This window comes from Colwellia sp. MEBiC06753 (assembly GCF_053470325.1).
Window position 1 is genome coordinate 1 of sequence record NZ_JBQMTM010000013.1, and the last position, 115343, is coordinate 115343.

114 protein-coding genes are annotated in these 115343 nt (G+C 39.5%); 21 read left to right on the top strand and 93 right to left on the bottom strand.

What is annotated here, in order from left to right; genetic code table 11:
- Positions 1 to 173: 173 nt before the first annotated feature.
- The 13 genes from ACOB82_RS11020 to ACOB82_RS11080 form a co-directional block, all read right to left on the bottom strand.
- Positions 174 to 1598: a D-glucuronyl C5-epimerase family protein gene (locus tag ACOB82_RS11020; protein WP_448213042.1), complete on the bottom strand. Its 1425-nt coding sequence runs from the start codon at positions 1596 to 1598 to the stop codon at positions 174 to 176.
- Between the two features lie 35 nt (positions 1599 to 1633).
- Entirely contained in the window at positions 1634 to 2809 is a 1176-nt protein-coding gene (locus ACOB82_RS11025) for a CDP-glycerol glycerophosphotransferase family protein (protein WP_448213043.1), read from the bottom strand.
- Between the two features lie 12 nt (positions 2810 to 2821).
- Complete coding sequence (locus ACOB82_RS11030; protein ID WP_448213044.1) at positions 2822 to 3628, bottom strand: hypothetical protein; 807 nt, start codon at positions 3626 to 3628, stop codon at positions 2822 to 2824.
- Positions 3615 to 4862 carry a lipopolysaccharide biosynthesis protein gene (locus tag ACOB82_RS11035; protein WP_448213045.1) on the bottom strand — a complete coding sequence of 416 codons (1248 nt, stop codon included), beginning with the start codon at positions 4860 to 4862 and terminating at the stop codon, positions 3615 to 3617. Before ACOB82_RS11035 ends, ACOB82_RS11030 begins: the two co-directional genes overlap by 14 nt.
- Positions 4855 to 6156, bottom strand: coding sequence for an O-antigen ligase family protein (locus tag ACOB82_RS11040; RefSeq protein ID WP_448213046.1), 1302 nt, complete (start codon positions 6154 to 6156; stop codon positions 4855 to 4857). The genes ACOB82_RS11035 and ACOB82_RS11040 overlap by 8 nt, the downstream gene beginning before the upstream one ends.
- Positions 6157 to 6167: 11 nt before the next feature.
- Positions 6168 to 7124, bottom strand: coding sequence for a GNVR domain-containing protein (locus ACOB82_RS11045; RefSeq protein ID WP_448213047.1), 957 nt, complete (start codon positions 7122 to 7124; stop codon positions 6168 to 6170).
- A gap of 46 nt (positions 7125 to 7170) precedes the next feature.
- Positions 7171 to 8214 carry a glycosyltransferase family 4 protein gene (locus ACOB82_RS11050; protein WP_448213048.1) on the bottom strand — a complete coding sequence of 348 codons (1044 nt, stop codon included), beginning with the start codon at positions 8212 to 8214 and terminating at the stop codon, positions 7171 to 7173.
- On the bottom strand, positions 8215 to 9084 hold the full coding sequence (locus ACOB82_RS11055) for a glycosyltransferase (RefSeq protein ID WP_448213049.1): 870 nt from the start codon (positions 9082 to 9084) through the stop codon (positions 8215 to 8217).
- On the bottom strand, positions 9084 to 10253 hold the full coding sequence (pssE, locus tag ACOB82_RS11060; RefSeq protein ID WP_448213050.1) for a PssE/Cps14G family polysaccharide biosynthesis glycosyltransferase: 1170 nt from the start codon (positions 10251 to 10253) through the stop codon (positions 9084 to 9086). The genes ACOB82_RS11055 and pssE overlap by 1 nt, the downstream gene beginning before the upstream one ends.
- Positions 10250 to 10744: a PssD/Cps14F family polysaccharide biosynthesis glycosyltransferase gene (pssD, locus tag ACOB82_RS11065; protein WP_448213051.1), complete on the bottom strand. Its 495-nt coding sequence runs from the start codon at positions 10742 to 10744 to the stop codon at positions 10250 to 10252. Before pssD ends, pssE begins: the two co-directional genes overlap by 4 nt.
- Positions 10745 to 10750: 6 nt before the next feature.
- Positions 10751 to 11143: an adenylyltransferase/cytidyltransferase family protein gene (locus ACOB82_RS11070; RefSeq protein WP_448213052.1), complete on the bottom strand. Its 393-nt coding sequence runs from the start codon at positions 11141 to 11143 to the stop codon at positions 10751 to 10753.
- 91 nt (positions 11144 to 11234) lie between these two features.
- Positions 11235 to 12377 (bottom strand): polysaccharide pyruvyl transferase family protein, encoded by a 1143-nt coding sequence (locus tag ACOB82_RS11075; RefSeq protein WP_448213053.1) that lies wholly within the window; start codon positions 12375 to 12377, stop codon positions 11235 to 11237.
- Positions 12377 to 13189 (bottom strand): nitroreductase family protein, encoded by an 813-nt coding sequence (locus ACOB82_RS11080; RefSeq protein WP_448213054.1) that lies wholly within the window; start codon positions 13187 to 13189, stop codon positions 12377 to 12379. The genes ACOB82_RS11075 and ACOB82_RS11080 overlap by 1 nt, the downstream gene beginning before the upstream one ends.
- A gap of 447 nt (positions 13190 to 13636) precedes the next feature.
- Here ACOB82_RS11080 and ACOB82_RS11085 point away from each other — a divergent pair, with 447 nt between their 5' ends.
- Together ACOB82_RS11085 and ACOB82_RS11090 are read left to right on the top strand one after the other, a co-directional pair.
- Positions 13637 to 14950, top strand: coding sequence for a flippase (locus ACOB82_RS11085; RefSeq protein ID WP_448213055.1), 1314 nt, complete (start codon positions 13637 to 13639; stop codon positions 14948 to 14950).
- On the top strand, positions 14943 to 15842 hold the full coding sequence (locus tag ACOB82_RS11090) for a sulfotransferase family 2 domain-containing protein (protein ID WP_448213056.1): 900 nt from the start codon (positions 14943 to 14945) through the stop codon (positions 15840 to 15842). Before ACOB82_RS11085 ends, ACOB82_RS11090 begins: the two co-directional genes overlap by 8 nt.
- 23 nt (positions 15843 to 15865) lie before the next feature.
- Here ACOB82_RS11090 and ACOB82_RS11095 read toward each other — a convergent pair whose 3' ends face one another.
- The 47 genes from ACOB82_RS11095 to ACOB82_RS11325 all read right to left on the bottom strand — a co-directional run bounded on the left by ACOB82_RS11095 (position 15866) and on the right by ACOB82_RS11325 (position 64300).
- Complete coding sequence (locus ACOB82_RS11095; protein ID WP_448213057.1) at positions 15866 to 16459, bottom strand: hypothetical protein; 594 nt, start codon at positions 16457 to 16459, stop codon at positions 15866 to 15868.
- A gap of 120 nt (positions 16460 to 16579) precedes the next feature.
- The gene (locus ACOB82_RS11100; RefSeq protein ID WP_448213058.1) at positions 16580 to 17959 is read right to left on the bottom strand and encodes a hypothetical protein; all 1380 of its coding nucleotides are present in this window, start codon (positions 17957 to 17959) and stop codon (positions 16580 to 16582) included.
- Between the two features lie 470 nt (positions 17960 to 18429).
- Entirely contained in the window at positions 18430 to 20505 is a 2076-nt protein-coding gene (locus ACOB82_RS11105; protein ID WP_448213059.1) for a type II secretion system protein GspD, read from the bottom strand.
- 1 nt (position 20506) lies between these two features.
- Entirely contained in the window at positions 20507 to 20965 is a 459-nt protein-coding gene (locus ACOB82_RS11110; RefSeq protein ID WP_448213060.1) for a hypothetical protein, read from the bottom strand.
- Positions 20958 to 21551, bottom strand: coding sequence for a hypothetical protein (locus ACOB82_RS11115; protein WP_448213061.1), 594 nt, complete (start codon positions 21549 to 21551; stop codon positions 20958 to 20960). The genes ACOB82_RS11110 and ACOB82_RS11115 overlap by 8 nt, the downstream gene beginning before the upstream one ends.
- On the bottom strand, positions 21548 to 22678 hold the full coding sequence (locus ACOB82_RS11120; protein WP_448213062.1) for a hypothetical protein: 1131 nt from the start codon (positions 22676 to 22678) through the stop codon (positions 21548 to 21550). The genes ACOB82_RS11115 and ACOB82_RS11120 overlap by 4 nt, the downstream gene beginning before the upstream one ends.
- Positions 22675 to 23631: a general secretion pathway protein GspK gene (locus ACOB82_RS11125; protein WP_448213063.1), complete on the bottom strand. Its 957-nt coding sequence runs from the start codon at positions 23629 to 23631 to the stop codon at positions 22675 to 22677. The genes ACOB82_RS11120 and ACOB82_RS11125 overlap by 4 nt, the downstream gene beginning before the upstream one ends.
- Positions 23631 to 24368, bottom strand: a complete 738-nt coding sequence (locus ACOB82_RS11130; RefSeq protein ID WP_448213064.1) for a PulJ/GspJ family protein — start codon at positions 24366 to 24368, stop codon at positions 23631 to 23633. The genes ACOB82_RS11125 and ACOB82_RS11130 overlap by 1 nt, the downstream gene beginning before the upstream one ends.
- Positions 24362 to 24769: a type IV pilus modification PilV family protein gene (locus ACOB82_RS11135; RefSeq protein WP_448213065.1), complete on the bottom strand. Its 408-nt coding sequence runs from the start codon at positions 24767 to 24769 to the stop codon at positions 24362 to 24364. The genes ACOB82_RS11130 and ACOB82_RS11135 overlap by 7 nt, the downstream gene beginning before the upstream one ends.
- On the bottom strand, positions 24762 to 25241 hold the full coding sequence (locus ACOB82_RS11140; protein WP_448213066.1) for a type II secretion system protein: 480 nt from the start codon (positions 25239 to 25241) through the stop codon (positions 24762 to 24764). Before ACOB82_RS11140 ends, ACOB82_RS11135 begins: the two co-directional genes overlap by 8 nt.
- Positions 25228 to 26427, bottom strand: a complete 1200-nt coding sequence (locus tag ACOB82_RS11145; protein ID WP_448213067.1) for a type II secretion system F family protein — start codon at positions 26425 to 26427, stop codon at positions 25228 to 25230. Before ACOB82_RS11145 ends, ACOB82_RS11140 begins: the two co-directional genes overlap by 14 nt.
- On the bottom strand, positions 26427 to 28079 hold the full coding sequence (locus tag ACOB82_RS11150) for a GspE/PulE family protein (protein ID WP_448213068.1): 1653 nt from the start codon (positions 28077 to 28079) through the stop codon (positions 26427 to 26429). Before ACOB82_RS11150 ends, ACOB82_RS11145 begins: the two co-directional genes overlap by 1 nt.
- Positions 28076 to 28474, bottom strand: a complete 399-nt coding sequence (gene gspG, locus ACOB82_RS11155) for a type II secretion system major pseudopilin GspG (protein ID WP_448213069.1) — start codon at positions 28472 to 28474, stop codon at positions 28076 to 28078. The genes ACOB82_RS11150 and gspG overlap by 4 nt, the downstream gene beginning before the upstream one ends.
- 136 nt (positions 28475 to 28610) lie before the next feature.
- The gene (gene wecA, locus ACOB82_RS11160) at positions 28611 to 29657 is read right to left on the bottom strand and encodes a UDP-N-acetylglucosamine--undecaprenyl-phosphate N-acetylglucosaminephosphotransferase (RefSeq protein ID WP_448213070.1); all 1047 of its coding nucleotides are present in this window, start codon (positions 29655 to 29657) and stop codon (positions 28611 to 28613) included.
- 147 nt (positions 29658 to 29804) lie between these two features.
- The gene (locus tag ACOB82_RS11165) at positions 29805 to 32555 is read right to left on the bottom strand and encodes an SLBB domain-containing protein (protein WP_448213072.1); all 2751 of its coding nucleotides are present in this window, start codon (positions 32553 to 32555) and stop codon (positions 29805 to 29807) included.
- 147 nt (positions 32556 to 32702) lie between these two features.
- On the bottom strand, positions 32703 to 33476 hold the full coding sequence (locus tag ACOB82_RS11170; protein ID WP_448213073.1) for an MlaA family lipoprotein: 774 nt from the start codon (positions 33474 to 33476) through the stop codon (positions 32703 to 32705).
- Between the two features lie 129 nt (positions 33477 to 33605).
- Positions 33606 to 34064 carry a DUF2802 domain-containing protein gene (locus ACOB82_RS11175; protein ID WP_448213074.1) on the bottom strand — a complete coding sequence of 153 codons (459 nt, stop codon included), beginning with the start codon at positions 34062 to 34064 and terminating at the stop codon, positions 33606 to 33608.
- A 60-nt stretch (positions 34065 to 34124) separates the two neighbouring features.
- Positions 34125 to 34619 carry a chemotaxis protein CheW gene (locus tag ACOB82_RS11180; RefSeq protein WP_448213075.1) on the bottom strand — a complete coding sequence of 165 codons (495 nt, stop codon included), beginning with the start codon at positions 34617 to 34619 and terminating at the stop codon, positions 34125 to 34127.
- Positions 34620 to 34663: 44 nt separating this feature from the next.
- A complete protein-coding gene (locus ACOB82_RS11185) occupies positions 34664 to 35404 on the bottom strand; it encodes a chemotaxis protein CheW (protein ID WP_448213076.1) in 741 nt (246 codons plus the stop codon).
- Positions 35405 to 35437: 33 nt separating this feature from the next.
- Positions 35438 to 36214 carry a ParA family protein gene (locus ACOB82_RS11190; protein ID WP_448213077.1) on the bottom strand — a complete coding sequence of 259 codons (777 nt, stop codon included), beginning with the start codon at positions 36212 to 36214 and terminating at the stop codon, positions 35438 to 35440.
- 12 nt (positions 36215 to 36226) lie between these two features.
- Positions 36227 to 37195 (bottom strand): flagellar motor protein MotB, encoded by a 969-nt coding sequence (locus ACOB82_RS11195; RefSeq protein WP_448213078.1) that lies wholly within the window; start codon positions 37193 to 37195, stop codon positions 36227 to 36229.
- Positions 37192 to 37938 carry a flagellar motor protein gene (locus ACOB82_RS11200; protein WP_448213079.1) on the bottom strand — a complete coding sequence of 249 codons (747 nt, stop codon included), beginning with the start codon at positions 37936 to 37938 and terminating at the stop codon, positions 37192 to 37194. Before ACOB82_RS11200 ends, ACOB82_RS11195 begins: the two co-directional genes overlap by 4 nt.
- Positions 37931 to 39070, bottom strand: a complete 1140-nt coding sequence (locus tag ACOB82_RS11205; RefSeq protein WP_448213080.1) for a protein-glutamate methylesterase/protein-glutamine glutaminase — start codon at positions 39068 to 39070, stop codon at positions 37931 to 37933. The genes ACOB82_RS11200 and ACOB82_RS11205 overlap by 8 nt, the downstream gene beginning before the upstream one ends.
- Before the next feature lie 26 nt (positions 39071 to 39096).
- Positions 39097 to 41208, bottom strand: coding sequence for a chemotaxis protein CheA (locus tag ACOB82_RS11210; protein WP_448213081.1), 2112 nt, complete (start codon positions 41206 to 41208; stop codon positions 39097 to 39099).
- A 14-nt stretch (positions 41209 to 41222) separates the two neighbouring features.
- Positions 41223 to 41966, bottom strand: coding sequence for a protein phosphatase CheZ (locus ACOB82_RS11215; RefSeq protein ID WP_448213082.1), 744 nt, complete (start codon positions 41964 to 41966; stop codon positions 41223 to 41225).
- Between the two features lie 24 nt (positions 41967 to 41990).
- Positions 41991 to 42374, bottom strand: coding sequence for a chemotaxis response regulator CheY (cheY, locus tag ACOB82_RS11220; protein ID WP_115999548.1), 384 nt, complete (start codon positions 42372 to 42374; stop codon positions 41991 to 41993).
- Between the two features lie 46 nt (positions 42375 to 42420).
- Positions 42421 to 43140, bottom strand: coding sequence for an RNA polymerase sigma factor FliA (locus ACOB82_RS11225; protein ID WP_448213083.1), 720 nt, complete (start codon positions 43138 to 43140; stop codon positions 42421 to 42423).
- A 17-nt stretch (positions 43141 to 43157) separates the two neighbouring features.
- Complete coding sequence (locus tag ACOB82_RS11230; protein WP_448213084.1) at positions 43158 to 44000, bottom strand: MinD/ParA family protein; 843 nt, start codon at positions 43998 to 44000, stop codon at positions 43158 to 43160.
- A 16-nt stretch (positions 44001 to 44016) separates the two neighbouring features.
- A complete protein-coding gene (gene flhF / locus ACOB82_RS11235; RefSeq protein WP_448213085.1) occupies positions 44017 to 45612 on the bottom strand; it encodes a flagellar biosynthesis protein FlhF in 1596 nt (531 codons plus the stop codon).
- 90 nt (positions 45613 to 45702) lie between these two features.
- Positions 45703 to 47805 carry a flagellar biosynthesis protein FlhA gene (gene flhA / locus ACOB82_RS11240; protein WP_448213086.1) on the bottom strand — a complete coding sequence of 701 codons (2103 nt, stop codon included), beginning with the start codon at positions 47803 to 47805 and terminating at the stop codon, positions 45703 to 45705.
- Positions 47806 to 47913: 108 nt separating this feature from the next.
- Positions 47914 to 49044 carry a flagellar biosynthesis protein FlhB gene (gene flhB, locus ACOB82_RS11245; protein WP_448213087.1) on the bottom strand — a complete coding sequence of 377 codons (1131 nt, stop codon included), beginning with the start codon at positions 49042 to 49044 and terminating at the stop codon, positions 47914 to 47916.
- Positions 49045 to 49047: 3 nt separating this feature from the next.
- Positions 49048 to 49827, bottom strand: coding sequence for a flagellar biosynthetic protein FliR (gene fliR / locus ACOB82_RS11250; RefSeq protein ID WP_448213088.1), 780 nt, complete (start codon positions 49825 to 49827; stop codon positions 49048 to 49050).
- The gene (fliQ, locus tag ACOB82_RS11255) at positions 49827 to 50096 is read right to left on the bottom strand and encodes a flagellar biosynthesis protein FliQ (RefSeq protein WP_448213089.1); all 270 of its coding nucleotides are present in this window, start codon (positions 50094 to 50096) and stop codon (positions 49827 to 49829) included. The genes fliR and fliQ overlap by 1 nt, the downstream gene beginning before the upstream one ends.
- Positions 50097 to 50099: 3 nt before the next feature.
- Entirely contained in the window at positions 50100 to 50858 is a 759-nt protein-coding gene (fliP, locus tag ACOB82_RS11260; protein WP_448213090.1) for a flagellar type III secretion system pore protein FliP, read from the bottom strand.
- On the bottom strand, positions 50855 to 51280 hold the full coding sequence (gene fliO / locus ACOB82_RS11265; RefSeq protein ID WP_448213091.1) for a flagellar biosynthetic protein FliO: 426 nt from the start codon (positions 51278 to 51280) through the stop codon (positions 50855 to 50857). Before fliO ends, fliP begins: the two co-directional genes overlap by 4 nt.
- Complete coding sequence (gene fliN, locus ACOB82_RS11270; protein ID WP_448213092.1) at positions 51280 to 51693, bottom strand: flagellar motor switch protein FliN; 414 nt, start codon at positions 51691 to 51693, stop codon at positions 51280 to 51282. The genes fliO and fliN overlap by 1 nt, the downstream gene beginning before the upstream one ends.
- Positions 51694 to 51705: 12 nt before the next feature.
- Positions 51706 to 52773 carry a flagellar motor switch protein FliM gene (gene fliM, locus ACOB82_RS11275; protein ID WP_448213093.1) on the bottom strand — a complete coding sequence of 356 codons (1068 nt, stop codon included), beginning with the start codon at positions 52771 to 52773 and terminating at the stop codon, positions 51706 to 51708.
- An 86-nt stretch (positions 52774 to 52859) separates the two neighbouring features.
- Positions 52860 to 53420 carry a flagellar basal body-associated protein FliL gene (fliL, locus tag ACOB82_RS11280; RefSeq protein ID WP_448213094.1) on the bottom strand — a complete coding sequence of 187 codons (561 nt, stop codon included), beginning with the start codon at positions 53418 to 53420 and terminating at the stop codon, positions 52860 to 52862.
- Between the two features lie 81 nt (positions 53421 to 53501).
- The gene (locus tag ACOB82_RS11285; RefSeq protein ID WP_448213095.1) at positions 53502 to 55511 is read right to left on the bottom strand and encodes a flagellar hook-length control protein FliK; all 2010 of its coding nucleotides are present in this window, start codon (positions 55509 to 55511) and stop codon (positions 53502 to 53504) included.
- A 283-nt stretch (positions 55512 to 55794) separates the two neighbouring features.
- Positions 55795 to 56235: a flagellar export protein FliJ gene (fliJ, locus tag ACOB82_RS11290; RefSeq protein ID WP_448213096.1), complete on the bottom strand. Its 441-nt coding sequence runs from the start codon at positions 56233 to 56235 to the stop codon at positions 55795 to 55797.
- 14 nt (positions 56236 to 56249) lie between these two features.
- Positions 56250 to 57611: a flagellar protein export ATPase FliI gene (fliI, locus tag ACOB82_RS11295; protein ID WP_448213097.1), complete on the bottom strand. Its 1362-nt coding sequence runs from the start codon at positions 57609 to 57611 to the stop codon at positions 56250 to 56252.
- Positions 57612 to 57631: 20 nt separating this feature from the next.
- Positions 57632 to 58423: a flagellar assembly protein FliH gene (gene fliH / locus ACOB82_RS11300; protein WP_448213098.1), complete on the bottom strand. Its 792-nt coding sequence runs from the start codon at positions 58421 to 58423 to the stop codon at positions 57632 to 57634.
- A 34-nt stretch (positions 58424 to 58457) separates the two neighbouring features.
- Entirely contained in the window at positions 58458 to 59504 is a 1047-nt protein-coding gene (fliG, locus tag ACOB82_RS11305) for a flagellar motor switch protein FliG (RefSeq protein ID WP_448213099.1), read from the bottom strand.
- Entirely contained in the window at positions 59497 to 61194 is a 1698-nt protein-coding gene (gene fliF, locus ACOB82_RS11310) for a flagellar basal-body MS-ring/collar protein FliF (protein WP_448213170.1), read from the bottom strand. Before fliF ends, fliG begins: the two co-directional genes overlap by 8 nt.
- 75 nt (positions 61195 to 61269) lie before the next feature.
- The gene (gene fliE, locus ACOB82_RS11315; protein ID WP_448213100.1) at positions 61270 to 61593 is read right to left on the bottom strand and encodes a flagellar hook-basal body complex protein FliE; all 324 of its coding nucleotides are present in this window, start codon (positions 61591 to 61593) and stop codon (positions 61270 to 61272) included.
- A 201-nt stretch (positions 61594 to 61794) separates the two neighbouring features.
- Positions 61795 to 63135, bottom strand: coding sequence for a sigma-54-dependent transcriptional regulator (locus tag ACOB82_RS11320; protein WP_448213101.1), 1341 nt, complete (start codon positions 63133 to 63135; stop codon positions 61795 to 61797).
- On the bottom strand, positions 63125 to 64300 hold the full coding sequence (locus ACOB82_RS11325; protein ID WP_448213102.1) for a sensor histidine kinase: 1176 nt from the start codon (positions 64298 to 64300) through the stop codon (positions 63125 to 63127). The genes ACOB82_RS11320 and ACOB82_RS11325 overlap by 11 nt, the downstream gene beginning before the upstream one ends.
- 268 nt (positions 64301 to 64568) lie before the next feature.
- Here ACOB82_RS11325 and ACOB82_RS11330 point away from each other — a divergent pair, with 268 nt between their 5' ends.
- Positions 64569 to 64856 (top strand): hypothetical protein, encoded by a 288-nt coding sequence (locus tag ACOB82_RS11330; protein ID WP_448213103.1) that lies wholly within the window; start codon positions 64569 to 64571, stop codon positions 64854 to 64856.
- A 63-nt stretch (positions 64857 to 64919) separates the two neighbouring features.
- Here the strand turns inward: ACOB82_RS11330 and ACOB82_RS11335 are convergent, their stop codons facing one another.
- Positions 64920 to 66392, bottom strand: coding sequence for a sigma-54 dependent transcriptional regulator (locus ACOB82_RS11335; protein ID WP_448213171.1), 1473 nt, complete (start codon positions 66390 to 66392; stop codon positions 64920 to 64922).
- 273 nt (positions 66393 to 66665) lie between these two features.
- Between ACOB82_RS11335 and pseB the strand changes: the two genes are divergently transcribed.
- The 13 genes from pseB (at position 66666) to ACOB82_RS11400 (ending at position 78850) form a co-directional block, all read left to right on the top strand.
- Positions 66666 to 67667, top strand: coding sequence for a UDP-N-acetylglucosamine 4,6-dehydratase (inverting) (pseB, locus tag ACOB82_RS11340; RefSeq protein ID WP_448213104.1), 1002 nt, complete (start codon positions 66666 to 66668; stop codon positions 67665 to 67667).
- A complete protein-coding gene (gene pseC, locus ACOB82_RS11345; RefSeq protein ID WP_448213105.1) occupies positions 67664 to 68842 on the top strand; it encodes a UDP-4-amino-4,6-dideoxy-N-acetyl-beta-L-altrosamine transaminase in 1179 nt (392 codons plus the stop codon). The genes pseB and pseC overlap by 4 nt, the downstream gene beginning before the upstream one ends.
- Positions 68839 to 69690 carry an aldo/keto reductase gene (locus tag ACOB82_RS11350; protein ID WP_448213106.1) on the top strand — a complete coding sequence of 284 codons (852 nt, stop codon included), beginning with the start codon at positions 68839 to 68841 and terminating at the stop codon, positions 69688 to 69690. The genes pseC and ACOB82_RS11350 overlap by 4 nt, the downstream gene beginning before the upstream one ends.
- A 66-nt stretch (positions 69691 to 69756) precedes the next feature.
- On the top strand, positions 69757 to 71079 hold the full coding sequence (locus ACOB82_RS11355) for an aminotransferase class III-fold pyridoxal phosphate-dependent enzyme (protein WP_448213107.1): 1323 nt from the start codon (positions 69757 to 69759) through the stop codon (positions 71077 to 71079).
- A gap of 27 nt (positions 71080 to 71106) precedes the next feature.
- The gene (locus ACOB82_RS11360; RefSeq protein WP_448213108.1) at positions 71107 to 71877 is read left to right on the top strand and encodes a cytidylyltransferase domain-containing protein; all 771 of its coding nucleotides are present in this window, start codon (positions 71107 to 71109) and stop codon (positions 71875 to 71877) included.
- Positions 71878 to 71882: 5 nt separating this feature from the next.
- Positions 71883 to 72929 (top strand): pseudaminic acid synthase, encoded by a 1047-nt coding sequence (gene pseI / locus ACOB82_RS11365; protein ID WP_448213109.1) that lies wholly within the window; start codon positions 71883 to 71885, stop codon positions 72927 to 72929.
- Positions 72930 to 72956: 27 nt separating this feature from the next.
- Entirely contained in the window at positions 72957 to 74348 is a 1392-nt protein-coding gene (locus tag ACOB82_RS11370; RefSeq protein ID WP_448213110.1) for an NAD(P)-binding protein, read from the top strand.
- A gap of 3 nt (positions 74349 to 74351) precedes the next feature.
- Positions 74352 to 75323, top strand: coding sequence for a hypothetical protein (locus ACOB82_RS11375; protein ID WP_448213111.1), 972 nt, complete (start codon positions 74352 to 74354; stop codon positions 75321 to 75323).
- On the top strand, positions 75320 to 75997 hold the full coding sequence (locus tag ACOB82_RS11380; protein WP_448213112.1) for a class I SAM-dependent methyltransferase: 678 nt from the start codon (positions 75320 to 75322) through the stop codon (positions 75995 to 75997). Before ACOB82_RS11375 ends, ACOB82_RS11380 begins: the two co-directional genes overlap by 4 nt.
- Complete coding sequence (locus tag ACOB82_RS11385) at positions 75997 to 76938, top strand: DegT/DnrJ/EryC1/StrS family aminotransferase (protein ID WP_448213113.1); 942 nt, start codon at positions 75997 to 75999, stop codon at positions 76936 to 76938. The genes ACOB82_RS11380 and ACOB82_RS11385 overlap by 1 nt, the downstream gene beginning before the upstream one ends.
- Positions 76938 to 77588, top strand: a complete 651-nt coding sequence (locus ACOB82_RS11390; protein WP_448213114.1) for a class I SAM-dependent methyltransferase — start codon at positions 76938 to 76940, stop codon at positions 77586 to 77588. Before ACOB82_RS11385 ends, ACOB82_RS11390 begins: the two co-directional genes overlap by 1 nt.
- Before the next feature lie 13 nt (positions 77589 to 77601).
- Positions 77602 to 78345, top strand: coding sequence for a WbqC family protein (locus ACOB82_RS11395; protein ID WP_448213115.1), 744 nt, complete (start codon positions 77602 to 77604; stop codon positions 78343 to 78345).
- A gap of 7 nt (positions 78346 to 78352) precedes the next feature.
- Entirely contained in the window at positions 78353 to 78850 is a 498-nt protein-coding gene (locus tag ACOB82_RS11400; RefSeq protein ID WP_448213116.1) for a GNAT family N-acetyltransferase, read from the top strand.
- A 90-nt stretch (positions 78851 to 78940) separates the two neighbouring features.
- Here ACOB82_RS11400 and ACOB82_RS11405 read toward each other — a convergent pair whose 3' ends face one another.
- From ACOB82_RS11405 to ACOB82_RS11510, 22 genes are all read right to left on the bottom strand, one after another.
- Positions 78941 to 81052 carry a motility associated factor glycosyltransferase family protein gene (locus ACOB82_RS11405; RefSeq protein WP_448213117.1) on the bottom strand — a complete coding sequence of 704 codons (2112 nt, stop codon included), beginning with the start codon at positions 81050 to 81052 and terminating at the stop codon, positions 78941 to 78943.
- Positions 81053 to 81160: 108 nt separating this feature from the next.
- Complete coding sequence (locus ACOB82_RS11410; RefSeq protein ID WP_448213118.1) at positions 81161 to 81439, bottom strand: hypothetical protein; 279 nt, start codon at positions 81437 to 81439, stop codon at positions 81161 to 81163.
- Between the two features lie 4 nt (positions 81440 to 81443).
- Positions 81444 to 81875 carry a flagellar export chaperone FliS gene (gene fliS, locus ACOB82_RS11415; protein WP_448213119.1) on the bottom strand — a complete coding sequence of 144 codons (432 nt, stop codon included), beginning with the start codon at positions 81873 to 81875 and terminating at the stop codon, positions 81444 to 81446.
- A gap of 19 nt (positions 81876 to 81894) precedes the next feature.
- Positions 81895 to 83304, bottom strand: a complete 1410-nt coding sequence (fliD, locus tag ACOB82_RS11420) for a flagellar filament capping protein FliD (protein ID WP_448213120.1) — start codon at positions 83302 to 83304, stop codon at positions 81895 to 81897.
- A 51-nt stretch (positions 83305 to 83355) separates the two neighbouring features.
- Complete coding sequence (locus tag ACOB82_RS11425; RefSeq protein ID WP_448213121.1) at positions 83356 to 83808, bottom strand: flagellar protein FlaG; 453 nt, start codon at positions 83806 to 83808, stop codon at positions 83356 to 83358.
- A 65-nt stretch (positions 83809 to 83873) separates the two neighbouring features.
- The gene (locus tag ACOB82_RS11430; RefSeq protein WP_448213122.1) at positions 83874 to 84842 is read right to left on the bottom strand and encodes a flagellin N-terminal helical domain-containing protein; all 969 of its coding nucleotides are present in this window, start codon (positions 84840 to 84842) and stop codon (positions 83874 to 83876) included.
- 557 nt (positions 84843 to 85399) lie between these two features.
- Positions 85400 to 86365 carry a flagellin N-terminal helical domain-containing protein gene (locus tag ACOB82_RS11435; protein WP_448213123.1) on the bottom strand — a complete coding sequence of 322 codons (966 nt, stop codon included), beginning with the start codon at positions 86363 to 86365 and terminating at the stop codon, positions 85400 to 85402.
- A gap of 207 nt (positions 86366 to 86572) precedes the next feature.
- Positions 86573 to 87541 carry a flagellin N-terminal helical domain-containing protein gene (locus tag ACOB82_RS11440; RefSeq protein WP_448213124.1) on the bottom strand — a complete coding sequence of 323 codons (969 nt, stop codon included), beginning with the start codon at positions 87539 to 87541 and terminating at the stop codon, positions 86573 to 86575.
- Positions 87542 to 87787: 246 nt separating this feature from the next.
- Complete coding sequence (locus ACOB82_RS11445) at positions 87788 to 88759, bottom strand: flagellin N-terminal helical domain-containing protein (RefSeq protein WP_448213125.1); 972 nt, start codon at positions 88757 to 88759, stop codon at positions 87788 to 87790.
- A gap of 72 nt (positions 88760 to 88831) precedes the next feature.
- Positions 88832 to 90040: a flagellar hook-associated protein FlgL gene (gene flgL / locus ACOB82_RS11450; protein WP_448213126.1), complete on the bottom strand. Its 1209-nt coding sequence runs from the start codon at positions 90038 to 90040 to the stop codon at positions 88832 to 88834.
- 9 nt (positions 90041 to 90049) lie between these two features.
- On the bottom strand, positions 90050 to 92026 hold the full coding sequence (flgK, locus tag ACOB82_RS11455) for a flagellar hook-associated protein FlgK (protein WP_448213127.1): 1977 nt from the start codon (positions 92024 to 92026) through the stop codon (positions 90050 to 90052).
- A 41-nt stretch (positions 92027 to 92067) separates the two neighbouring features.
- The gene (gene flgJ, locus ACOB82_RS11460; protein ID WP_448213128.1) at positions 92068 to 93021 is read right to left on the bottom strand and encodes a flagellar assembly peptidoglycan hydrolase FlgJ; all 954 of its coding nucleotides are present in this window, start codon (positions 93019 to 93021) and stop codon (positions 92068 to 92070) included.
- Positions 93022 to 93042: 21 nt separating this feature from the next.
- Entirely contained in the window at positions 93043 to 94146 is a 1104-nt protein-coding gene (locus ACOB82_RS11465; protein ID WP_448213129.1) for a flagellar basal body P-ring protein FlgI, read from the bottom strand.
- A 44-nt stretch (positions 94147 to 94190) separates the two neighbouring features.
- A complete protein-coding gene (flgH, locus tag ACOB82_RS11470; RefSeq protein ID WP_448213130.1) occupies positions 94191 to 94871 on the bottom strand; it encodes a flagellar basal body L-ring protein FlgH in 681 nt (226 codons plus the stop codon).
- Positions 94872 to 94889: 18 nt separating this feature from the next.
- Positions 94890 to 95678 carry a flagellar basal-body rod protein FlgG gene (gene flgG, locus ACOB82_RS11475; RefSeq protein WP_448213131.1) on the bottom strand — a complete coding sequence of 263 codons (789 nt, stop codon included), beginning with the start codon at positions 95676 to 95678 and terminating at the stop codon, positions 94890 to 94892.
- Between the two features lie 19 nt (positions 95679 to 95697).
- Positions 95698 to 96441 (bottom strand): flagellar basal-body rod protein FlgF, encoded by a 744-nt coding sequence (flgF, locus tag ACOB82_RS11480; RefSeq protein ID WP_448213132.1) that lies wholly within the window; start codon positions 96439 to 96441, stop codon positions 95698 to 95700.
- Positions 96442 to 96626: 185 nt separating this feature from the next.
- Positions 96627 to 98003, bottom strand: a complete 1377-nt coding sequence (flgE, locus tag ACOB82_RS11485; protein ID WP_448213133.1) for a flagellar hook protein FlgE — start codon at positions 98001 to 98003, stop codon at positions 96627 to 96629.
- Positions 98004 to 98031: 28 nt separating this feature from the next.
- Positions 98032 to 98721, bottom strand: coding sequence for a flagellar hook assembly protein FlgD (locus ACOB82_RS11490; RefSeq protein WP_448213134.1), 690 nt, complete (start codon positions 98719 to 98721; stop codon positions 98032 to 98034).
- Between the two features lie 14 nt (positions 98722 to 98735).
- Positions 98736 to 99155, bottom strand: coding sequence for a flagellar basal body rod protein FlgC (flgC, locus tag ACOB82_RS11495; protein WP_448213135.1), 420 nt, complete (start codon positions 99153 to 99155; stop codon positions 98736 to 98738).
- Between the two features lie 2 nt (positions 99156 to 99157).
- Positions 99158 to 99553, bottom strand: a complete 396-nt coding sequence (flgB, locus tag ACOB82_RS11500) for a flagellar basal body rod protein FlgB (protein ID WP_448213136.1) — start codon at positions 99551 to 99553, stop codon at positions 99158 to 99160.
- Between the two features lie 63 nt (positions 99554 to 99616).
- Positions 99617 to 100450 carry a CheR family methyltransferase gene (locus ACOB82_RS11505; protein WP_448213137.1) on the bottom strand — a complete coding sequence of 278 codons (834 nt, stop codon included), beginning with the start codon at positions 100448 to 100450 and terminating at the stop codon, positions 99617 to 99619.
- Between the two features lie 33 nt (positions 100451 to 100483).
- A complete protein-coding gene (locus ACOB82_RS11510; RefSeq protein ID WP_448213138.1) occupies positions 100484 to 101413 on the bottom strand; it encodes a chemotaxis protein in 930 nt (309 codons plus the stop codon).
- A gap of 166 nt (positions 101414 to 101579) precedes the next feature.
- Here ACOB82_RS11510 and flgA point away from each other — a divergent pair, with 166 nt between their 5' ends.
- The 3 genes from flgA (at position 101580) to flgN (ending at position 103101) form a co-directional block, all read left to right on the top strand.
- On the top strand, positions 101580 to 102272 hold the full coding sequence (gene flgA, locus ACOB82_RS11515) for a flagellar basal body P-ring formation chaperone FlgA (RefSeq protein WP_448213139.1): 693 nt from the start codon (positions 101580 to 101582) through the stop codon (positions 102270 to 102272).
- Between the two features lie 74 nt (positions 102273 to 102346).
- A complete protein-coding gene (flgM, locus tag ACOB82_RS11520) occupies positions 102347 to 102664 on the top strand; it encodes a flagellar biosynthesis anti-sigma factor FlgM (protein WP_448213140.1) in 318 nt (105 codons plus the stop codon).
- 8 nt (positions 102665 to 102672) lie between these two features.
- Entirely contained in the window at positions 102673 to 103101 is a 429-nt protein-coding gene (gene flgN / locus ACOB82_RS11525) for a flagellar export chaperone FlgN (protein ID WP_448213141.1), read from the top strand.
- Positions 103102 to 103222: 121 nt separating this feature from the next.
- Here flgN and pssA read toward each other — a convergent pair whose 3' ends face one another.
- Positions 103223 to 104113, bottom strand: a complete 891-nt coding sequence (gene pssA / locus ACOB82_RS11530; protein ID WP_448213142.1) for a CDP-diacylglycerol--serine O-phosphatidyltransferase — start codon at positions 104111 to 104113, stop codon at positions 103223 to 103225.
- Positions 104114 to 104294: 181 nt separating this feature from the next.
- Between pssA and ACOB82_RS11535 the strand changes: the two genes are divergently transcribed.
- Positions 104295 to 104747: a DUF4124 domain-containing protein gene (locus ACOB82_RS11535; RefSeq protein ID WP_448213143.1), complete on the top strand. Its 453-nt coding sequence runs from the start codon at positions 104295 to 104297 to the stop codon at positions 104745 to 104747.
- A 109-nt stretch (positions 104748 to 104856) separates the two neighbouring features.
- Here ACOB82_RS11535 and ACOB82_RS11540 read toward each other — a convergent pair whose 3' ends face one another.
- Positions 104857 to 106194 carry an NAD(P)/FAD-dependent oxidoreductase gene (locus ACOB82_RS11540; RefSeq protein ID WP_448213144.1) on the bottom strand — a complete coding sequence of 446 codons (1338 nt, stop codon included), beginning with the start codon at positions 106192 to 106194 and terminating at the stop codon, positions 104857 to 104859.
- 48 nt (positions 106195 to 106242) lie between these two features.
- Here ACOB82_RS11540 and ACOB82_RS11545 point away from each other — a divergent pair, with 48 nt between their 5' ends.
- Positions 106243 to 106839, top strand: coding sequence for a GNAT family N-acetyltransferase (locus ACOB82_RS11545; RefSeq protein WP_448213145.1), 597 nt, complete (start codon positions 106243 to 106245; stop codon positions 106837 to 106839).
- Positions 106840 to 106843: 4 nt separating this feature from the next.
- Here ACOB82_RS11545 and thrC read toward each other — a convergent pair whose 3' ends face one another.
- The 8 genes from thrC to ACOB82_RS11585 form a co-directional block, all read right to left on the bottom strand.
- Positions 106844 to 108118, bottom strand: coding sequence for a threonine synthase (gene thrC, locus ACOB82_RS11550; RefSeq protein WP_448213146.1), 1275 nt, complete (start codon positions 108116 to 108118; stop codon positions 106844 to 106846).
- Between the two features lie 18 nt (positions 108119 to 108136).
- Positions 108137 to 109078 (bottom strand): homoserine kinase, encoded by a 942-nt coding sequence (thrB, locus tag ACOB82_RS11555; protein ID WP_448213147.1) that lies wholly within the window; start codon positions 109076 to 109078, stop codon positions 108137 to 108139.
- Positions 109078 to 111534 carry a bifunctional aspartate kinase/homoserine dehydrogenase I gene (gene thrA, locus ACOB82_RS11560; RefSeq protein WP_448213148.1) on the bottom strand — a complete coding sequence of 819 codons (2457 nt, stop codon included), beginning with the start codon at positions 111532 to 111534 and terminating at the stop codon, positions 109078 to 109080. The genes thrB and thrA overlap by 1 nt, the downstream gene beginning before the upstream one ends.
- 263 nt (positions 111535 to 111797) lie before the next feature.
- Positions 111798 to 112748 (bottom strand): diguanylate cyclase, encoded by a 951-nt coding sequence (locus ACOB82_RS11565; protein WP_448213149.1) that lies wholly within the window; start codon positions 112746 to 112748, stop codon positions 111798 to 111800.
- Positions 112748 to 113353, bottom strand: coding sequence for a chemotaxis protein (locus tag ACOB82_RS11570; RefSeq protein WP_448213150.1), 606 nt, complete (start codon positions 113351 to 113353; stop codon positions 112748 to 112750). The genes ACOB82_RS11565 and ACOB82_RS11570 overlap by 1 nt, the downstream gene beginning before the upstream one ends.
- Positions 113353 to 113718, bottom strand: a complete 366-nt coding sequence (locus ACOB82_RS11575; protein WP_448213151.1) for a response regulator — start codon at positions 113716 to 113718, stop codon at positions 113353 to 113355. Before ACOB82_RS11575 ends, ACOB82_RS11570 begins: the two co-directional genes overlap by 1 nt.
- A gap of 412 nt (positions 113719 to 114130) precedes the next feature.
- Positions 114131 to 114892, bottom strand: a complete 762-nt coding sequence (locus tag ACOB82_RS11580; protein ID WP_448213152.1) for a M48 family metallopeptidase — start codon at positions 114890 to 114892, stop codon at positions 114131 to 114133.
- Positions 114892 to 115206, bottom strand: coding sequence for a YebG family protein (locus tag ACOB82_RS11585; protein ID WP_448213153.1), 315 nt, complete (start codon positions 115204 to 115206; stop codon positions 114892 to 114894). Before ACOB82_RS11585 ends, ACOB82_RS11580 begins: the two co-directional genes overlap by 1 nt.
- Positions 115207 to 115343 lie beyond the last annotated feature (137 nt).

Consider the following 115343-nt stretch of genomic DNA (forward strand, 5'->3'; position numbering starts at 1 on the left):
ACGGTATGGCTGAAAGCCTTATCTTAGAGCCCCGGCGGCAAAGAATATTTCCTCGATGTGTGAAGAAACGACCCGCTCGGTACCCTATAAAAAGAAATGCCGCTCACCTTAAGTGAACGGCATTACCCCATTTTGGGGCTTTTATTTCGCTATGATGTAGTGCTACATACATATTAATTGACGACAAAGTTAATCGGATAGTTTTGCTTCCATCCCCCTTGCTTAGCCCATTGCGCGTACTTCTGCCAAAAGTAGTCTTGATCATCAGTAAGCACTTCGACTTGCCTTAATAAGTTTCGATTGTAGTTATCAGTATAAGTAAAACCACCAAACTCGACCTTTATACTACCAATAAAGTCCTTTGAGCTTTTTAACTTATATATTCCCACAGAGGTATGGTGATTATTATCTTGAAAATACTTTACATCACTAGTTTGTAAGCTTTGAATTTCGCCCTGACTATTACTAACTGAAATTTCTGGTAGTGTTGTATGGTAGCCATAATAAAACAAATGAATTTCTTGCAGTGGTAAGTTCGGCTTAAGCTCTATTTTAAATTCATCGTTAGCGGTAAATACATCATAGGAGTGATACTTATAGGGATCAGTCATTTTGGGTAAATCCACGCCATTCTTAGTAACTGATTTTATTTCGTAGCTTTCATAGCCATAAAAGTGCTTAGCTTTTTTAAGCAACGTTTCGCTGCCCGTTTCGCTATAAAGCCATTGCAATTGCAGTGCATGTATTTCATTGTACTGACCATGCACAGGTCGACCAAAATCAGTATATTTCCCCGTCACATAATTAGTATGATAAAGCGTTGTATGACCATAGTCATATTCTTCAATTCTTAACTCTAATGCTGCTACCATTTTGTCAAATAATTTAGCTGCATACTCTGAGTTCAAATACTCTTTTGCTGCCCAAACACCAGTTAACGCAAATATGCCACCGTTCAGTACTTTAGAGCGACTCTCCATGGCATATTCTTCAAACCAAGTGTATTCATCGGTAATCGAGCTAACCCCGTCATCTGAAATATCGTAGCTAAATGCTTTTAAGGCGCATTCGATCGTAGCTAAGTACTCTTCTTTCTTGTCTGTATGTTCAAGCATTTGCGTCAGTGCAAAAATGGAAAGACCATTAGTCATTGCTGATTTAAATGGACTTTCCCATACAACTAAGCTGTCTAATGGGGCTTCCAACAACCAGTAACCTTTGTTGCCATCACAATGAATATTATCAACTAGCCAGTCAGTATGCTTTAATCCCTCTTCGATTCGAGAATCGTCTCCTCCACTGAGGTATTTACGGTACGTTGCCATTGCAAATTTAGCAATCATACCTGGTTCATAGCTGCCAGAATGACCGTGTGCATCCATCAAAATAATACCATTATTATCTCTTTCAAGGCCGGCAAAAAAGTTGCTAAGCCCAGGCTCTCCTAATGGATACACTCCTACTTTTCCTTTCGGTAGGCTTACAATATCTTTTGGTTCTTCAATAATTGGTGGCTTGGTTTCTTCTGGTTGACTTTCCGAAGAATTACAGCCTGCTAGAATCAAAATAAATACTAATGTGGATAAAAACCTATACATAAAATCCCTTAAAAATAACTAACTTTGGTTTCGCTCTATAAATGTAACTTAGATATGACCTTGGTAAAAAGCTTACTACTTGCTAGCCCTTCCTTTTCAACATAAAAACGTTCTTTCACTGCACTAAGCTCAACGGGATGTTCAAACCTGTTCGTCAATACCTCAATTAATTGCGGCCAATTTTCTGCCTTCTGGTATGGGTACAACTCATCTGGACTAAAATAAAGTGCCCTATCGTTAGCTATATAACTTTCTAGACCGAAAGGCGCTAACACAATAGGCACATTGATCGCTAAGCAGTCGTAATACAAGCTCGAAAAGTCGGTGATCACCAATTCATAATCAATCAGGCTTTCGTACAGATCTCTGGTATCTCCTACTTTAATCCGATCAAACCCTTTTAAGCCGGTAATAACTGATTGTGGCAAGGCATTGGCAGGATGCAATCTGATAGTGAGTTCTTTATTGTTAACGCTAAGCCAATCATTTATCGCTTGTGCATCAAAACCAAATTCAGCCAACAAATCACTTTCGCTGTTATAAACCCCGCGGTAAGTTGGCGCATAAAGCAATTGCCCATTAGCAATAGACTTTTTAGCGTTAATCAAATGATCTAGCTTAGGGTAACCTTCCACAATAATATCACTCGCTTTTACTCCCATCGCCGATTGCAAAATATTACCAATCTCCTCAGAGCTCGCTAAAAAATAAGTACGCTTATTAACGAATGATTTGATTTTTAAGTATAAAGATTTTGGTAAAAGTTGATTCAAGGTAGTTCGTGAACTTACGCCAAGCTTTTCTGCTGAAATGTCATCTGAAATAGCGTCTAAGCCTATTTTTTTAATTGGTGTACCATGCCATAAATTAAACACTACTGTACGAGAATTTAGCACCCTTCCCCATAAGTCGCTTTCATGAGAGGTATTACAAAATACGGCTTTTGATCTGAGATGCAACCAAAGTGACAGCCAACTTTTCTCTTTGATAACAGGTAGATTTTGCGTAGTTAATTGCTGAAAAACTTCATCACTTTTTGTCACCCAATAACTTTCAATTTCTGGGTGATTTTTCACTACGTATTCAAAGAAGTAGCGAGCATTATCGCCATATTTATTGCCAAACCATGAACCAAATAAAAAGATGTTTTTCTTAGTTGGAATAAACACAGAAATGATTGATGCTAAAAATTTGGTAATTTGATGCAACACAATAGCTCCCTTTTATAAACCAAGTTGCTTTAAGTGTTTATTAATATGTTTTAAGCACACATCAAAACCTGACTGACTTAAGTGGATATTATCTATAGTGTTGGCTTTAATATCAGACTCTGACCAAGTTGATAAATCAATAAAGTGCTCTAGTTTAGCTCTGCAATGTGCAGAATAAGACAAAATCATATTCATATTCTGCGGTCTATCACGCCAATAATTTCCTCGCCAATTTTCCAATACCGGGCTGCAGCCAATCATAATCAAATTATTAATGGCTAATAATTGTGGTAAAACCTGCTCTGTTAAAAACGCTTCAGAATAAAAATTTTTAACTGGCTTACCAAAATAAAGCTCTGCAAACTGCTCGCCATGATATTGGTAAAAATCAAATTCACTCTCTGGAAAAAGTGCTTTAATTTTATGCGATTTGGTTCTCATCATGTCGTTTAACATACTTACAGGGCGCGGTGAATAATCGACTACCCCAACATGGGCAATCACCGCATCATATTGCTTACCTGCAGCAACTCTTTGCTGATATTCATATAAAAAATCAATAACTGTAGTGCTAAACTCTGGGCAAATAACATGCTCTACATGATATTTTTTACACAACTCTCCAACATATGACGCGTAAGCACTTTTTCGGTTCCATGGGTGCACAACCTCATAACCGCGAGAGTCGGTAAAAATAAGCAGTTTAGGTTTATCTGTATTGCGCTTTTGGTAAAAAGCATCTCGACATTTATGAACAACAGCGCCTAGACGCCTAACAATCGCAATATAAAGCCGCTCAAATAAACTAACTTTGCCCATTAATTTCTCGCTTTAATAGCAGCAGTATCACTAACAAAACTGCCGCTGCTGACAACACATAGGTTGCTATAGATGAATAAATAATGCCTTGTATTCCAAAGTCTTTCACTATTAGAAATGCAATCAAGACATGTAGTAATGAAGTCAACGATGTTATCGACGAAAGGGTTTTCACTCGCTTAAAGAAATATAAGAAATTACTTAAAATTGCTACGGTCGCTTGAAAAAAGGCGACAACACACATTAATGGTAGGAATGCCAAGGCTTGATGATACTGTTCGTCAATAAACCAAGCAAATAATAGTGGAGATATTAACGCAATACCGCCAGCCACAAGTAAATAAGCAGCAATCACTTGCAGGCATAACTTAAAGCTGTGTTTATATTGTTGGTTTGCCAGCAACTCCATAAATTTAGGTGTAAATGCTTGGTTTGCCGCATTAGCAAATACAATAACAATCAAACTTACTTGTGCAGCAATTGAATATAACCCGACTTGATAAACCGAAACAAATTTAGCAATTAACAGGCGATCCATACCCGTTCTTCCCCACCAACTAAGCGCATGAGGCAAGACTCCAAAACCAAACGATAATGCAGGCTTAGAAAAACCAATATCGCTAGATGTTGAGGTAGCGGTGAGATGATTGTTTCTTTTAATTAAATACCCCGCTAAACACATCGCGATAAACGAACCTAGAAAATATCCCCAATAACGAGCTTCCTCATCAAATGATAATGACAACAAGACTACAGTGATAATAGCAATTGAAAGTGCAGCCGCTAGATTTACTAAACCTACATTAAGCGCTTTGCCTTGGCATTGGAACTCTGCCAAAAACATTAAAATTATGCTTTGGAATAAGGCTATAAATACTGCTGCCGTCAACCAAAACCAAGGTTGATTGCCTGGGTTTATCCCAGTCAAAATGTAGATAGAGATTAATGCTATTGCAACGGGGAAAGTTAAGGTGATATTTCGAAACAACTGTTTAAACAATTGTGACTTATCATCAATTTTAAAGTATTCGACTCGATAGTATGAATTCGCACCGAAAACCACGAAAATAATCGCAATTTCAACAACAACATTATAAATGGCAATATTTCCAAATTGAGCAGGTGACAAATAGGCGGTATAAAAAGGGATTAATAAAAAGGGAATACCTTTGGCCAGCATATCGGTCGCCATATAAACCAATACATTAGCTTTTTCTTTTGTTAGCTTAATCACGTTGGCCTTTATTCCTAATCAAGTCTGCATACGCCAAGCCATTAACTAACCCAAATAGTGGGGCTAACATCCCTGAAGTAAAAATATGCCCCGCAACAAAAGAAATGCCGATTAAAGTAATGTTTATAATTAACGCACAAGGTCCCCACAAGCTATTACTTTCTCTAGTTGCTAAATATGAGGTGCGTAAAAAGACCGTCACATTTAATAAAAAGAACCCAAGCCCAACTAAACCATGCCATAAGTACATATCAATAGGGTCAATTTCCATGGCATTTTTAGTCAATTGACCCAAGCCCGTTTTACTTAAACCAAAAATAACATCGGTAATTGACGCGTAGTATTCAAATACACGCATCATATTAATAATAAATTCATCCCGCCCTGATAAAATTATGCCGATTACACCTTTCTTTTCATAAAACCAAATAAAGCGGTTAAGTAACCCTGTAGACTCAAAAATTGGAATTAACACGACAGCCAAAGTTGCACCTACAATAATTAGCGGTGCAACAAGCTTTAATTTTAAAGGAGTCAGGTGGAGTAACTTTTTGCGTTCATTCATCAGAGGTATGGCAAAAACCAGTAATGCCGCGGCCATCATCGCAGCTTTAGTAGCGATCAATAATCCGGAAACCAAAGTTACTGGCGCAAAAAGCATATATAGCCACTTTTTCTGCTGCCATAATAAGTGCAGAAAAACACCATATAAAATAACAAATACACCGCTTACTTCATTTCCAGCATAAAAAAAGCCTTTTACACCAATTGCACTTTCTTCACCTTGCTCTGCGTTACCATAACTAGAAAACCCAAAACCTAGCGCACCAAGTACGATATTGGCGAGCAATACGACAAAAGCAAAATTCAACGCCAGTTTGCCATATTTATCAACGTATTCGGGATAATGCTCAGCCATAAGGCATACATAAACAAACACCAACAGTGCAGTTAATATTTTTAGTGCTGAGCTAAAGTCATCAAAAAAGCCGGTGATATTGGGACTATCAATAAAAGTAGCGATAGGACCAAGCAAAAATAGAAGAAAAGTTGTCAATGACCATGCCAAAGCTTTTTGTGAAATGCTGCCTACTTGATAAAGGATCAGCCCTAGTAATAATAACTTAAACATGGCTGAAAGTTTTGGTTCAAAACCCATGCCTGATAAGAAAAAGCCATTAACTGCGTCGACTAATAATGATAAGCCGAGCATTAAAAAGGTTATTTGAAATAAAGCAAATCGAGCTGAAGGAAAGAGTTCAGCTCGATAAACAGAAGCGAAAGGTCCGTTCATATGAAAACGAACTACCCCTGATTGGCTGCGATATGAGCCTGCCTACCAGTCCTAAATAAGATAATAATGATGCCAACAATACCACCTAAAAAACCAGCAACTACAATAATAATTGAGCGCTTAGGCTTCGATTTCAGTTCAGGTACAACAGCAGGATCAACAATCTTAAAAACGTAATCAATACGAACTTCTGCCAACATCCGCGACTTAATCTGTTCTTCCATTAAGCTAGAAAACATATTACGCAAGCCATAAACATTCGATTCTTGTGAAAGTTTTTCTAAATAGGCAATGCTTTCTGTGGCTTCTTGCTTATCTCGAAGGCGAATACTTTGATTAAGCTTATCGACTAACTTTTGAGTCCACTCAGCCGCTATAAAAGGAGAATAGAAGTCGACACTTAGCTTAACAAATTTAGATTTAGGATCTTGCTCAACGGTGATAAGTTTTAATAATGCTTCATAAGTTTCTTGAGTACTTGGTATAACTTTTCGTGGTAATTTAGGCTTTCTGACCCAAGTTTTTGTATTAACATCATATTTATCTGGATCAATAATTAACTCATTGCTCGCTTCGTCCCACCCTTCTGCAGCCATAATTGGCACAATCAAATCATTATCTTCGATAAATGAACCTAAAAATGATTGAGTCTCTACTAATTCTAAAGCAAGCTTTACATTATCTGTTTTTCCTTCAGGTAAGCTAACACCAGCCATAGCTGCTAAACCGCCAAGGTTGCCCGCTAAGCCTCCTAAGCCACCACTATCCTCTGAAGTAGGCATTAATAAAGTTTGAGCCGTATAAACATTTGGCTGATTAATTGCCCAGATCAAAGCGATTACAGCAAATGAAAACCCTGAAATGACTAACGTTAGCCAATTTTTGATAAACAGAGAGAATAATCCGTATAGAGTTAATTCTTCGGTGTTGCTACGTGCAATATTGCTTTCCATAATAATATTATTCAAACCTACGCAATTTTAATGAATGAAATAAGCTACTTTTATGAGCTATTTACAAAAGTTTTATGATATTTTCGGCGACTATATCAGATGTATAGTTATCAATCACTCTTTGAGGCCCTTTGCCTGTATAGTTTGATAGGTTTTTTGCTATCGTTTCAATACAACGGCTCACCTCAGCAACTGTTGCAGATTTACAGCATAAACCAACATCATCAGTCACTACATCAGGAATTGGCCCCCAGCCGTATGCGACTACAGGTAAATTGAATGCCATTGCTTCAATAAATACCATACCAAAAGAGTCATACGTTGATGGCAAACAAAATATATCTGCCGAGCTTAATAAAGACTTTTTATCATCACCATTGATCCAACCTAAAAATTCAACCCTGGATTCAAGCCCTAACTCATGCACGAGTTGCTTATATTCATATAATTTTGGACCATCTCCAGCCACCTTCAATTTATATCGTGGTTCAAGCTTTGCCAACGCTTGAATAACTAGCTCGACACCTTTACCTTCTACCATCCTCGCCATAGATAAAATGGTAACCTCTTCTGTCAAAGATTTAGGTGTTACGACATTATTCAAGCTCTTTGTAGCAATATTGTTATATTCATCACTATTAGGGTTCGCAGAGACCACAATATCTTTTGTAATACCCTTCTTAATTAGTAGGGATTTCCACCAAGGTGTTAATGCAATTAAGGATTTATAAGGTAGCAATATGAATTTTGTGAATAAACGATTATTGTCTAAATAACCTGCAAATGCTGGAGAGTGCACGTGCAAAATAGTTTTTGCGCCTAATATCCGAGGAAAAATGGCTAGTGTGCACTTCCTAATAAGTGAAGTTTTCTGAGCACCATGAAACCAAAACACGGCGTTTTTACGATATTTAAATGAAAGCATGGTAGTTTTGAAAAAAGCTTTAGCCCATTGCATAAGCTTACTTTTATCATCTCGATGCGACTCAACAACAATATACTCAACATTTTTACGTTTTAGGCCAATTAAATAACCTGCTAATGCCGATGAAATACCACCTTTACCACCGTCTATTTTAGTGGTCACAATAATTAATTTTTTCATTTATTCTAAAGTCTTCCTGCGAAGTGCAGCAATATTAGTAAAATTCGAGGATAACCAATATCTTAATTTCGCTAACACTAGCCCATAACGAAGATGGTTTACTAATCTAAAAAGTGGATAAACTTGTCGCTTTGCTGAAAGTGATTTGAATTCTTGATTGATGCAATTACGACGTGACATCACATTAGAGAATTTAGTTAAAAATTGTTGATGTCCTTTCAACCAGTTTTCTGAAGCAGAAATTCGCTCAACTTCATCACCACGGTGAATTATATAACTTGCACCACTGATGCGCTTTGCCGGTCCAAACTTTTGAATCAAACGAGTCCAAGTGTCGTAATCTTGACAAGCCAAGAAGGTTTCATCAAAGCCACCTATTGCCTTTAAACGCTCGGTATTAACGAAAACTTGATTAGTAGCATAGTTATAGTCTAATTGCTTACCTAAAGTTATTACCATTGCTTTATGGTCAACCAACCTAGCTTTTTTACCATAATGCCAATAAAAACCTGTGCAGACGAAAGCATAATTTTCATCGTAATATTTAATAAAGTTTGCAAGTCGATCAGACGTGAATTCATCATCATCATCCAATCCAGTAATAAATTGTCCCGAAGCGTGGGCAATCGCAATATTACGTGCAGCACATGCACCTTGTGCGTTTGGTTGATGAAAGACTTTTAATGTAATGCTAGGTATATCTAAAGTTTCTAAATATTCAAATGTCCCGTCTGTCGAGCCATCATTAACCACAATTAACTCTATATTGGTATACGTCTGCTTTAATACAGAAGCTAACGCTCTTTTTAAAAGAGCAAGGCGGTTATGCGTTGGTATATAAACAGTTACTAGCGGGTTATTTTGAGCCATTACAATCTACGTCCGAATTCTAGCCATAGATACGTTAATAAATTCCGCTGCCTCATCACTCGAGTAGGTTGACTAATCAGTCGATAAAACCACTCTAGGTTTAAGTTACGGTAAAAAGCTGGTGCCCGTTTTACATTATTAGTATAAACGTCATAAGTGCCACCAACTCCCATATAAAATGCGTTTGGCCACTTTTCTCTACACTTGGCAATAAACTTTTCTTGTCTTGGAGACCCCAAGGCGACTGTGATTACATGTGGCTGTAGCTTGACAATGTCATCAATTAATAGCGCTTCATCATCAAAGTAACCATTCTGGTATCCACAAACAGTGACTCCGTACTGCGTTTCTAACTTCGATTTTGTCTGGCTTATAACTTCTTCCTTTGCGCCAACAAGAAATACTTTGGCATTGGTGCTCCCTGCTTTTTCCATCACACTTTCCCAAAGTTCACACCCAGGAATTCGTGAAATTTTTTGTCCAGTTTTTCGTCGTAAGGTACTTACCACACCAATACCATCAGCAAACCGAATACTTGCATTCATTAAGACACTGCGCACTTGCTCGTCTTTAATTGAATAAATGATTTTTTCAGGGTTAATGGCGATTGCACTGCCGAAGTGTGGAGTACCATCATCTTCAAGAATAAAATCGACAGCTTCTTGAATTGAGCCAAATAAATTAACAGGAATACCGGCCACAACTTCTTCTTTTTTAGGCACCAAACAAAGAACTTCCGCAATAAGATCATAGCCATTAAATGCCTGATATTCGTAAGGCAAGAAATTGCTTGCCAATGCCGTTTTAACATTCTCTTCTAATTGCGTTAAGTCATTACAGACTTGGGCATATTGGTTGCGTTGAACGAAGCTAGCAAGATCCTTTTGATGGCTATCAATACGTTCAAAATTAGGCACAACAACAACTTTCACATTGCGGTTCAATAAGTCAAAAATAGTGCCAGCGCCAGCATGAGTAATTACCACATCCGCTTTTTCAAACTCATCTGCAATGTTGTTGGTATAGTCGATATAGTGGTGGTTTTTAGGCTTATAGCTACCGTCTGCCAATTGCACGGTAACCTGAAATCGCTCTTCTAAGAAACAATTATCAACAGCTTTAATCAAGCTATTGTAATGGGTATTCCCTACAGTAACAAAGACTTTCACAAACGCCCCTTATACTTAGCGTTTGGATACAATGATTCCATTTCTTTGTGCTGAATAAAAAAGACATTGGCAATGCGATACATCACTCTTCCCGCCATTGATCTTTCAGTAACTCTTGACCAAGACTCAAAGAAAATGACTTTTTTTCCTAGTAACCGACAAATAACACTAGGCACAACTGCCATGCCTGGTCCTGTCGAAATAACACCGATGACATTATAGCTAGCTAAAATTCTCAGCATTTGGAAAAGTGAAACAAACGTATACGCCAAAAGATAAAAAATATTTTTAAAAGAGGAGTACTTATCTCTTGCTTCGATGCAATAGAAGGTATCGCTAATACGTTTATTTATTTTGTCAGCATTAGTTAAAGCAATATAACGTGTATTTTCAAACGCCTCTGTTTGCGCATTTAAAAATCGCTCCATTTGAGCGGTATGGCCACCTTTACCAAAAACTAAAAGAACGACATTCTGTTTGCTTTTACTCATATGTAGTTAGCTTTCTTTTACAATTTCAATAAGTTCAGTAGTAGAAATTGATGGTGTACGCGGTAAATAAACGACTTGACATATATCATTAAATTCGTCGAACTTCCCTTTCCAGTCATCTCCCATTACAAGAATATCGGCTTTATGTTCTAAAATATATTGACGCTTTAGATCTAAAGACTCTTCAAAGAATACCTCATTTACACATTGCAAAGCTTCAATAATGTCTGCCCTACTATGCTGTGGACAAATAGGATAACGAGACTTTTTACTAAAATTTAAGGCGTCTGTTGAAACACCAACAATAAGATGTTCACCTAGTTCTGCCGCACGCTTTAAAATATTCAAATGACCGACGTGAAAAATATCAAACGTACCAAACGTAATTACTCTCGACATAGAGTTAGTAATCTCAACATAAAATTTCAAAAAGGGTGCGTATTTTAGAGAATTTTCACTGTAATTAAAACCACAGAAATAATGCGCACTATTAAACTAACTGTGTCACTGTTTCCCACATTGTTAGCGCTTTCATTTGCTCAACATCAGCTTGAACAGCTAAGGTTTGCTTTGTTTGGTCATAAGCATCAATAAAGTCAGATAAAAATCGCGTTAACTTTTCGCTTGAATATTGCTGAGTAACCAACCACTTTTCCTGTTGGTAATCAGCAAATAGCTCCTGATATTTGTGTGACCAAGACGTTGCCAAGCATGGAACTGCTTGAGAAAATGCACTAACGCAACCATGAAAACGCGAGCTAAACACCCATCTACAATGCCCTATGATGGCTTTTACGTCTAAGCTATTTTCAGGAGTAACTATCTGAACTTCATTGATTAGCGCATTGTTTATTTCATCGCAAATAAGCTGATCACTCGCACCTTCATGGTTAAGAAGAAATACCTGCTCTCCTTTTTCCTGCGCTTTTTGTACAAGCATTACAAGAAACATTACATAGCTTTCACGCCAATATTTGTCAGGGTTTTTCTGACTTAAAATTTTACTATTTGGAATAATCGCGACCTTACCCGTTAAGTGATTATATGCTTCTGGTAATTCTGGTTTGAGCAAATTAGTAAAGTCTGGCGCTTGAATAACATTTGCTAGTTTTGAGCAATTTTTGACATGTTTAAAAGATGATGTGTCCCTTGCAAAAACAATTGAGGCTGCTTCAAAAAACTCGGTTGCTGCAGTCTTTAATTTAAGTGAAGTAAAAGGGCCTAACGCCTGTGGCAAAACAATATAGCGTTTGTCTTTTTTTCGAAGTCGGTTAGCAATTGAACTAATCTGCTTTAATGGCAAATAGCTCCATTGATCACCATAAGCAAAGCCTGAGGCATCTAAGATCACGTCAACATCAGGCTCTGTAACAATGCCAAAATTATTTTTAAGGCTATTACGTATACTTTGGGGTAAATAATAACTTAGTCCATTAAAGTCAAAACGGTTTTTGACTAAACGTAACTTTTGGTAGGCGCCAATTTTCCCTCGTTTAACAAATGGTGAATTCGTATTAGGCTCCATACATATTTCGGCATCTGGCCAATACTGATCTATTTTATCTAAAATTGCGTACAGCATTAGTTCAGCGCCTTTATTGACGAATTGAACTCCTTTAATTTCAATAAGCATTATTCAATAACCTTGGTAAGTTGATCAGCTGATTTTTTCTGAGAATAAGGAATGCCACCAGTATCTTTGGCGTAACCCACAGCCAGCATCATAATCGGGCGTTGATACGCCTTAAGCTTCAGCCTTTTCGACAGTTTGCGCTCATTCGACTCTATATCAGGCCAATTTATCGGGCAAGTCGATAAGCCCATTGATTCGAACGCCAGCATTAACTGCATGGCAACTAGACCACCGTCAATATAAATAACATGGCGATCTTGCTCTTTAGGGTAACTAGACAAATCTCCCATCACCACAATTAGCGCAGGAATATTTTCGGCAAAACCTTTTGTCCCCATAGGAATTGCTGCGATTTCAGCCGCTTTTTCAGCAACCGTAGTGGTATAAAACTGAAATGGTTGGCGATTACATGCACTAGGTGCTTGCGAAGCCATTTCTATTGCTGCGGCTACTTTATCCTGCTCAACAAGCTTTTTCTCAAACCAACGTATGGAACGACGTTGCTTGAAAAATTCAAACAGCTGCTCAGAACTAATATCGGTAACCTTTCTCTGGCTACTTTGATATGGCTTACACATACTGTGCTCTTGCGTCTTACCTTCAACAAACAGCATTTCAGGCACAGATAAAAAATTCTTGTAAGCGTTTGCTATCAAATCACTATGAGTTACTACAGTAAAATACTCTGATAGCACATCATGCGCCCATTTTAACTCTTCTTTAGAAAACTGCTCTTGATGGCAACAACGCACGTATATTTCAACGGTTTCTTCAATATACGCTTCTGCAAATACAGGTTTTCTCGGCTGCATTATCAACCCTTTTTCAAGGCGATGGGTATTACGCCTTAGTAAAGTGCTAGATTCAGAAAGATTCTCTAAAGATTTTATATAGCTGAGGCGACCAGCTATTACCGAATGATGTTCTCTGTGAAACTTACCATTAAACAATAAGTAATAAGCGCTACTAAGTAGTCTGTGCTTAGCGGCTAATCGAACTAGAATGTTATCAGCACTGGTCCAAAGCCGCTTTAGCTTTAACAAATAATTAGATGGAAGAATGCGTTTTAATATCGACTTCATTAAATAATTGTTTTCATATAAAGAATTAGAGTTTCATTACTTTATGCTCAATAAAGCAAGTCCGCCATTTTAGCCAATGCCCAAGGCAACAGCCAGCTAATTTAAAATCTAAGTCTATTTAAATTATTAAAAGTGGTATATTACTGTTTTACTTGATAGAACCTGTTCAAGTTGTAAATGAAATTATCAAAAAATGCACAAAATAGTGCATTATTAATCGCCGAAAAAATAATAACCATTGGCCTTGCCTTTTTGGTGAGTGTTTTACTCGCAAGGATTGGTGGACCTACGCTTTTTGGCGATTACTCTTACATGTTATCTTTTGCAGCGATATTCGCTCCTCTTTGCGTGATGGGCTTAAATAATATAGTGACAAAATATGTGGTTAAATACCCAAACAATAGTCACTTTTACGTAAAGTCGGCACTCATTGTAAGATTTGCAGGAAGTATTCTAGCTATTATTCTTGGGTCAGCATCACTTATTTTATTCAATCAAAATTCAACGCTGGATTGGCCTATATTTTCACTAATTCTATTTCAAAGCTTCAATATATTATTAGTTTACGAATACTACTTCTTAGCAAAGCAAAATGTTTTAGGGCCGTTAAAAATAAGACTTGCTATTACTTTGTTCACGAATGCAACAAAGCTACTACTTATTATTCAAACAGCGAATATAAATTGGCTAATTACGGTCGTATGTGCAGAGTACTTAATGATTGGACTTAGCTACCACTTGCTATACCGCAACCAAGGTTCACAGCATATAGTTAAACGAAAAATAACGCATCACGGTATCAAAGTATTACTAGGCAAAGGTAAGTGGTTATTACTTTCAGGAATTGCTGCAGTAATTTATATGAAGATAGATCAGGTTATGCTAGCAAATATGGTCAATAGTGAAGAAGTAGCCTTTTATGCGGCTGCCGCAAAGCTATCAGAGTTTTGGTATGTTTTCCCAGTACTTATTGCAAATGCCTATAACCCCACATTAATAAAGTTGAGAAAGTTAGGGCTTGATAGTTTCAATCAAAAATTGCGACAATTTTTATCTTCATTAGTGTTTATTGCAATTTTATTGAGTCTAGTAACTTACCTAATTGCTAAGCCATTAATAACAATAATATATGGTGAAGCATACCTTCAAAGTGCCGATATTTTGAGTATACATATTTTTGCAACAATATTTATTTTTCAACGAGCACTACTTAGTAAGTGGTTAATTATTCATAACCTACTCAAATACAGTTTAATAACGCATGGTATTGGCGCGCTAATTAACGTATCGCTAAATTTAATGTTAATTCCTAATTTTGGCGGTGTCGGAGCCGCTTGGGCTACAGTGTTTTCATATGCAGTAGCTAGTTATTTCAGCCTATTCATATCAACCCACACAAGGCCGTTTGCCAAACTAATGACCAAAGCAATGATAATTAGCCCTTTAGTACCACTTCATATAGTTAAACGCCAAACAGCACATTATGATTAACTTCAAAAACTTAATTAAAACCACATTACAGCGCAATGGTTATGATGCCAGTTTATACCCGATAGCTAAACAGCCCTACACCGGCCCTAATGTTGCGTTCATTCATATTGCTAAATCGGGCGGTATATCAATTGACCAAGCGTTTAGAAAGGCTATTGCAGCTCCAGGTCAACGCCGCATTGATCGTGACACTACCCTAATTGCTAGCCAAGCGAGTTTTGGTAAAGCTATCGACAGTGCTGAGCGCAGCTATGAGTTTAGCGAGCATCATGCTGCTTTTTTATCAAAAATACTCGATGGCTACCTTGCTAAAAATTGGCAATATATTAGCGGCCATGTAACGGTTAACACTGAACTGCTGCAAAAATATCATTCAAAATACCAATTTGTTACGGTATTAAGAGATCCAGTTGAACGGTTTATATCAAATTACATCTTCAACAAATTAACCAATACTCATCCGTTTATGCTACCCAACAAGTTCAATACCGATGACTTAATTAATGAAGCCAATACCATTTTAACCAGCAAGCGAGGTTGGCAACTGGCAAACACCAACACTATGTTTATTTGTGGCAGGTATCCAAAGGATGTTGATGAAGCTAAAGCTATGCAACAAGAATTTAGCCATAATATTAAGCAGTTTGCACTAGTAGGCTTTTTAAATGAACTAGATAAGTTTGAGCAAAACCTTCAATTGCTCACAGGTAGAACAATCAAAGTTGGGAATAAAAATAGTGCAGATGATTTAAGTTCTGAATGGCAGCTGAAAGTAAAAATACAGCTATTGGACTACTTTAGTGATAAAAGCATTCAAAAAAAGCTCCAAACACTATGTGAAGTGGAGCAAGAAAACTATTTAGCAGCTAAGAGTATGGCGGCTGACAAATAAGTATTATTACTAATAAACTAAATTTAGTGATTTAATTTAAAGCTCTGAACTACTCTTACAAATTCTTGTTCTATTTGTGTTGATATACCCACTTCACCGCTTACTGAAAGCGTATACACGGTATTCGCCTTCTTGTCTAAAATAGCTACGTTTCTAATAATTTGTTTATTACCTTCAAAATTCGCCGTAATAGTATATTCTTGGCTATTCTCTGACTCTTTATATACACGTTCATCCAACCCAACAATTGTAAGTTGAATATCAGTTGCTTTGGTCTTTTTAAAACCATTAACAGCAGTTTGGATAAATTGCATCCATTCTTCTTTAGAGCCAGTGTAATTTGCCCCTGTTAACTTTTGACAAATTATATTAACCGCTAGCTTTCTACTGTTTATTATACTTGTTGATAGCCACTGGTTAATATCGATTGATACTTGGTCGTTAAGCACAATATGCTGGGATTTTATAAGGGGTTTAGCCTTAAGCTGAACTTGTGCATCACAAACAGAAGTAATGTAAGCTACCTCTTCTTTACCTGTACTCGCTACGCCTTCAAATGCAACCGTTTGCGCTGACATAAAAACAAATAAAAAAATAGCAACTACGGTTTTATTCATAACACTTTCCTTAACTATTAAACTGACCGTTATCTAAACGGGGTTATTGACTCAAAAAAAATATAAAAAAAAGCCCGGCTAAGCCGAGCTTTTTTAAACTAATATCTAATTAAGATTTAATTAGAAATCGTTGTTTTGTTGTGAAGTAGCAATTTCAGTACGACCCGCAGCACTTGTAGTGAATGCGTGAGCGTTAACGTCGCCTTTGTCAGCGTCAATGTTAAATGTAACACTTAACTTTGTAGGAGCTGTAATTTCGAATAAATCCATAATTACTGCTTGGCTAACTTTAACTACTGAGTCTTCAGCTAGGTCGAAACCTAAATCTAGAGGACCGTATGATTCACCTGAATCATCGATAGCTGTTACGATAACATCTACGTCAGCACCAGCTTCGTTAGAGAAGTTAACTTGTGATGAAACACCTTCGAAACCTACTGGGAAGTAAGGAACGTTAACGATAGTTGCATCTAGTTCCCACTCACCTGCATCAGCTTTATCTAAAGTTACTAATGGAGTATTAGTTGCAGAACCACTGTCCGCATCTACAGACATGCTAACAACGAAATCAGTTACAGGAATAGTTTCTGTAGAGCCTGCATCTAATGCATCAGTGTCAAATGTAATTGTAATATCACCTGCAATACCATCTGCACCTAAATCTGTAACTGTGAAAGTGAAAGATTTTTCATCAGCAGCAGGAGTAATTGCAGAAACTGTATCACCTGCAGAAGACACACCTACAATTGAAGGAGCTGTGTTAGCTGCTAAATAAGCAATATCAGCTTCAACTGTAACAGTAGCAACTACAGCACCACCAACAGCAGCTGACAATAAGTCTTGGTTATCAGAGATGCTAACAACTAAAGTGTCAATATCATTATTTGCAGCCGTACCACCACTAATGAATGAAGTAGCAGGATCACGGTTAATAACACCATTTGCTTTAGCTTTAATTGATGCAGCATACTGGTCAGCAGTAGTAACTAAAAGACCTACATTGTCACCAGTAGTGTCTTTAGGTTCGCCAGTTAAACCAGACTCAGCTGAATAAGTAACTGTAGCTTGTGCAACTTTAGTTTTGTCAATGTCAGCACCTGTGATAGATACTTCGAAAGATGAATCTTTAGTTACTGGGTCACCTGTTAACACTTCAAACGTTACAGAAGTTGTGCCATCAGCATTAGCAGTAAATACTGCATTACCCATAGTATAAGTACCAGAACCGTAAACGATACCCATGTTACCAGCACCAGCTGATACACCACCAAAAGTAGCAGTTGTTAATGCAGCAACGCCTTTACCGAATACTAAAGTAATCTTATCACCAGCTTCTAATTGTTCACGAACAATTACACGTAATGAAGTATCTGAAACTGCACCAATTTCTAAACCTTGAACAGAAGTTTTAGTTACAGCATCAGTAAGATCAGCAGCATAAGCTACATTTGTTGCACCTAAAATAGCAGAAGCTACAAGTGCTTTTTTGAAAAATTTCATTATTTTCTTTCTCCTAGTTTCATGAAACCAGCATTTAGGTAATGACCCTAAACGCCAATATTTTTCCTGTTTCGGCGGGAGTTTTAGCCGAATCACATCGAATTTAATGATAAAGACCAATTAATGTCAAGTAAATAGCTTTCTTATTTTTATATTTTGTTGAATAAACAACCAATTAATACATCAACAAGGCTAAAACTTAACTTTTAAAGATTTATCTTCTTCTATAAACTTTAAATTAATGGGGCGCATTCTAACTAAAAATTGCAATATACACCACCTTTAATCGCCTGCTAATAGTAGTACAACTAAAGATTAGTTGTAAATTAAAATTATTAACTAAATTCAATTTAGGTTTACTACATGTTTTGTATACAAATAAATAAATTTACTCAATACAAATCAACAACTAAGCTAACTTGCAGCTTAAAAAATTTCAACTTTTTTTATCGATATTTCACCAGTTCATATTAAAAACTAATATGTTCCAAGCCTTTGGTAAAGCTTTCCTGAATGCGTTGCCATTCATTAACGTTGTGCACTATTTTAGGTGTCACTAAAATCACTAACTCAGTTTTAGATGTGTTTTCAGAATCACTTCTAAATAAGTGCCCTAAAATAGGGATGCTACCAAGCACAGGGATAGCCGTTGCGTCTTTACTTTTATTTTCGCTAATTAAGCCACCTAACATAACGGTTTGACCATCACCTGCAACGACTTCAGTTTTTACTTTACGCTCAAATATCGAAGGTGAACCACCTATATCCAGACCATCAGGTGCAACATTGGAAATATTTTGTTCAATAGTCATTATGACAGTGCCTTGAGCATTTACCGTTGGCGTTACCACTAAATCAATACCTGTTTTACGATATTGGATATTGGTTGTTTCACGTTCGCCGTTCGGATCAGCCGTTGTACTACCTACGGTTGGTACATCATCACCAACACTAATAGAAGCGTCTACACCATCTCGCACTAATAACGTTGGGCGAGATAATACATTAACTAAGCCATCAGTTTGATTAAGATTTAGTGAAAACTCTCCGTTTAAGCCCACTACCGAATAACTAAAGCCAGCTTTAGAATCAAAACTGAAGTTTTCGGTTTTACTGCCGCTTGGGCCGTTAGAGATGGCATATTCTACGCCTTTAGCAAAACTACCGGATAAAGTTACTTCAGCGATGACCACTTCAAGCATAACTTGCTTCGGCATTACATCTAGCTGTTTAATGATAGGCTGCAACTCTTGATAATACTTGCCAGTAGAATAAAAGATTAATGAATTTGAACGCGAATCCACAACCAAGCGCATATTTTCGCCATCGATAATTTGTGTATCGTTATTATTATTTGCGGCACTATTCCTGTTTCGATTAGCTGTATCTGTTAACGTAGAGCTAGTATTACGATTAGTTTGGCTTTTAACATTACTAGAATTTGAGCTAATCAGTGGCGCTAAACTTTCACCTAAATCGGCTGCTCTTGCGTAACGAGGTTGATAAGTATAAAAGCTTTGCTCACTACCTTTTCTGGGTTTATCTAAAAGATGCGCCCAATACTCTACCCGGTCAATAATTTCATCAGAGGTTGCAAACACAGCGACCTTACCTAAATGCTCTATCGGGATAAAGTGAAGCGTCTTACTTTTGCCTACAACAGTTGAGGAAACAATCCCCTCTTCAGTAAGTAATTCAGTAGTTTTTTCAATAAATGTTTGTGAATCTATATAACGAAAACTAAATAAGGCCACTGATTTATCATAAATGGCGCTACTGTCTAAAAGCCGCACCAATGCTAAGCCCCTGAGCACTTGCTCCTTTTTGCCACTAATTGTAATCAAGCCCTGAGCTGTATCTACATTAATTACCGCATCAATTAATGAACTAATAGTGTTTCTTAAGCCCGTAGAAATACCATACCGTACTGGCACCAATTGTGTTACATCACCAGAAACATTCGGCACATTGGCATCCTTTCTACCAAAGCCAAATGCAATATTAGATTTATTCCCCTGTTGTTTTATTGGGTGAATAAAAAACACATCTTCATTGAACGCGACATTAATATTATTTTGATTAAGGATTTGCTGGGTCAATTGAAAAAGTCGTTTACCGCTAATTTTTTCTTTTAATTCAAGCGTAACCGGTGTTGCATTGCTCTTTACTGCAGGTTCAATTAAATAGGAAACTTTTAACAAATCTCCTAATACATAGTGCAGAAATTCATTTAATGGTAATTCATTTACCGATATTTGAAAGTCGCTGGTAGTTGAAAATCGAACTGATAAGTCATCCCCTAGTTTCAAACCAGTATTGCTACTATCAATCCGATTCAACCTAACAACTTCTGATTGCTCTTGCTCTAATTCATTGTTTTCAATAGTTTCACCGGTTTGAGCAGGTTTTCCTTCTAAAAATGAAGTATCTAACGCCACCTTTGTTGATTGAAGGTCTGCATCAGGATTTACCAACGAGGCACAGCCAGAAACTGTAAATAAAGTACTAAGAATGATCGCTAAGTGGTGCTTGTTAAATTGCTGCATATTATTTATTTTCAAAAAGTTTGAATTCTATTGTTTCGTCATTTAAGTCAAAAACAACCTTATCTGACTCTAAAGCGACTAATCTTGCGCTATTAGCGATAAGCTCACCTTTACTTACTTTTACCATTTCATTGGCACTACCTTTAATTAAAATGAATGGAGCCTTTTTATCATTAAATATTCCTAGCAATTTAAATGATGTGCCGCCTAAGTTAATTTGAGCACCATCTAACTCTCCTGGTAAAGTTTGATCTATTTTTGGCAATGAGTCTTTTTCTTTAACTGCTAGCCATCTTTGCTCTATATCCAGCTTTTCGCTAGGAATACTGCCTATAATGTTAAACTCATCAATACTTAATGATTGGGTGGAATCTAATGCATTTTTAGAAAGTGGATAAAAGTCTACCACTAACATGCATAGAACCAATAAAGATAAAACCCACGAAGCTTGTTTAATCATGTTGCGCCTTGATTGAATTAGAGTCTATCATTTGCCATACAAACAATTGAAACCTTGCATTAAACTCCCCTCGCCCTTCTGAGTTTTGATTTAAATTTCGATGATTTAACCGATAGCTGTTGATTTTCAAAAGTGGCCGAGCTTCTTCTATTGCCCTAGTTAAATTTACTATGCATGCCCCGTCGCCTTTGGTGCTAATATTGATTCCCCACCTTGCCAACTTACTTGATAGCGTTGTACTTCCTTCAAAGCCAATTCGCTCAACACTGCACCCCGCAGCGACAATTAATTTATCTAATTTAGCTTGTACAGCCAACTTTAACCCAGCCTCATCAGGAGTAACATAAACGTAACCCTTTGCTTTTGCCAGTTGCTTACCTAACGCTTGATGCTGGGCTAAAAAGTCATCTTGATTATTAATTAGAGCATCAAGCTTTTCATTTTGAATTGTAAGTAAATTAAGTTGTTCTACCTGTTCTTGTTGATAGTCAGCAAGCGGTACTACTGCAAATTTAGCTAGCAAAATAGCACCAAGTATAATTAAGTAATGCCTATATGGTTCTATTTTTTGGTTAATTAGCTTCATATATGAGCCTTAGGTATTACTTGAATTGTAAAGTTTTCTCGTCCGCGTGATGATCTTACCGCACCATCAAACGTCGCAGAGTTAACTACATCCATTTCAGATACTTTCATTAATATGAGAGAAGCCTTTTCAGCGCTACCTCGTGCTACTAACTGCCCTTTTTCATAGGTAATTCTACTAATTTCCATACCGTTTTCTAGCAAAGCATCAACGATATTCCAGTATTGGTGCACATTTGGCTGGCTTTTAAATTCAGAAGATAATAAACCAATAAGTGCTTTATCACTGGTAATTTGCTTTTTAATAGTTAAAAGTTCACTAACTTGACCACTATTGGTGCCTACCGTGCTTTCCAACGAATAAACATTCCATGCTAAATAAATATTTGTGACGACATAAAATAAGAAAGCCGTTAAGAGTGGACCACCATACAACCAATGTAACTGAGTGCTATCAAGCCAATGTTTGCTATTAAGTTTAACTTTGCTCGCGACATTTCTAAGATCAAGTGTAAAAAATTTAGCAATTAACAGCTGTGCATATGCAACTTGGTCGTACTCAGTCACTTGAGCATCTAATGGAATACCAACACTCAATTTATATGTTTCTACATTATTCATTAAACCTTGAGCATAAGCAGTAACTGTTTTCCCGCTAGCTTGGGCAGCATAAGTTAAACCACAAGGCGTATGACATGCAGAAATTGACGGGACGGTTTGCAACGAACCGGAATTATTACGTTCGGTAAACAATAGTTCCGACTCTGGTATTAAAATTTTATCTTTACCTAAAGAATTTATAATTGATGAATCTACAGTAATGGTCTTTACATCAAAGCCGTCAATACTCTTATTGGCGAATACTTGAAATAAGCAGTTTTCATTGGCTACCGTAGACTTCTTTAATTTTAAGATTCGATTTAATTCTGTTTTATCAATTGAAGAAAAAGTTTGCCAAGACTCTGAATAGTTCTTTTTAGCCAATATATAAATACGCTTGTTAACCTTATCTTCAGGTACAAAACCTTTTTGCTTGTCTATTGAATAGCAAGAGTCGCCCCAATAGCCAACTTTTGATAATAGCCAGTTTTCTATTACTGGCCATTTCGATAAAAAATCTAGGTTCACGAATTATTCCATAAGGTTTCAGATATTATAACTGGGCGCTTTTGTGAATTAGGTCTAATCTCAACTATAAAGCTTTTCTGTAAATTATTTGATGTTGTCGCTGTTGATAAAACTACACTAAAAATTCGCCCAGTGCGGAATGATATAAAATCATCTTCGTCAATGCCAGTAACTTGAAAAAAAGATAGTCCGTTCAAATCAGCCTGCTCTCGACGATTAGTTGTTTGTTCATAATTCAAATCATCATTGATAAACGACTTTAATAATAAATCTGGGGCGTTAAGAGGATTAAATGATGAAATTAACGACAGCGAAAAATAACGTTTAAATTGATCAATTGTTAAAATTTCGCCACCTCTAATATGAGCGATTTCATCGAAAGACTGCAGGTAACCATTTCTTGGACCATAACCTAAGGTTTTAGCGTAATATTGTGATTCTGCACCATTGAGATGTTTAAGGTCGTCTTTGTCTTTCCAATCGGCTAATGAATCTAAAAAAATTCGTATCGACTCATCATCTTTGCCCAATTCTTCGAATAAGCGCTCAGCGACTCTTCTGTTTAAATGGTTCAAACTGAGTAAACCGGTGATATCTTGGATACTGGCATTTACTTGTGGCGTTAATTCAAAAGCTTGCCCATAAAAATTCCAGCGTTCTCTTATATTGCTTTGAGTGTTGTCTTGATCGTTAGAACTTTGCTGCTCTCGATATTGGTTATTTAAGGCAATTTTATAATGCTCTTCCGTTAGTAAATAATGCAATAGCTCCGATTCGGCAGACTCTATTGCAATAACACTGTAGTGGTAATCTTGCGTCAATCCAGCTGCCCCCACTTGAGTTCTTACAGTTTGGCTAATATAAATCGCAAGCATAGACAAAATAATAGAAATAATAAGCACTTGGATAAGTGCAATGCCTTGCTGAAAAAGATTACGATTAGTTAAAGGCATTATGCATCTGCTCGCATATCAGCAATTAACTTGTAGACAGATAACATTGGCAGTTTAACTATAATATCAGTTGATGAGTCAGCCTTAGTAAAATGAATATTTACGTTTTCTGGTAATACTCTCATTAGTTCAGGGTTATGTTCGGCATACCAAACGGGATCCAGACGTTTATTAGTAATTTCATCTTCTAGATTAATGTAACTTAAGGCATCTTCGAACGTTTTCCAGCCAAAATAACTAATAGTGATGCTATTAAAACCACTTAGTAACACTAATTCATGTTCCCAAAAGTCGGCTTGATCTATATTGGGCGGTAGCTGATTTACGTCAAGTAATACAAAGTTGTTAAACGACTTTTCTCGGTAAACCATTTGGTATCCATTGGGGCTTGCTAGCACTTCGACTTCAACGATCGCCCCACCGCTACTTATAATTGGGCTATTCGTCACAAAGCGTAACTTGGTTTCTGTACCGGAGAAGTATAAGAGCTCCTGCGGTTTAGCCCCATCATTATTAGTGACGCTAAATGCAATGGTTGAGGCAAGTGCTTTATTTAAGGTATCAATAGCTAAGCTATCACGCGTACCTTGCCAGAAATAGTCAACTCGCTTTTGCCACTTTTGTGTATACAGGCTATAGCCATAATACCCTGCAAACAAAATAACCATTAATAAAGCACTAGATAACATTAACTCTATTAAAGTAAACCCACGATAGCGATTCATTTGAATTACCATGTGGCCACCTTGAAGGAAAATGGTTTAATATTTTGGGCTGTTTTATACGGCCTTACTTCAACATCATATAAACCAAACTGTGGTGCAGGTTCAAAACTCTCGTCTATATATTGCACCCTGCTTTTAAATGATAGTCGAACAGCACTCCATTCATAACGAATACCAGCCTGTTCAAAAGTGCCTGCGTAGTTTTCTTGTTTTTCTTGACTACTAAGCACTTTAATTTGATGCTTAATGTTAGCTAAAGCAAGTGGCGTTAATTGGAAGTAAAATGCTTTTTGAGTAACTTTTTCTGAGGAAAAACTCGAAGCCTTAAATAAATCAGCAGTAACCGCCAACGCAGAAAAAAGAATAACTGCGGCAATCAAAACTTCAACCAATGAAAACCCTTTGCTATTCATATTGGGTAAATAACCCTTCAATACTGTAATTCACAATATTATTGTTAATAAATACACTCATCTCATTGGGTGAGACCACGCCTTTAGTGGTAACAAGAAAATCTCTAGCAACAAATATCAATTGTTTAAAATAAACAACTTCTTGTTGGTAGAGCTGATTATCTAAATAACTATCTGTATGTTCAAACGCCTGTTCAGCATCAGACTCATTCGATATGTCATTCTCTGCGAATGAATAAACAAACAATTTATTTTCTTCCAAGCGCACGTGCAGTTCTTTGCCCTGATAATATGCTTGGTAACTTAATTGTTTAAAAATTTGGTGTAACTTTTCAAGCTCTATATGGCGTTCTTGCTGATCAATACTTTTTTGAAACAGCCCGCCACTTAGCGACATAACCACAGCAAGAATTGCCATGACGACCATCAGTTCAATTAAAGAGAAGCCACTTCTTTTATTAAAATGGAACATCGTTTATCGACACCATGCTCATTAGCATTGAAATCACGATTCCGCCGACGAAGCCCCCCATAAAAACCAGCATAAGAGGCTCTAACAAGGTGGTAAGTTTACGAATAACGCCATCAAGATCAACTCGACTACGATCTGCCACCTCTTTAAACACTTTAGGTAAGGTGCCAGTTTCTTCTCCAACTTTGATTATAGAAAGAAAAAAGTCAGGGAAAATACGAGTTTTAGAAAGCACTTCACTTAGTTGCTTACCAGATTTAAGTTGTTTTAACGCTTGCTTAGTATCTCGTTTAAGGTCTTGGTGTTTAAGTGTGTTCGAAGTCAGCTCAAGTGTAGTATCAAGTTGTAACCCTGCATCTAACATCATCGCCATTGAGGACGCGAATCTTATTCGTTCTGCGGTCAAAATAACCTTTCCGACTCCAGGTAACTTTGATGCCACGATATACATTTTGTTTCTAAATTCGTTTTGTTTAAATAAATAACTAAAACTAACTAAAGCTAAAACAATAGAGCCAACAATAAGAGCTTCATAATTAACAAAAAAGTTACTAACGCCGATAATCGCTTGTGTATACCAAGGAGCTAGTGATAAATCGGTAAAAATTCCCGCCATTTTGGGTACTATAAATGTAAGCACAAAATAAACAGCAGCTAAACAAACAAACATAATTACTGTTGGGTAGGTTAGTGCTTGTGAAATCTGTGCTTTTAGCTCTTTTCTAAACTTTAAGTCGTCGGATAATCGCGTTAACACCTCAGGTAGATTACCTGAAGTCTCGCCAATTTTAAGTAAGTTAATATATAAGGGGTCAAATAACTCGCCATGTTGTGCAAAGGCGTCGCTTAACGACATACCTTTTTTTAGTGATGAAGATATTTTAGCTAACAGCCGATTTAATGCGGGGTTAACATTAGACTGTAAAACTATATCAATGCCTTTATCAACTCTTACTCCACTATCTAATAACAATGCAAGTTGAGAGGTAAAAAACTCTAGATCTTCTAATGATACTCGACTACCAAAAATTCCTTTTATTGATTTAGTGTTTGAAAGTGATTTAATTTCTATCGCATGAATGCCATTAGCTATTAATTTTTGCTGAGCTTCAAATTTATCTCGAGCTTCAACAAAGCCATGATGACGACCTCCTTGTTCATCTACCGCGTGATACTCGAAGTCCACTAGCCTGCAACCCTTAGAACTTCATCAATGGTAGTCACACCTTGAACAACTTTAAATAGGCCATCTTCAAGTAAGTTTCTGCGCATCATCAATTTATTATGGGCCTGTGCTTTTGATATAAACTGGTCATTTTTAGGAATTTGCTTTATTTCATCATCACAACGAAGGTATTCATTAATCGCTATACGACCTTTATAACCAGAAAAAGCGCATTTTTCACAGCCTACGGCTTCTTTGATGTTTAACGAAGTTATATTAAAATTTTGTGCAATTTTTTGAAGCTCATACTTATCAATTAACGCTTGCGGCTGTGCTACTGGCACAGAGCAATGATTACATAACTTTCGAGCTAAACGTTGAGCAACTACGGATACTAGAGCTGCATTTAATAAAAACTCTTCTACACCTAAGTCCAATAAACGAGTATAGGCACTCGCAGCATCATTGGTATGAACAGTAGAGAAAACTAAATGGCCAGTCAAAGCTGATTGAAGGGCTATACGCGCAGTTTCCGCATCTCGTATCTCACCTACCATAATGATATCAGGATCTTGTCGAACAATTGAACGCAAGCCCGCGGCGAAATCAAAGCCTATTTCATTATTTACTTGTACTTGGTTAATCCCTTCAAGTTGGTACTCCACAGGATCTTCCAGTGTTATAATTTTTACATCATTGGTGTTGAGTTCGTTTAAGAAAGTATAAAGTGTAGTTGTTTTACCTGAACCCGTTGGGCCAGTAAGTAATATAACACCAGTTGTTTTAGCTAAGTCTTGCTGAATTAGTTCTTGAGTATCATCAGCAAGTCCTAAAACGGACATATCGTATCGAATAGACTCTTTCCGAAGGAAGCGCAACACAACACTCTCACCATCATTTAATGGTAATGCAGAGACACGAATATCCAACTCTTGATTGGCAATACGCATTTCAATTTTGCCATCCTGAGGCCGGCGTTTTTCTGCGATGTCCATTCCCGATAATATTTTAAGACGAGTTATGATTGGCAACTGCATTTTTGCAGCTAAATTTTCAACTTCATGCAAAACACCATCTATTCGATATCTTACGCGAAATTTACCATGGTAAGGCTCTAGGTGCATATCCGATGCGCCTCTAGCTAATGCTTTGGTAATTAGTGTGTTAAGTAGATTAACTGTAGGTGCTTCAGATGCTAGTTCTCTAAGCCTTGCTTCTTCATCACCAGAGAGCTCATCATCGATATCTGAGCTACTATCTTGAATTTGATAAAAGAACGACTGCAAATCATTCTCTTTAGCCACCATTAAAATTGGTACAATTGATCTTTTCTGCAAAAAATCAAGAACTTCAATATTTAGAGGATCTTTAGCCGCCAACCTCCACTGATTGTCCTGACATTCAAGCAATAACCAACCATTGGCTTTTAAAAAAGCTAAGTCGGCATTTTCAAACGGCGTTGGTTGCCAATCCTCCCAAGGTTCTTTTATAAACAATGGTAGCCCAAGTAGCTTGCTATAAAGCTCTGCCAGGTCGTCTTCAGTAAGACAGCCCATATTTAATAAAATTTGCTCTAAGCGACCGCTGTTTCTGCTTTGATAAATTGAAGCTTTATCTATATCAGCTTGGCTTACGTTAAACTCTGTTACGAGTAGCTCTACAATATTTGTCATTGATGGATAATATCTTCACTTTCACCTGTACCACCTTCTTTACCATCTAACCCATAAGACATCATATCGTATGGTCGGCCATCTTTACCCGGTACAATATAAACATACGGTTGCCCCCAAGGATCCATAGGAATCGCTTTTGGTAAATAAGGACCATCCCAGCTAGGGTCGTCACTGGATCTTAACTCTTCTAACGACGCAGGAACCGTTCCGACATCTAGTCGGTAAGTGTCAATGGCTGTTTCAAACATTTGCATTTGAGCGATTGCCGTTTTCTTCTTCGATGAGCCGACCTTCGAAAATAATTTGGGTGCCACTAAAGATCCTAAAAGCCCCAGAATTATTAGAACGATCATCAGTTCCATTAAGCTGAAGCCAGTCATACGTTTTTTCATATTTACATCCGAATACATAAATTAAGCGAAGTCTATCAGTTGATATTTTTTCTGTCGATAGCGAGAAGACATACAGAAAACCAATTGATATTAAATGTATTAATATCAATTGGCAAAAAGAATTGGTAAAGAATTGTTAACCTTTGTTGGAGATAACACAATACTTCTGTAGTAGAGAAGAATAAATACAAAAGATAACTATAAAACAAGTTAACATCTGCCATGCAGGGATTTTCATTAGCTCCCCTAAAAGGCCAAATGATGCACAGGCTATAGACAACCCACTAATTAACCACAAAGCTTTTCGTGCCGTAATCCCATTAGCTAATAAAATATGATGAATATGACCATTATCTGCTTTAAACGGAGAGTCACCACGACGAATGCGTCGGAACATAATAGCAAGCATATCCATAAGCGGCACAGCTATAAGCCAAAGCGCAGTTACCGGTCTAAATGCAATTGCTTCATTAACATCGTTTTGAGTGCCTAATGTAAGTAGCCAAATAACGGTAAGCCCCATATACATACTACCGGCATCTCCCATAAAGATTTTTTTCCCTCTAGGGTTACGAGTACTAACGTTGTAGAACAAATAAGGGATGGTAGAAACAACAATTAACAAAGGCAACAATACGTTTTGCGTACTGCCATTAATTACCATTAGCACTGCGATTGAGCCAATAGTGATAATACTCATTGCGCCTGCTAAACCATCAATACCATCCACCATATTAAATGCATTAATTGCTGCGATGACTGCTAATATAGTGAAAATCATGCCATATTTACCAATATCAACATGACCTGAGCCAAATATAGCGCCAAAGTCACTAATATAGGTTTCTGCACCAAAGACCAAAATACAAGCGACTATGCCTTGGAATAAAATTCTAGATCCCACACTTAAATCATAAATATCATCAAGCGTGCCGATAAAAACAATCAATGCGGAAGAAATTAAATATAAGTTGATGATTTGGCTTTGTTCGATAAATAAACTCGAAGCGATTAAAACACCGGTAAATATCGAAATACCACCAATAAGCGGGATTGCACCATCATGCTTTTTGCGTTCATTCGGTACATCTATTAAACCAATATGAGGAGCTAACGGTAATAAAACCTTAATAGTGAGAATTGAGCAGATAAAAGCCACTGCCAGAGCCATAAATTCAAACATATATATTATGATGACCAAATATAGTGTTGAGAAAACAATCAAAAAGCCTACAAAAAACAGCGTGAATTATAGTGCTTTAGCTGCAAGTTAGCTAGTAGGGAAGTAAGAATTTCTAGCTAAGTTGCAGCTTTCATTACCAAGAAATTGTTAAATTCCAGATATTGCCGCTATTGCTACGGCTGCTTGATAAACAATTTGTGTGCCGGTAGCCCATAAACTTAGGTTGTCCATAAAGTAAGAATCTAACGGCACTACTACAGTATCGCCTGGGCTTATATTATTGGCACCATTGGCAAACCAGTTACCTGAATCAGGGATTACCACGCGACCATTAGCTTTTATCACATAGATTCTGTCTTCATCAGCCTGCTGTTTAGTTCCACCACTAAGTTTTACGTAATCGAACGCATCTAAGTCTTTACTATAAAGATGTGAGGTAGCGACTTGCACTTGACCAACAACGTTGATTGAGTTTTGCATTGTGGGGACATAAAGAACGTCACCATTTTCCAATAAAATATCGGCTGAGCTATCAATTTGAATACGCGGTAAGTCAACCACTAAGCGACCAACTGGCTGTACTTTAGTTAAATCAGCAAGTAGCATTTTTGCTTGTTCATAATCAATTGACTGAGAGTCTTTTTGCGAAAGACTTTTTGAAGCAATTTCTGTACGTAAACTTTCAGATACTTTTAAAATATTTTGAAGTTCTAGTTGCTTAAGTTTTTCGCGAGTAAAAACTGAACCTTCAGGATAAGCAAACTCAGTAAAACCGCCAGCCCGTTCAATCAGCTGTCCTAGGGTTTCACCACGCTGAATTGTATATTTACCAGGAAATAAGAACTCACCACGCAATTCAATTATATGGTTTTCTTGCCATGCAGGAATAACATGAATGTTTAATCGATCTTTACTTTGAATCGATATATTGTCGCCATTTTCATTTGCTAAGGCGCCATGTAAATTAACATTAATCGAGCTTTTTCTGGCTTGATTATCAACCACTTCATTTCGCGTAATTTCTGCCCTATCTAAGTAAGCTGATTCTAACAGGCCGCCAGACGCAGCAACTAAGTCGTCTACTTTGCTGTTATTTGCTAAAGGATAAATACCCGGGTATTTAACGGCGCCAACCACTTCAACTAATTGTAAAGGCTCTCCCGATGCCGCTTGGTGTTGCAGCTTTTTAATCACCGGCGCTAATAGCTTTTGACGAGAAAATACGCCTATCTCTTTAGGGTCAACCTCTTCTTCATAAGATCCACCAGTGAGCTCTTCCATCGATTTTTCGGCTAACTTTAATGATTCGTCTAAATCATCAAGCTCTTCAAATGGCACTTCTTCACCATACTCCAACCAGAACATCCGCTCTTTATATTGCTCTTTAGCCTTATCTTTTTCTTTTTTTATTAACTCTTCTTGAGTCATCGCCAGCAAATCTAACGATTGCTCCGCTAACGCATTAGTGTCATTAATTGAAAAAATTAAAATGCGATCATGGGGTTGCAACACTAAATTATCGTCTGAATTAACGTTACTAAGTGCGTCAAACAAACTGAATTGTAGAATTTCGATATTACGACCAATATCTTTCTCTCGAATCACTAAACTATAGTTTAAGTCAGCATCATCAAGCATGTAGGCATGAATATTTGGCAGTAAGTCAATAACCTTTTGCCCTTGTTGCCACTGATATTTGCCCGGACGAGCTACTGCACCGATAACAGTCACGGAATCATCATACTGCGCCGAAGTTTTCATGACTTTAACAACATCACCAGCTTTAGCTAGTTGCTTTTTAGCTTGGTCATTAGTTAAATCAATGTTAACTACCGTGCGGATATTACGCTGATTAAAACGCTCGACTACTGTTGCTGATGGATAAGCCGTTGGTAATAAGCCACCTGCCATGGTTACAACGTCTTCGAAACTATTGTCGGGGGCTAACTCATAAATGGCAGGACGTTTTACTTCACCGCTAACCGTTACTCGGTCGCCAACGGGGGCAATAAACACCACATCGCCAGATTTTAGAATAATGTCGTTCGATGAGTCGCCATAAATAAGCAGATCATACAAATCTAATGTCGTCACTAACTTACCAGCGCGCTTAACTTGAATGTTACGTAATGAACCAATATCGTTAATACCGCCTGCCGCAAAGATGGCATGGGTAACACTGGATAACGCGCTTAGTACATAAGGCCCTGGTTTAAATGCGTCACCCGCAACAAACACTCGCATAGAGCGTAAATTGGCAAGTGTTACCACCACATCAACACCTAAGACTTTCTTTTTAACTTCGGCGGAGAAATATTGCTTAACTTCCTGATAAGTTAAACCAGAAACAGCAAATGGACCTAAATTTGGCAGAACAACTTCCCCTTGACGGTTTACCGGAAGTTCATATTCTTCATTTTCTTTACCAAACATTTGAATTCTAATGGTATCGCCGGCACCTAGAATATAATCTTCAGGCACAGCAATATCTAAGGTTGGGGCAAAAGTAAATGGGGCATTTGCAAAGACATCATAACCAAATGGCTTTGGTTCGGTATCTTCTTCCTCTTCTTCTAATTCTTTAAGTTTTTCTTCGGGAAACTCTGGATTACCAAATTCATCAAATTTTGTGCCTCTAGGGTAAACCGTTTGCTCAACTGCAGTTTCATTTGTCGTTGTATCGGTATTTCCCTGAAGCTGTTTTCTTAAGGTGTTGTAATCGATACCCATACTTTGCGCAAGCGCGCGTTGCTGTGAAGGAGGTAACTTTTTAAATTGTTCTATTTGCTGTGGGGAAATCTGGCTTGGTGCCTGAGCAGCTTGAACCGAATATGGCAGGACTAACAATGTAACGAGCAGCCCAACTAAAGCAAATAACTGACTAAGTATGTTTTTCATTTAACAACAATTTCCCTGAACAAATCTAAACAAAACAAGTAACGCGAATAAATTAATCGCGGATTTTAACACAGCAACGCATATAGTTAAGTATTTAAATGTACCTAAGCTGTAATGTAGCTTTGCTGCGCAACACATTCCATTGAATTAATCTTCATATAATTCATCAAGGTACGACTCAAGCTCAGCCTCTTCGTCCTCATTCACTTCTATCGGCGGGTTCCCATCGTAAACTTTATATTGCATGTTTTGGAAATAAACATTTTTAACAAAAGTATAAGGATCGACAGCTTCATAAATAAGTTGTTCTTGTTCCATTAATTGGGCTCGAGTCTCAAGGCCAATGACAGCAATGCGGGCAAGGTTTGGCCAAAAATCAATTACCGCTAAAGGCCAGTAATATTTATCGACAAAGTCACCGACCTCCTCACGAACAGAACTTGGTCCCCATAGTGGTATCATAATATAAGGCCCATCGCCGACACCATAAACACCGAGTACCTCTCCAAACTCTTCTTGAGTACCCGTCCAGCCAAAGTCGCTTGCAGGATCAAAAAAGCCAAATAAACCAATGGTTGAATTTAAGAGGAATCTACCCGCACTAACCCCGGCATCACTAAACTTGCCTTGAAGTACATTATTGATGAAAGACGAGGGTTCATTTAGGTTTAATGCAATATTGTGCAAACCTGTGCGTAACGGTTGAGGTGTATATTCGATGTAAGCCAACGTAACTGGCTTATAAACATATTTATCTGCGTAGTCCCAAGTCAGGGTAAAAAACGCCCTGTTCATGGGCTCAAGCGGATCTTTAGGATCTGAATCGACCTGAGATGTTGAAGAACAGCCAGATAAGAAAATAGATGAGACAAACAGTAATGTGTATACCGCTTGATTTCGAAAAGCAGATAAGGCAGCCAATGAACTTCCCTTTAAGGTGTCGATAGTTAATAGTTTTGTTATTTTGCGCAGTTTATCATGGGATTATTTTGGGTACACCCACTAGTACGCTATTAATTTGTAACAAGCCTCAGTTATTTAAGGCTTTAGTTATTTAAGGCCTTGTTTATAAATCGACAACAACATTTCGACTTCCGCACGCGGTAGGTCACACTCTTTCATTATTTCTTCAGCATCAGCTCCTAAGGCTGCTAATTTCGATGCTCGCGTATAAAATTTATCGAGTGGTTCTGCTTCTTGCAATTGCTGAATAGCTTGAGACAATTTACTGCAATCAACTTGAATTGCTTTAATTCTGTGCTCTAATTGCTTAGACACTTGCTCATGTTCCGTTGTAACCAACGCTGAATTTTCTGCAAATTTATTGTGCTGCTCATATAACGATGAAATATTAACTTGCATATCCGCAGTTAACATTTCGGTCGCAGTTAATTGGCTTTGTGTTATTTTCAACGCTTTACTGAGTTGCTGAACTTTCAGAAAAAGTAATGCGATAACTGCAAGAAATATAACCACAACAATAAGCAACACACTGATCTCTAATTGCACAGTAATTTATTCCAACCACAAAAAAAGCCTGACAATCAGGCTTTTTAATTAAACTTACACTTAAAATTGTTTAAGTTCATCCCATTCGTCATCAGACAGTAACTTATTCAAATCAACTAAAATAAGTAACTCACCATCACGATTTGATACGCCTTGGATAAAGCGTGCGCTTTCATCATTACCCACATTGGGAGCAACATCAATTTCAGATGAGCGTAGATAAACCACTTCAGCAACGCTATCAACTAGAATGCCGATAACTTGTTTTTCAGCTTCAATAATAACGATACGGGTATTATCTGTAATTTCTGCACCTTCAAGGCCAAAACGTGCTCGAGTATCAATCACAGTAACTACGTTACCACGTAAATTAATAATACCTAGGACATAATCTGGCGCACCTGGTACTGGCGCAATTTCAGTGTAGCGCAATACTTCTTGTACTTGCATTACATTGATGCCGTAAGTTTCTGTTTCTAATTTAAATGTTACCCATTGCAACACTGCATCATTAGTATCTATTGCTTCACTTGCATTACGTCTTTCATCAGACATACTTCTTGTCCTCAAGTTTGTTTAAGTGATGGTCAAATCACAATTTAATCTTGGTATACGCCTAATCCCTTATCAAGCATTTTAATAAGAGAATCAACATCTAACAACGCACACATTCTGTCTTTAACCAGACCCGCTAACCAAGGTCTTTTGGTGTTATTATCTATCCATTTAACATCAGATTGCTCTAACGTTACAGTATCAACTAAAGTCTCAGCCATTAAACCCCAACGACTATTACTTAACATTATAATATATTGATAATTTATTGAATCTTTTAATTGCTGATCACATTTCTCAGGCATTACCCATAATGCCGTGTCTACCACATTAATTTTTTCTTCACGATACAGCATCACGCCTTTAAACCAATCGGGCTTGCCCATTAATGCATTAATATGATCAACATTATGAATACCGCCAAGTTCGATAAGTGGCACAGCAATGGTTAAGCCCGCAACATCAAAGAACATCGCTTGAAAGCGCCCTTGACGATAATCTTTTTGCTTAACTTCAAATGCCTGCTGACTTTTATGTGTGGTTATTTCTAACGGCTCGGCTTCTACTGTTGGCGGTGCCACTACTGGGGCTACAGGCGTAGTTTTTTGTTTAACTTCTACTTTCGCTTTAGCTTTAGCTTTAGTTGTAACAACCTTTTCTTCGACCGGTAATATTGTCGTCGGTTTAACCGTTTCTAGTAGGCGTTCTAGATTTTTTTGTTCAGGCTCTTTATGCGATACTACTTCTTCATCTTCGGTTAATAATTCCGAAAGATAAGATCTCATTACCTTTTGACTAGCTGCTAATGACTTTGCCATTTACTTCTTCACCGATGATAATTTCAACAAATGTTTCAATAAGCTTTTATAAGCATATACCCCTCTTGAGGCTCCTGCATAATCTGAAGGGACTTTTTGTGAAACACTGGCATTTCTAAAATTCGTATCGATTGGAATAACACCTGGCCAAACTTTTTCACCGTAAATTTCTTGTAGCTTTTGATATGCCATTAAAGAAGCTTTGGTACGCTTATCAAACATAGTTGGTACGATAGTATAAGTGAAAGGCTTTTCTTGCTCACCTTGCATGATTTCCATGGTTTTCATCATGCGATCCAAGCCTTTTAATGCAAGAAACTCAGTTTGCACCGGCACAATAATACGATCAGAGGCTGCCAATGCATTAACCATTAACACCCCTAATACCGGCGGGCAATCCATCAACACAAAGTCGTAATCACCTTCGAGTTTTTGCATGGCTTTTTTGAGCACTAAGCCCATACCACCTTTACTACCTAATGAGCGATCAAGCGTTGCCAAGCCCATAGTGGCGGGCAATATATCAATATTTTTATACTGAGTTGGACAAAGGCTTTGTTCGATTTGCTCTTTAGTTGAAACTTGAACAAAGAGATCATAAACACTTAGCTCTAAATCTTCAGACTCTATACCGAAGTAGTAGCTAAGTGAGGCATGTGGATCGGTATCAACCAATAACACACGGTAGCCTTGCTCTGCCAGCAAGCCACCTAAAGTAATGGTCGATGTCGTTTTACCAACACCGCCCTTTTGATTTGCAACCGTCCAAACGACCAATAGATCACCTAATTAATTTGATTTGTTATTATCGTCTTCATCTCTGGTGGTAATTCTAATGCCACCATTATCAAGCCTAATTATCTTAATTTTATTATCTTCTTTATCAGAATCAACTACTTCGTTAATAGTTTCTACATCTTTAACACTAATAGTTGCCGCATCGATTAATTGCGCTTTGTCTAAACCATACTTAGAAATGGCAATAACCACTTTACGATTTTGTGCACGACCATCTTCAGTTGAGTTATCGGCACTCGGATAATATTGTCCATAGCCTTCTATTGCCATTCGTGCTGGATTAATTCCGAGCTCTTCTAACAACCGCAAAATTGCAGTTGCCCTAAACACAGACAACTCCCAGTTGGAAGAAAATATTTCGTTATTAATTGGTTGATTATCAGTATAGCCTCTAACTCGTAAGTAGTTAGTGACATCTGCTAACACATCTTTGATCACCGATAAAATAGCCTGAGCAGATGATGTTGGAGATGATGAACCGCTGGGGAATAGTAAACCACTATTAAGTTCTATTTCTAACCACTCGCCATCAATTTGTAATTGAGCATAACCAGACTCAACCAAGTCATACAGCGCAGTGTGCAACTCTTGCTCTAGCGAAGATAAATTAGTACCAACTTCGTTGTCAGCCACATTTGACAGTACAGGTTCTCCATCAGTTAACTCATGTCCTGCATCATCTAAAATACCATCGCCATATAAGCGCTTATTAGTTTTGCTTGAGTTAACCGGCAAAATATCTTCACCGTGACCACGGTTTTTAGGCTTTTCTTTATCAGCTTGAAACACACGACCTATTGATTCTGTAACCGTTTCAAACGGCTTTTCATTCACCATAGCCATTGCATAAAGCACTACAAATAAGGCAAATAGTAGCGTCATATAATCAGCGTAAGAAACTAGCCAACGATGAACATCGTCATGTTCGACACTATGGCGTTTAATTCTTACACGGCTCATTGTTCTAGCCTGAATGCAGAAAGTCTATTTTCAATCGCGTGAGGGTTTTCACCTTGTGATATAGCAATAAGCCCTTGCGCCATCATTTCACGATACATGGTTTGTTGATGGATAATACCACGCAACTTATTAGCAACAGGAATGTAAATTAAGTTTGCAAAACCAACACCATAGATTGTCGCGACAAATGCCGTAGCAATACCTTGCCCTAATAAGTCAGGATCAGTTAAATTACCAAGCGCCTGAATAAGGCCAAGTACCGCGCCTAATATACCAATGGTTGGGCTATAGCCGCCCATAGATTCAAATATTTTTGCCGAACGCAAACCGTGTTCGCGATAAAGTTCGATATCAAGTTCAAGTGACGAAATTAATTGTTCTGTTTCAATACCATCAGCTAAATAATTTAACGCTTTATTGGTAAACTTATCTTCAACATCAATAGCAATGTTTTCTAAGACTAAATAACCTGACTCTCGCGACTTATTCGCCCATTCAACGATATCATCAATACCTTTAACTAAATCAAATTGTGGCGGTTGGAACACCCACTTTAATAAAGACATGGCATGAGTAAACTGTGCAGTAGATGACTGCAACATAACCGCACCTACGGTGCCACCAAAAACTATGATAAATGCTGGAAGTTCGAATAAGGCGGCGATGGCACCACCTTCAATACTAAAACCTAAATAAATCGCGAAAAATGCAAGAATAAGTCCAGCTAAACTGAGCTTATCCATTGCCAATTTCCTTTATGATGGTCGCTGCAACTTCATCAAGTGGCAACGATAATTCTGAAATACCGGCAACAGCAACGGCTTGAGGCATACCATAAACAACACAACTTGCCTCATCTTGTGCCCAAATAGTAGCACCTTTATTTTTTAACATACGAGAACCTTCCCTTCCATCGGCCCCCATACCTGTCAATATAATCCCCAAAACATCACCGGAAAATACTTTAGCTGCTGAGCCAAAACTTATATCTACACTTGGTTTATAAGCAACTCTTGCTGAGTCGTCTTCTCTAACCCTAAGTTTTGAAGCATTTTCTGTACCATCAATCATCATCTGCATACCGCCCGGTGCTAAATAAGCCACACCTGACTGTAAACGATCACCATCTTTTGCTTCCTTGACAGAAATTTGACACAGCGAATCTAACCTACTGGCAAATGCTGCAGTAAATGCTGCGGGCATATGCTGAATCATAACGATAGGTAAGGGAAAATTTTTGGGTAGCTGGGTTAATATTTTTTGTAATGCAACCGGGCCTCCTGTCGAAGTACCTATTGCTAACAGTTTATATTTTTTGCCCGAACTTTTTCTAAGTTTACTAGCCCCTAGACTTGCAGATGAAGTCGAAACCTGTGGCTTTGCCAATTCAGTTCGCTTAAATAAGGGTGCTGCCGGTATACTGGTAGCTTTTGGCGTGCTTGGTCTTTTTTTAATAAAACCTCGACGAACTGAGCTACTTTTTCTTGCAAGCTCAAGTACGCGATTTCTTAGTAAGCTCCCCGCATCTTCACTGTTTTTTGCTATTTCATTAAACTTTTTCGGTAAAAAGTCTAGTGCCCCAGCATCGAGTGCTTCAAAAGTTGCTTTAGCACCTTCATGGGTTAGGGAGGAAAACATTAAAATTGCGGTTGGCGTATTTTCCATAATCGCTTTAACCGCTTCAATGCCATTGAGCACTGGCATTTCAATATCCATAGTAATGACATCAGGACGTAACTCAGCTGCTTTCTCAACTGCTTCCTTGCCGTTTACCGCGACATCAATTACTTCAATGTTTGAGTCTTGGTTTAAGATGTCACTGACTCTGCGTCTAAAAAAGCTAGAGTCATCGACGACCAATACTTTATAAGCCATTTACTGTCTCTTAAGTTGGCGTAAAGTTACTTACGTAATTTTCTATATACGTCAGATTTTTTGGCGTAAAACTTCAACATACTTGGTACATCTAGGATAAGCGCTATACCGCCATCACTGGTAATCGTTGCCCCAGCCATGCCTGGCGTACCATGTAATAGTCGATCAAGTGGCTTAATAACGACTTCTTCTTGTCCAATCAAGCTATCTACAACAAAGCCCACTTGTTGGCTACCAAGCTGTACTATCACGACATGACCTTTATCGCGTGGCGCTTGACCACCACCTTTGAGTAGCCATTGATCCAGATAGAATAGTGGAATGGCTTTTTCACGAACAATTATTGTTAGCTGACCATCAACAACATTTGTGTTGGTAAGGTCTAAATGGAATATTTCGTTAACGCCAGCTAATGGCAAGGCAAATATTTGTTCGCCAACTACCACCATTAAGGTCGGTAAGATTGCTAGCGTTAATGGCACCTTAATTTCAAGCACCGTTCCAACACCTAATTCAGAGTCGATATTAACCGTACCATTTAGTTGGGTAATTTTCGTTTTAACAACGTCCATCCCGACACCACGACCGGAAACTTCTGAAATTTCAGTTTTGGTTGAAAAACCTGGCGCAAATATTAAGTTAAATGCTTCTTTTTCAGGCATTCTTGCTGCAGCTTCGGCATCTAAAACACCGCGGTCTATTGCAATACTCTTTAATTTTTCAGCATTCATACCGGCACCATCATCACGAATGGTTAACAGGATATGATCACCTTCTTGTGATGCTGATAGCACCACAGTACCTTCTCTGGGCTTACCATTTGCTTGGCGAACATCTGGTTCTTCAATACCGTGATCCACCGAGTTTCTAACCAAGTGAACCAGTGGATCGGCCAATGCTTCTACTAAGTTTTTATCGAGATCGGTTTCTTCACCTTCTAGTATTAACTTAATTTCTTTGTTCAAGCTTCTTGCTAAGTCGCGAACTACTCGAGGGAAACGACCAAACACTTTCTTGATTGGTTGCATGCGAGTTTTCATGACTGCCCCTTGAAGGTCGGTAGTTACCGCATCTAGGTTAGTAATGGCTTTACTTAGTTCTTCATCTTCTTTTGTTAGACCAAGGCTGGTTAATCGGTTACGTACAAGTACGAGTTCACCAACCATGTTCATAATTTGATCTAGGCGTTTAGTATCAACACGAACCGTAGTTTCAGCTTGAGGAGCAGACTGAGCAGCCGGCTTTTTATCTTTAGCTGGCGCTTTTGCTGGTGCCGCAGCTGCGGGTTTTGCAGCTGGCTGTGATGAAGGTGTTGGTTTAGCTTCTGGTTTAGCGACAGGTTCCGGTGACATCGGTTTATTTGCTGCAGGTGTTGGCGTTGTACTTTTTGACGGCGCTTTTCCTTTACCATGCAATTCATCTAGAAGCGCTTCAAATTCATTATCATCAATTTCATCAGAAGCGGTTGAGCTGGCACTATTGGCTGTAGTTGATGAGAAAGCCCCTTGGCCATGCAGTTCATCTAAAAGTGACTCAAATTCATCATCGGTAATTTCATCACTATTTGATGCTTCACTGCCTGTGTTTACTTCACTAGGGCCCTTATTGGCGCCATGGAGCTCGTCTAGCAGCGCTTCAAATTCATCTTCTGTCATCTCTTCTGAGTCACCATCACTCGACTCACTGATAACTTCTGGTTCGGGTTCTGGCTCGGGCTCCGGAGTTGATGCACTAGCACTCTCAGCGCCTTCAGGTACACTTAACCTGTGTAACTCAGCCAGCAACTCTGGTGGTGCAGGGTCTGCTTGTTCACGGTTTTGTACCGCTGCAAACATGACATTGATTTCATCAAGTGCTTGTAAGATAACATCCATTAACTCTGGTGTTACCGAACGCTGGCCATTTCTTAAAATATCAAAAACATTCTCAGCACCATGACAACAGTCAACCAATTCGGTTAATGACAAAAAGCCAGCGCCGCCTTTGACGGTATGGAAACCTCTAAAGATTGCATTTAATAAATCGGCATTATCAGGATCGTTCTCTAACTCGACTAATTGTTCAGACAAGGCTTCTAAGATTTCACCCGCCTCAATCAAAAAATCCTGTAGAATTTCTTCATCCGCTTCAAAGGACATGCACCAAACTCCTGCTAAAACCCTAAACTCGACAATAAGTCATCAACATCATCTTGGTTGGCAACCACATCATCGCGTTCTTCAGTATTGACAATTGGCCCTTCTACTAGATTTTCACCAGTTTTCAGGGTTGCTTTTTGTTTTTGTTCATTTTCCGACAAGCCAAACGCTGTCAGCATATTAATTAAGCTATCTTCAACTTCGATAACAAGATCAATAACTTTGCGAATAACCTGCCCAGTTAAATCTTGGAAATCTTGCGCCATTAATACATCCGTCATTAACGCATGCATATGCTCAGTTTCTGTTGAAGTAGTTTTCAGTAATTTATCAATATCAATGCATAATTCCTTAAACTCACCAAGCTTAAGGTCATTGTGCATTAACTTATTCCAAAGCGGGTCTACCGCCTTAACTTGTTGCTGGATAGTATCGACAACCGGAAATATTGACTCTACCGCGTCCATTGTTTTATTAGCCGCATCTTCGGTGCGAGTAATTACATAAGTTAGACGTTCTTTTGCGTCAGGAATATCAGCGTTTGCCAAATCATTAATTCTAGAATCCAATTGAAAATTCATCATAGAATCATGTAATTGACGTGTAAGCTTCCCTATTTCTGCAAATAGTTCTGAATTTATAGGGCTTTGAATTTCTGAAAGCAGCTTATCAGCTTCACTTTGCTGTTCATTTTCCAGAAACTCAACCAATTGCTTGGCTTGCTCTAACGTGATATTTCCGCCAGATACTTTAGTCATACCATTCCCTCGCGAGCAGAGTGCTTACCCTAATCGTTCAAAAATTTTATCTAGCTTTTCTTTCAACGTTGCAGCAGTGAAAGGCTTAACGATGTAACCATTTACCCCTGCTTGCGCAGCCATAACGATTTGTTCTTTCTTCGCTTCTGCTGTAATTAACAATACCGGAATATGTGCTAACTTTTCATCTGCGCGAATGGCTTTTAATAAATCGATACCTTGCATGCCTGGCATGTTCCAGTCAGTCACCACAAAGTCAAAGTCACCACCTTGAAGCATAGGTAAGGCTGTACTACCGTCATCAGCTTCTTGAATATTAGTAAAGCCTAAATCGCGTAATAAGTTTTTAACAATTCGTCTCATTGTTGAAAAGTCATCAACAACTAGCACTTTCATATTTTTATCCAAGGCACCCTCCGGTGAATTATCTTAATAAGTTTACAAACTATTTTACTTAACTTTGCCAAGATTGCATACGAGCTTTTAAACGATGCATAGCTTGACTGTGTATTTGACTGACTCTAGACTCACTAACGTCTAAAACTTCACCAATTTCTTTCAAATTAAGCTCTTCGTCATAATAGAGTGACAGTACTAAAGCTTCTCGCTCAGGTAAAGTCGAAATACACTCTGACAGTCTTTTTTTAAATGTAACTTGTTCAATTGTATGATACGGGTCATCGCTTTCATAGCCGTCTTCATATGTGATGACATCATCACTAACGCCTAAGTCTTCGATACCGATGATTTTACCCGAACTGACATCGTTTAGGATATGATGGTATTCATTTAATGAAATATCAAGTTTTTCAGCTACTTCTGCATCGGTAACATCTCTGCCATATTTAGCTTCTAATGCCTTGATTGCATCACTGATCATTCGACTATTTTTATGAACCGAGCGTGGGGTCCAGTCACCTTTTCGAATTTCATCCAGCATAGCACCGCGAATACGAATGCCTGCAAAGGTTTCAAAACTGGCGCCTTTAGCGTTATCAAAATTGCTAGCAGCTTCTAGCAATCCTATCATGCCCGACTGAATCAGGTCATCAACAATGACACTTGCCGGTAATCGTGACAAAAGATGGTAAGCGATACGCTTAACAAGAACCGTATATTCTTGTATTAACGTCGACTTATCTTGATAGCTAGTATAAGCATTGGCTTTAACCACTTAAGCTCCGTACCCAGTTATTTATCTAGAAGTTGCTCGATAAAAAATTCTAAATGGCCTGATGGCACATTAGGTATTGGCCACTGGTTAACTTTGGTTGCTAACTCAGTGAACGCTTTAGCCGCTGGAGATTCAGGGAACGCTTCTACAATGGCCTGTTGTTTACGAACTGATTTTCGAATGTTTTCATCAAACGGCACAATAGCCACTAGCTCAATTGCCACATCTAGAAAACGATCGGTTACTTTGGTTAGTTTAGCAAATAATTGCTGTCCTTCTTTGATGCTACGCACCATATTGGCAACTACTTTAAATTTAAATACGCCATGGTCACGGCTTAACAATTTCATCAATGCGTAACAATCGGTAATAGAAGTAGGTTCATCACACACCACTAACATAACGTTTTGCGCTGCACGAGAAAAGCTTAATACCATGTCAGAAATGCCGGCGGCAGTATCAACAATCAACACATCAAAGTCGGTTTGCATATCACTAAAAGCGCGAATCAAGCCGGCATGCTCTGATGGCGTTAAATCAACCATAGATTGAGTACCAGAAGTAGCAGGAATAATTTTAATCCCACATGGTCCTTCAATAATAATGTCATCTAATTCGCAATCGCCACTGAGCACATGAGAAATATTCTTTTGAACACGTAAGCCCAGCATTACGTCGACATTAGCAAGACCTAAGTCGGCATCTAAAACCAGTACTTTCTTTCCTTGTTTAGCTAGCGCTATAGCGGTATTTAACGAAACGTTCGTTTTACCTACCCCACCTTTGCCGCCAGAAACTGCGATTACTTTGACTTGTTTTAAATCTTGCATTTTTCTTAAGCCGCTCGCTTGGTCTATCATCTACAACTTCTCATGGTTAACCAAAAGCAGCCGATGCTATTGGTTGTTTATTAGCAACAAAATTGAATTTCATTGCTGATTTGTTTGCTATTTTCTCTGCAAGACTAACCAATTTTTCAGCATTTGCAACTTTAATATCTTCCGGTACGCGTTGACCGTCTGTTAGATAACCAATTGGCAATGCATTTTGAATTGAAGTAGAGATAATTTCGCCCATACTTAGCCCTTCATCCAGCTTAGTAAAGATACATCCACACAATGGCACTTTCTTAAAGCGCTCGACATTTTCTTGCATTACAGCTTGTTGAGTATTAGCGGCTAATACTAAATAATTGCGAATGCGTAGGCGAGAATTTGACACTAATGCCGATAAGTTTTCAGCAAGGCGCATATCTCGTTGTCCCATGCCTGCGGTATCAATTAATACTAATTTTTTGTTGCTGTATTGTTGTAGCAGTGCTTCTAATACTTGGGCATCTTTCGCTAGCTTGACCGAGCAACCAATAATTTTGCCGTAGGTCTCGAGTTGCTCAAACCCACCGATGCGGTAAGTATCAGTTGATATTAACAACAACTCATCTGCCCCATGAATTTGGGCAAAGCGTGCAGCAAGCTTGGCCAATGTTGTCGTTTTCCCTACTCCAGTAGGGCCGACAAGCGACACAACACCACCACGGTGAATAATATCATTATTGGTCGTGTTAATTTGACTAGTTAACAACTGCAACGCACTGTTCCAGCTTTGCTCATCGGATAAATGATTGGGGACAAAACCCGCTACTTGATCGGCTAACTGCTCATTAATTCCCATCGCAACTAGCTTATCAATTAGCATTGCGCGGCTTGGGTCTTTTTGCGCCATATCTTGCCACATCAAACCAGATACCTGATGTTCTAGCAATTGGCGAATAGAGGCCATTTCCGCTTTCATTTGATTAAAATCATCCATGCTGACGACACTACTATTGCCAGAAATATTTGCTTTTGTGGTATTACCAGCAAATGTCTGATGGGCAGAGGTTTGGTTGGCGAAACTTGGGCTGGCAAATTCATCACCATTATTAGCTACTTGCTCACTATGTTGAGTATATTGCTCTTGCTGACCTTGGTTTTGCTGTCCTTGATTTTGCTGTACAAGCCGATCCGTGAATTGTTTTAACTGCTGTTCTAAATCCATAGCGTTGCTATTGTTAGCTGCCTGGTTAGCAGCTGACTGAGTACCATTAGTATTAGTTGTTGCACCATTTTGCTGTTGAACATTTCTTGCTAATAGCGCTGATAGACTGTCTGCTGGCGAGGTATGCTGTTCATTAGCTTCTTCATTAACGCTACCTTGCACACTATCGTTTGTCCTTGCGTTTGCAACTTGGGATGAAATTGAAGAAGCGGGTGGTTGCGACAGTTGTACAACATCATCGGCCAAATCATTATTTGACTTAACTTGAGGCGCTGACACAGGAGCTGAACTGGCACTATTGTCTTGCGCCGCCATAATTTCAACACCTTCCGGGATTTTCTTATTAGACATGATTACTGCATCTACACCTAACTCTTCTTTAATTTGAGCTAGTGCTGTTTTCATATCTCTTGCAACATAACGTTTAATTTTCACTGATAACCCCTTAATTCAGCTACTCAGGACCCGCCTGAAGGAAACTAGTTTAAATCCTACTAACTGACATTTTTAGCTCAAAGTATTCGCCTATTGGCCTATCGCACTAACAATTCTAATTTGTTTATCATCTGGGATTTCTTGATAAGAGATAACTCTTAACCCCGGAATCGTGTATTTAACAAATTTAGCTAATACTGTTCTTAAAATGCCTGATGTCAGTAAAATTGGTGTATCGCCGGCTAATTCTTGCTGTTGCGCCCCATCGTTTAGCGATTTTTGTAAGCGCTCTGCTAAACCTGGTTCAATGCCTGCGCCGTCGTCACCTGCCATTTGCATAGACTGATGCAACATCTGTTCCAACTCAGGAGCCAAAGTTATGACGGGCACTTCGCTAGCGGCGCCAACGAGGTCTTGAATGATAAATTTACGTAAGGTTATTCTGACTGCGGCAGTTAATACTTCAGCATCCTGGCTCTTTGGCCCGTACTCAACTAACGTTTGAACAATGCTGCGCATATCACGAACTGCGACACCTTCATTCATTAAGTTTTGTAATACTTTCACAACAGTACCCAACGACAAGGTATCAGGAATTAAACCTTCAACCAATTTCGGATAATTCTTCGCCAGTCTATCTAATAGGTTTTGTACTTCTTCATGACCGATTAACTGAGCGGCATTATTAGTTAATATCTGACTTAAGTGAGTCGCTAATACCGTTGCAGCATCTACTACGGTATAACCGAGTGACTGCGCTTGCTCCCGCTGGTTCTGTTTGATCCAGACAGCATCTAAGCCAAATGCCGGATCTTTAGTAGGAATACCATCAAGCGCGCCAAAAACTTGACCTGGATTAATTGCCAGTTCATGGTCGTGGCGAATTTCGGCTTCTCCAATAGCCACTCCCATTAATGAAATTTGGTAAGTATTTGGCTCTAGGTCTAAGTTATCGCGAATATGTACTGCTGGAACTAAAAAGCCAAACTCCTGCGATAATTTTTTACGCACACCTTTGATTCGATTAAGCAGTTCACCACCTTGAGCTTTATCAACCAGTGGAATTAAGCGATAACCTATTTCTAAACCAATAACGTCAACATGATTGACATCATCCCAACTTAAATCTTTTATTTCCTCTTCTTTTTGTTGAGTTTGTACATGTTGCTCCTGCGCTTCACGCTCAGTTTCTTCAGCTTTTTTCGCTTTTAATTTATCACCGAAAAACGCCACCGCACCGATAGCAAATGCAAAAAACAAGAACGCCAAATGTGGCATACCTGGGACAATACCCATAACGAACATCACGGCTGCGGCAATATATAAAGAGCGAGACTGACCAAGTTGCGCACTTACTTGCTCGCCCATGTCTTGAGATGTATTTTGACGAGTTACCACAATAGCAGTCGCTACAGAAAGCAATAAGCCCGGGATTTGAGCAACTAAGCCATCACCTATGGTTAACAAGGTATAAATTTCAACTGCCGAGTTAAAATCTAGGTCGTGCTGCACCATCCCAATGACTAAACCACCGACAATATTAATAAATAAAATTAAAATACCGGCAATCGCGTCACCTTTAACAAATTTACTGGCACCATCCATCGAACCATAAAAATCAGCTTCACTGGTAATTTCGATACGACGCTCACGCGCCTGATCTTGAGTGATAAAACCGGCATTTAAATCGGCATCAATTGCCATTTGCTTACCCGGCATTGCATCTAAGGTAAAGCGCGCGGTTACTTCAGAAATACGGCCAGCACCTTTGGTCACCACCACAAAGTTAATAATAATTAGTATTAGAAACACCACTAAACCAACGGCGTAGTTACCACCGATGACAACCGAACCGAAGGCTTCAATAACCGCACCGGCGGCATCAGGCCCTTCATGGCCTTCTAATAAAACCACTCGGGTACTGGCAACGTTTAATGACAAACGTAAGATCGTAGCAATCAGCAATACGGATGGAAATGCGCCAAACTCTAGCGGTTTTAGGGTATAGACAGTAATTAACAAGACCAAAAGCGACAGTGCAATATTGAATGAGAACAACACATCCAATAAAAATGCCGGCATAGGCAGAATGATCATGCCCAATACGGCAACAACAATAAACGGCGTGCCTAAACCAGAAACATTTTTGAATTTATTTTTATCAAATTGGGAAAAATTCGCTAATAACTGCATGCTCGAAACGACTCGATAATAAAGATAAAATTTTGACGTTATCAGCTATTGAGCAATAAGCAGACCAACAATGCCTGCTTTAAAGTTAATTGAATAATTTTAAGTCAATTAGTAACGGAAGTCGTCAGGAATAGGCAGGTTTTTTGATAGTGGTACAGGCCGGCGCCCTTTACCTTTGCGGTGCATATTAAGCTGAAAAATAAACGCCAGCACTTGTGCAACCGCCGCAAATAGCGCCTCAGGAATATCTTCATCCACTTCGGCGGTATAAAATAATGATCTGGCTAAAGCTGGTGATTGCAAAATCTCAACGCCATGCTCTTTCGCTATGGTACGAATATGGAGTGCCATTTCATCGGCACCTTTGGCAATCACTTTAGGCGCACCACCAACCTCGGCATCATACTTTAAAGCCACTGAAAAATGCGTCGGGTTAGTGATCACTACATCTGCATCAGGCACATTTTGCATCATTCGACGCTGCGACATTTCATATTGTGCTCGCCGAATTCGCCCTTTAATTTCAGGGCTACCTTCAGCATTTTTCATTTCATCTTTGACTTCTTGCTTGGTCATCTTTAATTGCTTGGTATGATTCCAAACCTGATAAGGGGCATCTACCACAGCAATAATAATCAATGACAATGCTAGCGCTAAAAACATCCACAATAACATGCTAACGGCATGACCAAAGTTATTAGGTATCGCCTCTAAACTTAAACCGATAATTTCTTCAAACAACCCTGTTAGCAATATGATGGCAACAGTAAATACCACTAAAAACTTTAAAATAGATTTAATAAATTCAATTGCCGCCTGAGCGCCCAGCATCCGTTTAAATCCGGCAATAGGTGATAATTTGCTTGCTTTCGGCGCCATGGCACTCCATGAAAAGTTGTAGCCACCAAGCAATATATTCCCGACAAAAGCGGCTAATATAATGATGGCAAATATCCAAGCCATTGGCACGGCTAATGAACTGACCACTTCACCGACAATTTTAAATTGAGTGGCCGTATCCATGACTTCTTCGCGGGATAAACTAAACATGCGCTTCATCACTGTTGATAGTGCGTCTACAAGTGAGCTGCCCACTAATAACATAGCACAAGCGCTGCCCACTAAAACAAACAGTGTTCCTAACTCTTTAGAACGAGCAATTTGCCCTTTGTTTCTGGCATCTGAGAGTTTTTTGGCCGTGGGTTCTTCGGTGCGTTCGCCTGAGTCAGAATCAGCCATGTGCTATCCTCTGCAAACAATTAAATCACAGGTAAAATCAATGGCCCGCTGCCACTGCTGCTCAAAGTGCAGGTAAAAATTACCAAAAGTTAACCACATAATAATTAAACCTGCAGTCATCGTAATCGGGAAGCCGATAGCAAAAATATTCAACTGAGGTGCGGCACGGGTCATAATGCCAAATGAAAAATTCACCAGAAGCATTGCTGTAATTGGCGCCAATGCTAACGACAATGCCGTTGCAAACATCCAACCGCCCCATTCAACAATTTCTTTATATTTAACCGCATCGATACTACCACCAGGGATAGGAATGGTATCAAAGCTCATCACCACAAATTGAATAAAGGTTAGGTGACCGTCTAGCCCCCAAAACAGTAACGTAGATAAAATTAAGAAAAACTGACCAACGGCAGGTACATTCATACCACTGGCAGGGTCAACTAATGATGCAAAGCCCAAACCGGTTTGCATCGCAATTATTTGCCCAGCTAGGGTAAACGTATTAATCACCAGCACAGTGATAAAGCCGATGGCGATACCCACTAATATTTGCTGCACCACCAATATTGCCGTAGCTAGTGTAAATAAATTATCAACTTTAGTTGGGGGAATCGCCGGCATAATAGCAATTGTTAACGTAACACATAGGAATAACTTGATACGGTTTGAGATAGTCTGCGAGCCCAAACCAATCATCGCCATGATTAATGCGGCAATGCGGCTAAATGGCAAAATAAAATCAGCCAGATACTGGTTAACAACTGCCTCAGTGAACTCCATCAACTCACCACGCTTGGAATACTACTTACTAGCCTTATTGTATAATCCATTAACTTTTGTACTAACCAATGTCCCCCTAATATCAAAGCCAGTAAAGTGACAATAAGCCTTGGTAAAAAACTTAACGTTTGTTCGTTAATTGAAGTCGCTGCCTGAAAAATTGCCACCAATAAGCCCACTAATAAACTGGGGACAACAATTGCACACACTAGCAAAATCACTAGAAAAAGTGCATCTCTTAAAATATCGACAAAGACTTCAGGAGACATGATTTAAGTTCCTAATCCATAACTGGCGGCAATGGTGCCAATAACTAGATTCCAGCCATCTACTAAGACAAATAACATTAACTTAAACGGTAGCGATACTATCATAGGAGACAGCATCATCATCCCCATTGCCATCAATACACTGGCAACCACTAAGTCAATAATAAGAAACGGAATAAACAGCATAAAACCAATTTGAAAGGCGGTTTTTAACTCACTTATAACAAATGCAGGAATTATTACCGTCATCGGTAAATCGGTTGGCTGGTCAACGCTTTCGATACCTGCCATTTCAGCCAAAGTTTCTAAGTCTTTCACCCGCGTTTGTTCAAGCATAAACGCCCTTAACGGTACCTTTGCTTCATTGATTGCTTGGCCCGATGTCATTTGCTCAGCAATATAGGGTTGAATCGCGACCTTATCAATTTGATTATATACCGGCGTCATAATAAAAATGGTCATAAACAGGGTTAAGCCAATAATTACCTGATTGGAAGGTGTTTGTTGTAAACCAAAGGCCTGACGCAAAATCGCCATAACTACCACTATTCGGGTAAATGAGGTCATCATAATGACCGCCGCTGGAATAAAGCTCAGCGCGGTCATAAAGATCAATATTTGTAGCGTTACCGAATATTCTTGCGAGCCATCAGGGTTGGTGGTTAATTTTAGCGCTGACATGCTTAAGTCATCAGCGCCAAAAGCCGTGCTAGTAAATAGCACACCAAGTAATAACGTAAAAATCAGGGTTATTATTTTCATTGTTTTTTCAACAAATTGATAAATCCGCTACTTAATTCAGATGGAATAACTTGTGCTGGTTTTAGCGGGGTTTCTAGTTCTTGTAATATCGAGATATTGTGCGCGGTAACGCCAAGTAGTAATTGCTTTTTATTCACTTCAACAACAACAAGCCGTTCTTTCGGGCCTAAATGCAACGAGGTGATTACATTTAACTCCTTGCTAGTACGGGTGCCAATTTGGAATTTTTTCAGTAATGCTGCAGCTACAATAATTAAGCCAAGTACAACAATTAACGACAATAGCAAACTCGCTAAGTCGAGATTATTACTCGCTACATGCTTGCCAACTTCTGGGGTTTTGGCTGCCACTTGCTCTGCTAATAAAAACGGACAATAGCTCAAATTTAAAGCAAGAAAGGTTAAAGGCTGAAAGAGTTTCATTATTTCAGCTTTTTAATGCGTTCAACCTGGCTAATAACATCAGTTAAACGAATACCAAACTTATCGTTAACCACAACTACCTCACCGTGAGCAATTAACGTACCGTTAACCAAAACATCTAAAGCTTCACCAGCTACACGATCAAGCTCTACTACAGAGCCCTGATTTAATTGCAGTAAATTACGAATACTAATATTAGAGCGACCCACTTCCATAGAAATGGTCACCGGAATATCTAAAATCGCATCAAGTTTACGTTGTTCTTCACTTGAGATCGGGGCATCAGTTTCTTTTAGTTCTTCAAGTTCTACTTTTTCCGCTTGTAAGTCACCCGACTCATTGGCCTCGCGGGCTTCAGCCTGTTCATTCAAGGCTTCATCCCACATACTTAAATCATCATCTTCGGTACTCATAACAGCCCCTAATTAATACTCTAAATCATCTTCTAATAAATGTAACTCAGCGTCACTGTCTAAACGCTTACCGCCTTTAGTTAAAATGGTTAGCTCAGACTTAACTGACTCAGGACGCTTAATTTTTTCTTGAATTTGCAATGCAACATTTTCACGACTGCGACCAAGTTTGGCTCTAAATGTTGGTAACTCCTCAATAAGCACAGTCACATGTTCAGGAATATCAACCGGAATAATATCGCCAGCTTCAAGTTCCATCACTTTGGCCAGTGATAACTGGAACTCAACAAATTTTGTTGAAAGCTCTACAGGCACATCTAAAATTTCATCACGAAGCGCTTTTGACCAGCGCATATCGGTATCTTCTTTATCACTTTGCACACCAGCATCGAGTAACTCTCGAATTGGCTCAAGCATTGAGTAAGGTAATGCGACATGAAAATCACCACCACCACCATCTAGTTCAATATGGAATGAGCTAATCACCACCACTTCGGTTGGGCTGACAATATTAGCCATTGAAGGGTTAACTTCAGAATCAAGATATTCAAAAGAAACGTCCATAACCGGCGACCAAGCTTCTTTATAATCTTCGAAAATTAGTTTAAGTAGCATTTGAATGATGCGACGTTCGGTTGGCGTAAATTCTCGGCCCTCAATTTTGGCGTGATAACGACCATCGCCACCAAAAAAGTTATCAACCAGAATAAAAACCAAACGCGCTTCCATGGTGATCAGCGCAGTACCTTTGAGCGGTCTAAACCTCACCATGTTCAAGCTTGTCGGTACGAACAAGGTATGTACGTACTCGCCAAACTTGATCATTTGAATGCCGTTAATCGATACTTCAGCGGTACGGCGCATCATATTAAACAAGCTAATACGCATATGACGCGCGAAACGCTCGTTAACCATTTCAAGCGTTGGCATGCGACCACGAACAATACGATCTTGTGAAGAAAAATCATAGTCAGAGGTGCCTTCCCGAGGCTCAGACTCTTCGACAATTTCTTCTTCTTCAACGTCATCAACACCGTGAAGTAGCGCGTCAATTTCGTCTTGTGATAATAAGTCGCTCACTTGAATTACTCTTGTTTATGTTAACTTTAGTTTCGATTTAGTTAGTCAGATTACCTGCATATAATAACTGGGCAGTTTAATCCCAGTTATTGCATAACAAAGCCGGTAAACAATACTTTTTCTACCACTTTGTCACCAGTTATATCTGTTAATACTCTTTGCACTTCCGCTAAGGCTTTTTGCTTTAACGAAGTTTTACCCGCACTCGTTGCCAAGTCATCGGCATTAGAAATTGAAAACACGCTAAGTAACGTACTTTCAATTAACGGCACATGCTTTTTCGCTTCTTCTTCGTTGTCAGCACCTCGTACTAATAACTGCACTCGAATTTCAACAAATCGATCTCTAGCAGCACCTGGCACATTGAACCTAAATGGGCGAGGCATTGGAACATACAATGCTGTACCTTTTTTAGCTGCCGATGCTTCACCGTCAGCTGATTCATCATCGGCACTACCACTGCTGACAGAGCCTGAGCCACTGTCTAATGCCGCTGCCATTTCTGCGTCACTTGGACCGCTATCACCGCCTAAGAAAAAGAATGCGCCACCACCAGCTGCCGCTAATACAACAACGGCAACAATGATCATCATCATTTTTTTCTTGCCACCGCTCTTATCAAGTTCTAGATCTTTTTCATCAGCCATTTTTCTTCCTATTAAACTCGCATTACCTTCTATAGCTAAACTATATCGTCGTTATTGGTGAACGCCAACGCTTTTAACTATTTATGCATAGAAATCAACGCCAGTTGCTGAAGGTTTAACCAGTTGAGCAATAGTTTCTGGGGCAACATTGCCGTCTGTTAATTGCTGACCACCTTGTTGGTGTCCTTGTCCAAAACCTTCGCTTTGTTGATTTTGTTGCTGTTGTGCAACGTTAGCATCACCAACATCAACACCACTTTCTTGCAGCATATCTCGAAGTTTTCCCATTTGCTGCTCTAACGCTTCTTTAGCTTGTTGGTTTTGAACAGTAAAGCTAACGGCTGCTTGTTCGCCCTGTAAGTTTAGGCGGACATGAACATTGCCTAATTCAGGCGGGTCAAGCTGTATATCAACTTGTTGCAGTTTTTGGTTCACCATCACCATCACTTTATCTTTCACTGCATTAGCAAAGTCTCGACGATAAATATTGATGGTTTCAAGTTGAATTTGCTGCGCCTTTTTCATTTCGACATTACTTTGTGTCACTTTACCGGCAACTGAGTCTAAATGTTGTTGTATCGCTTTTTGATCTAAAGCGACGGCTTCGTCAGTAGCCGACTGAACACCTGCCGCGGCTAAGGAGTCGGCAAACGTTGTTCTAGCGCCAGTATTTATCACCGATTCTGCTGATCCGGTTAATGGAGTAGATGTCTGTTGTGCATTTTGCTTGGCATGATTTTGCTCGTCACTGACATCTTGCTCACTAGCTTGTTCGTCAGTACTTACATGCTCCGCCATTAGCGTCGCCGTTGCAGTATTAACTTTATGCTCTTCTGGTTTAGCTGAGTCTGATTTGACCTGATGAGGTAGAACATCTGCGAGCCTAATTGACGCTGTTTGTTCTGCTGACTTAGGCAGCGTTGTCAATTTATCGTCATCTACAAGCGGGTTAGCTTCGCTATTTGCTTGAGAATTATTAAGACTTGAGTTCGCACTTAGTGCTTGTTCACTGGCTTGTGAAGCCAATGTTACTTTTTCTGATACTTGCCCTAGATCGCTAGCTTGTTGCTTTAACAAAGCTTCACCGGTGACTTTATCACTTTGTTGATTAGCGATAGTTATTTCCTCATTAACACCATCAGCTAATACTTGCTGCTCTGCTTTGCTGTCCTGATTACTGTCGTGCGCTTGTGCCGGCACCCCCTTCTCTACTGTCGAAGAAAGTTTACTATTTACTAAGGCTTGCTCAGTTAACCCCGCGTCTTCGCCAGCTGCAGTGCCATCACCAGTTGCTTTCACCGATAATGCTGCCAACATTTGCTCTTCTTCAGTTAGCGACTCACCTTCCGCTTTAGCTACAATTTGTTTTTCATTAGCCGCTGCAACTTGGGTTTGAGTTGATGCTTCTCCATCAACTAACTGTTCATCAGTTGAATCCAAATTCTCCCCAGCTAGTTGGGCTTTTATTACTTGCGTTAAAGAATTTTGATCAAATGAGTTTTCCATCTGTTGCTTAAATTCACCATCTGCCATTTTTTTTAACATGGTTTCTGACTTCATTAATAACGCCATAAACTCACTAGAGTCTTGGTTGGCACCTTCAGTTACAGCTTCATCAATAACAGCACGTTCATTCGGTAATTGATGCTCATCTGATATTTCACTGTCTGAGCTAGCGCTTGCTTGATTATTTTGTTCTTGTTGCGAGCCATTAGCTTCAGCAGCGACACCTTCATCAGAGGCCCTTTCCTTGGCGGCAAGAGCACCCTGTTCGATATTATCATCTGAAGTTTTGCCAGATCCTGTTACCGAGCTATCGTTTTTATTGTCTGCATTATCTTGCCTGCTATTACCAGCCCTAGAAGAGCGGTTATCACTGGCATTATTAGAAGAATTTGCGCTGTTATTTGCACTGTTGTCATATTTACGGTAGCTGGCATCTCGCTCATTAAGTTGCTCATCTACCAGTCGTGAGAATTGACTATTATCTTTAGATTGTTTGCTATTTGCATTTAGGTTGCGGCCAGAAACATCAGCACTGTTGTCTGTTGCTTGCATTAAATCAATCGATAATATTTTTACTTGCGGCATAATGATCCCAACATTTTTTTCAAGCTAAGCGTTATCCGCTAAACAGCCCCAATAGGCATCGAGCTAAGCGGAAACTTTTGTTTCTATTAATGAGAATAAGCGGCAACAAATGATCTATTACTTAGCCGTTATTTTTCATCAATAGAGTAAAACCGGGTGCTTCAAGCGACTCCCAAATTTACTTTTTTTGTTCCAATACCTTCTGTCATCATTACAAGCAATTACTAAGCCACTATCTTAAAAACTAGGTGTTTGAAGCAAAATAGCTATCACTTTTTTGTAGCTATTGCCCTCGACGGATAAATTGCTGAGTAGCAATTTCATCAAACATATTTTGCTCTTTTCTAAGCTCTTTTTGCGCTTCTTTTTTCATTTGAATTTCACGTAGGTGCTCTACTGCCTGCACTTTTTGGCGCTGCTTAAGCCACAGACGCTTGCATTGTTCCATTAATGCTTTAGATTGGTTAATAGCAACTTTAACCTGCTCGCCAGCTTGATCGAGTTTATTAACAAAGGCGTGAAAATGATTAAAAGTTGCACTATCCACCCCAGTTTTCGAACGCTCACTTAAACGGCGCATATATTCCAACCGATATTCACCAACCCCTTTTAAACGCTCTAAATTTTGCTGATATTCAAGCTCCGCTGCCTGTAACTGCTGAGCAGCTTTTACTTCTTTATCTTTTTCAAATCGATATAAGGTATCTAATTGATTATTAGCCATTGCTTTCTATATCCTTATCGCTGCCCTTGGTTGGGTTGCTGAGCTTGTGATGCCGCAATAATCTCATTAAGCTGCGTTAAGCTTTGATCATATGGGATCACTTCCTTCATTTGCTGCTGCAGATAAAACTGAATAACTGGCAACACATTAATTGCTTGGTCAATCCTTGGATCGCTGCCTTTGGTGTAGGCACCAATGGCAATTAAGTCTTTGTTTTGTTGGTACAATGAATACACTTGCTTTAATGAACGAGCCAATTGTTGGTGCTCATCACTGGTAACCATAGGCATGACCCGTGAAATAGAAGCTTCAACATCAATTGCTGGGTAATGACCGCTATCGGCAAGTTCCCTAGACAGTACGATATGGCCATCTAATATTGCTCTGGCCGCATCTGCGATAGGATCTTGTAAGTCATCCCCTTCAGTTAACACAGTATAAAATGCTGTTATTGAGCCTTGACCATCCCCGCCATTACCTGCACGTTCCACTAGCTGTGGTAGTTTAGAGAAAACTGAAGGCGGGTAGCCTTTAGTTGCGGGTGGCTCGCCAACGGCTAAAGCAATTTCACGTTGTGCTTGGGCATAGCGTGTAAGTGAATCAAGTAGCAATAAAACATTAAGCCCTTGGTCACGGAAGTATTCAGAAATTTGCACGGCGGTTTCACAGCCTTTGAGGCGCATTAACGGCGAACAATCGGCAGGAGCAGCAACCACAACTGAACGTGCTCGCCCTTCTTCGCCAAGAATTTCTTCAATAAATTCTTTAACTTCTCGACCACGTTCGCCCACTAAGCCAACAACAATAACATCGGCGGTTGTACCTCGGGTCATCATCCCCATTAACACCGATTTACCGACACCGGAGCCAGCAAAAAGTCCCATACGCTGACCCTGACCAACGGTAATAAAACCATTAATTGCCCGTACACCGACATCAAGTGGTTCTGAAATTGCGCGCCTTGCTAGCGGATTAAGAGGCGTAGCATCGTAACGATAGCTTTCGTCACGCTTAACTTTGCCTTTACCATCAAGAGGATTACCTACGCCATCAACAACGCGGCCTAATAAGTCCATTGATAAAGGAAGTTTTGCTTTGGTAGCAAGTGGCAACACCCGAGCTCCAGGGAGAACTCCACTTAAACTTTGCTCAGGCATTAAATAAGTTTTGTCATCACTAAAGCCAACTACTTCGGCAATGAGTTCACCGTGTGCGGTTTCAACAACACATTGACTGCCAACATGTGCTTTAACGCCAACCGCTTCCAACGTTAGGCCAACAACACGCACTAATCGGCCAGCCACCGCTTCTTTAAAAGGGGTAATAAATTGCTGACATTGTTGCAATCGCTCTGCTAAATGAGCACTTTCTATCATGTTGGAATTTTGACAACTGACTACTGATGTAATGCGTCTTGCAAAAATGATTCCAATACATGTTTTAGGCGAGATTTAATCGTTAAATCAATATTTGACGTGCTATTTTCTATTTGGCAGCTGCCTTGAGCAAATTGTGGTGCCGGTAATAACCGCCAGCCTTGCTCGGCAATATGTTGCTCACCAAATTGGCTTTCAACCAGTTTGATATCTTCTGGGTGCATAAAAATTTGGGTTTGCGCATCTTGGCTAGGAAGTGCCTTAATTCCGGCACTAATTGCTGATAATAAAATATCAGGATTAGTTTTAGCTTCCTGTAAAACCACGGCTTCGGTTAGCTGAGCGACCAAGGTTAATAACTGTTGCTCGATATTTTTTTCTATCACGGTCAAGGGCTGATGTAACTGGTCTATCAGTTGCTGCCACTGATTACTTAAAGTCTCAATAGTTTCCTTGCCTTCAGCAAGCCCTTGCGCATGACCTTGTTCACTTCCGCTTTTTTCACCCACCTCAAAGCCTTCAGCCTTGCCTTCTTCATAACCTTTGGCAAAGCCTTCTTCTTTACCTTCACTAAAGCCTTCTTCATACGCAGCCTGACGAATGGCTTCAATTTCCTCAGCGGTTAACGGCTGTGGCTCGGCCTCTGGTTCTTCTGGGGGCTCATAACGCCAATTTCTTGGCTTGCCTAAAGCGTTGGTATACGCTTGTTGTTCTTGAGTTTGTTCTTGTTCAACATTAGGTAATGACCAGACATCAGAGTCTTGCTCTGGCTGTTTAATAACGCGAGGTTCGCTGGTCGAATAATGTGTCATAAGGTTTATCTACTTCAATTAATGGAGAAAAGTACTATAGGAACTCTTCACCGCCGCCACCGCCGCCAAGCATAATTTCACCAGCGTCAGATAATCGACGTGCAACAGACAGAATTTCTTTTTGTGCCGCTTCCACTTCACTAATGCGAACTGGTCCCATGGCTTCAAGGTCATCAACCAGCATTTCAGCAGCACGTTTTGACATATTGCTAAGAATTTTTTCTTTCAAGTTCTCATCGGCACCTTTGATTGCTTTCATTAGTGCATCTTGCTGAACTTCTTTTAATATTGCCTGAATACCACGATCATCAACATCGGCTAAGTTTTCAAAGACAAACATTAGATCTTGAATTTGTTGACTCATTTCTTCATCGTGTTCACGAATTGAGTCCATCAACATACCTTCAATATTAGTATCTAGGTAGTTCATAATATCGGCAGCAGCTTTAAGACCACCCATTTTCGCTGCTTGTGCACCTGCTTGACCGGCAAATTGTTTTTCCATAATTTCATTTAGCTCCTGTAATGCCGCTGGCTGCACTTCTTCAAGGTTAGCAATACGCATCATTAGATCTAAGCGCACTTTCTCTGAAAACTGACTTAAGATTTCAGCCGATTGCTCTGGCTCTAAATAAGACATAACAATGGTTTGAATCTGCGGATGCTCGTTGCGAATAATATTGGCTACTTGCTTTGAGTCCATCCACTTCAATGAATCAAGACCTTTCGCGCCGCCACCCATAACGATTTGATCAATCAGGTTGCCGGCTTTATCTTCACCAAGCGCGGCGGTTAGCGCACGTCTAACAAACTCTTCACTTTGGAAACCTATGGTTGAGAAGTTTTGAATTTCATTAATAAACAGTTTATGAACTGCTGTGATCTTCTCTTGAGTAAAATCTTGCATACCTGCCATGATCATACCCACTTGTTGAACTTGCTTAGGCTCTAAGTGTTTTAGTATTTGTGCCGCATCTTCTTCAGATAAGCTCAGTAGTAAAATTGAAGCTTTTTCTGCGCCATCAAGCTTTTCAACATCAAAGCCACTTGGCACGGCTAAATTTGTATTGTCATCACTCATCTTCGTTCAACCAACTCTTGACTACTTGAGACGATAGCTCAGGTTCATTAGCAACTAAGGCACGAACCGCTTTAAGAATATCTTCATCACGATGTAAGTCAGGTAACTGTAGGCTGCCGTCTGGCGCAAAACCGACATTCCCCGCATCAAAATCTGATGTTAACATATCCAAGGTTTCGTCACCTAGATCAATATGACCATCAAGTGATTTGTCACCATAGTCTGACGGTGTTTGATCTGGGTAAATTAAGCGTTTAAGCATTGGACGAACAACCGCCAAGATTAAGACGATGATAACCAACGCCCCCATCACTAATTTAAGGCTTTGCATAAACCAAGGTTGTTCGTACATAGGGACTTCAGCATCTTCCCCTAAATCTACGCGAGAAAATGGTAAAGTCACCACTTCCAAAGTATCACCACGTTGCAAATCAAAGCCGATACTACCTTGTAATAAGCGACGAATATTAGCTAATTCTGCAACTGAACGCGGATTTTGTGTGGTTTCACCTTCCGCATTAGCTGAGGTTAGATAATCAAGCGCTACAGAGACACTAATTTTACGAATAACACCTGTTTGCTGCTTGGTATAGCTGATTGACTCATCCAGTTCATAATTTTTAGTTGATTCTGAATGTTTTTGCGACGGAAACACTTTTTGCGAGTTAGCTGAGCCGACAGCGTTTTCTGGGATATCTGCGGCCAATGGCGGTTGATTACTTAACGCACCTGGAATGCCACCTAATGTGCCGCCAATAGAGTTATTCTCGACTTTCATTTCACTGCGCAGTGCTGGTAAATCAGGGTTGTAACGACGCGCAGTTTCTTCAGTGTTGGTAAAGTCCATGGTGACATCAACTTGCGCGGTGTAATTACCTAAACCCACCACCGGAATTAAAATTGAGTCAATTTTCTCCATGTACTCTTGTTCGCGCTTTTGCTCAATTTCAAATTCTTTACGAGAACGAGACGAGACAGAATCTTGACTACCTGAATTGAGTAAACGGCCGTTTTGGTCAGTTACCGTGACGCGGTTTGGCGTCATGCCTTGTACAGCTGAGGCGACGATGTCGACAACAGAATCAACTTCTTCTTCTGAAAGTAAACGACCACGAGCTAAGGTTAATACAACCGTTGCTGATGGCGTTTTCTGTTTACGGGCAAAAACGTTATCTCGAGGAATGGCTAATAATACTTTGGCACGTTGCACAGACTGAAGCTGCTCTATGGTAAAGGCTAGTTGCTTTTCACGACTATGCTTTAAGCGCTCACTTTCAAGACGTTGGCTAACGCCAAAGCCCATATCTTGCATGATAATATTGGCGCCCTCTTCAGGCGCTTCAGTTAAACCTTCGCGAGCTAGCAGTAATTTAACATCTTGATATTCATCGGTGCGAACAGATAAGGTATTGTTTTCTTGAAGATATTCAACTTGGTTGGCATCTAGAAAGTCCATAGTTTTAATTAACTGCTGGGTATCTAATTTAGCTAGCATTCTAAATTCAGGCTGATTTGCCCAAATAATCACGAATACCGCAATGGCCAAACAAATGGCTAACGCCATAATTAAGGTTAATTGACGCAATACATCAACATTACCTAATGTTGCCGCAAAACCTGATTTTTGCTCTTCAACATTGTCGTTATCATTATCGCTAGCAATTAAATCGGTATTATCGCTTGCCATCATTGCTGTTGAACTGTTATCTGCCACGTTACTTCTCCACTAACCTGTTGCACTTATCACTGTTGATGTAAGGCAACGCTACACCGGCATGCTCATAATTTCTTTATAGGCTTCAACAAATTTGTTGCGCACCTGCACAGTCGCTTCAAAAGCAATACTCGACTTTTGTGCTGCTATCATAGTTTCAGCAAGTGTTACGCGATCATCACCTAATTCAAAGGCAGTGCGTTTAGCACCTGCATCTTGTTGTAACTCATTGACGGTATTAATGGCATTTTTGAACAAGGCGCCAAAATCTTCAGAAGATGAGTTTACTGGCTGCATCGGTAAAGAACGATTTCCCGTTGCTTCGGCTGACATAGCCTGCATTTGGGCAAGAAGTGAATTTGTTTGTATTTCCATGACGCCTATACCTCTGTCAAAAAACTGTTGTTCAGCTTATATAACCTAGTTAAAGCAAACTTAATGCCAAAGAAATAAACAGAAAACACCAAGGCACAATCTATTGATTTAAATATAAAAATAAAAAGAGATGTCACACCAAGCGATGGAAAAACTTGGTGTGACTGGTGGAATATTATTCAGTGAATAGGTGCTTTTCGTTTATGCGGGAATTTCTATACCTGTTTCACGCATTTTGGCAATTTTATAACGCAGTGTTCTAGGGCTGATCCCTAAACGCTCTGCCACCGCTTTTCGGCTACCATGACAAGCTTGCAAGGTATCAAGAATAATTTGATGTTCTTGCTGTTTTAATTCATTGCCAAGCTTTTCTTCTCGGTCATGATCGATATTGGCTGATACCTGAATTTGAGTATCGAAGTTTTCAATCAAGATATCGCCCGCATCAATTTGTTCATCGCTATGTAAAATTAATGCCCGTTGGATCACGTTATCAAGCTCACGAACATTACCTGGCCAACTATAAGCCAGCATTTTACTACGAGCACTAGAAGTAAATTGCGGCATCGCTTGGCCATTGCGCTGGCTATGAATTTTCACTAAGTGTTTAGCAAGCGGCATTATATCATCACGACGTTCAACCAAAGGTAACCAGTTCAGCGGAAAGACATTTAATCGGTAATATAAATCTTCTCTGAAAATACCTTCACGTACCGCTTCTTTTAAATCACGGTTACTGGTAGCAATGACGCGCACATCAAGCTCAATGGTTTTACGACCACCTAAGCGTTCAACTTCACGCTCTTGTAATACCCGCAAAATTTTTGCTTGCAGGCTTAAATCCATCTCGGTGATTTCATCAAGTAATATGGTGCCGCCTTGTGCTTGCTCAAACTTTCCTGGACACGCTGAAATTGCGCCAGTAAATGCGCCTTTTTCATAACCGAATAAAGTCGCTTCCAGCATGTTCTCTGGAATAGCCGCGCAGTTAATTGCAACAAACGGTTGCTCGGCGCGTGACGAGTGATTATGCACATATTGTGCAAGCACTTCTTTACCTGAACCACTAGGGCCTAACACCATTACAGAGGCTTCGGTTGTCGCCACTTTTTTGGCAAGTTTTAATAATTCAATACTGCTGGCATCAGCAACAACCGGCTCACTTTTATTAGTCGCATCAATTGGTACGTACTGACTCACCATATTTAACAGTACTTCGGGTGCAAATGGCTTCGCCATATAGTTGCTGGCACCGTCTTTCATTGCCGTCACCGCATCATCTATGGTGCCGTAAGCAGTCATTAATAACACCGGCATGGCAGCATTTTGTGATTTAATACTTTTAAGTAGTGATAATCCCGACATGCCGCCCATTTGAACATCACTTACGACTAAATCAACCGCTTGATTTTTCAAAAGCAATAGTGCCTGTTCGCCAGAGTCTGCTTCAATACACTGATAGCCGGCAAGTTGTAAGGTGTCGATTAGCGCTTCACGTAAACCTGCGTCATCTTCAACAACGAGAATTTTGCTATTGGCCATGAGCGACCTCCTGAAAATGTTTAGTTATATCCACTGGTTTATTGGCACTATTAACCCCACCAGCCAGTAGCGGCAATTTAATACAGAAGTTGGCACCTTCATTTGGACCACTAATTAATTGCACATCGCCCTGATGAGCAGTAGCAACCGATTTCACAACCGCCAAGCCTAAACCTGTGCCGTGAGAGCGTAAGGTAAAGAAAGGTTCGAATATTTTCTTTGCTAGGTTTGGATCTATGCCTTGGCCGTTGTCTTTGACACTGATGTAGACATATTGGTCGTGACTTTCGACCGTAATGGTAATTTCGGCATTACGCTTAATCACTTCTAAGCTGTTATGAATAAGGTTTTGAATTGCGCCGCATAACGCACTTTCATTACCTAAGACCTGGCAGTGGCTATTAGTCAGTTTCAAATTAACCTGACTATCTGAATTAGTAATTAATGCTTCCATTGCTGCCACCGACTTTTTCACTAAGTCGTTAACATAAAGCGTATCAACCACTTGATTATTACCACTTTTAGCAAATAACAGCATATCATTTACCTGCTGCTCTAAGTCTGTTAAGCGAGACATCAACTTTTGCTGAAAGCTGGCTTTAGCATTTTCAGCTAAGTTGGGATTCGATAAATTCGCGCCATAAAGCATGGCTGCAGATAACGGTGTTCTAATTTGATGAGCAAGTTTGGAAACCATACGACCTAATGAAGACAGGCGTTGCAATTGGCCAAGCTTGTCTTGAAGTAAACGTGTTTCGGTTAAATCCGTGATCATAATTAACTGACCCGGTTGATTACCTAATGTGGTGATTTCCAGCTTTACCCGACGACCATCTTTAAGTGAAACTTCATGCCAATCATCGGCACGAGGCTTAAAAGAACGTCGAATAACATCAAACCAAGGTTGGCCTAAAATTGGCTCATCTAACAACTGGCTGGCAAATTTATTAATTTTTACCACTATGCCATTGCCATCAAGCATGACTAAACCAGTAGGCATCACTTCCACTAAATGGGATAACTGGCTGCTTTGTTGGCGCAATAATGCCAATTCACCGACATAAGCTTCTTTTTGAAGGTTATCGTCGTGGTGATCAAATGAAAAACTGCCTTGATTAAACAGCTGTTCTAACTCATTGGATTGTGCGTTAAAAGCTAAAGTCATAATGCCGTACTCGTTTACTTCGTTGTTTAGACATAAGCATTATGCGTGCCATAGAGTTTTTTCATTACATTTCAATAAGTAACATTACAAAAACAAGCTTCGCCAATTATTTGTCGCCGGTAAATTCACAGCACTAAAGCATTGCCAGTTAAAAATAAAAAACAGGTTCTTAATATTATTTTTCTTTTAAATTCATAGCTTTAACCATTCTGGTGCGAATTATGCCTATCTGGAGATAGCAAATACGTTACACAGATGAGGACAACCTATGTTGCTTTTAAATGGAACGGCACAATGCCAAACAACAAATAAGTGGTTAAAAGCCGGAAATAGACATGAGTTTTATATGTTTAGCACAAACAAAGACTTATATAGCCAGCTGGACAATATTGAAGATTACCTGACTAAGCGCGGATTGGATCATATTGAAATTAAGGCTGCAGAAGAAATTCAAGATAGCCAATCTATAGAAAATGAAATGTTGTTATATGCATTTCAAGAAGCGGCTCAACAGGGAATTTCTGGCACAATTGTTAGAGCACCAGTGGCTGCGTGATATTGTTACGCTAGCATAATCTGAAATACTTTTGACGGTAAATAAGTCATTTACCGTCAAAACTTAATCTTTATTCAGATTATATTTCTTCATTTTTTCAACCAGCGTGGTACGTCTCATACCGAGTAACTCAGCGGCTCTTGCCACGACTCCGTCATGACGCTCAATCGCTTGGTTAATCAAAGAAATTTCGAGATCAGCTAGATATTCTTTTAAGTTAATACCTTCATCCGGCAATATGTCCGGATTTGATGCTTCAAGCACTGGCTCTAAAGCGACCTCACTGTCTGCTGCATCTTCGTCGTCATAATCAAAACCAGCAAATAGCTCATTGATTGCTTCTCGCTCTTGAAGCTCTTCTGGGTATTCTGGCTGATATTCATCAACATCAATATGTTGATACTTAAGCGGTAGTTCACTGACGTTTACCACTTGATCGCCATACATAATAATCATACGTTCAATCAAGTTAGAAAGTTCGCGAACATTACCATGCCATGGATGTTCTTTTAATGATTCAATGGCTTTTTCAGTAAAGCGCACACTCTGATTTTGTTCAGCTTCAAAACGCGAAATTAACTCTTGCAATAGCAACGGCACATCTTCTTTACGTTCGCGCAGTGCAGGAGTTTCAATAGGAAAGACATTCAGTCGATAAAATAAATCTTCGCGAAAATCGCCTGCTTTGATCATATCTTCTAAATGTTGATGGGTTGCGGCAATAATTCGGACATTCGCTTTAATGCTCTTTGAACCGCCAACCCGTTCAAAAGTGCGCTCTTGTAATACACGCAATAATTTAACTTGCATAGGCTGGGGCATATCACCTATTTCATCTAAAAATAACGTGCCGCCTTCAGCTAATTCAAAACGCCCTTTTCGGGTTGAAATAGCGCCAGTAAACGCGCCTTTTTCATGACCAAATAATTCACTTTCTAATAATTCACCAGGAATTGCACCACAGTTAACTGGCACAAATGGCGCTTTAGCACGCTCAGATAAGTTATGAATATTGCGGGCAACGACTTCTTTACCTGTACCCGACTCGCCTAAAATCAATACATTGGCCGCCGTACCAGCAACTTGCTCAATCAAAAATCGTACTTGTTGCATTGGCTTACTGGCACCAACCAGTGAGCGGAATAGTTTGCTGTGTCCTGGTGATGTTTTGTTCTTATTAGGGAGTTTATTGTGATACTGGTGACAGTGATGAATTATTTCGGTTAACTGCGCATAATTTAGCGGTACCGTTAATTCACCTAAGACATTAACGCAGTTTGCCACCGCGTGCTGATCGACAACATCATGCAAAATAAAAGGACAGCTAGGGTTACTTCGAATAAACGCCGCAGCATTATCAGAAATACTGCCTGCAAAGATAACCGTTAAAATATTAGGCGTATTAGCAAAGGTGCTTGCTAGGTTTTCTTCTGTACACGAATTAAAGTGTTCACCAATAAAAGCGAGCACGGTTTCCAGTTGATGGCGCCTAACTGCTTCATTGTCTACCACCAGAATATGCTTTTGCCCTTGCATAACAACCACATGGATATCTTTATAATAATTATTGCTTAATTCTATCGAGGCAGTAATTTTTCGCAACAAAAATTTGACACAACACAGTCAACAAATTGACTTTCACTCATTATCTTTATGAAAAACACTTTGTTTTTGGTGTTTTTGTTAGATAAAGCTTGTATGCCGATATAGGTAGGCACATAATTTGCGTAAACATAGTAAATAACTTAGATGGTTAACTATTCGTCAAAATAATGATTATTTGGCAGCTAGTTAAGGTAGGTGACTCAAATGTTTGATAATAAGAGTATTCTGATTACTGGTGGTACAGGCTCCTTTGGCAAATTGTACGTTGAAACCTTACTAGCCAGATACAACCCGCGAAGAATTATTATTTACTCTCGTGATGAACTAAAGCAGTTTGAAATGCAGCAAGTGTACAATGCTCCTTGCATGCGTTACTTTTTGGGTGATGTAAGAGACAAAGAACGCATGACCCAAGCGATGAATGATGTCGACTTTGTAATTCATGCCGCAGCGTTAAAGCAAGTGCCTGCCGCAGAATATAACCCAACGGAATGTATTAAAACCAACATCACAGGTGCCGAAAATGTTATTCGCGCAGCATTGGCAAATGACGTAGAGAAAGTCATCGCACTTTCTACAGATAAAGCTGCTAACCCAGTAAATTTATACGGTGCAACTAAACTAGCTTCAGATAAACTATTTGTTGCGGCAAATAACATGAGTGGTGGCCATAAAACGCTATTTTCTGTTGCTCGTTATGGCAACGTTGTCGGCTCACGTGGCTCTGTCGTACCATTTTTTCAGAAGTTAGTTAATGAAGGCTGTGATCATATACCGGTAACACATGGAGATATGACACGCTTTTGGATCACTTTGCAACAGGGTGTCGATTTTGTCCTGAAAAACTTTGAGCGCATGTTAGGGGGTGAAATATTTGTCCCCAAAATTCCTTCAATAAAAATAACCGATTTAGCAAAGGCTATGGCACCTGATTTACCAATGAAAATAGTCGGCATTCGCCCTGGCGAAAAAATGCATGAAGTTATGTGTCCAGGTGAATTGTCATATGATACCTATGAATTTAATGATCACTTTGTCATTGCACCTTCGATTAAATTTAGCTCTCGTACCAACACTTTTGACACGAACGCCCTAAGTGAGAATGGTCACCCAGTAGAACATGGCTTTGAATATAATTCACTGAATAATGAACACTTTTTATCAGTTGAAGAAATCAAAGAGCTGAACAAGGAGGCTCACCTTTGAGCCAATCAAACAGCCAATACATTCCGTATGGCAAGCAACATATCTGTCAAAGTGATATTGATGCGGTAGTTGATGTCCTAAACTCTGACTTTCTAACGCAAGGCCCACAAGTTCCATTATTCGAAAAGAAAGTAAGCGAATTTGTTGGTGTTAAATATGCCTGTGCAATGAATAGTGCCACTTCTGCATTACACGTAGCCTGTTTAGCTTTAGATGTTGGTCCTGGTGATATTGTTTGGACCTCTCCTATTTCGTTTGTTGCTTCGAGCAATTGTGCACTATATTGCGGTGCTACGGTCGATTTTGTCGACATAGATGAAATTACTGGCTTAATATCAACTTCTGCCCTTGTAAATAAGTTAAAAACGGCAGAAAAAGCCAAAAGGTTGCCTAAGGTATTGATTCCAGTCCATATTGCTGGCCACAGTTGCGATATGCAAAAAATATCCACCTTATGTGCTCAATACGGTATTAGAGTTATCGAAGATGCCTCTCATGCCATTGGCGGGAAATATCAAGATACTTTGATTGGCGATTGTCGCTACAGCGACATTACCATTTTTAGCTTTCACCCTGTCAAAATAATTACCAGTGCCGAGGGTGGCATGGCATTAACTAATGACCCTGATATTCATCAGGCATTAAAGCTATATCATAGCCATGGTATAACACGAGAAAATTTACATAGCGACGTTAACCAACAACCTTGGTATTACGAGCAACAAGTGTTGGGGTTTAATTATCGTATGAGTGAATTGCACGCAGCATTAGGGGTCAATCAACTCAATAAAATTAATGCTTTTGTTGAAACTCGTAACCAGCTTGCCCAATATTACTTAGACGCGCTCCAAGTAGATTCTTTGTTGAGCGAAAATGTAAGCCCGCTTATCCCTTCACCTGATTGCTATTCAGCCTATCATTTGTTTGTAATACGCCTAGCAGATCCAAAAAAAAGACAAACGGTATTTGAAGCGCTAAGAGCAGAGCAAATCGGTGTGAATGTTCATTACATTCCTATTTGTAATCAACCATACTACATACAGTTAGGCTTTCAGCCTGAAGACTATCCGGCGGCACAGCGTTATTATCAATCTGCAATTACCCTACCGTTACACCCAAGCCTTTCGCACGAAGAGCAAGATAGAATCTTATCTATCGTCAAGGAATCACTATGAAATTAGCCCTTGGCAGCGTGCAATTCGGGCTTAATTATGGGATATCCAACAGTGCTGGAAAAGTACCACTACCCGAGGTCTGCGAGATTTTATCTGTTGCAGAGCATGCAAATATTCGGTTTATTGATACCGCTTCAAGTTATGGCAACAGTGAAAAAGTGGTCGGCAATATCCAGAACCCCGAACGATTTAATTATTTAGGTAAAATTAGCCCTGAATGCAAACCTGTAGGTTATATGGACGAAGTAAATCAATCACTGTCCAACCTAAACATCGCACAATTTTATTCAGTTTCAACACATCATGGTAATACATTGCTGGGCGACGATGGTGAACAGCACTTTCAAGCGCTACAAACAATAAAAAATAAAGGGCTTTGCCAGAAAATTGGCACTTCTGTATATTCGCCAAGTGAAGCGGTCGCATTGTTAGAAAAGTATCCATTAGACATCGTCCAACTTCCAGCTAGCATTTTTGATCAACGCATATTCGACAAAAACTTTTTAGCATTTGCTGAATCTAAAAAATGTAAAATTCACATTCGTTCTATTTTTTTGCAAGGCGCTGTTTTTCTTGATTCGCTAGCGTTGCCGCAAAAATTACAAGGATTAACACCAAAATTATCTTTATTGAATGAGTATTGCATTAAGTTCCATACGAATAAACTAGCAATAGCTATGTCACCATTTGTCAATCATCCGCTAATTGACGCCATTATTATAGGTTGTACTAATCATAATGAATTGAAGGAAAATATTAGTGCTTATCATCAAGCCCAATTATTGGATATTGATACTAAAGCTTTTGCCATTGAAGACGATGTAATTATTAACCCTAGTAAGTGGTAAAATTAGCACAGTTATTGCTTACTTATATTAGTCGAATTTATCAGCATAACTAAGGTGTACTATCAAATGCGAGATATCAGCCATAACTCAGGTAGCCAACTCTGGCAAGAAGCAAAGCAAATCATACCCGGAGGCAACCAATTATTGTCTAAACGTGCTGAAATGTTTCTTCCCGACTTTTGGCCCGCTTACTACAAAAAAGCGAAAGGATGTGAAATTTGGGATCTCGATGACAATCACTATATCGATATGAGTATTATGGGTATAGGTACATGCCCACTTGGTTACGCCCACAGCGAATTATCCGACACAGTTTGCCAAGCAATACAAGATGGCTCGATGACTAGTCTCAATTGTTTTGAAGAAGTTGAACTCGCTAAACAATTAGTTGAATTGCACCCTTGGAGTAGTAGCGTACGTTTTGCAAGAACTGGCGGTGAAAGCTGCTCAATTGCCGTGCGAGTAGCTCGCTCATATTCAGGCAAAGATAAAGTTGCTTTTTGCGGTTATCACGGCTGGCATGACTGGTACCTTGCCACCAATTTAAATGATGACAAAAACCTAGACGAACAGTTATTACCTGGTCTCGCTCCTTCAGGGGTTCCTCACAAACTTAATGGCACAGTTTTACCATTTAGAGATGGTGATATAGCGGCCTTTGAGTCAATAGTTGCACAACATAAAGAGGAGTTGGGCGTTATTGTTATGGAGGTTTGGCGCCATAGTGAACCTGATATAACGTTCTTACGTCGTATTCGAGAGTTATGTAGCGAACATAACATCGTATTGGTATTCGATGAGATCTCATCAGGCTTTAGGTTAAACATTGGTGGCTCTCACCTACTCTGGGGTATTGAGCCCGATATTTGTGTATTAGGTAAAGCCCTAGGTAATGGTCATCCTATCGGTGCGGTAATAGGTAAAAAGTCAGTAATGGAAGCAGCACAATCATCCTTTATTTCTAGTTCTTACTGGACTGAGCGAGTTGGTTTTGTCGCGGCTTTAAAAACATTGGAAATAATGAAACGTGACAATATTATCGAACAAATAAAAAATACGGGACGTTACATTAAAAGCGGGCTAATTGAAGCAGCTAATAAATCTGGTTTTGACTTAGATGTAATAGGTGTAGACCCAGTTCTTATCCTTGCCTTTAAAGGTGATGCTCTCATGGTAAAAACGCTATTTACTCAAGAGATGTTAAAACGCGGCTTTCTAGCAAGCAATGTTATTTATGTATCAGCAGCACATACTCAACAACATATTGATAAATACCTAGCAAATGCTGCCGAAGTATTTGTGCTTATTCAACAAGCTATTAACGATAATAAGCTTGATAAATTGTTAATGGGGCCTGTTTGCCATTCAGGTTTTCAGCGCCTTAACTAATGTTAGCTATTGATTAGGTACAGATTTATGCAAAACATTGTTGCCATTGTACAAGCGAGAATGGGCTCATCTCGGTTACCTGGTAAAGTGATGAAGCCTTTAGCTGACCAGCCGATGATTGGCCTTTTACTTAATAGATTGCAACAAGCCAAGTTAATTAACCAAGTGGTACTTGCAACTTCAACTAACGAAGAAAATGATGTGCTTTGTCAGTATGTCGAGTCGTTAGGTATTCAAGTTTATCGTGGTAGTGAAGACGATGTGCTGTCAAGGTTTAGTCAAGCAGCAGCACTGGTTAGTGCGACGGATGTGGTGAGAATAACCGGGGATTCGCCATTACTTGACCCGAGAATATGTGATCGCTTAATAAGCTATTACCAACAACATAATGCAGATTATGCCTATCTATCGGCACAGTTTGCCGAAGGTGTTGACTGTGAAGTCATTTCTGCAAACACGTTATGTATCGCCAATGAAGATGCACAAAAAGGCTCAGAGCGCGAGCATGTCACGCTATATGCCTACAACCACGCTAACAAATTTAAAGTGATGGAACTGCCCAATGCTAGTGATGACAGCCTGTTTAGGTTTACAGTAGACAATACTGAAGACTTTGAGGTTGTCTCGAAAATTTGCCAACATTTTGGGGATAGTATCTATACCATAGACACAGAAGCGATAAAATCATTCTTGATTTCAAACCCCAAAGTAATGGAAATTAATAGCCATATTATTCGCAATGAAGGCTTACAAATTTCATTGGAGCAGGACAAGTCTGCAAATAATTACAATGGATAGCTAAGATGAGAATAAACGAAACACAAATTACGCCTGACTCTCCCTGCTATATAATCGCAGAAATGTCAGCAAACCATGGTGGCAGCTTTGAAAGAGCAATTGAGATTATACACGTAGCCAAAGCATGCGGAGCAAATGCCGTTAAATTGCAAACATACCGTGCTGATACTATTACGTTAAATTGCAATAACGAAGACTTCCGTTTACCTTCAGATAACCCCTGGGAAGCTCACCAAACTCTTTATTCACTATATGAAAAAGCCTACACCCCCTGGGAGTGGCATCAAGCATTATTTGAGGAAGGAAAAAAAATTGGCATTGACGTTTTTTCTGCACCTTTTGACTTAACTGCCGTTGATTTGTTAACAGAGCTAAATTGCCCTGTGTACAAAATCGCTTCTCCAGAAATATCAGATATTCCGCTAATTGCCAAAGTTGCAAAAACAGGGAAGCCCGTTATTTTATCAACCGGCTTAGCAACTAAAGATGATATTAAGCTTGCAACCGAGACATTGCGAGCCAATGGCTGTGATGATTACGCTTTTTTAAAGTGTACGACCGCCTACCCTGCGCCACCAGAAGATATTAACCTTAGAACAATACCTGCTATCGCAGAAGAGTTTAATTGTTTGGCTGGCATTTCCGATCACACTCTAGGCAACTCTGTAGCTATTGCTGCTGTTGCATTAGGCGCAAAAATAATTGAAAAACATTTTGTTCTTGAACGTGATGGCAGCTCAGTAGATGATTTTTTCTCACTAACTCCTAGTGAGTTTAAACAACTAGTTGATGATGTTAGAACCATTGAAGCTGCATTAGGAAAGGTGGACTACAACATTTCACCTGCTTCGCAAAAAAATATGTTGGCAAAACGGTCTTTATATGTCGCCAAAGATGTGAAAGCTGGCGAACCTATAACTATGCAAAATGTGCGTTCAGTAAGACCTAGCTATGGCTTACACCCCAAATATTTAAATGATATTTTAGGTAAAAAAGCGGCTAAAGATTTATTGTTCGGTGAGCGGTTTTCACTCGATATGATTGAGGATTAACGAACACAATGTTCAAAGAGAGGCGATATGAGTAATTGTATAGTTGTCGGTGGCGGCCTTTGTGGGCTATTTTCCGCAATATTACTTGCCGATAAATTTGATAACGTTACCGTCATTGAAAGCGCAAAAAGTTGTGGTGGCCTGCTCAAGTCAGTGTCTGATGACGCGGGCGTTATCTACGATCAGGGAACTCACATCCCCAATACTACCGGTATTAGCGCCATAGATAACATTCTATTTGGCGATAAAACTCAGCTAAGTTCACATTGGTTGGAAATCCCAAAACTCAAAACTGGTAGTTTTTTTAATGGTCATTGGAATCTAGCTAATCAAAGTGTCGACATTAGACACTTAGCTCCAAACCTTTACCAACAAGCAGAACAAGAGCTGTTGGCAAACGATAAAGTCAGTAACGCGCAGAATATTGACAATTACTTAAGAGAAAGTTTGGGTAATACCATTACCGATAGTGTTACGTTACCAATCATTAGAAAGCTTTATGGCAACGACATTGACGCTAAGACTTTACAGCGCAACTCATCAGTCAATTACTTCGGCATTACACGGGTGCTTGCACTAGATGCAGCAAGCAGCAAAGAGTTAAAGCAGCAGCCAGCTTTTGATCAAAAGCTAAGTTACCATACGGAAAAAGACTACCAAGAAAGATTGTTAGCCGATGGTATTATTGAGCCTACCTATTACTACCCTCTTCAAGCTGAACAAGGTATTGAATATTGGGTCGAGCACTTGATTAACCAAGCTAGAGCAAAAGGCGTAGAGTTTATTGTTGATGAGTTCGTTAGCCAAATTGACCATGAACATAAGCACATTAAGGCACTAACATTAGGGAAAAGTGGCAAAGTGCTTCCTTGTGACTTTCTTTATTGGAGTGCTCCACCTGTCTTCGCCTTAAAAGCTGCAAAAATTGAATTTAGCCAACGCAAAGCTGACTTTAGAACAGCGAATATTTTTTATTTCAACTTCGATCAATCATTAAATAATTCAACATCACATTTTTTATGGAATTGGCATAGCAGTCATAAAACATTCCGCATTACGCTCTACCCTAATTTAAGGGTGGAACAAAGTGGCCCTAATAACATTAGCGTTGAAGTACTCTCTTCACCAAGTGAAGCAGACAGCATTACCAGCGAATTAATCTTAGATGAAATACGTGAAATGCAGCTAATCAACGACAACGCAAAAGTTATCAGCCAATATCGTCAAACGATCCATAATACGTTTCCAGTACCTACCTTTGAGTTTGCAAAAGGTACGCTAGAAAACTACAACAAATTAACTTCTAGTTTCGACAATGTGATGGTCTCCGGCCGCTTTAGTGGTAAACAATGGTTCCACGCGGATGTATTAACTGCGGCATACAATGGCATAAATCAGCGTTTCGAAGGAAAGCCTTAAATAATGCTGTTTGTATTTTACTGCAACGCTACCGAAGAAACGGGGCTTGGTCACTTGAGCCGGTGTCTGCAAATCGCGCTAGCGATAAAAAATCAACAAGTTGATAGCGAAATAGTTTTTCATGGTGTTTATAGCGATTTTGCAAAACAGTTATTACAAATGAATCAGCTAACTTGGCAGATGAACATTGACGAAGGTAATATCGCCAACGCTTGCGTGATTCTTGATGACTATCAACTGACCCAGTTAGATTTAGACCACTTTGTCAATACAGCAAGGTTTGTTGTTAAAATTGATGATTTCGATGAATTAGATACTAGGCAATTGGATTTAGTGATCAACTTTAGACTTAGTTTTGACAATCATCCTTATCAAGCTAAGCATTGTGCACTTGGTATTAAATATTTTCCCTTTAAATCGTCATTAGTACCAATAAGGGCCTATAACCTTGAAAATCCTAGAAGTAAAATCACCAATATATTTATTTTCATAGGTGGCAATGATCACAATCGCGCTGGAGAAAAGCTTGTTTCACTGATCGAACAACACTTAATTAACAAAGAGATCTTTTGGATAACAGGCCAAGAGCAGAAAAACGCTATTAACTGTCAACGTAATAAATTAACCGTTTTACCCTTAACCAGCAAAATTGAGCACTATTACCAGCAAGCAGATTTTTTTATAAGTGGTGGTGGCTTATCAAAATATGAAGTGAGTTTTTGCGGTATTCCTAATGCCAGCATATCGCAAAATCAAGGCCAGTCTGAAGACAGTCAAATTTTTGCTGAATACGGCTTAAGTTATGACTTAGGACTCACTAATGAGTTAGACAACAATCCTCAAAACGTAACTAATAAATTAATCGATTATTGCCAAAAGAACACGCACAATCACTTTTACCAGCAATCCGCTCGTTACTTTGACAGCAATTCATGTAACGCGTTAGCACTGAAAATAATACAGGTAGCCCAATGAGTTCGTTTACGACCAAACAATCAGAATGGCAAAAACAAGTACTTGAAGCTAAAGATTTACGTGCTCAAGTTGGCAGGCCAATTGACGAAGAAAGTTGGCAAGCATTGGTTTGTGATATCAAGTCCAAGCTTTTGTTTGATCAAACTAAACCGGTAGGTAGTTTACTTGATATCGGCTGTGGTAATGCATTAATACTATCTGAGCTAGCTCCTTATACCAATGAAGTATTCGGCATTGACTATGCTGAAGCTATGATAGAACAAGCAAAAAAAGTGATACCCAATGGGCATTTTCAAACAGGTGAAGCGGGTAACCTAAAATTTAAAGATAAGCAGTTCGATCGTCTCTTGTGCTACAGTATTTTTCACTATTTTCCAAGCCAAGAATACGTATTGCAAGCCATTGCTGAAATGATCCGAGTAACCAAACCCGGAGGTGTCATTTTGATTGGCGATCTCCTCGACGACAAGCACGAAAAAACAATCAAGTCTGGTAGTGACTTAAACTATGAGCAGAAAATTCCTCATATTCATCGCTATTCAGAGTGGACTTTCTGCCCGCTAGAAAAAATCGTGCAACATTTTTCAGCTATCGTGCATCGAATTGAAGTATTAGATCAACCGATGAGCTTTCAACTAAGACACTACCGAAAAGATATAAGGATTATTCGTTAATGGCAGGGCTTAGAGATGCAGTTACGCAACAAGTTGCCAACGCTTGCGGTCGAGATAATGCTCTTCTAACAAGCTCTGGCAGTGCAGCGCTAATTACGGCACTAAAGTCAACCAACATCCCTTTAGGTAGTGAGGTGATCATGCCTGCTATCTGCTGTCCTGCAGTATTATTCGCCATTCAGATGGCCGGTTTTACCGTCGTGCTTGCCGATGTCTCACTTGATGATTTTTCGATGAATGTACCTCAAGTTGAAGCAGTCTTCACTGAAAACACCAAAGCAATTGTCGCTGTCCACGGTTACGGCCACTATTGCCAAATTGGCAAACTTGCTGAGTATTGCCAACAAAACAATTTGGTACTAGTTGAAGATGCGTGCCTAGCAATGGGAGGCAGCTATCAAGGTAAGAAGTTAGGAAGCTTTGGTGACGTGTCAATTATGAGCTTTGGCTATGATAAAGTGCTTGCCTGTCAATATGGTGGTGCAGTATTGACAAACAACCCCATGATCATGGCAAGTGCAAAACAATTTTTATCTAATAACCAATTTTTTAACTACAAAGACTGCGACAAATCTCTTATCGCACTAGATAAAGAGCTTAAACAATTATCAAGTTATGTTAGTAAGCGTCGAGAACACGCCCGCCTGTGCCATGAAAAACTAACCAATAACAATCTAGTCAAACCACAATTTGATGATGAAGTGCTATTTTGGCGCTACCCTTTACTGATAAATGGCGATCGCGACAACTTTATAAAAAAAGCGCAATCCAATGACTTATTACTTACCTGCCATTATAAGTCATTACAAATGTTAAAAACCGAAGGCTTTTTAAAAAATGCTCAGCAAGTCAGTGATCAAGTAATAAATATCTTCGTGAGACCGGAAACGTCACAAACACAAATTTTAGCGACGATCGCTTTTATTAACGAGAACGCCTGATGATTAGTGATTTAAAGCAGTATTACCAAAATCTATTAGCAACTCATGGCCCTAGTGTTGAAGCAGTTCAACATGTAAGTACTGAGTCACAATATAAACGCTTTGAAATTTTAACTAGCATAGCACCCGATATAAATTCAATAATTGATGTTGGTTGCGGTTTAGGTGATATGTATGCATATTTATTGCAGCATAAATATCAGGGTAAATATTTAGGGTTAGACTTTGTCGAAGAATTTGTCGCTGCTGCCAAAGAAAGTTTCCAAGCACACTCCAAAGCTGGGTTCGATACTTTCGATATTACACAGCAAAACCTACCTCATGGATATGATTACATTTTACTAAGCGGCGTGTTTAACAACAAAATGTTGGATAACGAAGCCTTCATGTTAGAAAGCATACGAAAAATGTATGCTGCCTGTAATAAAGGGGTTGCCTTTAATGCGATGTCTACGTACGTCGACTTTTTTAATGATGAACTTTATTATGCCGACCCACTAAAAGTATTCGACTTTTGTAAAAAAGAGCTCACGTCAAAAGTTGTTCTCAAGCACGATTACATTGTAAAAGAGGGCTCTATTCCGTACGAATTTACTATTTTTTTATATAAGGACTACCCAACTCAAACATCAACAGGAAGTGGTCTATGATAGGGGGAGTTTTATGTTAGCGGCAATAATGCAACCTACCTACTTACCGTGGTGTGGCTATTTTGACTTAATTGACAGTGTTGATATTTTTGTATTTTTAGATGACGTTAAGCTAGAGAAAAGCAGCTGGCAAACACGTAACCGTATAAAGTCAGCGAATGGTGAAATCATGCTTACGGTTCCAGTTTCAACACCTAAAGGCCGAATGGAGACATTGATCAATCAAACGCCAATTTCAAGCCATGCTCCATGGCAAAAAAAGCACATAAAAACATTGTTTAGTAGTTATCAAAAGGCCCCCTACTTTGAAGAGGTCTATTCTTTTTTAAAAGAGCTAATCGGCCAGAATTATACTCAACTTTCAGAACTGAATAGCCACATCATAACAGCTATTTGTCGAAAGCTAACCATCAATACTAAACTAGTTTTTTCTTCAGAGTTAGAAGAAATTGAAGGTGTAAAAGATCAGCGCTTAGTAAGTATTTGCCATGTGTTAGATGTAAACCACTATTTATCACCAGTAGGCTCTGCTGACTATTTAGAAAAAGACAGCCCAGGTGGTGCGGTAACTAAAGCTGGTATTACATTAAGCTACCAAAACTTTCAACACCCTAGTTACCAGCAACTCTATGGCGACTTCATTAGCCATTTGAGCATTGTCGACATGCTATTTAATTGTGGATTTGAACAAACCATAGCTTTAATTCGCAGTGGTAGTAATCGAACTAAATTAGCTGACAAGCCATTTGAAAAGTGAGCACTAAATGGAAATAACAACACAGCGTTTTATTTTACGTCCACTTACTAGAGCAGATGCGAGTAAAGAATATTTATCTTGGTTGAACAATCAAGAGACTGCGCAATATATAGAAAATTGCCAGCAAGAATTAGCCGAACTAGCAGACTACATCGACAAACAATACAACAACCCAAAATGCTTATTTTTAGGTATTTTCACAATAGATAACTATCTACATATCGGCAACATCAAATATGAACTTATGGAGTCTCATCCAAATGTAGCGACAATGGGGATATTAATTGGCAATACTTCTTACCATGGTAAAGGCGTAGCAGGTGAAGTATTGCTTGGTAGCTTTCCAGCAGTAAGCGCACAACTCAACGCGGGTAAAGTGAATTTAGGTGTCGAAAAAGCAAACTTAGCGGCAATTAGAGCCTATGAAAAAGTCGGATTCAGGCGGGTAAACAATGGCTATTATCATTTTGATGATGATGCAATTGAAATGGTAATCGATATTTAATTTAAAAAGTTTAATTGGTAAACAATTAAATAATAGAAAACAAAAGGAGACTGTTGTCTCCTTTTTAATATTTAACGCTAAATTTATTCCTTAATCGTCAGTAGCTAATTGACCATAATCAAATGAGTAGTCGCTTAATAAATCCCAACGCTCTCGATAATAGTCTGGTGCTTTACGTAAGAAATCGATCCAAATATTAAGTGCATCTTGATAATACGGCATTACTTCACTGCTATCACCAAAGTTATATAACGTTGCGATAAGTACCGAGCACACATACCAAGCCTCACCCTGTAGCATTAAAAATAAATGGGTATACTTTGGTTCATTTCTAAAGGAATTTAGATAATTTAAATGCGCTAGTAAATTAGCTAAAGCTTCTTCTCGGCAACTAGCCGGTTGCTCTAACAACGACACCATTGTCTGGCACATTTCTTCAAACTCGTCAAAATAAAGTAAATCTTTTAAAGGATAGGCTTTTTCAGATTGATTGAAACAGTTCGTTTTAATGAAATTAACCACTTCTGACTTAGTAAGGGCTGTTTCTTCAAAAATAATATTCGACGATCTTAAAGGCGTCGTACCTTCCATTTTTACGCCATTACTGCAGTTGTATACATTGGAGTTTGTACCTTGCGATGATCGTAATAAACGTTCCACCTGTTCTTTACCTGTATAAAGAAATGGTTCAGTGATAACAGTGTCGACAAAGTTACCTGGCGCTTCAAATTCACTACCCATTTTTATTGGCTCGTATTTTTCTTCACCATCTTCTTCATAATAATAACTGGATGTCGAGTGGTGCTTCTCTTTACTAATGTACCCCTTATCTAAGCCAAACAAGTAAATGTCTTCAAAGCCGAAGTTACAGAAAAAACTCAAAGCAGTATTACCAACAAGAGGGTTCGAATAAGCCAATGTTGGAGTAACGGTTCTATGGTCTATATATTCTGCCAATTGATACATGGTTGTACCGGGTTCATGGCCTTTAAGGCCAATTCCTGTCCACCCAAATAAATCGAGCACTTCTGGATACATTACGTTAAGTACTAATAAATTAATTTTTGCACGCTGTGATGGTTTGATAAATGCTTTTAAAAAGTCTGCGGTAGATTTTGTTCTCTCAAGCGCCACATGAAAGTCAGGCTCAATACCATGATTAAGTAATGCTGTAGTAGCTGAATTACATGAAACTATAATCGCCTTATCTTGTAGCTGCTTAACCTTATCAATATCATCATCAAGCGAAGGGCCATTTGCCACTATAAATACTGGGTATTGCGCAATGTTTTTCGGCAGCCTGTTTCGATCAACAATGGTGACGGGTGGATTTTTTTCCGCAATACCAATTGTATGAGCAATGCTCATTACCGCATCATCAAAAAAGCCCCACCCCATAAAAAACTGATGAAAATTATATTTTACCTGGGTAATCATTTTATCCATATTAATCGAAGGATAATGCTGATAAAACAATGAATTAATTACCGTATACGGTCCAATATCTTGCACACGTTGATAAAGTGTCTGATAAATTTCCTCTTCTGAGTCACCTATACATAAAAATAGGAAAGCTCCCGACTCATCAACTTGCTTCAAATATTCTGCCCAGTCGAAACAGAATAAGCTACCGTAGAAGTAATCTTCGTTTGGTTCGAATATAGTTATATAGCCGGCAGAGGTTCGAGATTGAATTTCTAACAAGTGATAACCTAACCCTATACCAAAGATCATTAAGCTAGGAATTTTGGGCATCACTTTGTTATTTGGGGGTAATGCTTTTTTAGTCTTAGTGTATTGAACACCAAGTTCAATCATCATATCACAATGCAAAAAGCCGGTTTCATTAGTAAGAAATTCTAGCGATGAGTAATCATTTTGCCCCATTAGTGGTTTTTCAAATGAAGCATCAACCTGCTGGGTAATTTGCTCTAACGGCTCGTCTCCATATATTGGAACACCAGTATTGTAATCTACAATATTGCCAGTACCGTCAGGGTTAACGATTAATTGGAACTTTTCACCTGGAGTAAAGTGAATAAACTTTTCATAAATATCAGGGAAATACTGCTTAAATGTCAGAATGTTCTTTTCAAAGCGAGCATTCGCTTCTTCAACGAACTTATGCTCTAGCTCTGCTTTTTCTGTAAGCTTGGCCAGTTGTGATTCTGCATCTTGTAATTCTTTATCTAAATTTTCCACGAATGGTACCTGCTTAGCCCTTTAAAATAGGTGAAAACCACCTGTCAAAAAGTTAACGATTGTTTATGAAGTCAATACAAGGCAAAACTTACGCCAGTATGTATTAGGTTACTTACCGTAGGCCTTTTTCATTTTCTTAGCTGTTGAGAAAGACGCTAATTCAGACTTAATTTTCATCTGATTAACGATCATCTTATCGCAACTTGTAGATAAAAACTCACTAATTTCACTGAGCTTTTGTAGTTCTGATTCAGAAAATTGAGGGGGGGCGGCAAATAGTTGCCGCAATGACTGATTTAGCTGGTCCATATGCTCACCAGCTTCTTCATACGCTTCACTATTAAGAGCAGCCTTTAGACTACCATAGTGATTTAATACAGCCTCCATCTAGCTAAACTGCGTTAGCAAGATTTTGTTTTCGTTGACTCTCAGCTTCTTTTCGAGCTTCCATTGGAATACTGTCCCAAGCTTCTTTGATTGGCTTAAACAAACTAACAACTTCTTCTATTGCACTCGTGTCTTTTTCCACGCTAGCGTCAATTAATCGTTGTTGCATATATTCATAAAGTGAATATAAGTTTTGGCATACTTCGCCACCCGCGTCAAAATCTAAACTCGTACGTAACGCTTCTATAATATTGGTTGCTTTCGAAATACTTTTGCCTTTAACTTCGAAGTCTTGTCTTTCAATAGCACCTTTGGCTAGAGATAAACTGTCAATTACACCTGCCATCAACATTTGAGTAATTGTATATGGATCAGCGCCAGCAACTTGTGCTTTATTAGCTTCTGATTGGTATTGCTTTAATCTTAAATTAGCCATAACTTTCTCTCACAACAACTTATGAACTAGATTTGCTAGTAAATCCTGGCAGACTTGCTAGCTGCGCTTGCAAATATGAACTAGAACTTTGCATCTGTGCAATTAAAACGTCTAAAGCAGAATATTGTTGCCTTAGCGTAACTTCTAACTGCTCCATCCGATATTCGTGATTCGCTACATCATCTTCTAGATCACGTAAATCTGCATTAAGCGAATCCTGCCTAGATTGAAGAGCACCGCTACTATCTAAATAGTTTTCTAAGAAACTTTCAAACTGGCTCGCTATACCATTTGGACCAGCAAAAATAGTACCAACATCATCATAGTTTTCAGTTAGTGCATCATTTAAACTGCGAACTAACGACTCTTTTTCTAAAAGCCCATCTTTACTTAAGCCTATACCAACGTCATACAATGTCTGGTAACCACCAGCACCGCCGATAGTATTAGACAGTGTATTGATCAAACCATTGGCAAGGCTACGCATAGTAGAATCGCCATATAATCCACCATTAGACTCTGTATGGTAATCAATTGTACCGATAACGTTATTAAATGATGTAATAAACTCTTCAATTAAAGTTTCTACACCATCTTTATCAACATCAACATTTAATCTAGCTGTTTCTCCAGCCTCGCTCTCTTTAAGTACAGTAATGGTTACGTCTTGGATAGAATCTCTAAAAGTGTTGGTAGCGCTTGAGACCACGATACCATCAATTTCAATCATTGCATCTTGTGCTACATCTTCTGCTGCTATTGTTAGACCGCCAGCACCACCGCCAAATGCAGTTGTCGAAATAGCATCGAACTCAGCAGTATCGCTTGTTACTGTAAGGTCGTTACCTGTACCTGTTTCGTCTGAAGTAAACACTAATTTTGAGCTAGGGGTCGCGCCACCGGTGTTAATAATGTTAACACTTACACCAAAATTATCGCTTGCATCATTAATCGCTTCTCGCACTTCCTCTAAAGTAGCACCAGCTGCAATAGCTACAGTAAATGTTTTTGAGCCTGCGCCAAACGTCAGGTTGCCTCCGCTGGCAGAGACTACATCGGTCGGGGATGAGTAAACGCCATCGGCAGAAACCGCTCTGCTGCCTTGTGCAAGTTGAAGAACTTCAATATCAAAGTTGCCAGAGGTTGCATCTGACGTTGCACTAACCTTAATAAGGTCGCCGCTTGCAGGCTGAGTTGCTGTTGCGGTACGTTTATTAAAATTCTCAATATCAGCTAATTTTTCAATAATATCTTCAAAAGCAGACAAGCTTGATTTAACGGCACCAACCGCAGAAAGTTCAATATTTAGGTTAGTTTCCTTTTTTTGGAAATTTTGCATTTTCGGCAAGTTTTCAGCATTCAGCGTTGCCTGAATAATGCTTTCTAGATCTAAACCAGAGCCTACTCCAGCCGATGTAATTGTTGCCATAATACTTACCTACTTTGAAAATTATGGCACCTAAAATGGTGCCATATACCACTACACTTTATTGTTAAACAGCACACCGCTATTTGACAAACTGTTTGCTACATCCCTTAAGGAATCTGAAACTTCTTTAAGATATTTTGGTGGAATTTCACGAATAGTTTCACCATTATCTTTATCAATTACTTTTACTATTGGCGGTTCATTGAGTTCATCGAATTCAAAAATCAAACTGGTTTTAACCATTGGCATTTCTGAATTCAAAAATTCAATTACCTCAGTAATAGATTTTTGACTATTTTCAGCTTGTTCAGCCTTCTGCTCTTCCTCTTTCACTTTCTCCTGTTCTTGGATTGAGTTACGGGGAGTTAAGCTGGCCTTATCTACAGCTTCGTTAGTTTCTGTTTCTTTAAGTTCTTTAGCAATATTGGCGCCAACACTACCAGATAGTGGTTCAGCATTAGTTTTGGCAAAAACACTACTTTCACGTACTTGCTCAATTGCCATACCGCCTCCTCAAAAAACATCGCGTCATAGACTAAATATAAGTTTAGCCTATGAACGCTAAGTTACTAACCTAATAGGCTCAATGCAAGTTGAGGACGTTGGTTAGCTTGACTAAGGATACTAGAACTTGCTTGTTGCAAGATTTGGTTACGAGTTAACGCCGCCGTTTCTGCAGCAAAGTCAGCATCTTTAACACGTGATTTCGCAGCTGATAGGTTTTCAGAGATATTTGATTGGTTACGAATCGTTGACTGAAAACGGTTTTGAACCGCACCAAGCTCGGCACGCTTTTTATCAACTACAGCAATTAGATCATCCATACCCGCAAGTACAACTTGAGCATTTACTTGCGAAGATACACTAATAGCAGTAGCAATAAATCTTTGTGCAAAAGTATCATCAGCTAATGCTGCACCACCGATATCAGAAGCACCTTCTGCCAACGCAGACAAGCGGTTACCTGTTACCGCACTGGCGATGCCAGCAATACCTGATAACGTGAAACCACCATTTGCTGTAATACGGTTAACAGCAGCAGTACCACCTACATCACGAAGGCTAAAACCAATAGTTTGTACAGCATCAGCACCTACTTGGAATGACGCTTTATAAGTACCATCTAATAAGTTCTGACCACCAAAAGTTGTATCTTCCGCTACACGGTTAACTTCTGACATTAGTGAACGAATTTCTTCTTGAAGTGCCAAACGGTCTTCATCTGTATTAGAACCATTTGATGCTTGTTGCGCCAAAGTTCTGACACGTTGGAACATGGTAGTTAACTCATCCATTGCACCTTCAGCCGTTTGAGCTAGTGAAATACCATCATTAGCATTTCGAATACCCTGATCTAGACCATTAATTTGGCTAGTTAAACGGTTGGCAATTTGTAAGCCCGCCGCATCGTCAGACGCACTGTTAATGCGCAAACCAGACGAAAGTCTTTTAAATGAGTTATCTAAGGCGTTGCCAGAGTTATTTAACTGACGCTGAGCATTTAAAGAACTCACATTAGTATTTACATATAAAGCCATACAGCCTCCACTTATGTTTTAAATCGAATACCACCTTAATTACCCCTAATTAGATGAAATCCGAGCGAGATTTATTCTCTATCTAAACATATCGGCGCTAATAAAAATTACTTGAGACTTTTTTGCAAAATAATTTGAAATATATTTATCTTATTGAAAACAAATAATATTAAATTTGATTTTTTAAATGAAAATAGAGAAAGGGAAGGTTTACACCTTCCCTTTTAGTTGAGTCGAGAGCATGACTCTATAGAATAAGCAGCAATCGTCAAAACTTCATCCTAAAGTTGGCACAAGATATGCTACTTATCTTGTACGCGAATGTGAGAGAGGTTCGCGATTAATGATGACTTTTGTTTATACAGCCTCCACGCTCATATACAAAAACACCATTAATTTTTAGCGCCCTTATCGAATTACCCCATACGATAAGGGCGCTCTCTACCAATTATAATGTTACACTCTCACAAGTAAGTAAATACCTGCAACATACTGCTATAACTAATAGATTTGCTACCAGCGGCAAATTTTTGCCACTTAAAATTCAACTTTTACCGCTAATTCAACAAACTAAGTGCCGCTTGAGGTTTTTGGTTTGCCTGGGACAAAATAGTTTGACTCGCTTGTTGAATTATTTGGTTCCGTGTAAGTTCTGCCGTCTCACTGGCAAAATCAGTATCCTTAATTCGAGACTTCGCAGCAGACAAATTCTCCGAGATATTCGATTGATTTCTAATAGCTGATTGAAAACGATTTTGAAGTGCACCTAACTCCGCTCTTTTTTTATCAACCACTGCTATTAATGAATCCAAACCAGCCAAGATCACTTGTGCATTAGTTACACTAGATACCGAAATAGCTGTTGCGATAAATGAATTAGCAAAAGTCTCTGTAATTGCATTACCATCAATTTCAGACACACCAGCTACCAAGGCTGAAAGCTCATTACCTGTTACCGCGCTTGCGATACCGGCAATACCTGACAAAGTAAATCCACCATTTGTCGTTAATCGGTTTACCGCAGCCGTACCCCCGACTCCTTGCATACTAAAGGTAATAACTTGATTGGCATCAGCGCCGACCTGTATTACCGATTTATACGAGCCATCTAGAATATTCTGACCACCAAAGGTAGTATCTTTTGCTATTCGGTTAATTTCAGTCATTAACGCCCTAACTTCTTCTTGGATAGCTAGTCGGTCACCTTCTGAATTAGAACCATTTGCAGCCTGACCGGCCAGGGTTCTAACACGTTGAAACATTTGTGTAACTTCTTCAATTGATCCTTCAATGGTTTGCGCCAAAGAAATACCATCATTTGCATTTCTATTGCCTTGTTGAAACCCTAGAATTTGGGATTGTAATCGATTAGATATTTGTAACCCCGCAGCATCATCTGATGCACTATTAATCCTAAGGCCCGTTGAAAGTCTTTTAAATGAAGTATCTAGCCTAAGACCTGAATCACTCAGTTGTCGTTGAGCATTGATTGAGCTGACATTGGTATTTATATATAACGCCATTTCAACAACCTCTAAAGCCATTCATATCAAACACGATAGTGTTATCAATTTGCGCGTATTTTGTACCTGCCCCTTTTTGTATTGTTGAGAAGGAGGCAGGTACATTTATTACGCTAAACCCTTTTTATTACCTGTTAGGGTAATATCAGCCAACTAATAGAGAAGTTAGTTGGCTTACCCACTAACATTAAGTGAGTTAAGCTGCTTCTAGCCTAATAAACTTAAAGCTGCTTGTGGGCGTTGGTTTGCTTGACTTAAGATTGTTTGACTTGCTTGTTGCAAGATTTGGTTACGGGTTAACGCAGCCGTTTCTGATGCAAAGTCAGCATCTTTAATTCGTGATTTCGCTGCTGATAAGTTTTCAGAAATGTTAGCTTGGTTACGAATTGTTGATTGGAAACGGTTTTGTACCGCACCAAGTTCTGCACGCTTTTTATCAACTACAGCAATAAGTGAGTCCATACCAGCTAAGATAACCTGAGCATTAACTTGCGAAGACACACTTACAGCTGTTGCAATAAATGCCGCAGCGAATGTATCTGTTGCTAATGCTGCACCACCAATATCAGAAGCACCTTCGGCTAACGTTGATAGTCGATTACCTGTAACCGCACTGGCAATACCAGCAATACCAGATAATGTAAAACCACCGTTAGCAGTTATACGATTTACTGCAGCTGTACCACCAACATCTTGAAGGCTGAAGCCAATTGTTTGTACGGCATCAGCACCTACCTGGAATGACGCTTTATAAGTTCCATCAAGTAAGTTTTGACCACCAAAGGTAGTATCTTCAGCTACACGGTTAACTTCAGACATTAATGCACGAATTTCTTCTTGAAGCGCTAAACGGTCTTCATCAGTATTTGAGCCATTTGAAGCCTGTTGTGCTAAAGTTCGTACACGCTGGAACATTGATGTTAATTCATCCATTGCACCTTCGGCAGTTTGTGCCAAAGATATACCATCGTTTGCGTTACGATTACCTTGGTTTAAACCTTGAATTTGAGACTCAAGGCGGTTTGAAATTTGTAGACCCGCGGCATCATCAGCTGCACTGTTGATACGAAGGCCAGAAGATAGACGTTTGAATGATGTATCTAACGCGCCACCTGAATTCATTAATTGACGCTGTGCATTTAACGAACTTACATTAGTGTTTACATATAAAGCCATAATAATACTCTCTTTACTCGGTTTAACATATTTAGTTAATAAAGGTACTAACGCTCTCACCCGTTAGACCCTGACCGAAGCTCTCACCCCCCGGACAACCACCTTATCGGCGGTATTTTTTTTTCCTTTAGTATTATTTGGCTTTTTTTAATTAATTTTTAAATTCATTATTTTTCAGCAAGAAAAAAGCCCTGAAAGTAAACCTTCAGGGCCATCTTGTGTCGCTTTTGAGTTATTAAGTACTTATTAACCTTGTAATAAACTTAATGCTGCCTGTGGACGTTGGTTTGCCTGACCAAGAATCGTCTGAGACGCTTGTTGTAAAATCTGGTTACGTGTCAGTGCCGCCGTTTCTGCAGCAAAATCTGCATCTTTAATACGCGATTTAGCTGCTGACAAGTTCTCAGAGATATTCGCTTGGTTTCGAATTGTCGATTGGAAGCGATTTTGCACCGCACCTAGCTCAGCACGTTTTTTATCAACTACGGCGATAAGCGAATCAACACCAGCCAAAATAATTTGTGCATTTACCTGTGTCGACACACTAATAGCTGTTGCGATAAATGCTGCTGCAAATGTATCTGTTGCTAGCGCTGCTCCACCAATATCTGATGCGCCTTCAGCTAACGTAGATAGTCGATTGCCTGTAACCGCACTGGCAATACCTGCAATACCAGATAACGTAAAACCACCATTAGCGGTCATACGGTTCACAGCAGCAGTTCCGCCAACATCTTGCATACTAAAGCCGATGGTTTGTACTGCATCAGCACCCACTTGGAATGCTGCTTTGTATGTACCATCAAGCAGGTTTTGTCCACCAAAGGTAGTATCGGTTGCAACACGATTAACTTCTTCTGCTAGTGCTCTAATTTCTTGTTGAAGCGCTAAGCGATCATCACCGGTATTAGAACCGTTAGCCGCTTGTTGTGCTAACGTTCGAATACGCTGAAACATTGACGTCATTTCATCCATCGCACCTTCAGCAGTTTGCGCTAGAGAAATGCCATCATTCGCATTTCGGTTACCTTGATTAAGGCCTAATATTTGAGATTGCAAACGGTCAGAAATTTGTAAGCCCGCCGCATCGTCAGCTGCACTGTTAATACGTAAACCAGACGATAAACGCTTGAATGACGTATCTAGTGCATTACCAGAACTACTTAATTGTCGCTGTGCATTCAATGCACTTATATTACTGTTTACATATAAAGGCATAACTAACCTCTCTTCTGTTTATATTTTGACACACTTATAAAAAGCAAAAGTGATGCCAACAATGAAATTGGGTTAAATAAAGTTAAATAAACTTAACCCTTGAATTTTGACGTAAGTTTGCTGAGCGGCCTGTAGAGCAACCTTTGACTGCTCAAACTCAGTCACAGCAGCAGCAAAATCTAAATCTTCTATAGAGGATCGACCTTGCTCCATTAGTAACTCGTTGTCTTGGTGATAAGCACTCTGGGTTTGCAGCAATTGCAAATTAATGCCGGCATCACCTTGCCGCGTCGATATATGATTTAATGATGCGTTGATTTGACTTAGCAGGTGACCATATTCTGCCTCGTGCTCTGATGCGTTATTGGCAGGGCTTGGTACTGAAACCCACTCTATTGCTTGCTTTATCGTTTCAAAAATACTGATTGTTGGCTGGGCATTTAAAATAACTTGATCACCTGGCGATGGCGTACCGTCTAACGAAATATCCATCCCGGCAAAGCCATATGACTGCCCCGCAACATAAGGATCAAATGTGACAGTATTTGCCGCATTATCGGTAATAGTAAGCTCAATATTGCCATCGGCATTGGCATCTGTGAAATCTAAGGTATACGGAGCGTTATCAGCATACACACCACGATCATCAATAACAGCTCTACTCACAAATAGCCCAGTACTACTTGTTGTATAGTCGGCACTGAAGTCACCCAACGAATTATTTACTAGTTCAAATACTTCATCGCCTGGCTGATTTAACGGTACGGAAACACTTTTTGAAATTTTTAATTCACGAACGCCATTGTCGCCGTTATATATTACTGAGTTATCTGGCTGTACTGAAAACGGCTTTTTATCAATTTGATAGCCAGAAAATACATAACCGCCAGTTTCATCTTTGGTATTAGCAATATCGAGCACTTGTTCTAAATTTTGACGGAGTTGCTCGGCAAGAGCAGCTCTATCATCATCAGACATTGCGCCATTATTCGCTTGAATTACCGTAGTTTTTATTTGATTTAATACATTCTGTGCCGATGCTAATTGAACTTCCGTTAATGAATTACGATTAGTGCCTTGAGTGATATTGCGACGATATAAATCGATCGATTGCAATTCATCTTTATAACCAATTAAAGTGCCGTATTGCACGCCGTTATCTTTGGCGGTCATCACCTTTTTACCCGATGCTAAGTAGGCAGATTGTTGGTTTAATTTCGACTCATTGCTCATCATATGCTTAGTGCTTTGTAAGAACACTTGTGATGTTGATACTCTCATGTCTTACTCCTAACGCGCCGAGTTTAACAAGGTGTCAAAAATAGTACTGGCAATAGAAATTATTTTTGACGAAGCTTGATAAGCTTGCTGAAACTTCAATAAATTTGCCGCTTCTTCATCTAAGTTCACCCCTTTAACCGCCTGATTACGGTTATAAGATTGGGTATATAGCGCATCAGCGGTATCTGCTACTAATTGTGCTGATTTGGCATTAGTACCAACTCTTGCGGTAGCAACAGCTAAGTTTTGATTAAAGGTGTCGCGACCATTATTTAGAATGCCTTGATCTTTGGTATCGGTCATATCAAAGGCATTGTTACCATTACCTAAACCAAAACCGTCAGTCAGTTCGAATACTTCTGGACCATTAGGCGTTAAACCAACTAAGGTGCCTTCAATTTCAATATCAAATGGCCCTAAAGTGATAGTTTGTGAAGGTGGTGTATAAGGCGCTGTTGCTGTAACTGCACCTGTGTTGTCATATAAGGTGTAGGTATAAGTACCACTACCAGCTGGCGCATCTTCAATAATTTCCAAGCGCATATTGTCTGTAGCACTACTAACTAATGCTCTAGCGGCGACAGGATCAGAGATATTGGTGATCCTAACATTCCCTGCGTTTATGTTATCGGTAGAACGAGTCACTTGTACTGGCGAACTAGCAGCGACGCCTTCACCATTTTCCAGTACTCTTGTCATCAATGCGGCACTATTTTCACCAGGGCGAATTAAAAATTTATCACCTGCTGCTGGCACGCCTGAAGCTTCATCAAACTCAAAACCAAATGTTGTCGTAAATGGGCCAGCACCCGCTGCACCTAATACGCTGGTCGCTCCAGTATTTAAATTGGTTAATTGATAATTCGCGCCATCATATTCAATTTCAAATTCATCGCTGGATAATTGGCCAAGATCAGTAACTCGCACTTCGCCAATCACATTACCAGCATTATCTGAAAAAGCTTGCGAGCGACCCTGCATTAACAGCGTAGAGTTAACATCGTTATATAAATTACTACCTTGTTGGGCGTTTAAGTCTAACCCTTTACCTTGAATATCATTTAATGTTGAAGCGATAGCTGTCGCGATTCGGTTAATATCTGCTCGTGCCTTCGATAAATCGTTGTCGCGATATTGAAATTTAGCGCCTAGCTCACCGCCCATGGTTTTTTCATTTAACGCTAATCTTGTAGTGCCACTCACTAATTCCAGTGATGTTTGCGATGGATCTGGATCGCCAGCTTTAACTTCAACCGCTAATGCAGTTTTACCAGTAACTAAGGTAGTGCCACCGCCTATCATAATCGTCATCACACCGTTATGATCTTCAATAGCATTAACTTTGGTGTACTTACTTAGCTCAGCAATTAAACGATCTCGCGAGTCTAATAAGTCATTTGGCTGACCATTGCCGTCAGCACTTTTGTTTTGCAATACTTGATCGTTAATACGAGCAAGCTCTTGAGCTATTTCTGTGATCTGGCTGGCGATTTGTACAATTTCACCATTAACTGACTTTTCAAGTTGAGTTAATTGACCGTCAATTGAATTGAAGTTACTAGCAACAATACCTGCCTGACTCAACATCATATTGCGTAAGCCAAGATTACTAGGATCATCGGCAATCGAGTTTATTGATACATATAACTGTTCGATACTTGAGTTAATCGATTCGCCAGAACTACTCATGATGTTATTAAGTTGATCTAAGCTAGCATTAAGTCCGTCAGCAAAACCTAAACTTGTTTGGTTGAGTAATTGTTCTTTTTGGGCAAATTCGTCATAAATTCGACGTATGTCAGTAATATAAGTACCTGAACCAATATAATTATCACCATTATACAAACCAATTTGCGGGCTTTGCTCTGCTCGCTGACGGCTATAACCTTCGGTATTAACATTGGCGATATTATGGCCTGTTGTTGCTAACTGCTGCTGTGCGGCCAATAAGCCACTAACACCAGTTTGATACAAATTAACAGACATACGCTAAACTCCTCGGTTATCGAGGAGTGCTCGATAACAACTTAATTACTTAATAAATTGGTGACGGTTTTTAACGTTCCCATTATTTTATCGGCATAATTGGGATCGGTTGCGTAACCAGCTTTTTGTAATCCTTGCAAGAAGTGCTCCACATTTTCAGGATTTGCTAAAGCTTCTTGGTAACGCTGGCCAGAAGAAAGGAAATTAATGTAGTCGCCAACACTGTCGGCAATGGAATCATAAACACGGAACGGCTCATTTTTCTTAACTAAAGCGCCTTGTTCATACTCAAGAGTATCTTTATGGGTTTTAGTGCCCTGCCAACGGCTATCCGCCTTGATATTAAATAGGTTATTTGAGCTTTGTCCTTGGTTATTTTTTATGATTTTTTGCCCCCAGCCTGTCTCCAGTGCGGCTTGGGCAATAACCACTTCAAAAGGTACACCTAGCTGCTGCTGTACTTGTTGGGCAGGCTCTTTAAGCGCATGAACAAAATCTTTTGGCTGACTAAATTCAGTGGTAGCTTGGCTATTATTCACTGGTTGAGTAACCGAATCAGACTGACGATTATTTGACGATCCGGCTAGATATTGCTCCGCCATATTGACTACTGACTGAGCTTTAATCGTTCTATTGTCAGTTCGTAACACTGAACTTGGGGTGAATTTATCATCGCCACCACCTAGTTGACGCTCAATTAATGCTGCTAACCCTAACGAACCATTGGCCGACATTTCTACCGCAAGTTGCTGGTCATGCATATCGCGATAGAACTTTGTCGACTGAGAATTAAATGGGCTGTCCGATGCCAAAACATCTTGTGCTTCACGCATACTTTTTAGCAGCATTTGCATAAAGATCGACTCAAATTGCTGCGCAGCTTCTTTTAATGCAGCTTTTTTTGATGCTTGATCCGTTTGATTGGCTTGTTGACGAATATTGTTTAAGCCATTTAAATCAAGAAAGTTACGTGCATCAGCAATTTTATTGTCCATTACCGTCTCCTAGCCGCTCAATTAAATGATGATAAGCTCGCCGCGTAGCGCACCGGCTTGCTCAAGCGCCTCTAATATCGCCATGACATCGCCAGGCCCCGCGCCTACTTCATTAATTGCACGCACTAAGGTGTCTAGCGACACACCAGGGTTAAATACAAACATCCGCGAATCATCTTTATTAACATCAATAATTGAATTTTGTGTCACCGCTGTTTCACCTTCGGCAAAGGCATTTGGTTGCGTAACTTCTTGTTGTTCATTAATCGTAACGGTAATGCCACCGTGGGTTATTGCAGCCGCTAATAACCTAACATCTGCGCCAATCACAATCGTACCGGTACGTGAGTTAACAATTACTTTTGCTGCAGGCGAGTCTGGTTCAAACTCTAAATTTTCTATTAAGGATAAAAAGCTAACGCGATCCGCGGCATCTCGTGGCGCAGTTACATTAACTGATGTTGCGTCTACTGCCCGGGCAGTACCTGCAATAAAATCATTAATGGTATCAGCCATGCGTTTAGCGGTAGTAAAATCTGAATTACGTAAATTTAACGTAATGTGATCGCCCGACATAAACGGTGAAATAACTTCACGCTCGACGGTCGCGCCATTAGCGATACGGCCAACCGTTGGTGTGTTGATTACAATTTTCGAGCCATCTAGCCCTTCTGCACCTAAACCACTCACCACTAAGCTGCCTTGTGCTACAGCATAGGCATTGCCATCAATCCCCATTAAAATAGTTTGCAGCAAAGTGCCACCACGTAAACTTTGCGCACTGCCCATCGAGGAAACGGTAATATCAATTTTTTGACCGGGTTTGGCGAATGCAGGTAATTCAGCATGAACGGCAACAGCAGCAACATTTTTAATTTTAGGTTTTAAGTTCGCTGGCATAGTAATGCCGAAGTTACTCAGCATGGTTTTAAAACTTTGCTCAGTAAATGGACTTTGCTCGCCAGTTCCAGGCAAGCCAACCACTAAACCGTAGCCAACCAATTGGTTCGAACGCACACCTTGAACATCTGCCAAGTCTTTAATACGTTGGCCGTAGGCAAGCGATGAAACCAATAACGTAATTGTTGTTAATACGATACTGCAAATTTTGATCAATTTATTCATATTAACCTCCGGTTTTACTTGTGTTGTTGTCATTACCATTACCACTAAAGTGGCCACCAGCTGCTACTAAAAAATCGCGCTAACCAGCCTTGTTCTTGAACATCGGCAAAGGTGCCTGTGCCTGCATATTGAATGCGCGCATTAGCAACTTTGTTTGACACTATGGTATTGCTTGAAGAAATATCCTGTGGGCGAATAATGCCAGTTAAGCGAATATATTCATCGCCGTTATTTAACGTCATCCATTTTTCACCACGGATCATTAAGTTACCGTTAGGCAAGACTCTAAGCACATGAACCGAAATATTGCCGCTTAAGCTATTACCTTGGTTAGCTTTCGAGTCACCTTTAAAGTCAGAATCTTGGTTATAGCCAAACTGCAGTGAATTACCTTTCACCGTAACTGGCAGGCCATTAAGTCCAATAAGTGGATCCATAGTGGCGCTGTTTTCTTTCTTCAATTCAGTTTTAGCATTTTTCTGTGCTTGGGTACTTTCGCTTAAAATCACTGAAATAATGTCACCGACTCGGTGAGCTTTAGAATCAGAATAAATATTGTTGACGTAGTTGGCCTTAAATAACGAACCTGTTGGCACCACGACCTCTTCTTCAGTTTCTGGCAAAATTGGCGCAAAGTCCGGATCATTGGGTAAAATTTTCGCCTGTTCAACACTGGCACACCCGGCTAACAAGGCGATTAAAATAAAAGTAGTTACCTGTTTCATTACGGCCTCCTTAGCGAGCTATAACTGCTGATTGATATAGCTAAGCATTTGATCAACGGCAGAAATAACTTTTGAGTTCATTTCATAAACCCGTTGGCTTTCAATAAGATTCACCAATTCTTCGGTGGTGTTAACGTTCGACGTTTCCAATGCCCCTTGCACTATCATGCCGTAACCTTCCAAGCCAGGCACACCTTCTGTAGGTACACCACTTACCGCAGTTTCGGTATATAAGTTTTGACCAATTGGCTCTAAACCTGTTGGGTTAATAAAGTTAACGGTATTGATTTGTCCAACTACGGCATTTTCCGCCTGTCCTTGCAAACGTACTGATACTTCACCATCTTGCGAAACATTAATTTCTAATGCATCTTCTGGAATAGTGATTTGTGGCTGCATTAAATAGCCAGCACCTGGGGTTACAATGTTACCCTCTTCATCCATGGTAAATTGACCATTGCGAGTATAGGCTGACGTACCATCTGGCATTAATATTTCAAAGAAACCTTCACCTTGAATCATTAAGTCCAATGAGTTATCAGTAGTAACCATGTCACCTTGGGTATGAATTTTTTGGGTCGATACTACTTTGGCACCAGCGCCTAACATTAAACCTGATGGCATTTCGGTATCTTGAGCACTTCGACCACCTGGTTGGTTAATGGTTTGATATAGCAAATCTTCAAATACTGCGCGGCTTTTCTTAAAGCCGACCGTACTAGCGTTAGCTAAGTTATTTGAGATTACAGCAATTTCCTTCGTTTGCGCATCTAAGCCGGTTTTACTAATCCATAATGCTGGGTTCATAATTCACCTCGTTAATTAATTAGAAAGCACGCAATAATGAAGAACTTGCTGAATCAATTTCTTCTGCTGTTTTCATAAGTTTCAATTGCATTTCAAACTGGCGTTGCAGTGCAATCATGTCTGACATTTCACTCACTGGATTAACATTACTGCCTTCGAGTGTGCCACTACGCAGCTCAACAGTAATATCCGCTTGTTCAACCGTACCGTCTTTTCTACGGAATAAGCCGTCACTACCTTTTTCAATCAAGCGCACATCAGGGTTAACCATTTTAATTCTGGCCACTTCTTCCTGGGCATTTGCTGGCGCGCCTTCTGGCTGAACCATAATGGTACCGTCAGGCGAAATGGTAATATTACTTACAGGTAACGGCAGAAAAACGGGTCCTGCTTCACCCATCACTAACTCACCGTTTGCGGTTTCTAGCGTGCCTTCATCAGTTATTTTCATACTGCCTTCACGGGTATAAGCTTCAGTGCCATCAGCCGTTTGTACGGCAATCCAACCATCACCTTGAATAGCGACATCAAGATCTCTGCCAGTAGTTAACATAGAACCACTGTCAAAACTTTGGCTTGAACGTTCGGTCATAGCAAAAACACGTGTAGGCAGACCATCACCAAAAGCCTGCATTGATCTTGCCTGAGCCAAGTCAGCTTTAAAGCCAGTAGTTTTGGCATTTGCTAAGTTATTGGCAGTCACGGCTAAGGCATGCATGTTTTGTTTGGCACCGCTCATCGCGATATAAAGCATCTTATCCATTATGAAATCCAGTAATAAAATTCTGATATCAACTGATATAAAGGAAAATGCAAATTAGGTGCCAAGATAGAAAATAACGATGAATGAGGAATAAAAAAAGCCCTACGGTTTAAAGCAGGGCTTATTTTCAAATCTAAGAAACACTCGCTAGATAAAGTATTTGTTCGATAGTTAATTTAAACTAACTATCGAATTTGTAGGATAGTTTGGTTTAGCTGATTATCAACTTCCAGTGAACGTGAGTTTGCTTGGAAATTACGCTGCGCTGAAATCAAGTCAATTAACTCTGAAGTTAAGTTAACGTTTGATTGCTCAAGCGCTGACGAATTAATCGTACCAAAAGTACCAGAACCGGCTTCACCAGCTAACGCTTCACCCGACACTAAACTTTCTTTCCACGCTGTACCACCAACCTGAGTTAGGCCTTGGTTATTCGCAAAGTTAACTAACGCAATTCGTGATAATGGCTCAGATGTACCATTACTGTAGGTTGCTCGAACTAGACCGTCAGCGTCAATATCAAGGCCCGTTAAGCGTCCTACTGCTAGACCATCTTGCTCAAGCGCAGTCACTTCAAAACCAGAAGCAAATTGCGTTGGTTCATTAGGGTTAGGTCCTGTGGTATCTAAGTTAAAATCAACTTCAATTGTTTGCGTAGGATCTGAACCGTTAGTCAAAATGCCCGCCCCTAATGCAACACTCTCTACCGTACCTGGGTATTGACCAATAAAGTCACCACCACTTGAAAACGCCAAGCGAATCGCAGATAAGTTACCTGGTACAAGTGGACCTGTGGCAGGCAATGTCGGTGCCGCGGCTGGTGGAGCATAAGAACCAATACCATTACCCGCAGTTGCTGTTGGTTGGAAATCTACTCGCTGCCCATCAACTGAAGCATACATATCCCACTCATTTGCTGCCGCTTTACGGTAGTAGTAAGTCATAATATGACTATCACCTAACGAGTCAAAAATCGTTACCGAAGTTGAATGGTCATACGATAGCGGGTCGGTTTCATCAAACGGTGTTAACGGGTCGATAACTGCATTGCCCGCAGGTAAGTTCATACGAATATCTACTTTGCCTGTTTGTTGCGGCGCGCCAGATGCTGTTGGAATACGAATAGGTTGAGTCGTACTTAAAGCAACAGAAGCTGAAGAACCATCATCATTAACTGGGAAGCCTAATAAATGGTCGCCATTTGAGTTAACAACAAAGTTATCAGCATTTAGCTTAAATTCACCCGCTCGGGTATACGAGCGCTCTAAACTGTCGAGCTCAGGAATAGTGGCGAAAAAGCCATTACCAGTAATCGCTAAATCCAGCGCGTTATTGGTAAATTTAATACTACCTTGGGCAAACTGTTGGGCAACATCAGCGGTTAATACACCATCACCGACTTTGGTTTTACCACCAGCAAGTAATGATGCAGCATATACATCGACAAATTCAGCTCTAGATTCTTTAAAGCCAGTGGTATTGACGTTTGCAATATTATTAGACGTTACGTCTAAGTCTTTTTGTGCGGCATTTAAACCACTTAGTGATATGTTAAAAGACATAATTTCACCTCATTAAAATCTTACTGAATTAACCTTGAGTCACTTCAACGACATCTGAAAGATTCATTGAAGAGCCACCATTAAGGTTTAATACGATTTGCCCGCTAGCACCGGCTAACGTGACACTATCTACTTTGCGATACGTCATTGCTTGAAGTTCTGACGCTTGACCATCTACTAAACCTGCCACTCTAAAGCGATAAGCACCTTCTGGCGCTAGTTCGCCGGTTGATGTCATGCCATCCCAAGTAAAAACAGATTCACCGGCGGGTAAATTACCAACTGGCACTGTTTGAATAATTTCACCTGCAGTGTTTTCAACATAGATATTGACGTTACTGGCAGGTAAATCGGTAACTATTTTGCCTTTTGGCTCTTCACCGGTACTCATGCCAAAAACGTTCTCTTCTACCAAGACACTGCGACCTACTAAAGACGAAGCTTGCAACGCTTGGCTTGATGACATGGTGGCAGCAAACTCGGCAAAAGCAGTATTAAGCTGTGCGACACCATCAGTTGTTGAGAATGCAGTCATTTGAGAAATCATTTCATTATTCTCTACCGGCTTAGTTGGATCTTGATGCGCTAACTCTTGTGTCATTAGCGCAAAAAAATCTTCTTGCGTTAACATGCCATCATCATCTTTAGCAACGTCTACCGCTTCTTTTTGCCAACGTAAACCGTCTAGGCTGCTGCTTCCACTTACAGAATCCATCATTTATCTCACTTAAATTAACGTTGGCCTAAAGTTAAGGTTTTATTCACCATGTTCTTTGCCGATTCAGCGAGCTGAATATTGGTTTGGTATGAACGTGATGCGGAAATCATATTGGTCATCTCTTCAATGACATTAACATTGGGTTTATATATATAGCCGTCTTTGTCAGCCATTGGATGATCGGGTGAATATTCAACGTTAAGTGGTTTATCACTTTCAACAATACCCAATACCTTTACACCAACAGAGCCTTCTTGACCGGCGGCAGCTTTTTGCATCTCTGCGGCAAAAACCGGATGCCGTGCTCGATAAGTTTCATCTACACTACTACTTACACTGTCAGCATTAGCAATGTTACTTGCGGTGGTATTTAATCGAACAGCCTGTGCGGCCATTCCTTTACCACTAATATTAAAGACATTAAAAAGACTCATGACTATTGACCTCCAAGGGCTTTTTTCAAGCCTTGTACCTTCGAGTTCAGAAACTGAACACTCGCTTGATACTGTAATGAGTTTTCTAGATACAAGTTTCGTTCCACTTGTACATCAACCGTGTTGCCATCACCGGTATCTGGTTGATCTGGCACACGATATCCTTCACCGCTATTGAGCTCCATTCGAACATCAAAGTGCTTTTCATTGGTACGAGACATACCCATTTGTTGATTTTTTGCCGCATTGGCAAGTGCTTTTTGGAAGTCCATGCCCTTGGCCTTGTAACCAGGGGTATCGGCATTTGCAATATTACTTGCGATTATTTCTGCACGTTTGGCACGCAGAACCATCCCATCGGGATGAATGCCAAATGCTTTGTCAAAATTTATAGCCATAACGCTACCTCCAATACTATTGGAAATAGCTATTCAATATTTATGCCAAGAGGAGTGTCAAAATTATGATTGTTTCTTGTAGACGATGCCAGGGTTGCATCTAATCATATCAAATTTTTGATTTAAGCCAGAAAGGGACTCTGATGCACCTAAAAATAAATATCCATCTTTGTTAAGCACACCGTGAATTTGCGACAATATTTGCGCTTTAATTTCAGGTGAAAAGTAAATAAGCACGTTGCGACAAAAAACTATATCGAAACGCCCCATCAAACTGTAACTATTTAATAAATTAAGTGGCCTAAAGCTCACTAACTTCTTCACCTGATCTTTAACCTTTAACATGCCGTTATTGCCCGGCTCAAAGAACTGACTTTTGCGCTCTGCAGACAATCCTCTGGCCAGTGCTAAACTATCGTAATGCGCATATTTACAATGCTCAAGCATGGTTGTAGAAATATCAGTGCCGACAATTTGAACACCACCTGGAAACGAACCAGGTTTAGATTGTTGATATTCAAGTACCGACATGGCAATAGAGTATGGTTCTTGACCAGACGAGCTAGCAGCAGACCATATTTTCAATGGCGCTCGCTGACCAGCAAACTGTGGTAGCAATTGGCTTTTTAATAATTTAAAAGGGTAATCGTCACGAAACCATAACGTTTCATTAGTCGTCATGGCATCGATCACGGCTGCTCTAAGCTGTCGTTCAGTGGGGCTTAGCGTTCTTTTAACTAAAGCCGCCAATGACTCGACGTCAAACTTTGCCATTAACGGCGCTAAACGGCTTTTTACTAAATATTGCTTATTTTCACCAAGGACTATGCCACACTGCTGCTCTAGAAAAGTTCTAAAATCGTGATAACTTTTATCGTCCAGTTGTCTAGCTGACACTACAGTTTCCTACACAAATTAATTAAATGTGATCTAGTGAGTTATTTTTAACCACTTTTTCACCGCAGTAGCCAGTTCATCAGGATGGAATTTAGGAATAAAGTCTTCAGCCCCAACCTTTTCTACCATTGCATTATTAAAGACACCGCTTAACGACGTATGTAAGATCACAGGCATAGAGCGCAGTTTTTCATTACTTTTAATTTCTGCCGTTAACGTATAGCCATCCATTTCTGGCATTTCAATATCTGAGATCAGCAATGCCACTTTTTCTTCAATTGAGCGCTCGCAACTCTCAGCCATTTCATTTAGCTGAGTTAACGCATCTTGACCATTTTTTGCCAAAACCATTTTTAGCCCCAATGGCTCTAAGGCTCGACGAACCTGATTTCTTGCGACCGTTGAGTCGTCAGCAATCATAATAACTCGTTCACCAATTGCCTCACCAACTGAAGCATCGGCTACCTCTTCACTCAATTCTGTAGATACTGGGCTAATTTCATTTAAGATTTTTTCAACATCTAAAATTGACACCATTTGATTATCAATTTCAGTTACCGCGGTTAAATAGCTTGATTTACCAGCACCTTCTGGTGGCGGCATAATGTCTTGCCAACTCAATGTCGTGATTCGCTCTACGCCAGCAACTAAAAAGCCCTGCACACTGCGATTGTACTCTGCGATAATAATAAAACAATTTTCATCAAGGGGAATTTCAGGACCGCCAGTGGCTTTACTTAAATCAATCACAGAAATTGTTTGGCCACGAATATGGGCCACACCTTTAATAAAGGGATCTTGATTAGGAAGCGATGTTAAACGGGGACACTGCAAAACTTCCCGCACCTTAAATACATTGATACCAAATCTTTGTGGACCAATTAATTTAAAAAGCAATAGTTCTAGCCGGTTTTGACCTACCAACTGTGTGCGCTGGTTAACCGAGTCTAAAATACCCGCCATAATTACCCCTTTTATTTAATACCTTTGATAAAGAAGGCACAATTCTTGTTTACTGTATATAACGCTAACTTATGTGTCTGAATTTTGACATCTCAAATTTTCGCGCCTTGCATTTGTTAAGCATAGACTAGTATTTAATTTTCAATAACCTATTAAGGGCAAAAATATGAGCAAAACCAATATTTTTTTAACTTTTATCGCCCTATGTTGTCAATATTCAGTTGCTGCTTTTGCCACTAACTTTGACCGTGACTACCTTGAACACTTTGCAGAAAAAACTGTGCGTGATGGCATTCCAGATCAAGACAACAAAAAAGTATCAGTTACCGCTAATCAACTAGATCCAAGAATAGTGATTGAACCATGCGATAGTCAACTTTCGGCAAATATACCTGAAAATCACAATAGTAGAAACGTAAATGTAAAAATATCTTGTGACGGATCAAACCCTTGGTTTATTTACGTGCCCGTCAAAGTCTCAATAGAAGTACCTGTACTTGTTGCCAAGCAAGCTATCGATAAAGGCAGTGTATTAACCCAAGACAATGTCGCTATTGAATATCAAAATGAATCACAGTTACGAGGCGAAGTGCTCAAAAAGCAAGATGATGCTATCGGTGCAAAGGCTAAGCGCAATATTTATCGCGGCCGTGCAATATCTCCCAACCAAATTTGTACCGTTTGCAAAGGCGATAGTGTAACTTTAGTAGCAAGTTCTTCACTAATAGAGATTAAAACCGAAGGCACATCAATTTCTGATGGTCATTTAGGTGATGAAGTTAAAGTTAAAAATAATCGTTCTGGAAAGCTAGTCACTGGACTAGTTACTGACCTAAATAAAGTCACAATTATTTTATAAAAAAGTGTAAAGAAATTAATAAAATGGCCGATAATAATATAGAATGATTAAAGATCTTAAAGCAGGTATTTAAAATGGCTATTAATATCAATAACTTGAATAATAACGGTCAAGTTACAAGAAGTTTACAGCAACAAAATAGTGACGTGAAAAATAAATCGTCACAAGCGGCAGCTTCAGCAGCTCACTCAACAAAAGTGAGTCAAGATTCAGTGTCGCTTACACCGCAAGCTAAACAACTGAACGAATTACAGAAGAAAAATGGTGATGCGCCAGAAGTGAACCAAAAGAAAATTGAACAGCTTAAAAAAGCGATTCAATCGGGCGCTTACAAGGTGGATCCGGAAAAATTAGCTGAAAGTATAGCTAAATTTGAATTTGATTTAATATAAGGTAAGGCATGACTCCTAGCACTTCACAGCAACTTTTGGCCAAGCAACTTGAGCAGTTGCACGCCTTAGAAGCACTGTTAATTCAAGAAAAGGAAGTGTTACAACAACACAGCCCTGCAGCCTTGATAGAATTAACAAATCAAAAAGAAGCGCTACTACTAGCCATAGAAAAATTTGATAACACTATAGGCAATAATCAGCAATTTATTCAAGATAAAAAGCAAGGGCTAATTGAACAGCCTCTAGCCGAAGTACAAGCAGCACTAGCAAAGTGCCAAGAACTGAACTTAGTCAACGGGCAAATTATTAATCATTCTCAATTAGCTGTTGAACGTATGAAGACAACCCTTTTAGAACGCCATAGCAAATCATCAATGACCTATGATAATAAAGGGAAGAAAAGTGCTGGCCTTAGTAGTTTAGATATAAAAGCCTAATCAAATTCATGTACGGCTTTTACCGCTTTAAAACGTTATATTAGATAAACAACATACACAAAAAACGCCGCTAATTGCGGCGTTTTTTTAACAAAGAATTAAGCTCTAAGCCTTACTGTAATTAGGCGGACTTAGTGGTATCAGTTGCGTCCGTTTCACCTTTTGCAGTGTCTACAGTATCAGTAGATTTAGTTTGATGATCATCCTTGCTTGCTTGCTGTGAATTAGTTTGTTCAAAATCAGCATCTTGAGATATTTCATCATCGCCAACAACGTGCTCTAATTTCAATTTTTTAACTGAACGAATGGTTGTTACCGGTCCAGAGCAAGCATATAAAACAAAAATCGCCATTAATAGCTCAGCTGGACTTGCCGCAACGACGACAAACACTAATACAATTAGTAGCACAACAACAAAGTTAACTTTACCTTTCCAATCAACTTCTTTGAAACTGTTATACCTAAAGTTACTCACCATTAACAAACCTGCGGTAATAGTAATCAAGCCCATAATAAAGCCTATGTCATGGCCATCAAACTGATACTCAGTTCCGGTCCAAACAATACTCGCAATAACGCCAGCTGCAGCAGGACTTGCTAAACCTTGAAAATAGCGTTTATCGGCCACCCCTACTTGTGTGTTAAACCTTGCCAACCGCAAAGCGGCAGCGGCAACAAAGACAAATGCAGCTAACCAGCCAAATTTACCCATGCCGGAAAGTGCCCAGTTATATGCTACTAAACCTGGGGCGATACCAAAAGAAACCATATCTGCCATGCTGTCATATTCAGCACCAAACTCGCTTTGAGTATTAGTCATTCGTGCAACGCGGCCATCTAAGCCATCAAAAATCATCGCGACAAAAATCGCAATGGCTGCGGCTTCAAAATGTCCATTCATAGAAGACACTACCGCATAAAAGCCTGAAAATAGCCCTGCCGTAGTTAATAAGTTCGGTAACAAGTAAATCCCTCTACTTTGAGAATTTACTTTAGATTTTGACGACGTCATAAAGCCAACCTAATTTCCGAGAATATAAAAGGCGTAATCTAGCATATCTCCATCCTTGCCGCATTACGAATTCATACCCTAATATTTAAAAATTACTGTAATTATACAGATTTAACGTTTAGTATTAATTAAGTGTTACATTTATTTGACCCTAAAGTTTGTCTGTATAAGGCCGATTAGCATGCAAAAGTCCCTATTAACTTTACTAATAACGTCAATTTCTTTTAGCTTAGCGGCACAAGACACCACCATTTATCGCTGGGTAGATAGTAATAATGTAGTGCACTTTAGCCATGCCCCACCTACCGACAAAGATTATGCAACAGTTGACGTTAAAGTCTCTTATGCTGCACCTGCAAAATCAGACAGCAATAGTTCTAACGCCAATGATGACTTCCAAGCAGAAGAAGAAGTTTTATCAGCAGCTGAAATTGAAAAAAGAAATGCAGAAATTACTAAGAAAAACTGTGACTCCGCTAAAGAAAACTTCAAAACATTAACTAATTTTGAGCAAATTCTTGTTGAAGATGAAAACGGTCAATCTCGCGTATTAACCGAAGAAGAAAAGAAAAAGCACTTAAAACTTAGTCAAAAGCAAATGGAAAGTTACTGTAAAGACCAAGGTGAAAACTAAGCGAGTTATAGTAACGCTTTTACCGTAGTCTAACTGTTACCTTAGCCAAGCTGTGTAACTTATTCCACGCGCCTTTTCACTAAGCAGCTTTCTAATCAAAAATATCATATTAAAAGTAGGCATCTTTAATTTTGCCATATTGAAAATAGCCCCATTGACCGACACGACGCAGCGGAGCAAATGGAAACTTAGGTAAATGGCGACTAAATATTGGTAAATCTGGCATCGCTTGTTCAGCCACTTTCTCCGCCAATCGTTTGCCGGCTTGAGCTGAAAATGACAGTCCGGCTCCGCAATAGCCCATTGCATAATAAAGTTGCTGTGTATCATCATGGTGAATATGCGGAATGTCATCTAACGACATACAAATCCACCCCGCCCACGCGTGACTAATATTAATTGTATTAAGCGCTGGAAAACTTAGTTTTAACATAGCTAACAGGCGATTCGCATAATAAGGATCTTCCGCTGCGTTGCCCGTAATTGCGCCGCGTCCGCCAAATAAAATACGATTATCCGGCAATTTTCGGTAATAGTATTTTAGCGCCCGTGTATCCATCACCACATTATTAGTTTGCCAATTACAAGCAGCGATTTGCTCATCACTCAAAGGTTCAGTAACAATAATTTGCGACAAAACGGGTAAAAAGCGGTTATTCAGCCATGGGTGAAAGCCTTTTGGCGTGTAACCATTGGTAGCGAATACCACTTTATTTGCAGTTACTTGCGCCGTAGGCGTAGTCAACTGATGACGACCATTAACCTTAGTGATATTGGTTACTGGCGAGCCAATATGTATTTTTGCACCTGCTGCACGAGCAAGCTTTTGATAGCCCCAGGCAAGCTTTAAAGGATTTAAGCCAAAGCCATCTTTATAGCGGATAGCACCGTGAGCTTGATGATCATCCATATACTGGCTACGCACTTCTTGCTGCGACAGGATTTCCACTTCATAGCCAAACTGTTGCTGTTGAATATTCGCCAGTGCGACCAATTCTTTTAATTTATTGAGTTTATGGGCAACTTTTAAATAACCTGCAGGCTGAACATCACAATCAATACCGGTGGCTATCAGCCCATTCACCGTATCAACACCTGCCGCCATTTCATTGAAAATGCCGCGCATCACGTCATCGCCCCATTGGCTTGCCATTTGGCTAAACGATTTGCGACCAGAGCTTTTCAAGACAAATCCAGCATTGCGACCACTGCAGCCCCAAGCCGTTTGGTTAGCTTCAACTACCACCGCGTTAATGCCATGCTCCTTCGCTAAATGATAAGCACAAGATAAACCGGTAAAACCAGCGCCAACAATCACTACATCAATATCGTGATTGCCAGTTAATACACCATCATTTTCCGGTGCCTCACCTGAAATACTGGCCCAGTAGCTTTCAGGGTATTGTGCATTAACGCCTGGAATCGTGTCGTGTAACGGATCGTACATAAGGTAACTTCAATAAAAGATGCGGATAAATCAAAACAGTGGCAAACTATGCCATTATTTTTATTGCCGACACAAGCCATGACGACATTAATTTATCGAGAATTTACACCACAAGATTTTGAGCAAGTCATTGCCTTAGCCAACTACGTTCACGGTGATGGTTATATGGATATCGACAATACTCCCCAGTGGTATGAAAAAGGCTTAAAAAACGGTATTAATGCTGGATTTGTCGCCTATGATGGCGATAAATTGGTTGGCTTTCGCATTACGTTTGCAATCGGTAATTGGACCATAGATAAATGGTCTAGCCCAGCCCTTTGGCGTGTTGAACCGTCACAAGTTTGTTATTTTAAATGCAATACTGTTGATGAAAATTATCGCGGTTTTGGTATTGGCAGCAAATTATTGACCCTATCAATTGAAGCCGCGAAGCAACAAGGCGCACTAGCAGGCGTTAGTCATTTGTGGAAGCAAAGTCCAGGTAATAGTGCAGTCAAATACTTCACCAAATGTGGTGGAGAATTAGTGCAATCGCATCCAGATAAATGGCGTGAAGATGCGTTAAATGGTTACGATTGCATTTTATGCGGTCATGACTGCCACTGTGAAGCAGCAGAAATGATTATTTATTTTAATAAGTGATAGTCTACTTCAATAAATAGTCTTTAAGTGCTGGAAAATCAGCCGCCATATCGACGGATAATATTTTCTCACCTGCACAATCGGCCAATTCTTTAGGCAAAGCAATTGGCTGACCTAAAGTACTCTCAACCACTTCTTTAAATTTCGCCGGATGGGCAGTACCTAGGAACACGCCAAACTCATTGTCATCACAATTTGCCAGTGCTTTAAAGGCAACTGCCGCATGTGGCTCGCTGATATAACCTAATTTATTCAGCCCTAAAATGGTTGATTGAGTTTGTTCTTCATCGACTGCGACGCCTTTAACACAATCATCAACAATACCTGATTTGATCATGTGTTCAACACGCGGCCAGTTATTCGGGTTACTCACATCCATCGCATTAGAAATGGTGGCAATGGTTGCTTTTGGCGTCCATTCACCAGTAGCTAAGTAGCGTGGCACGGTATCATTAACATTGGTTGCTGCAATAAAGCGTTTGATTGGTAGCCCCATAGCTTTTGCAAATAAGCCAGCAGTTAAGTTGCCAAAGTTGCCACTTGGCACTGAAAACACAATATCGTCAAGCTGCGGATTCTGGCGTTTTAATTGCGCTACTGCTTCAAAGTAATAGCACACTTGCGCTAATAAACGGCTGATATTAATCGAGTTTGCAGAGTTTAAACCAATGGCATCGGCAAGCGCTTTATCATCAAATGATTGTTTTACCAATGCCTGACAGTCATCAAAGCTACCATCAATGGCAATGGTTTCAATATTGTCACCAAGGGTTGTAAACATTTTTTCCTGTAACAGGCTGATTTTGCCTTTCGGATATAAAATCACCACGCGGATATTGTCTAAACCGTGAAAGGCATGAGCAACTGCTGCCCCGGTGTCACCTGAGGTTGCCGTTAAAATTGTAATTTTCTTGTCTTGACTAAAGGCTTGTAAGCATTGCGCCATAAAACGTGCGCCAAAGTCTTTAAATGCTAGCGTTGGCCCGTGGAACAGTTCTAACACTGCTCGCTGTTCGTTAATCGGCTGAATAAGTGCCGGAAAGTTAAAGGCGTTGGTAACAATTTCCAATAATTGCGCTTTAGATAAGTCACCTTCAACAAATGGCGCTAAAACTTGCACGCTGCGCTCAACCAAAGGCATAGACAATAGCTCATCGATATTATCGAGTGCAGGAATATTTTCAGGAAAAAATAGCCCTTGGTTTTTACCTAGCCCCTGCTTTACTGCCTGAGCAAAACTAACTTGTTCTTGGTTTTCTTTTAAATTATAAAACTTCACGTTTTCTTCCTTTGTTCTTTACAGGCAACGAGCACCGTTGCCATCAGCCTTACAAACATGAACAAAACCTAATGATGTTTGTAAGTAGTTTTCTTTGAGCCAGTTGGCGGTGTCATTAGCTGTTTGTTCATCATCAGTAACGGCAAATAACGTTGGACCAGAGCCTGAAATACCAACAGCTAAGCAATTGTTTTCTAACAGATAGGCTTTGGCATCAGCAAATCTAGGTAACAGCTGTTGGCGATAGGGCTCTGCTACTACATCAACAAAATGACCAAATGCTTGCGCTTTGTCCTGGCGGTAACAGGCATCAATAAACCCTGCTAACGTTTGACCATATTGAATGAGATCTTTTTTGCTGTACTCATTAGGCAATACTTCGCGCGCGGCTTTAGTTGACACTTCAATGCCAGGATAGGCCATCACATAAAAGCAATCATCAAAACTCGGCACAGTGCGAGTAATAATATTAGGATCGTTTATCATTAACTGTAAGCCACCTAAATAGCAAGGTGCCACATTATCGTAATGCAAGCTACCACTAATTTGCGCTTCCATTTGCCCCATCATTTTCAATAAGACATCAGGGGCGAAAAAATTATGGTAAAACTCATTTAACGCTTTAAGTGCAGCCACAACAGAGCAAGCACTTGATCCTAAGCCACTGCCAACTGGCATTTTTTTATCTAGCGTAATTTTAACTGCTTGTATTTTCTGATTGGTTTTTAGTAACGATTGATTAAATAAGGTTAAACAATGCCAAACTATATTATCTTGCGGATCTTTCGGCAGTTTATCGGCAAACTCGCCAACCACTAATAATTGATCGTGCTCGGCCGCTTCGATTGACACAACATCGCCTAACAAGGTGCCATCAACTGGCTGCACTGCTAAACCTAAAACATCAAAACCAACACTAACATTACCGATAGAGGCTGGAGCAAAAACTGAAATGGTCATTAGTGTTGTTGCTCCCAAGCTAACGTTCTTAAGACATCACCAAATACCCCAGCAGCCGTTACTGCCGCGCCAGCGCCATAACCACGTAAAACAAATGGTAGCGGTTGATAATAACGAGAATGAATAGCTAACGCGTTTTCACCATCTTTAATGGCATAAAGTGGATGTTCACGGCCAACCGCTTTTATCGCAACTTTGCATTTACCTTCATTAATCGTACCGATATAACGTAACACTTTCTCTTCAGCGCTGGCTTTAGCCACTTGCTCGGCAACGGTATTGTCTAATTGCGATAAATTATTCATAAAATCGCCAACACTGCCACTTGCATCAAAACTCATGGGTAATACAGAATCAACCTCAATATCACTAAGCTCAAGCGGCAGGCCTGCTTCACGCGCCATAATTAATAATTTTCTGGCGACATCCATACCGCTTAGATCATCACGAGGATCAGGCTCGGTAAAACCGTTCTCTTTAGCAATCGCAGTTGCCTCGGATAACGACATACCCTCTTCCAACTTACCAAAAATATATGATAATGAACCCGATAAAATACCTTCAAAGCGCAGGAGTTTGTCGCCAGCTTTCAATAAGTTTTGCAAGGTATCAATTACTGGCAAGCCTGCGCCAACTGTCGTTTCATATAAAAACCGACGATTAGTACTTTGCGCAGCTTTGCGCATTTCCTGATAATACTGCCACGAATCGGTATTGGCCTTCTTATTCGGAGTGACAATATGAAAACCTTCCGCTAGATAACGTGCATAATCTAGTGCTAATTTTTCATTTGAAGTTACATCCACCAGCACTGGGTTAATTAAGTGGTTGTTTCGAACAAACGCTTTAAGGTTATCAACATTTAATGATTCCGCTGGTTGCTCAAAAGACTGCTGCCAGTTCGATAAATCAATACCTTCGGCATTAAAAACCATGCCTTTTGAATTGGCTAAACCGTAAACCCGCAAATCAATATTTTGCTCCATCAAGCTTTGTTGTTGCTTGGCTATTTGATTGATCAATTCACTACCGACCACACCACAACCGACAATAAAGGCATCAATGGTTGGACGATGAGAGAAGAAGTTTTGATGACAAACTTTTAGTGCATCAGTACATTTACGCTGTTCAATTACCACAGAAATACTGCGCTCAGAAGAATCTTGAGCAATAGCGATGACATTAACTCGCGCTTGCGCTAATGACGAAAATAACTTAGCTGCCACACCACGCTGGTGGTGCATGCCATCACCGACTAGGGAAACGATTGATAAATTACTTTGCAAATCTATTGGCTCAAGTAGCCCATTAAGCAGCTCCAATTCAAACTCTTGCTTTAAGCGCTGCTCTGCAACAAACGCATCAACAGTATGAATACAAAAACTAATGCAGTATTCACTTGAAGACTGGCTGATCATTACTACCGATATATTTTCTCGGCTCATGGTTGCAAATACTCGAGAAGCCATGCCAACCATGCCTTTCATACCAGGGCCAGAAACATTGACCATAGTTAAATCATCAAGATTTGATATCGCTTTGACTTTACGCTGTTGGTCGGTCTCATTGGCAATGCGAGTACCTGGCGCAGATGGGTTTCCAGTATTCTTAATAAGGCAAGGAATATGATATTGAGCGATTGGGCCAATAGTTTTTGGGTGCAGTACTTTCGCACCAAAATAGGATAATTCCATCGCTTCTTGGTAGGATAAATAGCTTAGTAATTTGGCATCCTTAATCACGCGAGGATCGGCGTTATATACACCATTAACATCTGTCCAAATTTCACAACATTCAGCCTGAGCACATACTGCTAATACCGCGGCCGAATAATCAGAACCATTGCGGCCAAGTGTCGTAACTGCGCCTTTATCATTTACCCCAATAAATCCTGGCATAATCGCAATGGCAGCAGGCTGAGCATATTTCTGTTGGTAACGCTCTTTGCACAATACAAGATCTGCAACAGCATTTAGCGATACATCATTAGTAATGAGGAATTTTTCTGGCGCGATTTCTTCTGCAGGCAGATCTCGTGCCGCTAATACCGAAGATAATATTGCGACACTCAGTCGCTCACCGGTTGATATAATTTTTGCTCGAACATGATCAGGACAAAAGGCTAACAAATTAGCGCCTTTCATATAACGCTCTAACTGGTGCTCCCAGTGTGCTAAGGCTTGCTCTGCATGAACAGTTTCAAAAGTAGGGATAGTAGCGGACAAATCATCAATAATGGTGGCGATTGCTTGTTTAAAATGTTGTAGATCTTGTTGCATGCGCTGCTCATCAGCAATATTTTCTGTCATCGCTACCAAGTGATTTGTTACACCTTGCGGGGCAGAAACCACGATGGCTAGTTTTGAGCTTTTCGCCGCGGATTCAATAATATCGGCAACCGCCTTAAACCGTTCAGCGGATGCCAGCGAAGATCCACCAAATTTTAATACTCGCATTTTCCCTTCCTCTTAAAACAAAAAAGCCCGTGACCTTTTGGGTCACGGGCTTTGTAAAAATCTATTTTCTTTACACGTCAGCCAATGACCACCATCCCGTCAGGGTGGTAGTGGTAATAATGGTAATAATGTGGCTGTTAAATATACGCATGAAATTAAAATGCCATTGATATATTAGAATGTCAACTCTAAATTTATGAATAAAATAGTTATTATTGGAATAATCAATCAAAAAATATGAATAACCAATCAAATTTGATTAATTAAGAGCATTTGTTTAACTGAGTAGATAAACAAAGTTTATTACGGCCAGAAGACTTTGCTCGATAGAGCGCAGCATCGGTTTCACTAATTAAGTCTTCATAGCGTTCATGATTAGCATCAACTGATGAAATACCAAAACTAGCAGAAATTTCGATGGCTTTTCCATCATAAATTACCGGCTCTGAAGATAAAGCCTTACGAATTTTCTCTGCTACATCTGCCGCACCGAAGGCACTGGTTTCAGTCAGAATAACAGCAAACTCTTCACCGCCGTATCGACCAAATACATCCGCCTCTCGTAACATAGCTTGTACTCGCTCAGCAGTTTCCATTAGTACTAAGTCACCACATTGGTGTCCGTAATTGTCGTTAAGCTTCTTAAAATGATCTAGGTCGAACATGATCAAACTTAAGCTAGCGTTATAGCGCTTGGCACGATAAAACTCTTTCGCCAATGACTCTTCCCAGTATTTACGATTATACACTTTGGTTAAGCCGTCAATACGAGAAGTAAGTTCGAGCTCGTGCATCGTCACTTTTAACATTGACTGGTAATGACAAACATCGGTTGCATCCTCAATAAGAATACAGATACCGACGACCTCACCTTTGTCTCGATATGGCAAAAACGTACAGTTTTGCGCCATAAAGTGGCTGTCTGTGGTAATTGGGCGATTATGAGGTAGCTCTAATAAATGGTGACGCTGTTCCCAAGATGAGAAAGTTGGCGTACCAAGTTGCGTGACACTGGCAATTTTACGTTCAAACCAACGTTGTGGTATTTCAGGAAAAACCTGATAAATGGATTTTCCCTTTACTTGTGCCAAAGCTTTATTGGTATGAACCGCTAAAAAGCGATTCCAATTAATGACATTTAACGATAAGTCTAATAGTAATACACCAGAGTTTAGTTGATTAGTTACCTGGTCGAGCTCAATGTCAACGTTCATTAGTAGTCTTCCAATATTCGGTCAATTACTGCTTTTATATTATCAATTGCCGCTTCTGGTATCAGTAACACCATTTCACAATTAAACGAATAATCAGTGACTTGGTAATTAATATTAACTTTTAATGCCATATCCCAATCAAAAGATAATTGTTTCAAATGCGCACTTAGCGAGCCTTGAATATCAGACAATAATTTTGGTGCGCTATAAGACATTTGGTTTTCAATTTGCGCAGCAAAGACATTTAAGAAGGTTGTGGTTAAAATTGAGCTGATATCAATTAGCTGCTCTTCAACCGATAACTCGTCAGGCTCATAGCCAAGTAAATCACCTATGCGCTCTGAGTCTTCATGTTGATAAACCAGTAACGCTTCGCCGCGAATACCTTCATAGCCAAAAAAGCCTTGGCTAACCATAGCTATTGAACCTTCTTTCGATTCAAAACTGCTACTTAAACCTTGACCACTAACAAGATCAATACTGGGCACCGTCAAAAAAACAAAGGTATCAAGATATCTTGCTAACTGATCACTGGCTTGCCCCATGGCAACATTAATCAGTTCCTGCAAACAATCTTGTTGATCTTCGTTTAGTTCATAGGCCATTACATGATTCCGTGTTCTTGTAATACATCTACTAACGACTCAGCATTAATTGGTTTTCTTATAAACGCCTTTGCGCCTAAGCCTAAAACTTTGCTTTGCATTTCTGGTTGGATATCAGCTGAGATAACAAAAACTTTGACGTCAATTGCTTCATCTTTTATTGCTTGCAGCACACCAACGCCATCTAGTTCAGGCATGGTTAAGTCTAGAAACATGACATCGATTGGTTTATTTCTTAAAACATCGAGGGCTTCAAGGCCGTGTGTTGCCAGTTGAGTATCTACTTCCCAAGATTCAGGCAAACTTCTCAGCACTTGTTTACGGGCAAGATTGGAGTCATCACAAATTAAAACAGACGAGCTCATTAGGGGCTTATCCTTGTTATTATTATTTTTTAACCAGCCTAATCTAACCTAAATTTAAACAATTGTTAATGAAAAATAATCAATAATTGTAAGATTTTTGGACATCTTCGCCGATCATGAACACAAGAACATCAAACGAGCAAAAATTAATATTGGTAGCTCAACTTTATATAGCCACCAAAAAATAAACCCAAGCTAGGAACACTTTAATTTAAAAGGGTAGAAGCAATTTAATTAATAAAATAGAAAGTACAGCTGACACAATATATATAAATATCATTTTGATACTATTAGATGACAATTTCATGATCTATTCCCAGTTTGTGTAAAAAACAACTGCTTAAATTGACTATTTTTTCAACCATGCAAAAATTAATCCAACTAAAAAAGTCAAATAATGATTAACAACTTATTAATAATTCAATAATCGTTGATGTTGTTTTAACCACTGTTTTGCCAATTCCATCTCAGGAAAGTGTTGCTTTACCAATTGCCAAAATAAAGCAGAGTGATTTAAATGAATGAGGTGACATAGTTCATGTACAATGACATAGTCTATTACAAATTTCGGGCATGCTAGCAACCAAGTATTTAAGCAAACCTTACCCGATGCACTGCAACTGCCCCAGCGAGCTTTATACTTTCTTATTTTTAAAGTGCTTGGTGTTAAACCGGTTAAATTAGCCCACATTGCTAATCGTTCGGGTAAGTACTCAAGTGCATGTTCCTTGTAATAGCTATCGAGTTGTTGTGCTAACAGTTTAGTTAAAAAGCTTTGACTATCAGCACTATCAGATAGCTTATTCAACTGCCGCTGATGTAATGAAAACACCATCTGCTGTTCGACTATTTCGATACTGGTGTTTACTGAAGGCTGAATTTTTACTACATATTCATGCCCATTAAAAAATACTTTCCCTCCTTCTCGCACACCATACTCTTGATGAGAGAGTTGCTGTGCAGTTTGCTGTTGCACCTTTTCTGCTAACCAAGCTGATTTTTCTAGAACAAAGGCATGGATAAATTTTTCATCAACAAAAAAAGGGGCACGTACTATGACCTGCCCTTTTTTAACTTGTAATCCAAGTGTTTTTCGCTGTTGACTTCTGATCAATGTATAGTGAGGTGTTGAAGTCTCAGCAAAAGCTGGCGTTGATGATTTCAGCCAAGACATTAACTGGCTTCGCTAAGCGGTTCGTCTTCTACTGCTTTTAACTTTTTAGCAGTTTTCGCTGCTGTAGGCTTTGGCGCTGGTTTAGGTTTTTTCGCTTGCAACGCTATCAGAACATCTTCACGGTGCTGAGCTAAATAAATGCTTAAATCTTCAAGCATATTTTCAGGTAACTCAATCGGCGACTTGGTAAACATTTCCGACAAGTTATCCGCCATATCCAACATTTTGTCGTATTCATCTGCGGCTTTCTTATCCATAAATGTTTGCACCTCCACACCATTTCTAATAACAACAAATCGACTTTCAACTGCCATGCGTTTCCCTCATTCACCCGATCGCATTAACTGATAAATAATGCACAATAAACTGTATGAATCAACAGTAACACAATTTTTTGAATATACCAACAGCTCGATCAACAAGCATTGTGGTGTTTCCAGGACATTTAAAA

Excerpts from the sequence above, each read along its gene's own strand:
- ACOB82_RS11580 (WP_448213152.1), bottom strand. The coding sequence starts at position 114,892 with ATGTCTTGGCTGAAATCATCAACGCCAGCTTTTGCTGAGACTTCAACA.
- flhB (WP_448213087.1), bottom strand. The coding sequence starts at position 49,044 with ATGGCTGATTCTGACTCAGGCGAACGCACCGAAGAACCCACGGCCAAA.
- pseB (WP_448213104.1), top strand. The coding sequence starts at position 66,666 with ATGTTTGATAATAAGAGTATTCTGATTACTGGTGGTACAGGCTCCTTT.
- wecA (WP_448213070.1), bottom strand. The coding sequence starts at position 29,657 with ATGTTTGAATTTATGGCTCTGGCAGTGGCTTTTATCTGCTCAATTCTC.
- ACOB82_RS11215 (WP_448213082.1), bottom strand. The coding sequence starts at position 41,966 with ATGACTAAAGTATCTGGCGGAAATATCACGTTAGAGCAAGCCAAGCAA.
- ACOB82_RS11050 (WP_448213048.1), bottom strand. The coding sequence starts at position 8,214 with ATGAAAAAATTAATTATTGTGACCACTAAAATAGACGGTGGTAAAGGT.
- ACOB82_RS11100 (WP_448213058.1), bottom strand. The coding sequence starts at position 17,959 with ATGAAATTTTTCAAAAAAGCACTTGTAGCTTCTGCTATTTTAGGTGCA.
- flgJ (WP_448213128.1), bottom strand. The coding sequence starts at position 93,021 with ATGGACAATAAAATTGCTGATGCACGTAACTTTCTTGATTTAAATGGC.
- ACOB82_RS11400 (WP_448213116.1), top strand. The coding sequence starts at position 78,353 with ATGGAAATAACAACACAGCGTTTTATTTTACGTCCACTTACTAGAGCA.
- thrA (WP_448213148.1), bottom strand. The coding sequence starts at position 111,534 with ATGCGAGTATTAAAATTTGGTGGATCTTCGCTGGCATCCGCTGAACGG.
- ACOB82_RS11360 (WP_448213108.1), top strand. The coding sequence starts at position 71,107 with ATGCAAAACATTGTTGCCATTGTACAAGCGAGAATGGGCTCATCTCGG.
- ACOB82_RS11380 (WP_448213112.1), top strand. The coding sequence starts at position 75,320 with ATGAGTTCGTTTACGACCAAACAATCAGAATGGCAAAAACAAGTACTT.
- fliN (WP_448213092.1), bottom strand. The coding sequence starts at position 51,693 with ATGAGTACCGAAGATGATGATTTAAGTATGTGGGATGAAGCCTTGAAT.
- ACOB82_RS11565 (WP_448213149.1), bottom strand. The coding sequence starts at position 112,748 with ATGAACGTTGACATTGAGCTCGACCAGGTAACTAATCAACTAAACTCT.
- ACOB82_RS11330 (WP_448213103.1), top strand. The coding sequence starts at position 64,569 with ATGTTGCTTTTAAATGGAACGGCACAATGCCAAACAACAAATAAGTGG.
- ACOB82_RS11070 (WP_448213052.1), bottom strand. The coding sequence starts at position 11,143 with ATGTCGAGAGTAATTACGTTTGGTACGTTTGATATTTTTCACGTCGGT.
- ACOB82_RS11390 (WP_448213114.1), top strand. The coding sequence starts at position 76,938 with ATGATTAGTGATTTAAAGCAGTATTACCAAAATCTATTAGCAACTCAT.
- fliH (WP_448213098.1), bottom strand. The coding sequence starts at position 58,423 with ATGACACATTATTCGACCAGCGAACCTCGCGTTATTAAACAGCCAGAG.
- flgM (WP_448213140.1), top strand. The coding sequence starts at position 102,347 with ATGGCTATTAATATCAATAACTTGAATAATAACGGTCAAGTTACAAGA.
- flgC (WP_448213135.1), bottom strand. The coding sequence starts at position 99,155 with ATGAGTCTTTTTAATGTCTTTAATATTAGTGGTAAAGGAATGGCCGCA.
- ACOB82_RS11465 (WP_448213129.1), bottom strand. The coding sequence starts at position 94,146 with ATGAATAAATTGATCAAAATTTGCAGTATCGTATTAACAACAATTACG.
- ACOB82_RS11575 (WP_448213151.1), bottom strand. The coding sequence starts at position 113,718 with ATGAGCTCGTCTGTTTTAATTTGTGATGACTCCAATCTTGCCCGTAAA.
- ACOB82_RS11200 (WP_448213079.1), bottom strand. The coding sequence starts at position 37,938 with ATGGATAAGCTCAGTTTAGCTGGACTTATTCTTGCATTTTTCGCGATT.
- fliO (WP_448213091.1), bottom strand. The coding sequence starts at position 51,280 with ATGAAACTCTTTCAGCCTTTAACCTTTCTTGCTTTAAATTTGAGCTAT.
- ACOB82_RS11430 (WP_448213122.1), bottom strand. The coding sequence starts at position 84,842 with ATGGCTTTATATGTAAATACTAATGTGAGTTCTTTAAATGCTCAGCGT.
- ACOB82_RS11135 (WP_448213065.1), bottom strand. The coding sequence starts at position 24,769 with ATGAATAGCAAAGGGTTTTCATTGGTTGAAGTTTTGATTGCCGCAGTT.
- ACOB82_RS11540 (WP_448213144.1), bottom strand. The coding sequence starts at position 106,194 with ATGTACGATCCGTTACACGACACGATTCCAGGCGTTAATGCACAATAC.
- ACOB82_RS11435 (WP_448213123.1), bottom strand. The coding sequence starts at position 86,365 with ATGGCGTTATATATAAATACCAATGTCAGCTCAATCAATGCTCAACGA.
- ACOB82_RS11570 (WP_448213150.1), bottom strand. The coding sequence starts at position 113,353 with ATGGCCTATGAACTAAACGAAGATCAACAAGATTGTTTGCAGGAACTG.
- ACOB82_RS11150 (WP_448213068.1), bottom strand. The coding sequence starts at position 28,079 with ATGACAAATATTGTAGAGCTACTCGTAACAGAGTTTAACGTAAGCCAA.
- pssD (WP_448213051.1), bottom strand. The coding sequence starts at position 10,744 with ATGAGTAAAAGCAAACAGAATGTCGTTCTTTTAGTTTTTGGTAAAGGT.
- ACOB82_RS11490 (WP_448213134.1), bottom strand. The coding sequence starts at position 98,721 with ATGATGGATTCTGTAAGTGGAAGCAGCAGCCTAGACGGTTTACGTTGG.
- ACOB82_RS11545 (WP_448213145.1), top strand. The coding sequence starts at position 106,243 with ATGCCATTATTTTTATTGCCGACACAAGCCATGACGACATTAATTTAT.
- ACOB82_RS11440 (WP_448213124.1), bottom strand. The coding sequence starts at position 87,541 with ATGGCTTTATATGTAAACACTAATGTAAGTTCGTTAAATGCACAGCGT.
- flgE (WP_448213133.1), bottom strand. The coding sequence starts at position 98,003 with ATGTCTTTTAACATATCACTAAGTGGTTTAAATGCCGCACAAAAAGAC.
- ACOB82_RS11020 (WP_448213042.1), bottom strand. The coding sequence starts at position 1,598 with ATGTATAGGTTTTTATCCACATTAGTATTTATTTTGATTCTAGCAGGC.
- ACOB82_RS11075 (WP_448213053.1), bottom strand. The coding sequence starts at position 12,377 with ATGCTTATTGAAATTAAAGGAGTTCAATTCGTCAATAAAGGCGCTGAA.
- flhA (WP_448213086.1), bottom strand. The coding sequence starts at position 47,805 with ATGCAGTTATTAGCGAATTTTTCCCAATTTGATAAAAATAAATTCAAA.
- flgL (WP_448213126.1), bottom strand. The coding sequence starts at position 90,040 with ATGAGAGTATCAACATCACAAGTGTTCTTACAAAGCACTAAGCATATG.
- fliQ (WP_448213089.1), bottom strand. The coding sequence starts at position 50,096 with ATGTCTCCTGAAGTCTTTGTCGATATTTTAAGAGATGCACTTTTTCTA.
- ACOB82_RS11085 (WP_448213055.1), top strand. The coding sequence starts at position 13,637 with ATGAAATTATCAAAAAATGCACAAAATAGTGCATTATTAATCGCCGAA.
- ACOB82_RS11095 (WP_448213057.1), bottom strand. The coding sequence starts at position 16,459 with ATGAATAAAACCGTAGTTGCTATTTTTTTATTTGTTTTTATGTCAGCG.
- ACOB82_RS11535 (WP_448213143.1), top strand. The coding sequence starts at position 104,295 with ATGCAAAAGTCCCTATTAACTTTACTAATAACGTCAATTTCTTTTAGC.
- flgA (WP_448213139.1), top strand. The coding sequence starts at position 101,580 with ATGAGCAAAACCAATATTTTTTTAACTTTTATCGCCCTATGTTGTCAA.
- ACOB82_RS11110 (WP_448213060.1), bottom strand. The coding sequence starts at position 20,965 with ATGATTAAACAAGCTTCGTGGGTTTTATCTTTATTGGTTCTATGCATG.
- pssA (WP_448213142.1), bottom strand. The coding sequence starts at position 104,113 with ATGACGTCGTCAAAATCTAAAGTAAATTCTCAAAGTAGAGGGATTTAC.
- ACOB82_RS11030 (WP_448213044.1), bottom strand. The coding sequence starts at position 3,628 with ATGGGCAAAGTTAGTTTATTTGAGCGGCTTTATATTGCGATTGTTAGG.
- ACOB82_RS11355 (WP_448213107.1), top strand. The coding sequence starts at position 69,757 with ATGCGAGATATCAGCCATAACTCAGGTAGCCAACTCTGGCAAGAAGCA.
- ACOB82_RS11370 (WP_448213110.1), top strand. The coding sequence starts at position 72,957 with ATGAGTAATTGTATAGTTGTCGGTGGCGGCCTTTGTGGGCTATTTTCC.
- ACOB82_RS11395 (WP_448213115.1), top strand. The coding sequence starts at position 77,602 with ATGTTAGCGGCAATAATGCAACCTACCTACTTACCGTGGTGTGGCTAT.
- fliF (WP_448213170.1), bottom strand. The coding sequence starts at position 61,194 with ATGATGGCAAGCGATAATACCGATTTAATTGCTAGCGATAATGATAAC.
- thrB (WP_448213147.1), bottom strand. The coding sequence starts at position 109,078 with ATGACCATTTCAGTTTTTGCTCCAGCCTCTATCGGTAATGTTAGTGTT.
- ACOB82_RS11195 (WP_448213078.1), bottom strand. The coding sequence starts at position 37,195 with ATGAGCCGTGTAAGAATTAAACGCCATAGTGTCGAACATGACGATGTT.
- ACOB82_RS11185 (WP_448213076.1), bottom strand. The coding sequence starts at position 35,404 with ATGAGATCTTATCTTTCGGAATTATTAACCGAAGATGAAGAAGTAGTA.
- flgB (WP_448213136.1), bottom strand. The coding sequence starts at position 99,553 with ATGGCTATAAATTTTGACAAAGCATTTGGCATTCATCCCGATGGGATG.
- flgK (WP_448213127.1), bottom strand. The coding sequence starts at position 92,026 with ATGTCTGTTAATTTGTATCAAACTGGTGTTAGTGGCTTATTGGCCGCA.
- fliD (WP_448213120.1), bottom strand. The coding sequence starts at position 83,304 with ATGGCAACAATTACATCGGCTGGAGTAGGCTCTGGTTTAGATCTAGAA.
- ACOB82_RS11125 (WP_448213063.1), bottom strand. The coding sequence starts at position 23,631 with ATGCCTTTAACTAATCGTAATCTTTTTCAGCAAGGCATTGCACTTATC.
- fliR (WP_448213088.1), bottom strand. The coding sequence starts at position 49,827 with ATGGAGTTCACTGAGGCAGTTGTTAACCAGTATCTGGCTGATTTTATT.
- ACOB82_RS11105 (WP_448213059.1), bottom strand. The coding sequence starts at position 20,505 with ATGCAGCAATTTAACAAGCACCACTTAGCGATCATTCTTAGTACTTTA.
- flgH (WP_448213130.1), bottom strand. The coding sequence starts at position 94,871 with ATGAAACAGGTAACTACTTTTATTTTAATCGCCTTGTTAGCCGGGTGT.
- ACOB82_RS11510 (WP_448213138.1), bottom strand. The coding sequence starts at position 101,413 with ATGGCGGGTATTTTAGACTCGGTTAACCAGCGCACACAGTTGGTAGGT.
- ACOB82_RS11335 (WP_448213171.1), bottom strand. The coding sequence starts at position 66,392 with ATGCAAGGGCAAAAGCATATTCTGGTGGTAGACAATGAAGCAGTTAGG.
- flgF (WP_448213132.1), bottom strand. The coding sequence starts at position 96,441 with ATGGATAAGATGCTTTATATCGCGATGAGCGGTGCCAAACAAAACATG.
- fliJ (WP_448213096.1), bottom strand. The coding sequence starts at position 56,235 with ATGGCTAATAATCAATTAGATACCTTATATCGATTTGAAAAAGATAAA.
- pseI (WP_448213109.1), top strand. The coding sequence starts at position 71,883 with ATGAGAATAAACGAAACACAAATTACGCCTGACTCTCCCTGCTATATA.
- ACOB82_RS11375 (WP_448213111.1), top strand. The coding sequence starts at position 74,352 with ATGCTGTTTGTATTTTACTGCAACGCTACCGAAGAAACGGGGCTTGGT.
- ACOB82_RS11350 (WP_448213106.1), top strand. The coding sequence starts at position 68,839 with ATGAAATTAGCCCTTGGCAGCGTGCAATTCGGGCTTAATTATGGGATA.
- ACOB82_RS11165 (WP_448213072.1), bottom strand. The coding sequence starts at position 32,555 with ATGAAAAACATACTTAGTCAGTTATTTGCTTTAGTTGGGCTGCTCGTT.
- fliP (WP_448213090.1), bottom strand. The coding sequence starts at position 50,858 with ATGAAAATAATAACCCTGATTTTTACGTTATTACTTGGTGTGCTATTT.
- ACOB82_RS11410 (WP_448213118.1), bottom strand. The coding sequence starts at position 81,439 with ATGGAGGCTGTATTAAATCACTATGGTAGTCTAAAGGCTGCTCTTAAT.
- ACOB82_RS11425 (WP_448213121.1), bottom strand. The coding sequence starts at position 83,808 with ATGGCAATTGAGCAAGTACGTGAAAGTAGTGTTTTTGCCAAAACTAAT.
- ACOB82_RS11115 (WP_448213061.1), bottom strand. The coding sequence starts at position 21,551 with ATGAAGCTAATTAACCAAAAAATAGAACCATATAGGCATTACTTAATT.
- ACOB82_RS11080 (WP_448213054.1), bottom strand. The coding sequence starts at position 13,189 with ATGCAGCCGAGAAAACCTGTATTTGCAGAAGCGTATATTGAAGAAACC.
- ACOB82_RS11385 (WP_448213113.1), top strand. The coding sequence starts at position 75,997 with ATGGCAGGGCTTAGAGATGCAGTTACGCAACAAGTTGCCAACGCTTGC.
- fliL (WP_448213094.1), bottom strand. The coding sequence starts at position 53,420 with ATGGCTGATGAAAAAGATCTAGAACTTGATAAGAGCGGTGGCAAGAAA.
- flgG (WP_448213131.1), bottom strand. The coding sequence starts at position 95,678 with ATGAACCCAGCATTATGGATTAGTAAAACCGGCTTAGATGCGCAAACG.
- ACOB82_RS11210 (WP_448213081.1), bottom strand. The coding sequence starts at position 41,208 with ATGTCCTTTGAAGCGGATGAAGAAATTCTACAGGATTTTTTGATTGAG.
- flgN (WP_448213141.1), top strand. The coding sequence starts at position 102,673 with ATGACTCCTAGCACTTCACAGCAACTTTTGGCCAAGCAACTTGAGCAG.
- ACOB82_RS11180 (WP_448213075.1), bottom strand. The coding sequence starts at position 34,619 with ATGTCTGATGAAAGACGTAATGCAAGTGAAGCAATAGATACTAATGAT.
- fliE (WP_448213100.1), bottom strand. The coding sequence starts at position 61,593 with ATGGAAATACAAACAAATTCACTTCTTGCCCAAATGCAGGCTATGTCA.
- ACOB82_RS11585 (WP_448213153.1), bottom strand. The coding sequence starts at position 115,206 with ATGGCAGTTGAAAGTCGATTTGTTGTTATTAGAAATGGTGTGGAGGTG.
- ACOB82_RS11090 (WP_448213056.1), top strand. The coding sequence starts at position 14,943 with ATGATTAACTTCAAAAACTTAATTAAAACCACATTACAGCGCAATGGT.
- fliI (WP_448213097.1), bottom strand. The coding sequence starts at position 57,611 with ATGATAGAAAGTGCTCATTTAGCAGAGCGATTGCAACAATGTCAGCAA.
- gspG (WP_448213069.1), bottom strand. The coding sequence starts at position 28,474 with ATGAAAAAACGTATGACTGGCTTCAGCTTAATGGAACTGATGATCGTT.
- ACOB82_RS11140 (WP_448213066.1), bottom strand. The coding sequence starts at position 25,241 with ATGTTCCATTTTAATAAAAGAAGTGGCTTCTCTTTAATTGAACTGATG.
- ACOB82_RS11445 (WP_448213125.1), bottom strand. The coding sequence starts at position 88,759 with ATGCCTTTATATGTAAACAGTAATATAAGTGCATTGAATGCACAGCGA.
- ACOB82_RS11055 (WP_448213049.1), bottom strand. The coding sequence starts at position 9,084 with ATGGCTCAAAATAACCCGCTAGTAACTGTTTATATACCAACGCATAAC.
- ACOB82_RS11320 (WP_448213101.1), bottom strand. The coding sequence starts at position 63,135 with ATGGCCAATAGCAAAATTCTCGTTGTTGAAGATGACGCAGGTTTACGT.
- ACOB82_RS11205 (WP_448213080.1), bottom strand. The coding sequence starts at position 39,070 with ATGGCTTATAAAGTATTGGTCGTCGATGACTCTAGCTTTTTTAGACGC.
- ACOB82_RS11325 (WP_448213102.1), bottom strand. The coding sequence starts at position 64,300 with ATGACTTTAGCTTTTAACGCACAATCCAATGAGTTAGAACAGCTGTTT.
- ACOB82_RS11230 (WP_448213084.1), bottom strand. The coding sequence starts at position 44,000 with ATGATAGACCAAGCGAGCGGCTTAAGAAAAATGCAAGATTTAAAACAA.
- fliS (WP_448213119.1), bottom strand. The coding sequence starts at position 81,875 with ATGGCTAATTTAAGATTAAAGCAATACCAATCAGAAGCTAATAAAGCA.
- fliG (WP_448213099.1), bottom strand. The coding sequence starts at position 59,504 with ATGAGTGATGACAATACAAATTTAGCCGTGCCAAGTGGCTTTGATGTT.
- ACOB82_RS11130 (WP_448213064.1), bottom strand. The coding sequence starts at position 24,368 with ATGGTAATTCAAATGAATCGCTATCGTGGGTTTACTTTAATAGAGTTA.
- ACOB82_RS11285 (WP_448213095.1), bottom strand. The coding sequence starts at position 55,511 with ATGCCGCAAGTAAAAATATTATCGATTGATTTAATGCAAGCAACAGAC.
- ACOB82_RS11040 (WP_448213046.1), bottom strand. The coding sequence starts at position 6,156 with ATGAACGGACCTTTCGCTTCTGTTTATCGAGCTGAACTCTTTCCTTCA.